We start from the raw sequence: 111609 nt of genomic DNA, 5'->3' as shown, positions 1-111609 counted from the left end.
CGGTGCCGATCGCGGATCCGAGTGCCATGAAGCGGATGTGGCGGACGTTGAGGCCTCGGCTGAGCGCCGTACCTGCGGCCTGGAGGACAGAGCTCTCCGCAGCCAGCTTGGTTTGTTGCATGGTAAAACCTTCTCGTCTTTGGGAGGGGATCGCTATCCAGCAGATCACTTTTGGCGGCCTTGTGATCGGACTCACGGAGCTTTGGTGTCTTTGATCGCAGACACTCCGGGTTGGGGCGATGGGAGGGTGGTAAAAGTCATAGTTCCCAGTCGGATATGATGACCGCGGACAGCTCTTCAACACGGTCAGGCATCCCTCGCATTCGCGTCGCCCCCCAATTGAACTCTGTGCTGACTCGCATCTGTTACCTGGGGGACTCATGATTTCCGTAATCCGCGCTACCCGACGCCGTTGGGCCGCTGCCGTTGTTGCCGTCGTGGCCGGGGCTTCCTTGCTCTTTGCCGCTCCGGCCGAAGCCTATGAAATTCCGAAGTTCGAGGTCCCGAACGCGTCGCAGGCCCCGGTGCCGTTTGTGGAGCGGGTGAGTGACGCCGCTGGCGTTGTTGAGCTCTGGAAGACCGGCGGTCCCGCCACTCGCGCCGCCGCCGCAGCAGCCCTGGTGGGCGGCCCTGAGGCGCTTCAGGCATTTCTCGACGGCGGCCAGGACGTCGCGCTCGCGGCGGACCGGAAGCAGTTGGTCACCGAGCTGACGACTCGGGGGAGCGCCCATGTGCGATCGTCGGCCGCCACGATCCTGGCATCGAACAACCCGGCGAAAATTGATGAATTCCTTGCCACAGGCTGGGGCGAGACGTGGCGCGGTGATCTCAGAGTTGCTGCGACTTACTTCACTGAATCGAAAAAAGTCCGCCTCAGTACTCAAGCGGCGAGGAGCCTCGACGCCGGCGACGATGCTATCGAGGCATTTGTTCTCGAGGGCTGGCGGGGTGCCGCTGCAGTAGATGACCGGCAGGCGACATTCCAATTGTTTGATTCTCCTTCAGCTGGCGTTCGTGCTGCGGCGAAGGCGGCCGTGATGACCGACGACAGGGAGGTGGTTTCTGACTTCCTCCGATACGGCCAGTTCGTTGCTGCCGACCGCGACGCAGAAGCAGCGGCGGTTTCGACATTGCTTCAGCAGGTCAAAACGGACATCGCAGCAAACCCCGTCGGCAGTGCAGCGGTGGCGGATCGAGCCAAGGTCGCCGTCGAGCAGGCCACAAACACGGCCGCCGCAGCAAGGACGGCCGACTCTTCGCGACTTGGGTCAGACAGGGACTTCCTCTCATCCCAAGCCACACCGCGGAAGGTGGTCGACGACGCTCAGTTGGCGTCGCAGCAGCCGGCGAAGGCTGCTTTTGCAAAGGCAGCCCTCGAGATCCCGGATTTGCTCAACAAGCTGGGTGCTCCGGGGGTTGACCTTGACGCGCTGATCAACGACGCCCGCCAAGCCACGCTGGACCTCGCGCTCACGGGTACGCCGGAAGTGCGGAAGGCGGCTTCTGCGGCTTTGGCGGGTGGCGACAACGCCGTGAAGTCCTTTATTTCGGATGGCTACCGCAAGGCCAGCGACAGTGACCCTGACACCTTCGAGAGCAGCCGACAGCAAACATATCGGGCCATGGCTTTGGGCGGTGAACATGTCGCCAAAGCGGCTGAGGCTGCGTTGAAGTCCGGTCACCACTCGTCGGTCGCGTACTTCCTTGAATACGGCTTTGACCAGGCCCAGGCTCTGGACAACCGTATCCAGACCTCCTTCGCTCTCGACTCCACGCCGGAGGTCCGCGCGGCCGCCAGTGTTGCCCTCGATGGCAGCCGCGGAGACGTGCAGGCATTCATGACCACAGGAAAGGCCGCCGCCGCGAGCCGGGATACGGCAACCGCCACCCACGTGGCATCCATCGACGCTATGATCACCGAACTCGCCGGGCTGGCGAATCAGGCGACGGTCGACGCCGGCAAGGCGGCTGACGCTGCGAAGGCGGCAGAAGCAGCTGCCGAAGCCGCCCGCCAAGCTGAAGCTGCCCGCCAAGCCGAAGCCGCCCGCCAGGCCGAAGCCGCCCGCCAAGCTGCCGCTGCGGGGAACTCCCCGTTTGCGGCTGGCGGTGTCGATTCATCGCAGGAATCCACAACCGGAGTAGCCCCGATCGTCATTCCGTGGCCGCGCGAGTCTTCTCCCGCCGTCGGACTGGCCGAAGCGGGAGCTGCGCCCGCAGCCGCAACACCGTCGGCGGCGCCGAGCATTTCGGTGCCTCCGGCGGCATCCGCAGCCAAGGGCTCCACGTCAGTGGACTCCCAATCACAGGAAGCGGCTGCTCCGTTGGCGGCATCGTCTACCGGCATCAACGGCTGGACCATCGGGCTCATCGTGGCGCTGGTCTTGGCGGCGGCCGGAGCCATCACGCTCCTGCTTCGCCGGAAGGGCGCACCAGCCAAGAGCTAGGGCCATGAGGGCGAGCGGCTCCAGACGTACGGGATCCCAGACACCTATCCGGTCTTGCCTGCTGGTCATTGCCTCGCTGAGGGTGCACGCTTGAGTACGGGATACCGGACAGCATGGTCCGGTGCGCCCTCAAGACCCCCAGCAGCGAGGAACCATGACCACCACGCCAACCGCGCCCGGCAAAGCCACGTCCAAAGTCCCCGCCGCCGAAAACACGCTGCGGATCCTGAAACTGTTGGCATCGCGCCGGGGTCCCATGGCGGCGTCGAACATCGCGACGGCGCTGGGCCTGCCGCGATCCAGCGTCTACCACCTGCTTGGCGTGATGGAAGCGAACGGCTTCGTCCTGCACCTGCACGAGGAACAGCGCTACGGGCTGGGCATCAGCGCCTTCGAGCTCAGCTCGGCGTATTCACGGCAGGAGCCGTTGTCCCGCCTGGGCCGGCCGATGCTGGCCTCGCTCGTTGACGTGATCGGCGAGAGCGCGCACCTGGCCGTGCTTCACGGCAGGGATGTCCTCTACATCGTGGAGGAGCGCGCCAAGAACCGCCCCAGCCTGGTGACCGACGTCGGGGTCCGCCTTCCCAGCCACCTCACGGCGTCCGGCCGGGCGATCCTTGCCGCCTTGCCAAAGTCGCAGGTCCGCGCCCTTTACCCGAACGCCGCCGCCTTCACTTCGCGGCACGATGTCGAGTTTCCCATCATGAAATACTCCGCGCTGTCGTCGCATTTGGACCAGGTGCGGCAGCGCGGCTACGCCACGGAAAACGGTGAAATTACGCCCGGATTCGGCTCCATCGCCGTCGCCGTAACGGACCACGTTGGATGGCCGACGGCGGCTGTTGCCGTCACGTTCCTGGAGGACAAAGTGCCGGCTGAGCAATGGCCGGTACTGGCGACGCGCATCCGGAAGGCGGCGGACGAACTGTCCGTCCGCATACACGGCCGTCCGACGGCGGGCTGACGCACCTTACGGGCGTCCGTTACCGCCGCCCGCTCCTGGGGAGTCGCGTTCGACCATGGCGCGGAAGGTTTCCAATTCGCCCCGGAAGCTGCCACGGTACGATCCCATGGCAAAGACCCGACCCACCACTGCAGCTACGAGCCCGCGGGTTTCGAACACTTGCTGGATTCGCGTGCCACTGCCTTCCGGAGTGAAGGTGACATCGGATTCCCCCTTGAGGATTGCGTTGCCAAACCGCGTGCGCAGGTGCTTGGGGCGTTCGGCTGAAATGACCTCGGTAGGGCTCGCCATCCGTCCGAACCAGACGGTGTAGCGGCCGCCGGTTTGGCCGGCCGAACCGGTACGGTCGGTCACTCGTGTGACTCCGCCGATCCATTCCGTAAAGCGGTCAGGGTCCGTCCAGGCGTCGAAAACACGTTCAGGCGGGGCCGCTACCAACGTGGACACTCGATACGTTGCCATGGGTCCAGCATCCTCGCATTGGGGCGTGAAAGCGAGAGGTTGGGGATGTCTGTAATCCCGGACAGGACCGATCAAAAAGGCGTTCCGGCCGCTTGATAAAGGGGCTTTAGTAGAAGCAGAAGATCTTTTCAGTACACACTTCACCAAGACGAAGGAGCCATCATGGCACCCGCCGATTTCACTACTGGAGCCCGTCCGGTCAAAGCTGCCCGTGGTACGGAGCTCACTGCCAAGTCGTGGCAGACCGAAGCGCCGTTGCGCATGTTGATGAACAATCTGGATCCTGAGGTTGCTGAGCGTCCTGATGACCTGGTGGTCTATGGGGGCACCGGCCGGGCCGTCCGTTCCTGGGACGCTTTCGACGCCATCACCCGGACGCTGGAAACGATGGAGAAGGACGAGACCCTCCTGGTCCAGTCGGGCAAGCCTGTTGGCGTGTTCCGCACCAATGAGTGGGCGCCGCGGGTGTTGTTGGCTAACTCGAACCTGGTGGGGGACTGGGCAACGTGGCCGGAGTTCCGCCGCCTCGAGGCCGAGGGCCTGACCATGTACGGGCAGATGACTGCGGGGTCGTGGATTTACATCGGCACCCAGGGCATCCTGCAGGGAACGTATGAGACGTTCGCTGCGGTGGGGCGGAAGCTCGCTGAAGAGGGCCGGGTGGCGGGCGGGACCGAGTCCGAGGGCCCGTTGGCGGGGACGCTGACCCTGACCGGTGGGTGCGGTGGCATGGGTGGTGCGCAGCCGTTGGCGGTGACGCTGAACGACGGCGCGTGCCTGATTGTTGATGTGGATGAGACCCGTCTGCGCCGCCGTGTGGGCAAGCGGTACCTGGACGAGGTGGAAACGGATTTGGATACGGCGATCGCGAAGGTCCAGGCCGCGAAGGCTGAGCGTCGTGGCTGGTCCGTGGGGTATGTGGGTAACGCCGCGGAGGTGTTCCCGGAGCTGCTGGCCCGTCACAAGGCCGGGGAGTTGACCATTGATGTGGTCACGGACCAGACCTCCGCGCATGATCCGTTGTCTTACCTGCCCGAGGGCATCACGGTGGAAGAGTGGCACACCGAGGCTGCGGCGGATCCGGAAGGGTTCACCAAGAAAGCGCAGGCGTCCATGGCCCGCCACGTCCAGGCGATGGTGGAGTTCCAGGACGCCGGGGCTGAGGTGTTCGATTACGGCAACTCCATCCGGGATGAGGCCCGCAAGGGCGGTTACGACCGGGCGTTTGAGTTCCCCGGGTTCGTCCCGGCGTATATTCGTCCGTTGTTCTGTGAGGGTCTTGGCCCGTTCCGGTGGGTGGCGCTCTCGGGTGATCCGGAAGACATCCGTGTGACGGATGAGGCGATCAAGGAGTTGTTCCCGGAGAACAAGCACCTGCACAAGTGGCTTGATGCTGCGGCTGAGCGGGTGGAGTTCGAGGGCCTGCCGGCCCGGATTTGCTGGCTTGGGTACGGCGAACGCCACAAGGCCGGGCTGCTGTTCAACAAGCTCGTGGCCGAGGGCAAGGTCAAGGCCCCGATCGTGATCGGCCGTGACCACCTGGATTCGGGTTCGGTGGCGTCGCCGTACCGGGAGACTGAGTCGATGAAGGACGGTTCGGACGCGATTGCTGACTGGCCGCTGCTGAACGCCCTCACCGCCGCGTCCTCCGGCGCCACCTGGGTTTCCATCCACCACGGTGGCGGTGTCGGGATTGGCCGGTCGATCCACACCGGCCAGGTCTCCGTGGCTGATGGCACGGAGCTGGCCGCGGCGAAGCTGACCGCGTTGCTGACCAACGACCCCGGCATGGGCGTCATCCGCCACGCCGACGCGGGCTACGAACGCGCCATCGAAGTAGCCAAAGAACGCGGCGTCCGCATCCCCATGAACGAAAGCAAGTAGGCAACAAAAGTGACTCTTACAACGAACGAACAACTCACCGTCACGCTCGGCTCCAGTGGCGTAACCCCGGAAGACGTCGTCGCCGTCGCACGCCATGACGCGAAGGTGACCATTTCCCAGGAAGCCTTGGACAACGTTGCCAAGGTCCGCGCCCACATCGACAGCCTGGCCACCAGCGACGTCCCTGCCTACGGCATTTCCACGGGCTTCGGCGCGCTGGCCAACCGCCACATCCCCAACGACCTCCGCACGCAGCTGCAGAAGTCGCTCATCCGCAGCCACGCTGCAGGCATGGGTCCGGCCGTCGAGCGCGAAGTCATCCGTGGAATCATGTTCCTCCGCGCCAAGACCCTCGCATCCGGCCGCACGGGTGTCCGTCCGGTGGTTCTGCAGACCATGGTGGACGTCCTCAACGCCGGCATCACCCCGTTGGTCCGCGAGTTCGGCTCCCTGGGCTGCTCGGGCGACCTCGCGCCCCTGTCACACTGCGCTTTGGTCCTGATGGGTGAAGGCGAAGCCACGGGACCCGACGGCGAGCTCTATGGCGTACCCGGTAAGCAGACGGTCGCTGAGCTGCTCGCGCAGCACGGCATCGAGCCCGTCACGCTGGCTGAAAAGGAGGGCCTGGCCCTCGTCAACGGCACCGAAGGCATGCTCGGGATGCTGCTGATGGCCATCGCCGACATCCGTCTGCTCCTTGCGACGGCGGACGTCACCGCGGCGCTCAGCGTGGAGGCCCTCCTCGGCACCGATCAGGTGTTCCTGCCGGAACTCCACGCCGCGTTGCGCCCGCACCCGGGTCAGGCCGCCAGCGCGGACAACATGCTGCGCGTGCTCTCCAACTCGCCGATCGTCGCTTCCCACCGGGTCAACGACACCAAGGTCCAGGACGCTTACTCGCTGCGTTGCGCCCCGCAGGTTGCCGGAGCCGTCCGCGACACCGTGGATCACGCCGCGCTGGTCGCCTCCCGTGAACTGGCCGCTGCGATCGACAACCCGGTGGTCCTGCCGGACGGCCGCGTCACGTCCAACGGCAACTTCCACGGCGCCCCCGTGGCCTATGTCCTGGACTTCCTGGCCATCGCCGTTGCGGACCTCAGCTCCATAGCCGAGCGCCGCACGGACCGCATGCTGGATCCGGCCCGTTCACACGGCCTCCCGGCGTTCCTGGCGGGGGATCCCGGCGTCGACTCCGGCCTCATGATCGCCCAGTACACGCAGGCCGGCCTGGTCTCGGACAACAAGCGACTGGCCGTTCCGGCATCCGTGGACTCCATCCCGAGCTCCGCCATGCAGGAAGACCACGTATCCATGGGCTGGCACGCTGCCCGGAAGCTGCGCAAGGCCGTGGAGAACCTGCGGCGCGTGCTCGCCGTCGAGCTTGTCACCAGCGCCCGCGCCATTGACATGCGTACGCAGATGTCCGACGGCGAACTCACCCCGGGACCTGCCGGCACGGCAGTTCTTGAGGTGCTTCGCGAAGTGGTCCAGGGGCCGGGTACCGACCGGTTCCTGTCGCCGGAACTCGAAGCGGCTGACCGCTTGGTTGGCTCCGGTGCTGTCCGTGCGGCCGCCGAATCCGCCGTCGGGATTTTGGCCTGACGTCGAATAAAACGCTCATTTGATGGGCAGATTTGTCACGCCCCGGTCTTTGTTCGCAACGCAGGCACCGGGGCGTGGCAAATGTAGTAGAACTTATGGTGTACGTCACGTCCACGCCAAAGATGTCGTGGGCTTGACGGTCAACCGTTCACACAACTCAATACACAACAGAGAACATCCACAAAGGGGTAGAAGTTCAATGAAGGCACGCGGAGCAGTCCTGTCCAGGCGAAACGCTCACTCGGCAACGGTTTCCGACTGGAGGTCGCTGAAGGCCGGCGACACGGTGGAAGTGGTCAAGTACGCCCACGTCATAGCGGCTGGCCGGATCGAGGAAGTTTCCAGCAGCGGCAACGTTGTGTGGCTTGAGCACTCGGGCACGGGCGTCACCGAAGAGGGCAAGGAATTGTTCATGAAGTCCGACGGCGTGACTCTTCGCCGGGCGTAGCTTAAACAAAAGCCGGGGCCCGTTCCCTTCCGCAGGTAGTAGTGGCGGAAGGGAACGGGCCCCGGTTTTTGTTTCGCTGCCGGTTATGCCGTCAGGGGCGGCAATCAGGCAGCGAGTACTTCGTGGGTCTGACCGAAGGGAACGGATTCGTCCAGCGCCACGGTGTAGGTGCCAGGCTCGTGCCGGGTCACCAGAATGCCGCAGTTGGCATCAGCCGCTGCGTTCTTGATCAATGCATCCACGGCTTGCTCGAGTCCGTCGTGGATCTCGTCGGCCCTGGAAAAGGACAGACGGATTTCGCGTTCTGCAGTCATTGCAGGGGTCATTTGGGGGCCTCCTATTACTTGCCGCATGCGAGGGCGACCCATCAATCATAGTCGGTGGCGCCCTTGGATTTGTAAGATGACTGGCAAGGGCGTGATCCAGGTCTCTCTGCGCCGAGATGGCATTTAACGCCAATGTTTGGACGAAATACCCGCATTATCTGTCATCTCGCGGAGGCATGGGGGTGGCGCCGGCGGTGCGAGGCGCGCTGGGCGCAATGGACGTGGTGGCGGGATTCGAACCCGCGTACGCTGCTTTGCAGGCAGCTCCCTGGCCTCTCGGGCACACCACGTGCAATCGACACTAGGTGCCCTCGCCGGCCAGGTTCAACGTTGGTGTCGCGAGCTTTCCCAGGACTACGCGGCCTTTCGCCGGGCTACGCGGTGTTGCTCCTGGTTGCCGCCAAAGACGCGCTCTTGCGCAGTTTTGTTACCCCGGCAGCAATCGCAAGGGTCAGGATGGCTGCCGCCATGTGCGTGTAAAGCATGATGTGCGGCGAACCCCCGCTGGACGCCGCTGCGGCCGGAACATCGATGATGCCCTGCCCAGCGCCATGGAGGTGGTCCACCAACCCGTTGCCCGGGAAGTAGCCACCGAAAGCGGCGAACCCAAAGTGCAACAGCTGCTGCGCCACACCGGACATGAGCAGCAGGATCAAGGGGCCGTGAACCCATCGGGCCAGGAGCTGGGCGGCCAGGCAGCCAAGGGCGCCGAAGCCGAAAAGGACAGGGAGGGCCGGAGCGCTGCCCCCAGCCACCATGTGGGCTGCCAGTCCCAGGCCGACAGCAAGCAGCCCGGAGGCCCAGGCCCACTTGTCCTGCACAGGAGCTGCGCGCATCGCTATCCTTCCCTCCACACAGGCTAAGCGTCGGAAGGCGGTCGGGAAAGGGGCGCCAGCCTACGCGAGGAGCGTGTTCACCAACCGTGCCGCAACCTTGGCGGTGCGGGCATCAATGTCGTACTCAGGGTTCAGCTCGGCGACGTCCACATGCGCCAGTTTCCCGCTGGCTGCAACCTGGCGGCACACGGCACTGATCACGGGCAGCGGCACGCCATAGGCCGCAGGTGCGCTCACTCCGGGCGCCACTGAAGCCGGCATCACGTCCAGGTCGATGGTCAGGTAGAGGACGTCTATGCCAACCAGGAAATCGGCCACAAACACTTCCACCCGTTCGGCGGAGCAGTCTTCATCGAGCAGGTACTTCACGCCCAGCCGCTGAGCCGTGTCAAAAAGTGTTTGCGTGTTGTTGGGTTCCGAAATTCCGACGACGGCGTACCGCAGTTCGCGTCCGGCGGCGGCTTCCGCATGGGCCATCTGCAGGAACGGCGTGCCCGAACTCGGCGTGGGCTCATCCCTCAGGTCGAAGTGGGCGTCAAGGTTCAGCACACCCAGCCGCTTGCCGCGGAGTGCATCGGAGCCGGCAACGCCCAAGTAGCTGGCAAACGCAGTCTCATGGCCGCCGCCGAGCACCACGGTGAGGTTGCCGGCGTCGAGCAGTTCCGAAATGGCGCGACCGGCACGCTCCTGGCCTGCCTCCAGTGAGTCGTCCTCCACAACTACGTCGCCGGCGTCGAACACGTCCCGGTCCAGGTGGTACGCCAGCGGACCGAGCGCGGCACGGATGGCGGCCGGCGCCGCGGCGGCGCCAACGCGGCCCTGGTTGCGGAGCACCCCGGCGTCGCTGCAGAAGCCAAGCACGACGGCGGGACGCGGACCGCCGTTGGACGGCGCGGGCACGTAGGGGGTGATTGCCTGCCACCAGCGGCGGTGTTCATCGCCGTCGCCATCGAAACGGCCGGTCCAAGGCATGGGGCTGACATCTACAGTGGTGGCGCTTGTTTCCATGCTTAAAGCACACCGGACCCGGACTGCCAATAACAGCAGTTCCGGGTCCGGAGTGTCTGAAATACCGGAATGAGCCTACTTGACCCCGAGGAGTTCCTCCACGGTTCCAATGCCGAAGAACAGCAGGAACGCTGCAGCCACAGCCCACATCAGCGGATGGACCTCGCGGGCACGGCCCTGGAACGTGCGGATCAGGACGAAGGAGATGAAGCCGGCGCCAAGGCCGTTGGCGATCGAGTACGTGAAGGGCATCAGGGCGATGGTCAGGAACGCGGGAATTCCCACGCCCCAGTCCTGCCAGTCGATCTTGCCCACCTGGGAGACCATCATGAAGCCCACGACCACCAAGGCGGGGGCCACGGCTTCGAACGGCACCAGGTTGATCAGCGGCGTGAAGAACATGGCGATGAGGAAGAGGACGCCGGTGACAATCGAGGCCAGGCCGGTGCGCGCACCTTCACCGATGCCCGCGCCGGATTCCACAAAGATCTGGTTGGACGAAACCGATGCTCCGCCACCCACGATCGCGCCCAGGGCGTCCACCTGGAGCACCCGGTCCACGTTGGGGATGTTGCCGTGCTTGTCCACGGTTCCGGCCTCGTTGGCCAGGCCCACCATGGTGCCCATGGCGTCGAAGAAGATGCTCAGGAGGATCACGAAAGCCAGCAGGGCGGCGGCAATGAAACCGAGGTGCTCGAACGCGCCGAACGGGTTGGCCTTGCCGATCAGGGACAGGTCAGGAGCGCCCCATTCGGACAGCTTGGGAGCCACCAGCGACCAGCCGCGGGGGTTGACGTTCTTTCCGTCGAAGCTCGGCCCGATGTGCAGTGTGAACTCGAGGATCGCAGCCAGAGCGGTGGAGACCACAATGCCGATCAGGATGGCACCGCGGACCTTGCGCACCACCAGCGCGATGGTGAGGATCAGGCCAACGGCGAAGACCAGCGTGGGCCAGCCCATGAGCTTGCCGTCGACGCCCAGGCCCAACGGAACGGTGGTGCCGGCGGCGTCCGGGATGCGGCGCACGAACCCGGCGTTGACCAGGCCGATCAGGGCGATGAACAAACCGATGCCCACCACGATCGCGGTCTTCAACGCTTCGGGGACGGCCTTGAACACCGCGGTGCGGAAGCCCGTCAGCACCAGGATGAGCATCGTGACGCCGGAGAGGACCACCAGGCCCATCATGTCCGGCCACGTCAACTGCGGGTGGGAAGCAACGGTGACTGCGACGAATGCATTGACGCCCAGGCCGGTGGCCACCGCGAAGGGGTGCTTGGCCCACGCGCCCATCAGGATGGTCAGGATGCCGGCAACGAAAGCGGTGGTTGCTGCCACGGCCGTGAAGCCCAGGGACGCTCCGCTGGAGTCGGGGCCCGAGAGGATCAGCGGGTTCAGCACAACGATGTAGCTCATGGCGAAGAATGTCGCGAAACCGCCACGGATTTCCCTTGAGTACGTGGAACCACGTTCGGAAATCTTGAAGTAGCGGTCCACTGCAGAACCTTGTTTAAGCATGAAGGTCTCCGGGTTTTGGGGGGAGTGTGCTCTCAAATCCTATGCCGTTGAATGTGGGGGCTTCGGACCATTCGCCTAGTCTGTAACTAAGCCAACACTAGGAGAAACCGCCCCATGCGCACCATCCGCCCGCTTCTGGCCGCCGTCGTCGCCGCCCTTGCCTTCGCCTCCGCCTTGCTGTTTTCCGCGGCTCCGGCGTCCGCGCACGACGTCGCCGAATCCACAGCGCCGGCAAACGGTGCCACCGTGGCTGAAGTGCCGGCGTCGGTCTCCATCACATTTAACAACCGGCCTCTGGCCATTGGATCGGGCGTCTCCGTAACGTCCGGCGGCGAAAACTGGGCAGACGGGCCGGTGGAAATCATCGACAGCCAGGCCGTCCAGAAGCTGCGACCCGGCGCACCGGCAGGGGAGTACACCGTTACTTGGCGGGTTGTCAGCTCCGATTCGCACCCCATCGAGGGCACCTTCAAGTTCACGGCCACCGCCGGAAGTACGACGGCGGGCAGCGGCTCCGCTGCAGCCTCACCATCAGCTTCGGCTTCTTCGGCTGCGGTGCCGTCCGTGGGGACCGCGCCTCCGGGAACGGGAAGCAGCGCGCCCGCCGCAGACGCTTCCCAGCCGTTCCCGTGGAGCATCGTGGTGATAGCAATCGTGGCCGTGGCCCTCGTGATCTTCCTCGCTGTTACAGCACGGAGGAAACTTGCCGCACCTGAAGATGAAAACGGCCCTGGTTCCGCGGAATAGAGCGCTTTTCTACGTAGCTGCGAATATCTCGGTTCGGTTACTGCGACACGCCAAAGCGGCCGTTCCCGTTACTTAAATGTGACTTCGGCGGGATCATCGCGTACGGTGGTACCTGTGCCTGTTCCACGTAGCGGGCACTTCCGGCCTGATTGCCTAGCTCTGCCGCAGTCCGGAATCCGTTCGCAGACAAACCTACGGCAGAGACGGGGAACCCATTTTGGGCCGCTTTCGAGCGTGCCTTGGGGTGAAGTCACGAAGCTTCCGCTGAACAGCGGGAGATAGTGGCCGGGTGACTCCCATCCGAATCCGACAGCTAACCTCGCAGGCATCGGGAGAGGCTCTTTCATGTCTTCACGCATTCTTCGCGGCCGTCGTAAGGCGGACAGCGTACGTCCTAATCCGTTCATCTCCATCTCCAAGGCAGTTGCCAGCAACGCTTCCGGCGCAGGCCGCCAGGCAGCCGTTATCGCAGCAGCTTCGGGCCTCGTCCTGACCGGCTCCGTAGCTGCCCACGCAGCTGAGGCTCCGGTACAGCGCGACTCCAGCCCCGCCACGGTCGCCGAGACCGCCGCCAGCGAGGCTCCCACCAAGGTTGTAACCGCCCTGGCCACGGCCACCGTCAACTTCGAGCGTCCTGCTGTTGCTTCGGTCGCAGCTCCGGTCATCGAAAAGCCGGCCCCCGTTGTTGAGGCCCCCGTGGCCAAGACTGCTACCGTCGCTGCTGCTGCGGCTCCTGTTGCCGCCCAGGCCGCAGTTGCTGCCCCGGCTGTTGCCCCGGCCGCTGCCGCTCCGGTAGCTGCAGCTCCTGCTGCCGGCGGCGTCAACGCTGCCATGGTTGCCTCGGCTTACGCCCAGATCGGCATCATGCAGGACTGCACCGCCATGGTTGAGCGGGCCCTCGGTTCCGCCGGCATCCCGGTGGGCGACCTCGCACCCATGCAGTTCCTGAACTACGGCAAGGTTGTCAGCGACCCCCAGCCCGGCGACATGATCGTCCAGTCCGGCCACGTTGCCATCTACATCGGCAACGGCCAGGCAATCAGCGGTGGCATCAACGGCAACCAGACGGGCATCCACCCGATCAGCTGGTTGACCGCAACGGGTCCCATCACCTACGTACGCGCTGGCGCATAAGCCTCACGCTTCAACGCAAAGGCCGGTGTCTCCGAAGACAGGATCTTCGAAGGCACCGGCCTTTGGGCTTTGAACGCGGTTTGGCAGGTTAGGCGATGGCGATGCCGGGGCCGCCGTGAACGGCCACCTTGGAGGAGATTGCCTGGCCCACTGCCTTGGCCTGCCGCAGGACTTCCTTGGGGCTGGGCGTGATGAGTTCGCCCACGCCCACGAGATGCATTCCCACCGCCCTCATCGCAGAAGCCAGGTTCTGTCCCACGGCGATTCCAAGTTCGGCCAGCATCCGGCGCAGTTGGCTTTGGGCGCAGCGCGTCACCACAATGTGGTCTGCCAGGAGGAGTCCGTTGGCAGTGTGGACAGCCCACTGGCGTGGAGTGGATTCAAGGGGACCGGAGGCGTGCGGCCCGTTACGGGTCATGCTCGCAGCGAGCCCGTAGCCCATGTGCTGGGAAGGGTCCGCGCCCAGGAAATCCAGGCGGACGGCCCTTGTGGTGTTGCGGACGTCGAGGTGGTGGCTGGCGGCGTAGTTGCGCAGGTGGCGGAGAATCTCGTTGCGTTCCTGGATGGACGCGGGATCGGTGACCTCGCAGCGTTGAAGCATCCCGGTATGGACGGCTGGGCCGGAGGCCGACAGGGCGCCGAAGCCATCGACCACTATGGAGCCCACGCCGTAGCGGCTGAGTTCACTGGCAACTGCCAAACCGGACAAACCGGCTCCTATGACCACGGTGGTAGTGCGTTCCGTGCCGGAATCAGGCGCGTGTGACACTGCTTGGTTCCTCCTTGACGTGTGTGCCTTGTGGCATCGCGTGGGATCGCGTCCGAGTTCCCCAAGCGGCCGCAAATAAATGGCCGGAGTGTGCTGTTGGACACGTTCACCGGCCATTCGGTGACTCGAACACTACCGAACTTTTTCACCCATGGATAGCCTCTCCCGGCAGCGTGTTTGGTGCGTTCATCAGGAGCGCAAGATACGCCGTCGGGAACCGAGCCCCGACTGTTATGCACATAGCGCCACCCCGCCTTGATTCGGTCCTGTCGACCGAGAATAGTGGGCATTGGACGGAGAAATTCCAGATTCCTCCGGCCCCGGCCATTGACAATGGAGCCACCAGGGAATCCGATGCGGAAAACCTCTGGCAGAATGGCCGGAACATCAAGCAGTAGGTGGAGAGGCGGGCCCCAAATGGACCAGCACGGCAGACACAGTGAAGAGCCACGGGATGACGAGGGCCTGACGGTAGAACCGGGCGGCATCGTCGTTGGAGTGGACGGTTCGGAACACGGGCAGTGCGCCTTGGTGTGGGCCGCGCGGGAGGCAGAACGCAGGCAGCTTCCGCTGCACATCGTCACGGCCTACTCGGTTCCCATTTTTGCCGCGTCCGGACTGGATGGCGGCTACGCAACCGTGGACGATTCGGTCATCCGCGAGGGCGCAGAAGCCATTGTCCAGCAGGCCATGGACAAGGTCTCCAAGTATTCCATCGACGTCGATGCTTCCGTCGAGAACGGTGACGCCGCGGGTGTACTGCTGGATCTTTCCGCGGAAGCCGCGCTCCTGGTGTTCGGCAGCCGTGGCCGTGGTGGATTTGTGGGCCGGTTGCTCGGATCAGTCAGCAGCGCCTTGCCCGCCCACGCCAAGTGCCCCACAGTTACGGTTCCGCTGTACTGTGCCGATCGCCTTGGCGAGAACACCGAGGACAGGCACATCAAGGCGGAGCACGCCAAATCCGGCCCCCGTGTCGTGGAAAACGTGGTCGCCGTGGGCGTCGACGGCTCAGAGCAGGCGCGTGTTGCCGTGCTCGAAGCAGCTGAGCAGGCCCAACGCATGGGTGCCAAGCTCCGCGTTATTTGTGCTGTGCCGCAGTACAGCGGTTCGCTTGCCTGGGTGCCTGCCCCCTTGGACCGGGACGCTCTGTTCGCCGACATCAAGGTTCAGCTCGAAGCTGGCGTTGCGTGGTTGAAGAGCCATTTCCCGCAGCTGGCCATCGAGACGGAACTCAGGGATGGTTCTCCTGTTGACGTTCTGGTGGAAACGAGCCGCAGCGTGGAATTGGTGGTCCTGGGCACGCGGGGCCGCGGTGGATTTGCGGGCATGCTGTTGGGCTCCACCTCGGACGGCGTCCTGCACCACGCCAAGGGGCCGGTGCTGGTTGTTCCCGACCGGGAGGACCCGCGGCTGGCCGATCGCGATAAGTTTGGGCCGATGCTCGGCGCGGCGTAGGAAACGGGCCACCGGTGTTCACGCTGGACCTCACGGACATCCGGGGGCACATGCTTCCCCAGGTTGGTGGCAAAGCTGCCAACCTGGGCGAGCTGGCCAGCGCCGGATTGCCTGTGCCCCCAGGCTTCTGCCTGACGACGGATGCCTACCGGCGTGCATTGTCCACCAGTGGCCTTGATGGGGTCTGCGAGGTCTTGGAGTCGACCGACACAGCTGACCTGGACGTGCTGAACCGGCTCGCCGCGCAGGCGCGTTCGCTGGTGCTCGACGCCGGCCTCCCACCCGACATCGCAGAAGCGGCACGGTCCGCCTATGAGGCGCTGGGGGACGACGTTCCGGTCGCGGTCAGGTCCTCGGCAACAGCCGAAGACCTGCCTTTCGCCAGCTTCGCCGGCCAGCAGGACACCTTCCTGAACGTGGTGGGCGCCGAACACGTCCTGGATGCCGTAGGCCGCTGCTGGGCTTCCCTTTGGACTGACCGTGCGGTGACGTACCGGGCAACCAACGGCATCGACCACGCGTCCGCGGCTTTGGCTGTCGTCATCCAGGTGATGGTGGATTCCGTAGCTGCAGGAGTCATGTTTACGGCCAATCCTGTGACGGGCACAAGGTCTGAAGCCGTGATCGATGCGAGCCCGGGTTTGGGGGAAGCCGTGGTGTCCGGCGCCGTGAATCCGGATCAGTACGTTGTGGACTTGGCCAGCGGCGCAATCGTCAAACGCACCTTGGGCGACCGGAAGGTGGAGATCCGGTCGCTGCCGGGTGGCGGCACGCAACGGATAGAACCTTCCCACCAGGACGAGCGCGGGGATACAGGGATCCAACCCTGCCTCAATGACCAGCAGATCAGGGAGCTGGCGGCACTGGGCCGTTTGGTGGAGAAGCACTATGGGGCTCCACAGGACACCGAGTGGGCACTGGACGCCGACGGAACACTGTGGCTGACCCAGGCCCGGCCCATCACCACCCTCTACCCGCAAACCACACGCATACCTCCGTCTCCGGGCGTCCATGCCTTCTTGAACTTCAGCCTCGCGCAGGGCCTCACGCGGCCGCTGACGCCCATGGGCCTGGCCGGAATCCGGCTCATAGCCTCGTGTGTTGCGCGAACCGCGGGTTTCGCCGTCCCGGATCCCCGGTCGGGGCCGCCGCCCTACTATGAGGCGGGCCAGCGCATCTTCTTCGATCTGACGTCGGTGCTGCGCAGCAGGGTCGGCCGGAAGATCGTGCCACGGGTCTTTGACATCATGGAAGCCCGGTCCGCAATGTTGATGCGGGGCTTGTTCGACGACCCCCGCTTCACGGTGACCAACAAGACGCCACTGAAACTCATCCGTCACGTGGCTCCCGTGGCCGCCAAGTACCGCGTTCCCGAGCAACTGTTCCGGGGCTTGTTCCGCCCGGATGCCGCCCTGCGGCGGGTAGAGCGGCTCAGCGCGGACCTCCGGAAAGCCATCACCGTCCCTGCGCAAGCCACCCCCCATCAGCAGATAGTCCACGTCCAGAGAATTCTTGGCGAGGAACTCTTTGCCGCGGTGCCGCAGGTGTTGCCGCTTCCGGTCCTCGGTTTTGCGCTGCTGGCACTCGTGGGCCGCATGCTTGGCGAGCAGGCATCGTACGACGAACTTCAGACCGTGATCCGCGGGCTGCCAAACAACGTCACCACGGAGATGGACCTCGCTCTGTGGCAGTTGGCCTCGCAGATCCGCGAAGTTCCCGACGCCGTTGCCTCCATGGAGGGCCAGACGGCGGAAACGCTCGCGGAACGGTATCGGGACGGCGAATTGCCTGCGGCCGCGCAGTCCGGGGTGGCCGCGTTCCTCGGCACGTTCGGGCACCGTGCCGTTGCTGAGATTGACCTTGGCATGCCGCGCTGGGCGGACGATCCCACCCACATCTTCGGAGTTCTCGCCAACTATCTGAGGCTGCAGCCCGGAGCCGGCGACCCCAACCAGCAGTTTCGCAAGGCGGCCGACGAAGCCGACGAACAGGTGGCAAGGTTCATCGCTCGCGCCCGGGCCATCAGCCCACTCCATGCGGTAGTAGTGCGCACGGCCTTGGACCGGACCCGGAGGTTCGCCGGCTTGCGCGAGCTGCCCAAGTACAACCTCGTGCTGGGACTGGCCGCGGCACGGGAGCAGTTGCTGCTGGTCGGGACAGAACTGGCAGCATCACAACGGATCGAGCAACCGGAGGACGTCTTCTTCCTGGACTTGGATGCGGTGGAAAATGGGTTGGCCGGCGCGGATCTGCGTGACGCCGTAGCCGGACACAGGGCCGCTTACGAACAGGAACTGCGGCGCAGGCACATTCCCCGGATGCTGTTGTCCGATGGCACGGAACCTGAGGCGACAGTCGCGGCCAACGCGGGACAACGCCCGGGCACCCTGTCCGGAAGCCCGGCGTCGACAGGTCTGGTGACCGCGGCTGCGCGGGTCATCATGGACCCTGTGGGAGCCCATTTGGAACCCGGCGAGATCCTCGTGGCCCCGTCCACGGACCCAGGGTGGACGCCTCTGTTCCTCACGGCCGGAGGCCTGGTCATGGAGATGGGCGGACCCAACTCGCATGGCGCCGTGGTGGCGCGTGAGTACGGGATCCCTGCCGTGGTCGGAGTCCCGGACGCCACCACCCGGCTAACTACCGGCCAGCTCATCACAGTGGATGGGGCGGCCGGGACGGTCAGCACTGAAAGCCGGGAAGGCGTGGCCCCTTAGGCATGCTGGTGTGACTCGTGCTCGGAGTGGCTGACGGGCTCCAACTGGAACGTGCAGTGCTCAGTGTCGAAATGCCGTCCAAGGCAGGAGCCCAACTGGTCCAGGATGCTGTCCGCCCCGCTGGCATTGAGGACCTCGTCTTCCACCACCACATGGGCCGAGAAAACAGGTACCCCTGAAGTGATGGTCCAGATGTGGATGTCATGGGCTTCCACCACCCCGTCAACAGCCATGATGTGCTCGCGGATCATGTTCACGTCCACGCCCTTGGGAGTGGCCTCAAGGAGCACGTCCACCACGTCGCGGAGCAGATGCCAAGCCCGCGGAATGATCATCAGGGCGATCAGGACGGAGGCAATGGGGTCGGCCGCTGAGAACCCGGTGGTCATGATGACGATCGCAGCCACAATGACGGCGATCGAGCCCAGAAGGTCGCCCAGGACCTCAAGATAGGCGCCCCGGACATTGAGGCTTTCCTTTTGGGCGCCCTGCAGGATCAGCAGCGAAACAAGGTTGGCCACGGCCCCCAGGATGGCTGCCCAGAGCATCACATCAGTGTGGATCTCGGTGGTTTCGCCGAAGCGCCGGATAGCTTCGATCATGATCACGACAGCGATCACGATGAGAATCAACGCATTGGCCAAGGCGGCCAGGACCTCTGCCCGCTGGTAGCCGTAGGTCCGCTGGTCACTGGCAGGACGGGTGGCGATCCATGCTGCCATGAGTGCAATGAAAACGCCTGCGGCGTCGGAGAGCATATGTCCGGCATCAGCCAACAGAGCCAGCGAACCCGAGACGACGGCGCCGATCACCTGGATGCCCACCACGGCCAAGGTGATGCCCAGGACGGCTATCAGGCGTTTCCGGTGCTTGCCGGTTGCAGTGACGCCGTGCGAGTGGTTGTGATCATGCCCCATGCATACAAGGCTAGCCCCAGCCGAGCTCATGCAGGCGGTCGTCGTCTATCCCGAAGTGGTGCGCGATCTCGTGGACCACCGTGATGGCTACCTCGTCAATGACTTCCTGCCGGCTGCCACAGATGTTCAAAATAGGTTGTCGAAAAATGGTGATCCGGTCCGGCAGGGAGCCGGCATCCCACCAGGAGTCGCGTTCGGTCAACGGGACGCCCTCGTACAATCCCAGCAGTACGGTGTCCGGATCTTCGCCGGGCTGCGGGGTGTAATCGTCCTCTATGAAAATCGCCACATTGTCCATGGCGCGGGCGGCCTTGGCCGGAATCAGCTGCAAAGCATCGCTGACTGCTTCCTCAAAATCCTCAGGGGACATCCGGAAGGAAGGGCGGTGCGCGGCGCCAGGCTCCGGCAACCGCGAAAAGGGGCGCTCGCCGTCGGGAACGATAGGAAGTCCGGGAGGAAGATTCGCGGGCATGACTCGACTTTAGTCTCCCGCGGCAGTATTGGCGCCCTGCGCGATAGGGGATACTGAACTCAGTCCCTTTCCGATAGACACAGGAACCGCATGACTTCCACCGCTTCCCCCTTGTCTGAACCCCTCGACGTCGTCGTTGTGGGTGAGGCGTTGATCGACATCGTGCAGTCGCCCGACGGGCAGGCCGAATACCCCGGCGGCTCGCCCACCAACGTTGCTTATGGGCTGGGCCGGTTGGATGTGAAGGCCGGCCTTTTGACGGCGATCGGCAGGGACCAGCGCGGTGACGCAATTGCCGCGCACCTCCAGAGCGCTGGCGTGGTGCTGTTGCCCGGCTCCCAATCGATGGGAAAGACCGCGACGGCGACGGCCCGGATAGCTGCCGACGGCTCGGCCGCGTACACCTTCGACATTGAGTGGGCCCTGGCGCCCCTTGCCCTCCCGTACGCGCCGCGGATCCTTCACACCGGTTCCATCGCCACGTTCCTTGAGCCCGGGGCCGGGGTGGTCCGGAGTCTGCTGGAGCAGGCGCAGGGTGGTCCCATGGTCACCTACGATCCCAACATCCGCACCGATCTCCTGGGCAGCCACCACGAGGCGCTCGGATTGTTTGAGGAGATAGTGCCGTTGACGGATGTCGTCAGGATGAGTGCCTCGGATGCCCACTGGCTTTATCCGGGCAAGGCCCTGGAGGATATCGCAAGCCATCTGCTGGCGCTCGGAACCACTTTGGCGGTCATGACGGAAGGCGCGAGGGGTTCACTTATGGCCACCCGCCATATACAGATCCGAGTCCGCGCCGTCCCGTCCACCGTGGCCGACACCATCGGCGCCGGTGATTCGTACATGTCCGCACTCATCATGGGCCTCTTGCTGCGCGGCAGCGACGGACTTGCGCCAACAGTGCTTGAACGGATCGGGAACATCGCATCGATGGCTGCGGCCATTACGGTGGGGCGTCCGGGCGCCAATCCGCCCACGCACCGCGAGCTCCTGGCGGAGATGGCCCGCTAGGGCCAGGGTCAGCGCGTCCGGCGACGCGTGAGTCCAACGCCCACCAGGCACACCACGCCACCGATCAGCCCCCAGATGGTGGGGACTTCCTGCAGGACCGCCCAGGAGATCAGAATTGTCGTGCCCGGGACCAAGTAGGTTGTGGCTGCCAGTTTTCCGGCCGAGATCAGTGAGAGCGCGTAAGCCCAGGTAGTGAAGGCGATGGCGGTGGGGAAGATGCCCAAGTACACCAGGCCGAGCGTTGCCGGAAGGGGTGCGGCTTGAACCTCTGCGACCAATTGACCCGTCCACGGCAGGCAGCAGACAGCACCAACCATGATGCCGAACCAGGTTGCCTGGCCTGCCGTGAACTTCCGGAGTACGGGCTTCTGCAGGATCGCGCTTACTGAGGCGAGCACAGCGGCAAGGAGGCACAACAGCACCCCGGCCACGTCCGCCGTCGAACGCTGCCCCGAACCCAAGGCGATCATCGCGACGCCGCAGAAAGCTACGCCGCTGCCGATCAGCAGCCACCTCGGGAAGCCCTCCTTCAGGAAGATTCCGGCCAGAATGGCGATGAGGATGGGTGAGACGTTGATCAGCATGGCGCTGGTGCCGGCGTCGAGCATGTGTTCTGCGGCGTTCAAGGCGACGTTGTAGCCGCCGAACCACATCACCCCGTAAGCCACGATCGGCAGCCATTCCCGGCCCTTTGGCCAGACTTTCAGCGTCGGCAGCACTACGATCCCAAGCACGACGGCGGCAACCGCCAACCGTCCCAGCGTCAGGGAGCCGGGGGAGAAGCTGGGGCCGACAGCCCGGATGCCCACGAAGGCCGAAGCCCAAAGGACCACGGTGATGATGACGGCCGCTATGCCGGTTTTGCTGATGGCAGCTCCGGGCGCGGGGGTGGTGCGCGGGGGCATGCCGGGGGTTGGCTGGCCGGGTTCGGCCGGGGAAGTGGTTGTCATGTGCCAAATCTATCCGGGCATCGGCCAGGAGGGCTGGCGGTTTTCGGACGCGTCAGGACAAGATCCTGCCAATGTTTGGGGGTGGCTTGCGATGGACGCCCGAGGGGTCTTCGAAGGCCCGCAGACCTCGATTTGGGAATATCGCTATCTATGCTCTAAAGTTTTAGAGTCCAGTTCGGACGAGCGAGACACGGAAAGAACGCGTAAAGCGTCCCTTTTCTTTGCAAAATCCGAATTGAGTTCAGGCCCCCATCGTCTAGCGGCCTAGGACACCGCCCTTTCACGGCGGCGGCACGGGTTCGAATCCCGTTGGGGGTACGCAAGGAAGTGGTAAATCGGATGAAAAAAGTCTGGTAAGCTAGAAGCCTTGAAAAAAACGCGGTAGAGATACTGCAAACGCAAGGCCCTGTAGCGCAGTTGGTTAGCGCGCCGCCCTGTCACGGCGGAGGTCGCGGGTTCAAGTCCCGTCAGGGTCGCTCTGAGCGCCGAAGAAATTCGGTTCTCAAGGTGACATGTCACCTAGGCTCTGTAGCTCAGTTGGTAGAGCGTTCGACTGAAAATCGAAAGGTCACCGGATCGACGCCGGTCGGAGCCACCACTGGGAAGCATCAGTTCTTCGGAACTGGTGCTTTTCTTCTTTAACACTGTTTAAAAGGCGACGTCGGTACCCAGCCGGGTGCCGACGTCGCCTGCTGTTTCCTAGGACTTGAGCTTCGGCTTCACGTCCTTTGTATAGATCGCTTCCAATGCGCTTTTTAGCCCGGTGAGGGTTTCCCTGACGTCAGCCTTCTCGTTCATGATCTTGGTGGCGGCCTTCGCAAGTTCCTGGTCGCCGCCGGGAAGGAACGTCCGCGCGTAATCCTGGGTCCTGGTCACCTTCAACTTGTGGCCACGGCCCACGCTGTCGGCTTGAAAGTGTTTCCGTGGACGCTGACCACTTCGGAGCAAATCACTGAAGCGGTCGGACTGGGAGTAGACGGAATATGCGTCAACGATGTCGCCTTGGCGAGGGACACATTGGAGCGCCTGGGGCAGGCGGTCCCTGAATCCCGCCCGATACGTTTTCCGATGCTGGAGAATCCGGCCTCTTGAATTGTTTCCCTTAGCCGGGTTCTGTTCCGGGGCAGCCCCAGGAGTTGGGGTTTTGGTCGCAGGTGTCGGCGACGAGGGCTCGTTGTGTTTTCCAGACCTGGATGGTGATCGCTGGTGTGGTCAGGGTGAGGGTTCCGTTGATGGGTAGGGGTGGGCCGTTGTTGACGGAGTAGGTGCCGGTGAAGGTGGTGGTGGCGGTGGCGGGGTAGTTGCCGGTGTCTGTGTAGGCGTGGCTGGTGCGGGTTTGGTTGGTGAGCCATTCGGTGTTGGGGATGGGGTATCCGGTGGCGGGTGTGGGTCCGAGGGTGGTGCCGTCGCCGAAGGTGTAGGTGTGGTTGGTGGGCGTGGCGGTGAGATGAACGGCCTGTCCGAGGATGGTGAGGTCGAAGGTTTGGGCGGTGGCGGTGGTGTAGAAGTTGGTGGGTCCTCCTTTGAGGGTGTGGGGGAAGGGTTGGGCTTGGAGGGTTCCTGGGTTGATGGGGAGTTGGCGGAAGTCGTTGAGGATGCGGGCGGCGATGTTGGCGAGGGTGTTGTCGGGTTGGGGGTCGTAGAGGCAGGTCGGGCCGGTGATGGGGATCCAGTCGGTCCAGCCGGGGTTGGTGATTGCTTTGGGGGCTTCTTTCCAGATGACGGGGGTGCCTTCTTGGCCGCCGGGTGTTTTCGGCGGGCAGGTCAAGACGTCGCAGCCTGGGTCTTTGGTGTCTGGCCCATCGGCACGGCAGTGGGTATCGGCCATGTACTGGTTCGGATCCTCCGTGGCGGGCGAGGTGCCGGCCCTCGGGGTGGATGTGCCGGTTTCGGGGTTAAAGATAAACGTGCCGCCGACTGTCAGCGCGGTTTCGCCGCGCCCGACACTGAGTTGGCCTCCGTCATCACTTGCAGAATATGCGGAAAGGGGACTCCCACAGATGGCGTGAATAAGAAGTGCCAGAAGCAGTCCAACACGTATGACCTTCATCGTCAGCCAACAATCAGTCCATTGTTTACGACCATCCACGAGCCGCCCGTGAATCTCACAAAGACCGCCTCAGCAATGTTCGAGGAGGGGGTAGTCTCCCTGCCTTGAGTGCCATCGGCGTTGAAGTACTGGATTCCGCTTTGAATGACCTGGACTTTGGCCTCCTGGGTAGTCGCATCCTCTGTCCAGTTGACTTCAATAACTGGCGTCGAGATCTGTCCCCCGACCATCCACCTCCCATCGGAGTAATTTCGTTCAAGGGCCTTCTTATAGGTGGCCGCAAGCGTGTTCGAAGTATCGGTGGTCTGTAGCCACGGTTCGAGATCACCCGTCTCAGTCGCGTAAGAGTAGGTCGCGTACCAGTACCCAATAAACGCCTCCAACCCCGCCTTTGAGTTCTCCCTCGCCAGCTCAGGCATCACGGGAACCGGCACATTCTGTGCCTTCCCCTTCGCATCAGCGGGTTTGTAAGCACCCGGGGTGCCCGAAGTAGCCGAAGTCGCCGGAGACGAGACGCTCAAGGTGGGCGACGCCGTCGTCGTGCTTGTCTCCGAGGGGCCCGCACCCGGTGACCCGCCTTGGCAACCACTAAGGAGCAAAGCGGCCAGAAGGGACGACAAAAAGGCAGACGAAAGGCGTGACATGGCTAGCTCCCCAACAGCTGTTTCAAGTGGTGTGTCGGCCAGTCTAGGCGTGGCATTCAGCCGTCTCCCAGCCTGGAATTGGCTCTTGTGGATAACTCGTCCTCTCTGGCCTCAAACCGGCGGTCGAAGTATTCTTGGCTCGCTAGCTTGTCTTCGCACGCATCCACTTGGGGGAAATCATGGTCACCTTGAAACGCTCACGCATGTCCATTTCCAGTCGTTTCGCAGCCGCTGCCGGTCTCGTCGCAATGTTGACGCTGAGCGCTTGCTCTTCACCGTCGCCTGCCGCACAGAACACGCCTGCGGCGTCGTCCGAGGCACCTGCTGCCGAGGTGGGTTCAAGCTCGGCCTCGGCAACTGCCCCCAGCGCGGACGCAACAACGGGAACCGGCGGTGTTTATGGCCAGTTCACGTCCATGTCGGAGGCCTGCCTGTCCGTAAGCGCCAGCATGCTCAGCGTCACCATCCTCCCCTTGGCTGCCATGACCGGCGGGAATCCCGAAGACATCCAGAAAGCCAAGGACGAGCTGTCCAAGATGCAGGGCAAGGTACCGGAAGAGCTGAAGCCGTCGTTCGAGAAGCTCAGGACCTTCACGGAGTCAGCGGGATCGGACTTCAGCAAGTATGGCGACGGCCAGTTCGAGGAACTGATGAAGCCCATCCAGGTGTGGACGGAGAAGAACTGCTCCTAGCCTCACAGCCGCACGCCCTCCCGGCGCGCTGCACCCCTTGTCTCCAAAGCGTCGTGGCTAGACGCTAGGGTGGTATTCAAGAGAAGGGGAGTGCTCCATGGAAGTCCAGAACGTGCAGCCGGATCCTGTACCCGGGGTTGAAATCCCCGGTACCGGACGCACCATCATCTCCGAGGCAGCAGTGGCGAAGGTGGCGGGCATCGCTGCCCGCACTGTGCCCGGCGTCTATTCCTTGGGGTCCGGCCCTTCCCGGGCGCTCGGCGCGATCCGTGACGCCGTCGGCAGTTCAGACCACGCCGCGGGTGTCCGCGCCGAGGTGGGCGAAACCCAGGTGGCCGTGGATATCACGCTGCTGGCGCTGTACGGCCATCCTTTGCATGGCGTCGCCAACCAGGTTCGGGCTGCCGTGTACCGGGCGGTCGAAGAACTCGTGGGCCTGCAGGTCATTGAAGTGAACATCGAGATCACCGACGTCTTCATTGCCCCGCCAGCCAAACAGCCCGGAGCCAAGACCGTCGTGGTTGAAAGGGAGGCACTCCAGTGAGCATGACCGTGGTGGGGATCGCGATCGGAGCCTTCGTGGCGTTCATGTCGTTCTCGTTCGGGCTGTGGGGCTTCGTGATCTCGCTGCTTTTCATGGGGATCGGAGCACTTTTGGGGCGGGCCGCTGACGGAAAACTGGATCTCCGAAGCGTCATTGACGCCATTACGGGCCGGCGCTCTTCGTCATGAGCGTGGCTGAGGCTGTGGACTACACCACCAGCCTGGCCGGCCACAACCGGATCAGTACCCAGGCTTTGACTTCCCTGGCCCGCGCCGCTGCCGCCGAGGCGCTCGGTGTTGAGGCCAGTGACATCCGCGCAGATTGGACGGACGACGACGGCCTGCTGGCTTTGTCGATCGTCGCACCCATCAGCGTGCCCGCTTTAACTGAAGTGCTGCGGGATCCCAGACGTGTCCAAGGTTTTGGGGGATCCATTTGGGACCGTGCGGTGGCGGCCAAGGCCAGCGTCCTGGAGTCGGTCACCCGGCTCAGCGGTTCCCGGCTCAGCAGGGTGGACATCAGGATCAGCGGGGCCCACGTCAGGGAGGGAGGCCGGGTTCGATGACACAGGATCAGGAAACAGAGAAGTTCTTGGCCGTCGGCCCGGACCACGGCGCCTCACCGGTGGCAGGTGAAGATCCGGAAATGAGCCGGATTCTCCGTCGCGAGACCCATTCATCGCGGGCCGCCGCCTCCGTCATCGCTGCGGTGCTGGTGATCGTCCTCTGCGTGTATGCGTTGCTGGAGGCAGGGGTCCGGGCTGTCGGCCAGCCGCCTTGGCTGGTTGATCCCACCACAGCTGCGGAACGGATCATCGCCCTTCCGGAGGGCATCTCGTCGCTCCTGCTCGGGGCCAGCGGTGCCGTGATCGCCATGGTGGGCCTTTTCTTCTTCCTTCAGGCTGTGTTGCCGGGAAGGCGCGCGCGCCATTTACTCCGGGACCCGCGTACCGCCGTCGTAGTTGATGACGAAGTGCTGGCCTCTGCGCTGGCCCGTCGTGCGCGGACGGCTGCCAATGTTACCCAGGAGCAGGTAATGGTGGTGGTCTCCCGTCAGATGGTGGCAGTCAACGTGCGGCCGACGTCGGGAAGCCGGGTGAGCCAGGAAGCAGTGCTTACAGCGGTGCAGGCTGAACTTGAGGAAATGTCGCCGGTCCCCATGCCCACTGTGCGGGTCAACCTGGCCTCGTCAGGGGTGATCGGGGCATGAACGGGACACCACGGGCCCTGAACCGGGTATTGCTGTTCATTATCGGGATAAAACTCCTGGCCGTAGGTCTTTTGCTTGTACTGCTGGCTACCGTCCCGGCGGTGGCTTCCTGGTGGCATGGGTGGTCTGCCGGGGTCTGGACCGGAGCGGAAAACGCCTTCAGGCAGACGCGTTTCCCCGGCCGGGAAGAGAGCTGGCTGTGGATCGTGGCAGGAGCGGTCCTGGTGGCCATCATCGTCGCCATGATTGCCTGGCTGTCACAGCAGGGCAAGGGACGGGCCAACCTCCTGGTATCCAGTGATGACGACAGCGACGTCGACGGCGAAGTCAGGATCGGAGGTGGCGTGGCTGAGCAAGCGCTGAGAGCCGCGTTGGCCGAGAGAACCGACCTTGCCGGGGCGTCGGTAGCGACGTACGAATTCAGGGGCCGGCCAGGTCTTCGCATTCGGATTCAACCTCGGCAAGGTGTTGCCCCGCACCTCCTTGCAGCTGAGGTCTCGCAACTGGTTGAAGCACTGGATCTGGTCATCGGCCAGAAGACGCCAGTGCTTGTCCACATGGTCTCCGGGGCGCGATCCCGGTTCACCAAGGCCGAACGGGTCCGGTGACGATGCTGGTCGCCGGGCTGCTCAAGGGCGGAAAATAGTCGCTGCCAACTGACAGGCAGGAGAAGGTAATGGCTGGATCAAATGTGCTGGACCCGTCCGTGGGCGGCCTCATGGCGGAGCTTGCTGCCCTGGAGGATCCCCGCGCCCGCGAGGTAAATGAGAAGCACGGCGATGATCACGGGGTGAACCTCGGCAAACTTCGGGCTATCGCCAAACGGCTCAAGGTGCAGCCGGATCTTGCCCGGGAACTGTGGGCCACTAGCGACACTGCTGCGCGCCTCCTGTCAGTCCTGATCTGCCGCCCCAAGGCGTTCGGGCACGACGAACTCGATGGCATGCTTCGGGAGGCCCGGACGCCCAAGGTGCACGACTGGCTGGTGAACTATGTGGTCAAGAAGAGTCCCCACGTCGAGGATCTGAGGGTGGCATGGTTTGCTGACCCTGATCCCGTGGTGGCGAGCGCCGGGTGGGCCCTGACCTCGGAACGTGTGGTCAAAAAGCCGGAAGGCCTGGACCTGGCGAAACTGCTGGACACTATTGAGGCGGAAATGAAGGGCGCTCCGGACCGCTTGCAGTGGGCGATGAATACCTGCCTCGCGCAAGTCGGTATTGAACACGCGGAGTTCCGGTCCCGGGCACTGAACATTGGGGAGCGTTTGGAAGTGCTGAAGGACTATCCGACGCCGCCAAACTGTACGTCCCCGTTTGCGCCCATCTGGATCAATGAAATGGTCAGGCGCCAAGCGGGCGCTTAGGCCATTCAGCCCCTGTTGCGGTGCATCATCCGGTAGGTGAGCTCTGCGAGGAGTTCCTCATCCGAGAGGTGCGAAGCACGGGCCACCGGGGCTGCCGGAACGGCAACGCGGGGTGGACCCTGCCGTGAGTCGTCGCTGGAGCGCATGTCGTCCGGCGTGATCATGTCCGGTGCGAAGTTCGATTTTCCTTTGAGGACCTCGGACACCGCTCCGGCCCGCCAGCCCAGGGCATGCTCGAGCTTGCGCTGGTTGATTTCCTGCGTGCGGCGCGTGCCTGACTCCAGCGTGCGCACTGTCTTGATGGCAGTTCCTGCCTGCTTGGCCAACTGCACTTGGCTGAGACCTTGGGCGAGGCGCTCCTCTTTGATGAGCCGTCCAATGGTCTGCAATGCTTCGAGTTCATCCACACTTCCCACTGTTCCATAGGTAATACTGGGCAAACAAATCGAGGTCACTGCAAGTCGGTCCGCAAGGGCCCCGCATCGCCCTTAAAAACAGCCCTCCCGCAGGCCTGAAAGCGGAAATTATCAGGCTACTTTGTATCGTTGTGGTTACGGCGCGTGTAAGCGCTTGCATTTTGCTTCATGTCGTGACTATTGTGAGCCTCACCACATCAACCGCACCGCGGAAAAACCTGGTCCACTCACCGAGGAGTTCCCAGCATGAAATCCAAAAAGTTCCTGCTTCCGGCAGCTGTCGCCGGAGTCCTGGCTCTGTCCCTGACCGCCTGTGGTGGCGGCGGGGGTGGCGGCGGCACCAGTTCCGGAGGTGCCAGCGGCGACGCAGCCAACAACCTTGACGGCCGCGGGCCGATCACCTACGTCCAAGGCAAGGACAACAGCAACGTTGTCCGGCCGCTCATCGAAAAGTGGAACGCGGCGCACCCGAACGAGAAGGTTACGTTCAAGGAGCAGTCCGACCAGGCCGACCAGCAGCACGATGACCTGGTCCAGAACTTCCAGGCCAAGAACGCCAACTACGACGTCATGAGCGTAGACCTGATCTGGGTTGCTGAGTTTGCAGCCAAGGGCTGGCTGCAGCCGCTCAAGGACAAGACCGCAATCTCCACGGACGGCATGCTCGAGTCCACGGTCAAGAGCGCCACGTACAACAACACCCTCTACGCAGCTCCGCAGAGCTCGGACGGTGGCATCCTCTACTACCGCGGCGACTTGGTGCCCAACCCGCCCAAGACGTGGGACGAGATGATGAAGATGTGCGACATCGCCAAGCAGAACAACATTGGCTGCTACGCCGGCCAGTTCCAGAAGTACGAAGGCCTCACCGTGAACGCGGCCGAAGCCATCAACTCTGCAGGCGGCAAGATCGTCGATGATTCCGGCAAGGCAGCCGTGAATTCAAGTGAAGCCAAAGCCGGCCTCACCAACCTGGTGAACGCATACAAGGATGGCAACATCCCCACGGAAGCAATCACCTTCCAGGAAGAGCAGGGACGCCAGGCGTTTGAGGCCGGCAAGCTCCTCTTCCACCGCAACTGGCCCTACGTGTACAACCTGGCAAAGACCGATGGTTCGTCCACTGTGAAGGACACGTTCAAGATGGCACCCCTCCCGGGCAAGGACGGCCCCGGTGCCTCCTCGCTGGGTGGCCACAACATCGCCATGAGCGTCTACTCCAAGAACAAGGCAACGGTTGCTGACTTCATCAAGTACATCACCAGCGAAGAAACCCAGCGCTTCTACGCCACGCAGGGCTCCTTGGCTCCTGTCCTGACCAAGCTGTACGACGATCAGGAACTCGTAACCAAGCTGCCGTACCTGCCGGTGCTGAAGACGTCCATCGAGAACGCGGTTCCGCGCCCCGTGACCCCGTTCTACCCCGCCGTCACCAAGGCTGTGCAGGACAACGCCTACGCCGCCCTCAAGGGAGAGAAGACCGTGGACGCGGCAATCTCCGACATGCAAGCGGCTATTGAGTCGGCCGGAGCTAAGTAACCACCCGGGCTTCAGTCCGGCTGCCTGTCCCTGAGGGGCGGGCAGCCGGACTGCCGGCCACGGCCTTCTCCCTGACAGGAGTCTTGACATGTCAACAGAACTACAAAAACCAGACGCGACGGCGGCTGCCGGACATACGATGCCGAGTCGCGAAAGCGCCGATCGGAAGCAACTCACGCAGGGACGCTGGGCGTACACACTCCTGGCGCCATCGCTCATTCTGCTGGCGGTTGTGATCATCTACCCGGTGCTCAACGCAATCATCATGTCCTTCCAGAAGGACTCCGGCCTCGACCCCGCAACAGGCTTCTTCTCTGAAGGTGGTCCGGCCGGATTTGAAAACTACACGCACTGGTTGCTGCAGCAATGCACGGCACCCGGTGGCGGCTCGGTTGCCTGCCCGCCGGGAACACTCGGAGCCCAGTTCTGGGACTCCATGGGCACTACGTTCTTCTTCACGGTTGTCACCGTGGCATTTGAAACAGTTCTTGGCTTCTGGATGGCAATCATCATGGCCCGCGCCTTCCGCGGCCGCAGCCTGATCCGTGCAGCTGTCCTGGTGCCGTGGGCCATCCCCACGGCCGTGACCGCCAAGCTCTGGTTCTTCATCTTCGCCTTCGAAGGCATCGCCAACAAGCTGTTCGGAACCCAGATCCTGTGGACTGGTTCGGAGTGGCCGGCCAAGTGGGCGATCATCATTGCCGACGTCTGGAAGACCACGCCCTTCATGGCGCTCCTGATCCTGGCAGGCCTGCAATTGATTCCCGACGAGGTCTACGAAGCCGCCAAGGTTGACGGTGCGTCAACGTGGCAGCGGTTCCGCTTGATCACGCTTCCGCTGGTGAAGCCGGCGCTGATGGTGGCCATCCTGTTCCGTGTGCTGGACGCCCTGCGCATGTACGACCTCCCGGCCATCATGACCCAGGGTGCGAACGGCACCACAACGCTGTCCATCCTGGTGGTCCAGCAAATCAGGCAAGGGTTCAATACGGCGGCGGCGCTATCGACCATCACATTCCTGGTGATCTTCCTTGTGGCCTTTATCTTCGTACGATTCCTCGGAGCCAATGCCGTGGACGCAGCCACATCTTCCGGAAAGGCGAAGTGAGATGAGCACAGCCACAGCTTCGAAGACTTCCACCACCCCGGCCGCACACGCGAAGCGCCCGTTCAACTGGGGATCACTGCGCACCTACATCAGCGCAGTCATCATCCTCATCTGGTGCATGGCACCCTTCTACTGGATGCTGGTCACGGCCTTCCGCGACGTCGGATACACGTTCGACACCACACCGTTCTTTACGCACATCACGTGGGACAACTTCGCCACGGTGTTCGACGAGAGCCTGGGCAACCACTTCGGCCGCAACCTGCTGAACAGCCTCATCGTTGGCGCTGTGACGACGGTGGTGGCCCTGCTGGTCGGCGTGTTCGCCGCATACGCACTGGCCCGGTTGAATTTCCGGTTCAAGTTCGTGGTCCTCGGCTTCATCCTGGGCGCTTCAATGTTCCCCGGCGTCGCCTTGGTCACCCCGCTGTTCCAGTTGTTCACCAACATCGGCTGGTTCGGCACCTACCAGGCGCTGATCATTCCGAACATCTCCTTCGTGCTTCCGCTGACGGTCTACACGCTGACATCGTTCTTCCGTGAAATGCCGTGGGAACTCGAAGAAGCCGCAAGGATCGATGGCTGCACGCAGGGACAGGCTTTCCGGAAAGTGATCCTTCCGCTGGCTGCCCCGGCAACGTTCACCACGGCAATCCTGGCCTTCATCGCCTCTTGGAATGAATTCCTCATCGCCAGCCAGCTGTCGAATGATTCAACCAAAACCGTCACGGTAGCAATCGCCTACTTTGCCGGCGCACAGCCGCACCAGGAACCGTACACGGCAGTCATGGCCGCCGGTACCGTGGTGACCATTCCATTGGTGGTCCTCGTGCTGATCTTCCAGCGCAAGATCGTGGCCGGCCTCACGGCAGGTGCAGTCAAGTGAGTGGTTCCGACAATCGACGGCGGGCCTCACCCGCAACAAAACCCGATTCGGGTAATAAACGGGTGAGGTCTGCGGAAGACTTCGACATCATCATCGGTTTCCTGGCTTTCTGGGGCCTGGTGCTCCTGGTAGCCACCGTCTCGATGGAGGTTACCGGCCAGCCTGCCCTGGGCTGGGCGCTGGGTCTCCTTGCAGTGGTTCTCGCTCTCTGGGGCATGCTTCGCTTGCGCAGCAAGCTGCCCCGCCGTACTACGCGCCGGGTTGGCTGAAAGGCCTAAGACAGACAAACCAGCTGACCGGCGTCGAAACAACCTGCGCTAAGTCGGCGAACGGTGGGCAGGCGGAATAGGCTGGAACGTGCCGTCCGGGAACGAGCCCTCGGCTTTCGGCATGCACCAAAAAGGGGGCTTGAGTGGCAAAGACGAACGAGCGGTCCCAACGTGGAGGCCATGCCGGCGTCAGCATCGAGGACGTTGCCGCAGCAGCGGGCGTCTCGACGGCGACCGTCTCGCGGGCGGTGCGGGGACTGCCGCGGGTCTCTCCTGCGACCCGCGAGAAGATTCTGGAAGTAGCAAGTTCGTTGGGGTATGTGGCGTCGTCGTCGGCTTCCGGGCTGGCGACGGGCCGCACCCGCACCATCGGCGTCCTCGCTCCTTTTGTCAGCAGGTGGTTTTTCTCCAAGGCCATCGAAGGCGCAGACCGCGAGTTGCATTCGCGGAAGTACAACCTTTCCCTCTTCAACCTTGGTGGCCACGGCAGCAACCGCGAGCGGCTGTTCAGCTCCACCATGGTGTACAAGCAGATCGATGCCTTGCTGGTGCTCTGCATGTCCCTGACCCCGGATGAGTTGGAGCACCTCCACAAGATCGACATTCCCCTGGTGGTGGTGGGTGGCCACGTGGAAGATTGCCCATACATCGGCATCAACGACTACGACGCCGCGTCCACCGCGGTGAAGCACCTGCTGGACCTGGGACATAAGGACATCGCCCTGCTGCACGGCGACGACGAAACGGACCTGAACTTCGACGTTCCCCGCGTGCGTATCCGCGCCTTCCAGGAAGTCATGTCCGACGCCGGCCTGGAAGTACGTCCCGAGTGGGACCAGTGGGGCGACTTCACCGTTGCCAGCGGACAGCAGGCCTTCAACCGCCTTTGGAGCCAGCCCGGCCGCAAGCCCACGGCGATTTTCTGTTCCTCGGACGAGATGGCCATGGGCGTGATTTTCGAGGCAGGCAGGCACGGTGTCCGGGTGCCGCAGGACCTCTCGGTGATCGGCATTGACGATCACGATTTTTCGTCCTCGCTGGGCCTGACCACCGTGGGCCAGCGGCCGGACAACCAGGCCGAGCTGGCTACCAAGATGCTGTTGGACGAACTCGACGGCACACCCGGCGCCGTGCGTTCGGAAGTGGCGCCGCACCAGCTGATCATCCGCGAGACCACAGCGCCCCCGAACGGAAAATTCACCACCAGCCCGAGCTAGCGACAAGCAAGCCGGGAGCTACGAAGCCCGCGCCAATTGCCGGATGGGAATCCACCGGGAGGCCAGGCGCCGGTAGGCAGCTGCCGCTCCCGTCATATCGCCCTCGGCCAGGCACTCAATGCCCAGGCGCACATCCATGGGGGAGTCGTCAGGGTAGACCTTGTCCGCCACGGCGCCGTAGTCCAACTCCACCATGGACTGCACATGGAACAGTTCGAGCCACTCAGTGAGCTGGGTCAGGTCATCAAGCATGTCCAGGTCCGGAGCGGCCAACGCCAGGTGGGCCACGGCGAAGCGGGCGCGTTCCAAGGCTTCAGTCAGCGGCGTCCATACCCGCACGGTGAGGATCCGTCCTTCGGACTCCACCACGTCCTTGCGGTCCGACTCGGCAAACAGCGAGAACCAACTGAACGGGATTCCCCAGGTGGAGGCCCGGGTGTGGACCCGTTTGGCGTCCTCTCCGGCATTGATCCGATCGATCCGCACCTGATGCTTGTCGCGCTGCGAGACAGGAATGAGCAGATCAGCCAGCGGGCTGTGCACGCCATCCATGAGCGCATTGGCCGCCAAACCCGCCCGAATCACCAGTTGGCTGGGGCAATAAAGCAAGCGACCGGCGTCGTCCTCATCATTTTCGGTGGCGGCGTGCCGCCCAACGGGGACGCGCGTCATGCGCACCAGGTCCGTCCGTCCGGTGGGGAACGGATCGCCGCCGGAGCGCGTGATGCGTCCCAGCGAGGCTTGGAGTTCCGCGTTCTCGACGGCGGCCCGGGAACTTATTCTGCTGCCTTCGGCCACGAGTTGGCGCTGCTGCTCGGGAGGAAAAGCCGCAAGTGGTTCGTAAATGCGCAGGGACGAGGAAAAGGGCAGGCCGGCCTGGCCCCGGTACAGGTTTCCACTCATGTCAGCCAGCCCCTTTCGTCCGAGTCAGTGGGTGCCTAGTCCGCAAGCTCCACGATCACGGGAGCGTGGTCAGAGGCGCCCTTGCCCTTGCGTTCCTCGCGGTCGATGGAAGCGCCCGTCACGCGGGAGGCGAGCGCCGGGGAGGCCAGGCAGAAGTCGATCCGCATGCCCTCCTTCTTGGGAAAGCGCAGCTGCGTGTAGTCCCAGTAGGTGTAGACGCCGGGACCGGGCGTATAAGGACGGACGACGTCGGTAAATCCGGCGGTTTCGAACGCGTGGAACGCTGCCCGCTCGGGTTCGCTGACGTGGGTGTAGTTGTTGTCGCGGAAGAGCTGGATGTCCCACACGTCGTCGTCGAAGGGTGCGATGTTCCAGTCGCCCATGAGGGCGATCTGGGCGTTGGGGTCGGCCTGGACCCATTCAGCAGCCTGGCCTCGGAGGACTTCAAGCCACTTGATCTTGTAAGGCATGTGTTCGTCGTCCAGGGAGCGTCCGTTGGGAACGTACAGGCTCCAGACCCGGACTCCGCCGCACGTGGCAGCAATGGCGCGGGCTTCCTGGGCAGGATCCTTGCCGGCCTTGCCAAAAGCGGGCTGGTCAACGAAGGTGCGCTCCACGTCTTCCAAGCCCACGCGGGAGGCGATTGCCACGCCATTCCACTGGTTCACGCCAAAGTGCGCAACCTCGTAGCCCATGCGCTCAAAGAGCTCCCAGGGGAAGTTCTCGTCCTTGCACTTGGTCTCCTGGATGGCCAGGACATCACAGTCGCTGCGCTCAAGCCAGGCTTCGACACGGTCGGCTCGGGCGCGGAGGGAGTTCACATTCCAGGTAGCTATCTTCACAGCCACTAACTTACCGAACTTGGCGCTGAGCGCATCCCCTGACGGCTTTTTACCGTCCGAAAGCTAGTGCCCGTACAGCGGCTGGGTGTGGGCCAGTTTGCGGAGGCCGATGCCCGAAGCGATGAGCAGCAGGCCCGTCAGGATGGCGAACGCGGACAACATGCCCATAAGGCCCAGGAGGCCAACACCGGGGTTCACCAAAACGACAATCCCGAACACGGTGGTCACCAGGCCAATGAGGAGCCACAGCCCCCAGCTGCGGATGAAGCTGCGGGCTGCCAGTGCAAGGATGATCTGCGAGATCCCCAACACGAGGGCCCACAATCCGATCAGCACGCCAATGGCCGCGGCTGTGATCCCGGGCCAGGCGATGGCCAGCACACCGGCGGCGATGGAGATGAAGCCACCCACCACGCTCCAACGGGACCGGCCCGCGGGATCGTAAAAGTAGTGGGCCACGCTGGTAATGCCGTCCACGATGGCGAAGAACCCGAACACCACCACCACCGCGAACACAGTGGCACTGGGCAGGACCAGGACCAGCAGGCCAAAAACGATGGCGAGGGCTCCCCGGACCAACAAAGCTGTCCCTGGAGTGGTGAACATTCTGCGACCCGATGTGTCCGACATATGGTCAGCGTAACGAACCGCGTGCCGTTACCGCATCCCCTCGCGCCGTATGGCTGTGGCGATGGCTGCAGCGCGGGTCTCGACGCCCAGCTTGGCGTAGATGTGCGCAAGGTGTGTTTTGACCGTTGCTTCGGAAATGAAAAGGCGTTTGCCCAGATCCCGGTTGCTGAGGCCCTCGGTGAGAAGGCTGAGGAGTTCCGCTTCCCGCGGGGTGAGGATGTCGTCCGGATTCCTCATTTGCTGGAACAAACGGGACGCCACAGGCGCGCTCATCACGCTCTTGCCCTGAACGGCGCCGCGCACGGCTGCGAAGATCTCCTCCGGCGCGGCATCCTTCAACAGGTACCCCATGGCCCCTGCGTCCACTGCGCGGACAATGTCGGCGTCGGAGTCGTACGTGGTGAACACGATCACCGCCTGCTTCGGGTTGCGATGGCGCAGTTGCTTGATGGCCTCGATGCCGTCCATCCCCGCGCCCATGGCCAGGTCCATCAGCACAACATCGGGCGTAAGCTCCTGGGCGGCTTCCAGCGCGTCCTCACCCGAGGAGGCTTCGCCGACGACGGCGATATCGCCCTGGGTGCCCAGCAGCGCCTTGAGTCCGCTCCGGACCACGGTGTGATCGTCCACGAGCAGCACGGAAATGACGGTCACAGGCCCTCCTTTGACCAATGGGCAGGCTGGCTGAGCGGGAGCTGCGCCGCAATAATGGTTCCTTCGCCCGGTGAGCTCTCCACGGACAATTCTCCGCCCAACTGTTCCACCCGCTGCCGCATGGCGCGCAGGCCGTACCCTCCGGTTTCCGACGGCGAAGGCACCGCTCCGGGATCAAAGCCGCGTCCGTCGTCGTACACGTCCAGGGTGACTGCCTCCGGAAGGTACCCCAGGGTCACGCTGGCGTGGTCCGCGTGGGCGTGGAGTTTGATGTTGGCGGCAGCGCTCTGGGTGACGCGGAGCAGGGTATGGCGGACCTCGGACGGGAGGGGGCGCGGGTGCCCGATGACCTGGACCTCGATGGTGTCCACATACTGGCGCGCAGCGTGCTCCAGGGCTTCAAGGAGGGGCCCGGATTCCAGGCCCGGCGCGGAAAGTTCGTGCACCAGGCTGCGGGTATCGGCGAGGTTCCGCCGCAGGAGACCGGATGCCTTAGCGACGTCCTGGTACGCCGAATCCTCCGGCCAGGATCGTTGCGCGGCCTCAAGGAGAAGCAGGCTGCTGGCAAGTCCCTGGGTCACGGTGTCGTGGATTTCCCGGGAGACGCGCTCGCGTTCGGCGGCGATTCCGGCTTCCCGTTCCGTGGCGGCCAACTGCTCCTGGTCGCGTTCGATCTTGTCGTAGATCAGGGTGAGCAGCGCGCCGGCGGCGAGGGGACCGAGCAGCATGGCGACGTCCGTCCATCCGCTCATACGGAAGAGCCCGACGGCGGTGGCCGCTGCGGTTACGCCGCTGGCAGCGTAGCCGGCCCAGCCACGGAACGCCCGTCGCGCCAGGAAGAAGATGGCGAAGGAACACCACGCAAAGCTCGGAGCTATGATCACCAGCGCACCCCACGCTGCCACGAGGGCCACCATCCACGGGATCCACGGATTGCCGCGGGGTGTCCGGGGCCGGGCCAGCCCGGCGGTGACTGCATACAGCGCACAGACCGCAACGGCCAAGGCAACCGTCCACAGGTTGTCGGCGGGGGAGTGCCGCATGACGTACCGGACCCCGGAAGCCACCATGAGGACGGCGAAGCCGGCGTGGACCACGGCGTCGATGCGGCCATCGAAGCGGCTGCCTGAAGCGGGCCGTGGAGGGGCACTTGGCATGGATGGTTCCCGGTTCCGTTTCGCTTGTGGTGTTCTTTGGCGCTGGTGGGCGATCTTTCCATGCTAGATCCACGGCGGATATTGGTCTCTCCACCTTTTGGCTGATACGGCGTGCGGAAAGTATGAGGCGTTGGGCTGCTTCGGGCCGATGTGGCTGCTGATGTGCCGCGGAAGCATGGAATCGTACCCACGAACCTGCCGAGGAGAACCCATGAAGAAGTCCAACAAGACCATTGCCGCCGCCGCTGCCGGAGCACTGCTGCTCACCGGTGGAATCACCGCCGTGGCCAATGCCGTGGCGCCGGCCGCTGCACCTGAAGCCGCCACCGCGAAGGTAGCCGCCGACGTCCAGCCCGCCCCGGAGAACGTTGTGGCACAGAACCGGATCACCGTGGGAGCCTCCAGCAAAGCGGTGAACGCAGCCCTGGCCAAATGCCAGGCAGACAAGCTGCCGTTCGTAACCGTCGCCCTCGTGGACCGCTTCGGCACAGTCCAGGCCATCCTCCGCGGTGACAACGCTGCCGAGCACACCATCGAGGCCGCAAAGCAGAAGGCATACACTGCGGCCGCCTTCGGTGCCCCTACCAGCGAGCTCGCCAAGCGCATCAACGGCAACGGCCCGTCCATCGCGGACCTCCCCGGAACGCTGTTCCTTGCAGGCGGCGTACCGCTGAAGGTCAACGGCGTCTCGGTGGCGGGTATCGGCGTCGGCGGCGCCCCTGACGGCGCCCTCGACGAGGCCTGCGCAACCGCCGGTGCCGACGCCCTGGCTGCAGCGGCGAAGTAGCCGTGCCCCCTCGTGGAGTTTTTGTACAGGTAATGCCCTTTAGAGAGCGTTTTAAGCGCATTAGCTGTACAAAAACTCTCGGGTTGCTGGTGGTGGTCGGGTTGCTGACGGGATGTTCGACGACGGCGCCGTCGCCTGCCAGCCCGGCCCCCGCTTCCGTAGCCCCCGCCCCGGCCGCGGCGTCGAGCGCGAACCCAGGGCCGGCGTCGTCGTCCCCTGCTGCGGTGACCCCAACCCCACTATCAGCGGAGGCCCAACTGGAAACCGACCGACTCCTGATCCTGGCTGCCAAAGCCAACGATCCCGCCCGCGTACGTGAGCTGATTGCGGCTGGCGGCAACGTCAATGCGAAGGACGACATCCAGGACTCCGCATTCCTCTATGCCGGGGCGGAGGGGTTCAACGAAGTCCTGCAACTGACCCTGGCTGCCGGTGCCGACGTCCGCAGCATCAACCGGTACGGCGGCACCGCCTTGATCCCGGCCAGCGAGCATGGCCATACGGAAACCGTGCGCATCCTCATCGCCGCCGGCGTGCCCGTGGACCATGTCAACAACCTTGGTTGGACCGCCATGCAGGAAGCCATCCTGCTTAACAACGGCGGCCCCAACCAGCAGGACGTGGTCCGGCAGCTCCTCGCGGCAGGGGCCAGCCCGGATGTCCGCGATCCCGAAGGCCGAACCGCCCTGCAGAATGCAGAGCGGCTCGGCTTTAAGGAGATCGCAGCGCTGATCCGGAACCGCTGAGCGCCTGGTTTGGGTAGCTACAGGGCTTCGAGGACGCTCACGTAGTTCGCGATGCCCACCCCGCCCATGTTCTGCACAGCACCACGCCGGGCATGGGGGAGCTGCATATCGCCCGCGGTGCCACTGAGTTGCATGGCAGCGATAACGTGCTGCGAGACACCCGTGGCGCCGACAGGGTGTCCCTTGGCCTTCAACCCGCCGGACACGTTGACCGGCAGCTTGCCGTCCTTGTACACCCAGCCTTCCTTGATGGCCCGGGAGCCCTCCCCGCGCGGGGCCAGGCCCATGGCTTCGTACATGATGAGCTCGGCGATGGTGAAGCAGTCGTGAACCTCGGCGAAGTCCAGGTCGTCCACGCCGACGCCCGCCATGGTGAACGCACGCTCCCACGAGGCGCGGGTAGCGGCGAATTCGGTGGGGTCGCGCTTCTCGGCCGGGAAGAAATCGTTCGCGTGTCCGAACCCCGCAAGGCGAACGGCTTCCGTTGCGCCGTTGGTAGCCGATGTTGAAAGTACGACGGCGGCCGCACCGTCGGAGACCGGCGAACAGTCGGTGCGTCGCAAGGGCTCGGCGACCATGGGGTTCTTCTCGGAGATGGTCCGGCAGAAGTCCTCGCCGAAGTCCCGGTGCATCTGGGCGTAGGGGTTGTCCATGCCGTTGTGGTGGTTCTTGGCGGCAATGGAACCGAGGACGTCACCCAGTCCGCCCTCAAAGCCCGGTCCGCTGATGGAGGAGCCATAGCGCTTGCCGTAGTGCATGGCCACTTCAGCGAACAACCCCGTGAAACCCGTTGACGATGCCTTGCCTGCCATTTCGTAGGACGCACCCAGCAGGGCAGCCCCCACAACGTCAGCACCGGCGCCCGTCATCTTTTCCGCGCCGATCACCAGCACGTTCCGGGCGGTTCCGGCGAGTACGGCCTTGACGCCCTGCTGGAAGGCAGCGGAGCCGGAGGCGCAGGCGTTCTCCGTGCGGGTCGCCGGTATGTTGGCGAGGTCCTCGGAGAGCTGCAACGCCAGGGATGAGGTAAACCCCAGTGGCTGCATGCCCGAGTTGAACTGGCCCAGGTAGATCTCGTCGATGTCCTTGGGTTCCAGGCCTGAGTTCCGGATGGCGTCCCCGGCAACCTGGACGATCAGGGATTCCAGGGTCTCATCCGTGAGTTTGCCGAACTTGCTGTGGCCCCAACCGGTAAGCAGGATGTCTTTGCCGAACTGTTCCTTGAGGCTCATGCGTTGGCTCCTTCGAGTGCCTGTTCTTCCGGGTTGGGGGAGGTGGCTTCGAGCGCCACATCGAATCGTGCTTCGGTCTTTTCGCGGATCTCTTCCACGGTCAGGCCTGGAGCCAGGCGCGTTAGCAGCAGGCGCGTTCCGCCGTCGTCCGTCTGCACGATGTCAAAAACGGCGAGGTCCGTGATGATCCGGTCCACGCACTTAAGCCCCGTGAGCGGCAAGGTGCACTCGCTGACAATCTTGGCCGTGCCGTCCTTGGCGTTGTGCTCGGTCAGGACCACCACGCGGGGCGTGCCCGCAACAAGGTCCATGGCGCCGCCCATGCCCTTGACCATCTTGCCGGGGATGGTCCAGTTGGCGAGGTCGCCGCCGCCGGATACCTGCATGGCGCCCAGGATGGCCACCTTCACGTGCCCGCCACGGATCATGCCGAACGAGGTGGCGGAGTCGAAAATGCTGCCCCCGGGCGTGATGGTCACTGTTTGCTTGCCGGCGTTGATGAGGTCGGCGTCCTCGTCGCCCTCATACGGGAACGGGCCCATGCCGAGCAGGCCATTCTCGCTCTGCAGCACCACCCGCACGCCGTCGGGCAGGTTGTTGGCTACCAGTGTTGGGATGCCGATGCCGAGGTTGACGTAATCGCCGTCGTTGAGTTCTTCGGCCGCGATGGCCGCCATCTGGTCTCGTGACCATGCCATGGTGTGTGCTCCTTTGCTTAAGCCGGGACGGGTTCGGGGCGGGGACGGACCGTGCGCTGCTCGATGTCCTTCACGCGGCCAGTGGCCTGGACCAAGCGCTGCACGTAGACGCCCGGGGTGACGACGTGGTTCGGGTCCAGCTCGCCGGCCTGGACGATGACCTCAGCCTCGGCAACGGTGACCGCGCCTGCGGTGGCCACCACGGGGTTGAAGTTCCGCGCGGTGTAGCGGTAGATCAGGTTGCCGTCCGTATCCGCGGTGTGGGCGTGGACCAGTGCGACGTCGGCGGTGATGGCGCGCTCGCGGACGTACGTCACGCCGTCGAACTCTTCCAGGGGCTTGCCTTCGGCTACCAAGGTGCCCACGCCCGTCCGGGTGTAGAAGGCGGGAATGCCGGCACCGCCGGCGCGGAGGCGTTCCGCGAGGGTGCCCTGCGGCGTGAACTCAACTTCGAGCTTGCCGGCCAGATATTGCTCCGCGAACAGCTTGTTCTCGCCCACGTAAGAGGCAATGACTTTCCGGACCTGGCCGGATTCAATCAGCACCCCAAGGCCCTTGCCGTCCACGCCCATGTTGTTCGAAACGATGGTGAGGTCCTTGGCGCCCGACTCCCGGACGGCGTCGATGAGGTCCGCGGGGACACCGCTGAGGCCAAAGCCCCCGACGGCGATGGTCAGGCCGTCTGCCATCAGGTCACCCAGCGCTTGGGCTGCGCCCGCCTGCAGTTTGGACATTGCTGACTCCTCTTTGAGTACGGTATATCCACTTTGTGGACTCATTGCGTCTTGCTTTGAAGCCTAGGTTTCTGCTGGGTAGGGGTCAATGCTTGGAGGGCTGGGCTACTCACGCTGTGGACGCTAGAGTGGAAGGTGTCCATATTGTGGATGAAATCTATGCGAGGAAGTCACATGACAGTGCAGGGCGCGCAAGTAGTGGGCAGGGTGGCGCTGTTGCTGCGCTTGGTGGGCCGGAGACCTGGAGGAACGTCCTTGGCGGGACTGGTGCGGGAATCGGGACTGACCCGTCCCACCGTGCACCGGCTGCTGACCTCACTGGCGGTGGAAGGACTCCTTGAGCACGATCCGGCCTCCGGAAAGTGGGTTCTGGGCCCGGAAATCTTCCTGCTGGGGTCCGTGGCGGCGGCACGCTTTCCCATGGAAGACCTTGCCCGGCCTTCGCTGCGCAGGCTGGCCGCGGAGACCGGGGAGAGCGCGTTCTTCTCCATCCGCCGCGGCAACGAAACCGTCTGCGTGCTGAGGGAAGAGGGCTCGTTCCCGGTACGGTCCTTCGTGCTCCACGAGGGGGTACGGTTCCCGCTGGGCATAGCTTCCGCAGGGACGGCGATCATGGCATTCCTGCCTCAGGCCGAACAGGAAGCACTGCTGGCGGACTGGCCGGCGCATGCGGGTGAGTTCGCCGCGGGGCACCCGGAAGACGTGGTGCGGGAAAACCTGGAACGGACGCGGCTGGCTGGGTACTCAGTGAATCCCGGGCTCATCCTGGAGGGCAGCTGGGGCATGGGCGCGGCAGTGTTCGACACGCACGGGCGCCCGGCCTGGGCGCTGTCTTTGACCGGGATCGAGCCCCGCTTCCGCCCGGACCGCCAGGAGTTCCTGGGGAAGTTGGTGCTGGAGGAAGCCCACAGGATGACGGCGCTCTTGGGTTAGCCCAGTTCCAGCCGCATCAGCACCCGAGGGAAGCCATTGAGGACGGACGTGGTTTCAGCGACCTTCTTGAAGCCGGCCTTCTCAAAGAGCCTTCGAGTGCCCACGTACGCCATGGTCAGATCCACCTTGCCGCCCTTGTTATCCACGGGATAGCCCTCAATGACGGGTGCGCCATGGCTTTTGGCAAACTCGATGGCGCCTTGCAGAAGCTCGTGGGAGATGCCCCTTCCCCGATGCCCGGGCCGCACGCGGATGCACCACACGGACCACACGTTCGTTTCATCCACCTGCGGGATCTTGCGGTTCTTCGCGAAAGTGGTGTCCGCCCGGGGGTGGACCGCTGCCCACCCGACTACCTCGTCGCCGTCGTACGCCAAAACGCCGGGAGGCGGGTCTTCCGCAACCAGCTTCTCGACGTACCGGCCGCGCTCCTGTTTTTGGAGGCTCTGGTTCAGCTTGGACGGGATCCTGTAACTCAGGCACCAGCACACGTTGGAATCGGGGCTCTTGGGCCCCACCATGGTCTTCACGTCATCGAACACCGTTGCCGGGCGGACCTCGATAGCCATCCGCCCATCCTGCCACCGGTGCGGGGGTTCGGCTAGACTTTCCACCGTGATGACCGGATCGGGCTTCTGCCCTGCACGGATCGGCTACCCGGCCGGCCCCTGACGCGCTCCTGTAGCCAGCGCGCTCCTCCTTCCGGATCGATGAACCTCATTCCCATCGATCCACATAAAGGAGTAAATGCATGCCCGCACTTTTTAACCACACCATCATCGCTTCCCTCGACCGCAACGCCTCGGCCGGGTTCTACCGTTCCATCCTTGAAGCCGACCAGGCCCCGAGCTGGGGTCCGTTCACCAACCTCTCGTTGGCTGGAGGGGTAATGCTCCAATTCGCGGAGCCGCCGGTGGAGATCCAGATGCAGCACTACGCCTTCCTGGTTGACGACCAACACTTTGACCGCGCCTACGAGCGTTTGGTGAGCGCCGGCGTCGAGCATTGGGCAGATCCGCAGATGACGCGTCCTGGCGAGACAAACACTGAGCACGGCGGCCGCGGGGTCTACTTCAAGGACCCCTCAGGCCACGCGCTGGAGCTGATCACGCGGCCGTACTTCTAGAACAACGCGGGGTCACTTATGGCCCATTAAGGGCCTCAACATGGGCCATAAGTGACCCCGCGTTGCGTGGCTTTGAAAAAGTTTTTCAATCCGCACCCATCCACCCCGCCCCATCCTCCGAATAGCTGGTGAGACACAAACCGGCAGGTGTGAAAAAGCAGCACCTGCAGTCCGTGTCCCACCACCGAATGGATCCAACGCCCTGGTTCCAAAAACAAGGAGAATGACATGTTGTCCACAAAGCGCCCCGCCCTCGCCTTCGTTGGCCTCACTGCAGCCACCCTCCTCGGGCTCACTGCCTGTGGTGGATCCAGCACCTCAAGCACCCCTTCTTCCTCATCGCCGGCTCCGATGAGTTCCTCCGCGGCTCCGTCGTCGATGGCACCGTCGCCGTCGTCGTCGGCCATGGCAAGCACCGCCATGGACCCGGCCCGTGACCTCGTCGGTCCCGGCTGCGCCGGCTACGCCGCCCAGGTTCCCAACGGCGCAGGTTCCGTTGTGGGCATGGCCCAGGACCCCGTAGCCGTAGCGGCGTCCAACAACCCGCTCCTCAAGACCCTGACGGCCGCTGTTTCGGGAAAGCTCAACCCCAAGGTGGACCTGGTTTCCACCCTGAACGGCAGCGAGTTCACCGTTTTCGCACCGGTCGATGACGCTTTCGCCAAGATCGACCCCGCCACCATTGAGACGCTCAAGACGGACGATGCCCTGCTGAGCAAGATCCTCACCTACCACGTGGTTCCCGGCCAGCTGACCCCGGACAAGATCGTCGGAACGCACAAGACGGTACAGGGTGGCGAAGTAACTGTTGCCGGCACCAAGGACGCCCTCACGGTTGACGGCGCCAACGTGATCTGCGGCGGCGTCCACACCGCCAACGCCACCGTTTACCTGGTGGACTCGGTGCTGATGCCCAAGTAGGCCTTGGCCCACGACAGTACAAACAGCAAAGCAGGCGCCGGAAATCCGGCGCCTGCTTTGCTGTCAGTTTCGGCTAGCTGTTCAAATCGCTATCGACGTAGGAGCCCGGCCGGTTACGTGCCGAGCCGCACGGGCAATGGTCAACCTCGATCCGGACCGTCATGGGTTTGGATGCGTCCACGGTGAGGATCACGTCGTTGGACTGGCTGCTGAGCCGGAGGGTTCCTTCTGTGGTGGATACGTAGGACATGGGGGACCTAACTGTGTTGGGGGCAGCTATGGATTACTTGTCGTTGGAGCTCAGTGGAGGCTTGCCAACCAGCGGGATGGTGCCGGTAGCTGTTCCTCCGGAGCAATCGGACTCGGTGCATTTTTCGCCGCACTCGTGCTTGGTGACCAGATCGAACTGGACGCCGCCATGTTGCTCCACACCCGTACGGATGGCTCGCTCCACCACTGAGGTGGCCAGGCGCTTGTGCAGCGACAGGGGATCGCGCCTGAGGTCCTTGGTCAGGGCGAAACAGAGCAGCAGCATGACGATCACGAACGGCAGCGCCGCCACGATGGTGACTCTTTGCAACCCGGCCAAGGCCTCTGATGGTTCGTCACCACCTGCCAAAAGCATGACGGCGGCGACAGCACCGGTGAGGCTTCCCCAGAAGATGACGACGGCGCGCCGCGGGTGCTCTGCCCCGTTGGAGCTGAGCGAGCCCATGACGATGGAAGCCGCATCGGCACCGGTGATGAAGAAGATTGCCACGAGGACCATGGCGAGGACGATGACGGCTGCAGTGATCCAGCCGGGCATACCCAGGTTCTTGACCAGGTCGAAGAGTGCGCCGTCGAAGTTGACTGACGGTACGCCGTTGGTGGTGGTCACGAGGCCGGGGGTGCCGGCCTTGTCCGCGTCCTGCTGGACCTGGAAGGCGGCTCCACCGAAGATGCCGAACCAGATCACGCTGACAACGCTGGGCACCAGCAGTACGCCGGTGACGAACTGGCGGATGGTGCGGCCCCGGCTGATACGGGCAATGAACAGGCCGACGAAGGGCGTCCAGGAGATCCACCAGGCCCAGTAGAAGATGGTCCAGCTGGTCATCCAGCTACGCAACGCCTCGTCGCCCACGGCTTCAGTCCGGGACGACATTTCGGCGAGGTCGCGGGCGTAGTCGCCGATCGCCGAGGGGATCAGGTTGAGGATGAACAACGTGGGGCCGGCAACAAAGACGATGAGGGCAAGCACCACGGCCAGGACCATGTTGATGTTGGACAGCCACTGGATTCCGCGGCTGATGCCGGAAACGGCTGAGGCCACGAAGCAGAAGGTCAGGATGGCCACGATGACCACCAGCACAGGAGTGCCGACCTCACCCATCCAGCCGTTGGACGTCATGCCGCTGCCGATTTGCAGGGCACCGAGGCCCAGGGAAGCAGCGGTTCCGAACAGTGTGGCAAAGATGGCCAGGATGTTGATGAACTTTCCGACGGGCCCTTCGACCATCCTGATTCCGAACAGCGAAGTGAATGCCGCAGAGACCAGCTGCTTGCGACCCAGGCGGTAGGTGCCGTAGGCCATGGCGATACCCACCACTGCATACATAGCCCACGGGTGGAGCGTCCAGTGGAAGATCGAGGTGGCCATTGCAGTTTGGATGGCAGCCGGCGTGCGGCCGTCCACGGTGCCCGGCGGCGGCGAGATGTAGTGGTACAGCGGCTCTGCGACACCGTAGAACATGAGGCCGATGCCCATGCCCGCGGCGAACATCATTGCCACCCAGGAAACAGTACGGAATTCAGGCTTTTCGCCGTCCTTGCCCAGGGGGATGTTGCCGAATTTGCCCAAGGCGAGCCAAAGGACAAAAACCACGAACAACGAGGCGAGGACCATGAACAACCAACCGGTGTATTCCATGACCCAGTTCAGGGCGCCTTTGGACGTTTCCGAAAGGCTGTCGCGTCCGACAAAGCCCCAGACCACGAAGGCGACGGCGATGGCGCCCGTGATCCCGAAGGTAACTTTGTCGAGGGTAAGCTTCTGGTTCCGGCGGGCCGATACGGCCTGCTCGGTCCTGGCGTTGCGGAGTTCCACCAGGATCTGTTCGTATTCCTCAGAACCGGGGAGGGTCTCCGCACCTCCGTCCTCGTCGTTGAGGGCTGCGGGGTTCGTTGCATCGGGGGAGACGCTGATGACTTCTTCAGGAATCTCCACGTGGACGGGTGCTGTACTGCCTGCCGGACGTTCGTCGGCGGGTAAGTCCTCCGGTGTTAGAGGTTTTGTGTCACTATTTGTAGCCATGAGCGGGTCCTTTGCTCGGCGAGTCATGGTTTTTCGTTGATGCACGGCCTTGCGTGCGTTTTGGGGAAGGTAGGGAACGTTCCGCATGAATCAACAACATTCGCGCTAAGCAACAGAGTGCGCCCCGTCACACATCAAAGTCAAGGGTTTTTCCGTCTTTGACGGCATCTTGATATATCAATTGGCCTTGACGTAAGCCGTTGCCTATCATGAGGTCTGTTGCGCAGAGCGGTTCCCTGACTGCGCCGGAGAGGTGCTTGGAGACGCTTGGCAGGGCCTAGCGGTGCCTGTACCCCATCCGGGCGCTGATGGTCAGGCCAGCCTCACGCAGGCCATCGATGAGCCCCGGCTGGTCCTCGGGCGAGAAGCGGAAAGCCGGGCCGGAGATACTCACGGCGGCGATGACGTTCCCTGCATGGTTGTAGATGGGCACTGCGACCGCAGTCAGGCCGATTTCGAATTCTTCATGGACAGTGGCGTATCCGTTGCGGGCCACGTCCAGCAACTGCTTCTCCAACTCCCCGCGGTTGGTCACGGTCCGCGGAGTACGCGCCGGCAGGCCGACAGCCTTAAAGACCGAGGTTCGTTCGTCCGCGGTCAGGGCAGCGAGAAGCACCTTGCCGCTGGAGGTGGCGTGCAAGGGTGTCAGGCTGCCCACCCAGTCGTAGGTGGCCAGCGTTGAGGGCCCCATGGCCTGGTCCACGTTCACGGCATAGTTGGACCTCAGGACCGCAAGGTTAACCGTTTCCTTGTACTCATGCGCAAGAGCTTCCAGGACTTCCCGGGCCTCATGGACCACACTGAGCCGGCCCGGTATGGACGAAGCCAGGCGGAGGATGCCAAACCCCAACTGGTACTTGCCGCGTTCGCTGTTCTGCCGGACCAGGTCACGGCCAACCAGGGAGCCCACCAAACGGGACACGGTGGATTTGTGGACACCCATTTCCTCAGCGATCTCGCTCACCCCGGCATCGCCTTCCCGGGCGAGGATCTCCAGGATCTGGAGGGCGCGGTCCACCGACTGGACGCCTCCGCCCTGCGCGTCCGCGTCCTTGTCGAAGTCCTGGTTGTTGCGTGCGGCCATGCTGCCTCGTGTCGTTGTCCAGGCAGGCGGCCCGGGGCTTTCGTAGCCCGGAACGGCCTGCACCCTCGTCTTTCCTCATCCTAGACGGAGTTTTCCACGGACCCTTTCACATCACGGGGCTCACGACACTTATGCGCTGGCGGCCACCTCCTCAAGAGCGGCCCGTGAAGCGACCAGCCGTTCCCGTCCCGCGTAGACGTTCAAGCTGTGTCCCCGGCTGAAGCCCACCAACGTCAGGCCGGTCCCGGCAGCGAGATCCGCGGCCAGGCTGGAGGGCGCGCTGACCGCTGACAATATGGGGATCCCGGCCAGTGCCGCTTTCTGGACGAGTTCGAACGATGCCCTGCCGGAAACCTGCAGGACCAGGCCACTGAGGGGCAGCATGTCCTGCCGCAGTGCCCACCCCACCACCTTGTCCACGGCGTTGTGGCGGCCGACGTCCTCGCGCAGGCACAGGAGTTCCGGCTCGGAGCCATCTACCTTGAAGAGTCCGGCAGCATGGACCCCGCCGGTCCTGTCGAAGACGGCCTGGGCTTCGCGCAGGCGGTCGGGCAGTTCGGCCAGGAGATCGACGGGAACACGCAACCCGTCCAGGGACGTGTCGTAGTGGATGGTCTTGCGCACGGCGTCGATGGAGTCCGTGCCGCAGATGCCGCAGGAGCTGGATGTGTAGACGTGCCGCTTGGTGTCGGGCAAGGGAACGTCCGGGCGCAGCTGGGCGTCCACGACGTTGAAGGTCTGTACCCCGTCCTTCTCGCCGGAACAGAACCGCAGGGAGACCAGCTCCGATTGACTGCGGATGATGCCTTCGGACACCAGGAAGCCGGCCACGAGGTCAAAGTCATCCCCGGGAGTCCGCATGGTCACGGCAAAGGACGTACCGGCGATCCTGATTTCCAGGGGCTCCTCGGCAGCCAGGAGGTCCTCCTTGAAGCGCACGGGATGTTCAGCGTTTGCGTCCAGGTGGAAGCGGTGGATCTTCCGGCGCTGGGTCATCCGTGCCATGGGGTCTGCCTTCCTGGCGGGTTGGTGGAGTGGCTCGCGGAACCAGACGGTGTTGTCCACGGCAAGGGCAGCACCGGAACAGGCTCGCCCGCCGCCGCACCTTCGGGAGGGATGGCCATGTAGCCATCGGCCCAGGCAAGCCCGCGCATCATCCCGGGACCCGTGTGCGCGGCAGGAAACACCAGCCCGTGGACGATGCTGCAGGGTATGAGGCGTGTTTTTCCGGCGGCAGGCTCCAGGTCTGCGCCGGAGAGCATGGGCGTAGGCTCTTGGAGGGGCCGGTTGCCCAGCGCGGCAAGCAGCGGTTCGCCCAGCGTCATGAGGGCCAGCATGGCGGCCAGGGGATTACCCGGCAGCCCAACGATGAAGTGGCCGTCCGGGAGGATGGCCAACACGGCAGGATGGCCTGGACGCATGGCAACCCCGTCCAGCAGGAGCCGTCCACCGAGCGCGGCAACGGCGGCACGGAAGTGGTCTGTTCCCGACTTGCCGGTTCCGCCGGTGGTTATCGTCACCTCGGGCCGTTGACCGCCGTCGAAACCTGCCCCACCGCCGTCGAAACCTACCCCACCCAGCGCCGCCAGCCACTCTTCATCCGAGTCGCCGATCCGCAATTGCCCAACGGGCACCCCACCCAGTTGCGGGATGACTGCAGCAAGCTGCGGCCCGAAAGCGTCACGTACCTGTCCGGGTGCCGGCTCGCCTGAGGTGACAACTTCGGAGCCTGTCATCACCACGGCGACCCTCGGCTTGCGCTGCACCAGCAGCTGATCGTGTCCGGCCACAGCGGCGAGGGCAAGGTGGGCGGGATTGAGCAGTGTCCCGGCGGGGATGAGGATGTCGCCGGCGGTGGCTTCTTCACCGGCCGGGCGGATGTGCCGGCCAGGGAGTGCCTCGTTCGCTTTCGCGCCACGGCCGAGTGAGAGAATGCCGTCTCCGGATACGTCGCCACTTTCCTTGCGGAGCACGCCCGTGGCGCCCGTGGGAACCAGGCCCCCGGTGGCGATGACGCTGGCTTCACCGGACAAAAGGCAGCGACCGGACGCAACGATGGTACCGGACGCAACTATGGTCCATGGGCCCTCGCCGTTGATGGCCCAGCCATCCATGGCTGAGGACGCATAGTGGGGAAGGTCCTGGCGGGCGACGACATCGTGGGCCAGGGTGAAGCCGACTGCTGTCCCCAGGCTGGCGTGCGACGACGGCAGCGGGGCGGCACAGCCGTAGGCCAGCTGCCGTGCTTCTGCCCACGTGGTGGCATGATGCCGCTGGAGGCTGGCTGGTGACTCCTCTTGAGCAAGCATGGTCTTCCGTTTCCCGGGGTGGTGCCCGTGGTGTGGCACAGGCACCGGGGCTGCACGGCCTTCCCGTAATTGCTGCCGCGCAGCCCCGGTAACTGTTGGGTGCGTACTTGCGCCCGGCGTACTAGTTTTTCACGTAGCCGTTGGGGTTCAGTACGAACTTCGTGGCCGCTCCGGCGTCGAATTCGGCGTAGCCGCGTGGTGCGTCTTCGAGCGGGATGGCCGTGGCGTTGACTGCCTTGGCGATCTGGACCTTGTCGTGGAGGATGGCCATCATCAGCTGGCGGTTGTACTTCATCACGGGGCACTGGCCGGTGGTGAAGGACAGGGACTTGGCCCAACCGGTGCCCAGGGAGAGCGAGAGCGAACCGTGCTTGGCGGCCTCGTCGATTCCGCCCGGATCACCGGTGACGTACAGCCCCGGGATGCCCAGGGCGCCGCCGGCGGCGGTGATGTCCATCAGTGAATTCAGGACTGTGGCCGGTGCCTCGTGGGAGGCATCCTTGCCGTGTCCGCGGGCTTCGAAGCCCACGGCGTCAACGCCGCAGTCCACTTCGGGAACGCCCAGGATCTGCTCTATCTGGTCCTTGGGGTCGCCCTGCGAGACGTTCACGGTTTCGCAGCCGAAGGAGCGCGCCTGGGCCAGGCGGTCTTCGTTCATGTCGCCCACAATTACGACGGCGGCCCCCAGTAGTTGGGCGCCGACGGCGGCAGCGATACCCACGGGTCCGGCTCCGGCAACGTACACCGTGGAGCCGACGCCTACGCCTGCCGTAACGGCGCCGTGGAAGCCGGTGGGGAAAATATCCGAGAGCATGGTCAGGTCCATGATCTTCTCCAGGGCCTGGTCGCGGTCCGGGAAGCGCAGCAGGTTCCAGTCCGCATACGGGACCAGGACGTACTCGGCCTGTCCGCCGACCCAGCCTCCCATGTCCACGTAGCCGTAGGCGCTGCCGGGGCGGTCGGGGTTGACGTTGAGGCAGATGCCGGTCTTCTGTTCCTTGCAGTTCCGGCAGCGGCCACAGGAGATGTTGAACGGAACGGAGACGATGTCGCCTACCTTGATGAATTCGACGTCGGGCCCCACCTCCACCACTTCGCCGGTGATTTCGTGGCCGAGGACCAGGTTCTGCGGTGCTGTGGTGCGGCCACGGACCATGTGCTGGTCCGAACCGCAGATATTGGTGGTCACTGTCCGCAGGATGGCACCATGCGGGACCTTCCTGCCGACGTTGGCCGGGTTGACGCCCGGTCCGTCCTTGAGCTCAAACGTTGGGTAGTCGGTGTCGATGATTTCGACGACACCGGGTTCCTTGTAGGCGACTGCTCTGTTTCCTGACATGGTTACTCCCTGTTCCTTGCTGTTGCTGAAAATGCTGCCCAATGATCCGAAAGCGGTGCTTCGATGAGGAAATACCTCCCCAGGTTTCAGGCACCGAAGCACCAATTACGGACCACCGGACGGGTGGAAATCTGTTGTGTGTCTAGGCCCTTTCCAGCCGGATGATCACGGATTTTGATGTTGGTGTTCCGCTGGTGTCTGCCACCGAATCCAGCGGCACCAGGACGTTGGTCTCGGGGTAGTACGCGGCTGCGCAACCCTTCGGCGTCGAATACGACACGATGCGGAAGTTCTCGGCCCGGCGGTCGATCCCCTGGAACTCGGAGATGAGGTGGACCATGTCGCCGTCGGCAAAACCTAGTTCGGTGATATCCCGGGCGTTGATGAGAACCACGCGCCGGCCACCGTGGATGCCGCGGTACCGGTCGTCCTTGCCGTAAATGGTGGTGTTGTACTGGTCGTGGGAGCGCAGGGTCTGCAGGACCAGCTTGCCCGGTGGGACCTTGATGAACTCCAGTTCATTGCCCGTGAAGTGCGCCTTCCCGGAAGCGGTGTCGAACTTCCTGGCGTCGCGGGGCGGATGCGGCAGCACGAAGCCGCCGGGGTGCTGGATCCGGGCTTCGAAGTCTTCGAAACCGTCAAAGACCGCCTCAATGTGCTTCCTGATGAGGGTGTAGTCGTCCCGCATTTCCAGCCAGGAGGCCTTGGGCGTGTTCGGCAGGCGGTGGTGGCCGTCGGTGAAAAGCCTGTCGGCGAGGTTGCAGACAATCGCTACCTCGGAGTGCAGGTGATCGCTGGCAGGTTTGAGCCGGCCCCGTGAGGCGTGGACGGCGCTCATGGAATCTTCCACCGTGACGCGTTGGTCACCTGTGCGCTGGGTGTCCTTCTCGGTCCGGCCCAAGGTGGGCAGAATCAAGGCCCGCTTGCCTGTGGACAGGTGGGAGTGGTTCAGCTTGGTGGAGATCTGCACGGTCAACCGGGTATTGGCCAGGGCTTGCTCAGTGACCTCCGAGTCGGGGGCCGCCCGGACGAAGTTACCGCCCATCCCCATGAAGAACCGGACCTTCCCGTCCCGCATGGCACGGATGGCTGCCACGGTGTCAAAGCCGTGGTCCCTGGGCGAGCGGAACTCGAATTCCTGGTCCAGACGGTCATGGAATGTCTCCGGCATCTTTTCAAAAATGCCCATGGTGCGGTCGCCCTGGACGTTCGAGTGGCCGCGGACAGGGCACACCCCGGCGCCGGGCTTGCCAATATTTCCTTGAAGCAGCAGCACGTTCACCACGTCCCGCAGGGTGGGCACCGAGTGCTTGTGCTGCGTGAGGCCCATGGCCCAGCACACAATCGTGGCGTTGGAGGCGAGCAGCCGTTCGCCTGTGGCGTGGAGCTGCTCCAGGGTCAGGCCCGTGGCTTCAACGATGTCGGCCCACTCCACCTTTTCCAGGAACCGGAGATAGTCGTCGATGCCCACGGTGTGGTCGTTGATGAACGCGTGGTCCAGGACGGTGTCCAGGCCCGGCGTGGACCGTCCGGCAGCTTCGGCTTCCAGGAGGTACTTGCCCAGGCCTTGGAAGAGGGCTTGGTCGCCACCGGCCCGGATCTGCAGGAAGTCGTCGGTCAGCTGGGTGCCCACCACCATTCCGGCCACGTGCTGGGGGTTTTCGAAGTGCAGGAGGCCGGCCTCGGGCAGGGGATTCACGGACACAATGACGGCGCCGTTCTTCTTTGCCTTCTCCAAAGCGCTGAGCATGCGGGGGTGGTTGGTTCCCGGGTTCTGCCCTGCGACGAAGATCAACGACGCCGTTTCCAGGTCGGTCAGGCTGACGGAGCCTTTGCCGATGCCGATGGTTTCCACCAGGGCAGAGCCGGAGGACTCGTGGCACATGTTGGAACAGTCGGGCAGGTTGTTCGTCCCGAGGCCGCGGACCAGGAGCTGGTACACGAATGCGGCCTCGTTGGACGTCCGTCCCGAGGTGTAGAACACTGCCTGGTCCGGGTGCTCCAGCTCCCTCAGTTCCTGGGCCATGAGCTCGTAGGCGTCATCCCATTCGATCGGTGTGTAGTGGGTGGCGCCCTCCTCCAACACCATGGGATGGGTCAAGCGGCCCTGCTGGCCCAGCCAGTAGTCGTCGCGGGTCTTCAGTTCCTCCACGGAGTACTTGGCGAAGAATTCCGGCGTGACACGGCGCCGGGTGGCTTCCTCGGCCACGGCCTTGGCGCCGTTCTCGCAGAACTCCGCTGCATTGCGCTTTTCATGCTCGGGCCAGGCGCAGCCCATGCAGTCGAACCCGTCCAACTGGTTCACAGCCAGCAGGGTCTGGACGCTGCGCACCGGACCCATTTGTTCCAAGGAGATCTTCAGCGCGTTGGCAACGGCAGGGATGCCGACGGCTTTGGTCTTGGGTTTGGTGACGGTCAGCTTCGACTCATCGATGTTCCCGTCGGGGGCTTTCGTAGCCATGCGGTTCCCTTCAGATCCGGGCAGCGGACGTGGCGGCGGCCAGCTGGACAGGTTCCTGCTGCCTCGCGGCCTGAACTGTGTGGAGGAGCAACAGCGCCGTGGTGACAGAACCAACGCCACCGGGCACCGGCGTCAACCCCGCGGCAACACCGGTGACACTGGCTTCGTCAACGTCCCCTACCAGCGAGCCATCGGGCAGGACGTTGGTTCCGACGTCGACCACTACCGTCTCCGGCGAGATGTGGCTGCCCTTCAGCAGGCCGGTCCGGCCGGCGGCAACAACCACGACGTCGGCCGGCTGGGTATAGCGCTCCAGCGGCCCTGACTTGGAATGGCAGATGGTAACGGTCGCGTCCCGCTCCAGGAGCAGCAGCGCCAGCGGCTTGCCCACCACCGCAGAACGCCCGACGACGGCCACGTTCCGTCCCGCGACCGGCACCTGGAAATGGTCCAGGAGTTCCACCACAGCCTGCGCGGTGGCAGGGGCGAAGGCCGGCTGGCCGACAGCCAAGCGGCCCAGACTGAGGGGATTGGCGCCGTCGATGTCCTTTTCCGGGGCGATGAGGCTGACCAGGGAATCGGCCTTCACGCCCACAGGCAGCGGCGTTTGCAGGATGATTCCGTTGACCGACGGTTCGGCGCTGAGGTCGCGCAGGACGCTGGCCAGGACCTGTTCGGTGGCCTCCGGCCCCAGATCGATGATCCGGCATCCGATGCCCAGGCGTTCAGCCGCGCGTTCGATGGACCTGACGTACCAGAGCGTCGACTCGTCGTCCGTGGCGACAACCACGGCCAGCACGGGATGACGCCCGCTGTTTTCCAGGAGGCGGCTTTGTTCCCGGGCCTGTTGCTGGATGTGTGCCGCCAGTTGCTTGCCTGAAAGCACTTGGGTGTTCACGAGAGGATCCTTTCGCGGACGCGCTTGACCAGGGCATCGGCTGCGAGGACCACCTTGTCTTCAAGTCCGTCCGTCTGCCCGGCCAGTTCGGCGCGGGCGGCGGGGTCCTTGATGGCCACCACGTTGATGTCGATGTTGACGCGGGCTGTTGTGGCAGCAGCGCGGGCCGCATCTGCTGCTGCGGCCACATCGCTGATGACGTTGGGGTTTGCCGCTTCCAGTAGGTCCGTGGCGAGGCCAACCACCTCACCGGCAACCCTGATGAGCTGCGCGGGGGTGTTGGCGGCCTGGACCAGTGCGTCCTGGATGGCTGCTGCTCGGGCCCTTTTGAGTTCGTCCGTGTCGGTGGGGAGCTTGTAGGAGTCGATGACGGCCTGGAAGGCATGCTCATCGGCATCTGCAAGGCGCAGCGCCTCCGCGATCAGGTGGTCGGCCGCGCTGGTGACCCGGGCAACGAGCGCAGCATGCTGCTCGAACTTGGCGCCGGTGGTGTACCTGGCCACCATGGCAACCAACGCTGCCCCTTGTGCAGCATGCAGCGCCGCCGCCGCCCCGCCGCCCGGTGTGGGCTGGCGGGAGGCAAGCCTGGCGAGGTAGTCATTGATGGTTTCTGAGCTGATCATGGTTCGGGTACTAGCCGCGGAGCCGGCTCATGGTGGGGTCGTACAGCGGATCCTCGGTGACGGTCGCCTGGATGCGGCGGCCGAAGTACTCGATTTCCACGGAGTCACCCAGTGAGACAGCCGCCGGCAGGTAGGCGTAGGCGATCGGCTTGCGGACCGTGTAGCCGTACGCGGCGCTCGTGACGTAACCCACCGCCTGGTCCTTGTAGAACACCGGTTCCTTGCCCAGCACGAGGCTCCTGCCGTCGTCGACCGTCAAGCAGCGCAAGCGGCGTGCGGAGCTTTCCTCGCCGCGTCCTTCAAGGGCTGCCTTGCCAACGAAGTTTTCCTTGGTCATCTTGACGGCGAAAGCGAGGCCGGCTTCGTAGGGATCGTGCTCGGTGGTCATGTCGGTGCCCCAGGAGCGGTAGCCCTTCTCCAGGCGCAGCGAGCTGAAGGCGGCACGGCCTGCGGCGATGACACCGAACGGCTGGCCGGCCTTCCACAGTGCATCCCAGAGGCGCTGGCCGTTGTCTGCACTGGTGTACAGCTCCCAGCCGAGTTCACCCACGTAAGACAGGCGCATTGCGGTGACGGTGACGCCGCCGATGGTGACCTTCTTGGACCGGAAGTACTTCAGGCCGTCGTTGGAGAAGTCATCGCTGCTGACGGTGCTGATGAGGTCGCGGGCAAGGGGACCCCAGAGACCGATGCAGCACGTGCCGCCGGTGGTATCGCGGACCTGGACCCAGTCGCTGGCGCTTCCGTTCGCCGTCTGGTGGCGGGCTGCGCGCTCGAAGTAGGCGGTATCGATGTTGCCGTTGGCGCCCAGCTGGAAAGTCTCCTCATCCAGGCGGGCAACCGTGATGTCGCTTCGGATCCCACCGGCTTCGTCCAGGAGCAGGGTGTAGGTGACGGCGCCGGGCTTCTTGGCGAGGTCGCCAGTGGTGAGTTCCTGCAGGAGCTTCAGTGCGCCGGGACCGGACACTTCCAGGCGCTTGAGCGGCGTCATGTCGTACATGGCAACCGCGGTGCGGGTCTTCCACGCCTCGGCTGCGGCAATGGGGGAGCTGAACATCCCGGACCAGGCATCGCGTGCCGGCGGCTGCCATTCGTCCGGCATTTCCTTGAGGAGTTCGGCGTTGGCCTCGAACCAGTAGGGGCGTTCCCAGCCGGCACCTTCCAGGAAGTAGCCGCCCAGCTGCTTGTGGCGGGCGTGGAAGGGGCTGACGCGCAGGTTGCGCGGCGAGAGCTTGGGCTGGAGCGGGTGCAGGACGTCGTAGATTTCCACGAAGTTCTGCTGGGAGGTCTCACTGACGTATTCGGGGGTCAGCTGGACCTCTTCGAAACGGTGGATATCGCAGTCACCCAGGTCGATTTTCGACTTGCCGTCCACCAGGAGCTCCGCCACGGCACGGGCAATGCCGGCGGAGTGGGTGACCCACACGGCCTCGGCAACGAAGAAGCCGTCCACTTCCTTGGACTCGCCCACCAGGGAGCCGCCGTCGGGAGTGAAGGAGAAGATGCCGTTGAAGCCATCCTCGATTTCGCTTTCGCGCAGGGCCGGCAGGATCTGCTTGGTTGCTTCCCAGGCAGGAAGGAAGTCTTCCAGGGTGAAGTCCAGGCGGGAGGGCATGTTGTGTTCGCTGATGCTGCTGGGCTCGTAGCTGCCCAGTTCGTCCAGGTCCACGGGCATGGGGCGGTGCGCGTAGGAGCCGATGCCGTAGCGCTCGCCGTGCTCGCGGTAGTAAAGGTCCTGGTCCTGGTGGCGCAGGATGGGAAGCTGGGCACCGTTGGGGAGCTCGTTCTTGCCCTTTTGCGCGGGGACCGGCGTGGTCTTGACGTACTGGTGGGCCAGGGGGAGGAGCGGCACGGACATTCCGATGAGCTCGCCCACCTTGGCGCCCCAGAAGCCGGCGCAGGAAACCACAATGTCCGCGGGGATTACGCCGTCGGCGGTCTCGACGCCGGTCACGCGGCGGTTTGATTGTTCGATCCCGGTCACCTCGGTGTTGCCGATGTACTTTACGCCGGCGGCTTCAGTGCGCTTGATGAGCAACTGGACTGCGCGGGCAGCCAGGGCCAGGCCGTCGGTAGGTACGTGGAGGCCGCCGAGGATGTCTTCTTCGTTGATGAGCGGGTACAGCGCCTTGCACTCTTCGCGGGAGAGGATCTTGCCGTCGATGCCCCACGCCTGCGCATAACCGAGCTTGCGCTTGAGGTCCGCCAGGCGGGTTTCCGTGGTGGCAACTTCAAGGCCGCCAACCTGGTTGAAGCAGCTCTGGCCGTCCTCTTCCAGGGACAGCAGCTTCTCCACCGTGTACTTGGCGAAAAGGGCCATGGACTTGGAGGGGTTGGTCTGGAACACCAGTCCCGGTGCGTGCGAGGTGGAACCACCAGGCATGTTCAGGGGTCCCTGGTCCAGGACCGTGATGTTGTTCCAACCACGGGTGACGAGTTCGTCGGCGAGGTTGGTGCCGACGATCCCGGCTCCGATGATGACAATGCGAGGCGTGGTTGCCATGAAAGATTCTCCTGCAGAAATTCGTGTGGGGGCGGGCTGGGGCTGGCTGGTCAGCGGAAGACGACCGTGCTGGTCTGGTCCAGAAGGACGCGGTGTTCGCAGTGCCAGCGGACGGCGCGGGAAAGCGCCAGGGCTTCGGCATCCTGGCCCACGGTGGACAGCGCATTGGGGCCGTAGCTGTGGTCCACGCGGATGACCTCCTGCTCGATGATCGGTCCCTCGTCCAGGTCCGCGGTGACGTAGTGGGCTGTTGCGCCTACCTGCTTCACGCCGCGGTCATAGGCCTGGTGGTAGGGGCGTGCGCCCTTGAAGCCGGGAAGGAAGGAATGGTGGATGTTGATCGCACGTCCTTCCAGCTTGCGGCAAAGATCGTTGGAAAGCACCTGCATGTAGCGGGCCAGGACCACCAGGTCTGCCTGGTATTCGTCCACAATGTCCAGGAGCTTCTGCTCCGCCTCGGCCTTGGTGTCGGGGGTCACCGGGATGTGGATGAAGGGCAGGCCCGCTGCCTCGGCCATGGCGCGGTGGGTCTCGTGGTTGGAGACAACTGCCACGAGCTCGCCGCCCAGGCTGCCTCCGCGCCAGCGGAAGATGAGGTCGTTGAGGCAGTGGCCAAACTTGGAGACCATTACCAGTACTCGTTGCTTGGTTTCGTCATGGAAGCTGAACTTCATGTCGAAGCGGTCCGCGATGGAGCGGAACTCGTCCTCAAGCTGCTGCGGCGTGTAGCTCCGGGCGCCGGAGAACGCTGTGCGCAGGTGAAGCGTCTGGCGCAGGCTGTCGTCAAACTGCTGGTGTTCTTCGATGTTGAAGCCGCGCTCGAAGAGGAAAGTGGTGACGGCGTGCACGATGCCCGGCTGTTCGACGCACGACAGTGTGAGTACGAACTTCTGCGTCTGCTCGTCCTTGAGCTGGCCGCGTTCTGCCGGAAGGGTGCTGAGGTGTGAGTCTGAAGCCACGAGGGTCATGGGTCCTCCTTGGGGGTTTGCCTAGATATATTCCTGAAATACGAACTGATATATTAGGATTGGAAATCAGCGTATACTGGTGTCCGGAACAGGTCAATAGTTTTCCCGGTTTTGAAGAAGGAGTTGGCGCAGTGGCCACTGGAACTCTCGCAAGCATCGGCGATGCCACCAGGAAATCTCTAGCTGACGTGGCCTATGAACGGCTGCGCGACCGGCTGCTGATGCTTGACATCAAGCCGGGGGACATCCTTAACGACGAACAGCTCGCCAAAGAACTGGAAGTCGGACGGACTCCTGTCAGGGAAGCTTTGAAGCGGCTGGAACTGGACCGCTTGGTGATTACCTACCCGCGGCGCGGAACGTTCGCCACCCGCGTGGAAGTGACCGACCTCGCCTTCATCTCCGAAATCCGGGCGCAACTCGAACCCCTTGCGGCGGCTCGTGCGGCACGGGTTGCCTCCGAGGCGACCAAAGCGCACCTGCGGGACGTGATGCAGGCGGTCGAGAATTTTGACGTCAAGGCGGCATCGGTGGTTGAGACGCTGCGCCTCGACGCCAGCGTTCACCAGGGCATCTATGCAGCGGCCGCGAATCCCCACCTGGAAGACGTGCTGATCCGCTACGACAACCTGGCCACGCGCATCTGGTGCATGGTCCTTGACCGCTTGCCGGATCTCGAGCATCACGTCCGCGAACACCTGGATCTCCTGCGGGCAGTCATCGATGGCAAGGAAGAAGAGGCCGCCGAGCTCGCCCGTGTCCATGTCAATGGGTTCGAGCGTGCCGTGCGGCAGGCCCTGTTCGCGGCCTGAGCCCACGGCGCCCCGGCTGAGTGGTTGACTCGGTGGCGGGTCGGTTGCATACTGGTCTTCTCACTAATATATCACCCGGATATCAGACGGTCCTGGCCCTTGCCGGCGTCGTGTCCGGGCTCGTGTGACGCCATCACAGCCCAGCCTCCCGGAGTATCACGTGACTACACGACACCCTCTTTTCGAACACATCCCGCTCACGGGCAGCAGCCGCGTTAAGCGGGGCATGGCGGAGATGCTCAAGGGCGGCGTCATCATGGACGTCGTTAACGTCGAGCAGGCCCGCATCGCCGAGGACGCCGGTGCTGTCGCCGTCATGGCGCTTGAGCGCGTACCGGCTGATATCCGCGCCCAGGGTGGCGTGTCCCGGATGTCCGATCCCGACATGATCGATCAGATCATTGCGGCGGTGTCGATCCCGGTGATGGCCAAGGCCCGTATCGGCCACTTCGTCGAAGCCCAGGTCCTGCAGTCCCTTGGTGTTGACTACATCGACGAGTCCGAGGTCCTGACCCCGGCCGACTACGTCAACCACATCGACAAGTGGAACTTCACCGTTCCCTTCGTCTGTGGTGCCACCAACCTGGGTGAGGCTCTTCGCCGCATCAACGAGGGCGCGGCGATGATCCGGTCCAAGGGCGAAGCCGGTACCGGTGATGTGTCGAATGCGACCGGGCACATGCGCAAGATCCGCGCCGAGATCGCCAAGCTGTCAGCTCTTCCGGAGGATGAGTTGTATGTTGCGGCCAAGGAGCTCCAGGCCCCGTACGAGCTGGTCAAGGAAGTCGCTGCCATGGGCAAGCTTCCGGTGGTGCTGTTCACCGCCGGCGGTATCGCGACCCCGGCTGATGCTGCGATGATGATGCAGCTCGGCGCTGATGGCGTGTTCGTTGGTTCGGGTATCTTCAAGTCCGGCAACCCCGCAGAGCGCGCTGCCGCCGTCGTCAAGGCCACTGCCTACTATGACGATCCTGATGTAATCGCGAAAGTCTCCCGCGGCCTGGGCGAGGCCATGGTCGGGATCAACGTCGACGACGTCCCCCAGCCCCACCGCCTCGCGGAACGCGGCTGGTGATGGTGATGGCACAGACGAAGCCGGCCAGGACGGTCGAAGGGCGCGCCTTGCGCAAGGACTGGGCCCAACTGCCAGGCCACATGGTGGAAGTGTGGCTGAAGGGCGACCGCATAATGACCGGGGTTGTGGAACAGGCGGCCGCCGATGACTCCGTCCTCTGGATCGCAGCGAATGGAGCGGACCGGCGGAAGCTTTTCGATCAGTCCACCGGCTATGAGGTGTGGGCGTAACGGGCCCACGAAACTGACCGGTTCACGCCTCGTCCTCGGGCCTGGTGGTGAGGATCCGCTGGGCCCTCTTCTGCAGGATCTCCAGCGACTCCTTGATCAGGGGCGAAGAAATACTGCCCCTGCGAACGGCTGCCACGATGCGCCGTGCCGGTTTTCCCTTGCCGGTGATACGTAGCCGCACCACGTTTTCGGCACTGTGCAGCGGTGCCAGCCGGGGCAGCAAGCCCACGCCCAGCCCCGCGCCCACGAACGCGATCTGCGTTTCCCATTCAACCGCCTCATGCGCGATGCGTGGTGTTACCCCGACCGCGGTGAACGCCGCCGTGAACAGTGAATGGTAGGTGGACCCGGCGGCCTCCGTGATCCAGGGTTCGGACGCAAGCTCCTCCAACGTCACCGTTTCCCGTGCAGCAAGGGGATGGTCTGCGGGGATGATCACGTCCAGCGGGTCGTCGAGCAGGACGGTCTGCTCGAAGCGGGGATCATCCTCGCCATAGGTGTCGGACTGCATGGCGACGATGACGGCAAGGTCGATGCGCTCTGCAACCAGCAGGTCGAAGCAGCGTGAAGGGTTGGCCTCGAGTACCTGCACCTCCAGAAGAGGGCGTGTTGAGCGCAGCGTGGCGGCCAGCGGCGCAAGCAACTGGGCCGCCGCCGTCGAGAATCCGCCAAGGCCAAAGTGCGACTGCACCTGGTCGCCGGCCTCCATGGCCGCCGCGCGAAGGCTTTCCCATTCGGCGATGAGCTTGTCCGAACCCGCCACCAGGAAGCGCCCCGTGGCAGTCAGCCGCACGCCCCGACCGTCTTTTGTCAGCAGCTGCATTCCCAGTACGCGCTGGAGTTCGCGCAGCTGCGCAGAGACGGCGGAGGGGGAGTATCCCGTGAGTTCGGCAGTTGCCCCCACGGTGCCGCATCGGGCGAAAACGCGAAGGGTTACCAGCCTCTGATCGATCATGCAACCATCATGCACCTATTGCGCAGGGTTATCTCCTAAATATTGCGCTTTTGTTGCAGTTCAATCGTCCCTAATCTCTTACTACGAAGACTTCGCCAACGCCGCCTGCGACGATGCAAAAGCGGACCCCCCATGAATCGCATACTTACCCAGCCTCCCGGGAGGAAACCCATGACTGCTCAAGTGAACGCGCCCCTCAATTCACGCGGAAAACTCGCCGCAACACTGCCTGCAGAGCAGCTGGCCGAGATCAGCGCGCTGTTCGAGTTCCGGCGCACCGGATACTCCCTCGATGCCCCGTTCTACACCGACCCGACGATCTTCAAGATCGACATGGAAGCCATCTTCGGCCAGCACTGGATTTTTGCCGGAAGCGTCGCCGAACTGCCCGAGCCGGGCGACTACATCACGGTGGACTACGGCCCGTACTCGCTGATCGTCCTGCGTAACGACGACGGCGGCGTCAACGTCCTGCACAACGTGTGCCGCCACCGCGGTGCCCGGGTCCTCACAGAGTCCGCCGGTTCCACTGGCAACCTCGTGTGCGGCTACCACTCCTGGACCTACTCGCCCGAAGGCAACCTGATCCACGCCTCGGCACCGGGTGAGGCCAAGTTCGACAAGAACTGCTTCGCCCTCAAGCGTGCCCACAGCCGCGAGGTTGCCGGGCTCATCTTTGTCTGCATCGCCGACGAGCCGCCCACCGACTTCGACGAGACCTCCAAGATCTTCGAGCCCTACCTGGCGCCCCACGATCTGTCCAAGACGAAGATTGCCTACCAGCAGAACATCATCGAAGAGGGCAACTGGAAGCTCGTCATGGAGAACAACCGTGAGTGCTACCACTGCGACGGCCACCCGGAATTGGCATGCTCCCTGTTCCCCACCTGGGGCCTGACCGAGGGCCTGATTCCGGCCCACCTTGAAGAGGTATGGGACCGTAACAAGGAAGCACAGTCCTCCCTCGAGGAGCGTTGCCGCCGCTACGGGCTGCCCTACGAGGTAGTCGAGGAACTCGATACCCGTATCGCCGGTATCCGCATCTCGCGCGAATCCCTGGACGGTGAGGGCGAATCCTTCTCGGCCGACGGGCGCAGGCTTTCCAAGAAGCTGCTTGGCGATCTGCCGGACTTCCGCCTCGGACGCTGTTCGATGCACCTGCAGCCCAACAGCTGGTTCCACTTCCTGGGCGACCACGTGATCACTTTCGGTGTCTTCCCGATCAATGAGCACCAGTCCCTGGTCCGCACCACCTGGCTGGTAGCCGACGACGCCGTGGAAGGTGTCGACTACGACCTCGAGAAGCTCACCTACACCTGGAAGCAGACGAACCTGCAGGACAAGGCGTTTGTGGAGCTGTGCCAGACGGGTGCAGGCAGCCCCGCCTACGAACCCGGCCCGTACATGAAGAGCGAGTACCAGGTGGAGGCCTTCATCAACTGGTACGTCCAGCGCGTGCAGGAGCACTTGGCATGATTGAACTCCTCACCGAAACGGCCATCCAGGAGCCACAGCGCATCCGGGGTCTTGAGATGCCGTGGAACCGGGTGATGGGCAGCACCGAGGCACCCGCCCGCGCTGCCCGCGCCCTGGGTCCCTGGCATCCGCAGGAGTTCATGGCCGAATGCGTGGAGACCGTTCCGGAAGCCGGCGGCCTCATGACGTTCGTCTTCCGGAGGTGCGACGGCGCCCCCCTCGCCTTCCGTGCCGGGCAGTACGTCAACGTCGCCTTCCCGGTGAACGGCGAGGACCAGGAACCGGTGGACCGCAGCTACTCACTGTCCAGCTCACCCACCGAGCCATGGACTTTCAGCATCAGCGTCAAGCGCGATGCCGGCGGCTTCGTCTCGCCCTGGGTCCACGAGAACGTCAAGCCCGGGACCGTCCTGGAAATGCTCGGACCAGTGGGTGCCTTCCACCTGCCTGATGCGGACCGGCGTGCACGGTACCTGTTGCTTGCCGCCGGGGCAGGCATCACACCGATCATGTCGATGGTGCGCACCATCCATTCACTGCCCGGACACGCCGACGTCGTGGTGCTGTACCACGGGGCCGAAGCTGGCGGTTTTGCGTTCCACCGCGAGCTTGCCTACATCGCCTCCGTGGATTCGCGGATCCGGGTCTTCTACTCCCTCGGCGACCGCAGCAAGCCCGAGGGCTGGGAAGGCCTCAGCGGAAGGTTGACGACGGCCATGCTTGAAGAAGTGGCCCCCGACGCCAACGGCAGGCAGGTCTATGCCTGTGGCCCCGAGGGTTACCTGAACACGGCCACCGAGCTCCTGAAGAAGGTGGGCGTCGACGATACCTCCATTTACATGGAGTTCTTCTCCGGAGACCGCCAGACGCTCCTCGAATACCAGGCGGAAGTGGCGCTCGCGGCAGATATTGCCGAGGAAATCGCGGAAGAAATCGCCGATTCCGCCGAGGACTACTACGAAAGCCAGCCCGCTGCGTTCGGGCTCTACGAGCCAGGCTATGACGCCGACGGAACGTTGGAAGCCACGGGACTGCCGCTGGAAGCCTCCGAACCGGACGCGTCAGGTTCCCAAGCGTCCGACGGCACCAGCCCGGCGCCCGAGGCCGCCACTCCGGATGCCTCCAGCTTCGTCACCGTTGGAACAGGAAGCCTCACTTTGTCCTTCCTGCGCACCGGCGTCAACGTTCGCATCGACCCTGAGGAGCACATCCTCGAGGTGGCGCAGCGTGCCGGCGTCAGGATTGGCGCCAACTGCAAAGAGGGCATGTGTGGCTCCTGCAAGGTGGTCAAGCTGTCCGGCGAGGTTGACATGAACCACCAAGGCGGAATCCGGGCGCGTGAAATCGACGCCGGAAAGTTCCTGCCCTGCTGCTCCACGGCGCGCACCGATATGGTGATCGACGCCTAGCTGCTACCGGAGTCCCGCACTGTGGGCCAGCGCAATGGCCTCAGTGCGGGACCGGACATCCAGCTTCCGGAACAGGTTCCGGAGATGGAATTTCACCGTGTTTTCACTGATGTTCAACTCTGCGGCGATGGCGCGGTTTCGTTGCCCGGCGGCCAGGAACTGAAGAACTTCCAGCTCCCTTGCGGCCAGGCCCCACGCCGCAACGTCCCCCGCAGGCGCCGATGGCGGATCCAGTGGCAGCGACACCGAGATGTCTGCGCCCCATCCGTGCATCACGTCAACACTCATCTTGCCGTTCAGGGCCTGCACCCTCTGGCGGAGCCGTTCCACATTGGAGCCATCGGCTGACAGTTCGCCGCGTCCATCATCCCGGACGTTGATCAGCAGGTTCTCCCCGTCGCAGTCCCATTGGGCCCGGACGCGGTGGACGTCCGGCTGCTCAGCGATGGCCAGGACCAGGCCGCGGACTACGGCCCGGGCGGCATGGGCCACTTCTCCAGGCAGTGCACGTCCGTTTGCGGGTGGTTCGATGAACTGGATGTCGATATTGCTGAAGTGCATCAGGGGCCGCAGGTCTTCACGAAGCCTTTCGAAGGCCGTGCTGACGGGTTCCTCCACAAGATCGCTGGTGCGGTCATTCAAGGTCCTAAGGCCGATCAAGGCCTTGACGGTCAGGTCCGTGACGAATGTCCGGGCCGCGTGGTCGTCCATGGTGGTGGACCGCAGGGCGGCCAGTACCGTTTCGAGCGTGGTGGAGTGCTGGTCCACCAGCTCTGCCGTGACGCGGATTCGTTCCGCTGACGCGGCCCGGGATTCCAAAAGATACGACGGCGGCGCGTCGCTGACCTTCTCTTGGATACGAGCAGCTGTGAGTTCCCAAAGGTAAGAGGCGACGCGCAGCGCTTCGTTGTCCTCGGGTAGCAGTGGGTCAGGGAGTACCGGGTCCGTGAGGACCAGCAGGGCGTTGCTGGCCGGGTATGAGAAAGCCAGGATATCCCGCTCCTGGCCGGCGATCACTGCACTGGACCGCCAGGGACCTTTCCCCTCCATTGCCGCCCGGACCCCGTCCAGCTCCGGGATGGAGACGCGGCTGACAATGCCCTCGTCGCCGGCTTTCTTTTGGGGTCGGCCGGTGCAGTCTTCCGTAAAGATCACCAACGCACTGGACGTGACGAACGGCGAAAGGGCTGTCCTGAGGCCGTCGGCTATGCGCGCCAAGGGTGCCTGGGTGATGTCTGCGATAGCAGCCAGAAGCTGCCAGGGGATGTCGGAGTGCTGGGACATGCTCCAAGCCTAAAGCAGGGGTACGAGCCCTGCCTACCCGAAAGGGTGGCGAAGACTGTTCTTTATTGGCGTTCTTCCCACCTGAACCAGTCGGAAGAATTGTTGTATCGCCCAAACGGCTCCGCCGACTACCCATGAAGGAGTGGAATGTGAATATCATCGCGGAATCAGCGACGACCACCAGTGACGGCGTCGCCGCCAACGCCTCTTTGATCCTCGGCGAGCTCGCCGGCGTCGCCTCCGGCATGGATTACGGACAAGTTGCGGGCCTCGCAGAAAGGATTGGCGCGGCCCACCGCGTCTTCCTGGCCGGGGCCGGCCGGAGCGGCCTGGTGCTCCGCATGGCGGCGATGCGCCTGATGCATCTGGGCCTGACGGTCCACGTGGCCGGCGACACCACCACCCCGGCCATCACTGCCGGGGACCTGCTGGTGGTGGCATCCGGTTCGGGCACGACGTCAGGGGTGGTCAAAGCAGCTCAGACAGCGCTCGCAGCCGGAGCCCAGGTTGCCGCGATCACCACCAACCCTTCCTCCGCTGTGGCCGGTTTCGCCGACACCCTGGTGGTCATTCCGGCCGCGCAAAAGACAGATCACGGTTCCACTGTTTCGAAGCAATACTCCGGCAGCCTCTTTGAACAATCCCTGTTCCTGGTGACCGAGTCGGTCTTCCAGGCCCTCTGGGAAGCCACGGACGAACCCGCCGAAAAGCTCTGGTTGCGTCACGCGAACCTCGAATAAAAGCCCTTTCCTTCCAAGCCCAAAGCTATCCACAACAAGAAAGAAGAACACCATGAAACTGCAGGTTGCACTTGATCTCCTCACCATCGAAGACGCCCTGGAACTTGCCGGCAAGGTAGCCGAGCACGTGGACATCATCGAGCTGGGTACGCCGTTGATCAAGGCTGAGGGCCTCTCCGCCGTTACGGCCATCAAGGAGGCCCACCCCACCAAGATTGTGTTCGCCGACATGAAGACCATGGATGCCGGGGAACTCGAAGCTGACATTGCCTTCAAGGCAGGCGCAGATTTGGTATCAGTCCTCGGAACCGCGGATGACTCCACCATTGCCGGTGCCGTCAAGGCTGCGCAGTCCCACAACAAGGGCATCGTGGTGGACCTGATCGGAGTGGCAGACAAGGTCTCCCGCGCCAAGGAAGCCAGGTCCCTGGGGGCAAAGTTCATCGAGTTCCACGCCGGCCTGGACGAGCAAGCCCAGCCGGGCTACGACCTGCGTGGACTCCTCAACGCCGGCGAAGAAGCCCGCGTGCCGTTCTCCGTGGCCGGCGGCGTCAACGCCTCCACCATTTCTGCGGTACAGCTGGCCGGCGCCGATGTAGCTGTGGCCGGCAGCGCCATCTACAGCGCCGCGGATCCGGAACTGGCCGCAAAGGAACTCAAAGCCGCTATCCAGTAAGTAGCCGCCATCCACTCACCTGGTCAGGTGCTTTCCGGCGTACGGTGATGGGCCTGCTCAACAAGCTCGGACAGCCAGGGCCGTTGTCCGTGATGGACCGTCAGTCCTTCGGGTATGCCCTGGACCGTCGCTTCATTGCCGGAGGCGTCAATCGTGATCCGGGCACTCCCCATGGGGGCGTTGCGGATGTGCAGGTCCCCAAACGACGTCGGCAGCACGGGGTCCAGCCAGATGCCGCCCAAGGAGATATGGGTGTCGTAGCGCATGAGGCTCATGACCAGGTGGATCGGGGTGGTGGCGGCCCACGCCTGCGGGGAGCAGGCAGTGGGGTAGGGGACCGGTTCCCGGAACTGTGCTCGGTCAAATCCGCAGAATAGCTCCGGGAGCCGGTAGCCGGAAATCTCCGCCGCTTCGAGCATCGCCGTGGCAATCCGTTGGGCTTCCTCCACGAAGCCGTACCGCAGCAGCCCCGAAACAATCAGGGCATTGTCGTGCGGCCACACCGAGCCGTTGTGGTAGCTGGCAGGGTTGTAGGCGCCCATGTCTTTGGCAAGTGTCCTGACGCCCCACCCGCTGAACATTTCAGGGGACATCAGCCGCTCCACCACCGCAGGGGCTTTGTCCTCGTCAATCAAGCCAAACCACAGGCAGTGGCCCATGTTGGAAGCGCACGCGTCCACAGGCCGTTTGTGGCGGTCCAGCGCCACAGCGTAGTAGCCCTTGTCCGGCATCCAGAACTGCTCGTTGAACCGCCGCTTCAGGTTCTCCGCGCGTTCCCGCAGGCTTTCAGCCAAGGCGAGGTCGCCGTCGTCGTATGCCATCCAGGCGCGCGCCACATAGGCGCCGTGCACGTAGGCCTGGACCTCGCAAAGAGCCAGAGGTGGCTCGGCGAGGGTGCCGTCCGCGAAATTGATGCCGTCCCAGGAGTCTTTCCAGCCTTGGTTGATGAGCCCGTGTTCGTTGGGACGCCCGTATTCAACGAAGCCGTCGCCGTCACGGTCACCGTAGTTTTGAATCCATTCCAGGGCGCGGTCTGCGTGGGGGAGGAGCCCCGAGATGGCGTCCTTGGCGAAGCCCCAGCGGCTGACGGAACCCAGGACCACCACAAACAGGGGAGTGGCATCCACGCTGCCGTAGTAGGCGGATTTTCCGCCCAAAGCCAGACCTCCCGAGACTCCCAGCCGGACTTCGTGGAGGATCTTGCCGGGCTCCTCCTCGGTGGCCGGGTCCACCACCGTGCCCTGCCGGTCGGCCAGCGTGCGCAAGGTACCCAGCGCCAGGGAGGGGTCCACGGGCAGGGCCATTTCGGATGCCCAAAGGGAATCCCTGCCGAACAAGGTCATGAACCACGGGGCGCCGGCGGCCACAACTACCCTCTCCGGATGGTCCGGGTCCTGGATCCGGAGTGCGCCGAGGTCCTCGTAACTGCGGCGGAGGGTGTTCTCGATCGACCGGTCGCCCAGCTGCACGACGGGGATCCGGGAAACCCAGTCCTGCCGGCGTTGATCGCTGGGCGAGAGCCCGCCCTGGTCCTGGTGGGTGAAGGCAGCCCCGGCGCCGGTGCTCGGCTGCTTCGGAACCACGCTGGCCCTGGTACTCCAGCTCCCGTAGGCGGGAATTTTCGCCGTGAAACCCAATGCTTTGGCGCCCGCCCCGGCACCATCGGCCCGGATCACCACGCTTTTGCGGATGTCCTCCCATTTTCCCCGGATTTCCAGGGAATCGCCGTCAGGCAGGTGGGTTTCAATCCATTGGCGCGTGATCCGTGCTTCCTTGACTTCGAACAGGTCCGCGAAATCCGATGCCGCGGAGAGCTGGATCCGGCATTGCGTCGCTTGGTTGGAGTAATTCCGCACGGTGATTTCTTCGCGGATTCCGTTTCCTACTTCCCGCAGCCTCTCGACCAGCAGGGGGCTGTCCGCGTGCCCATCCGGGCGCGGTACCCGTCCCACGAACAAGGCGCGGTAGGGTTCCCTGGTTTCTGCTGCCAACGGCTCGATGACTTGTCCGTTAACAGTCAGCTCCCATGTGGAGAGGATCCGGGTGTCCAGATGGAAGACGCCGTGGGGCAACTCGGGATGGATGTCCCCGTTGGCGGATGAGATGCAAAAAGACGAACCTTCCACCAGGGTCACGGTTCCCGCGCCAAGGGGTCCGGCTGCCGTGTCAGCGTTCCATCCAGCCACGTGAGGCTCCTTTTTGGGTCCGTTTGAGCTGCAACGGCCGCCGCCTGTCCGGCCGCTGGTGGGATGTAGTCGACGCTACGCCGCTGCCCACGCGGGCGCCAGAGTCCGGCCCCTGTTGGAAGCGGGCTTTATTTGTTCTTTCCATGGCGGAATTGCGGGCCTGTCATCGAGAGTTAACCTCAATTCCAGGTACGGAAACCCGGAAGGGGGCTATAGTGAGGGAACAGGACATTCGCTGATGCAGCCCGGCGGCCCGTATTTCTTCCGACGCCGGAGGCCCCGTAATGACCGACACCCAGATAGGCAGCTTTATTCGCGATTGTGTGGTGTTTGAGGACGACACTGAGAACGGCTTGGATTCTGACACTTTCTATGGCCTGTACATCAGCTGGTGCGTACTCGGACGCAAGATCCCCATCCCCGACTCTGCCTTCAAAACCGCCCTTGAGCGTGAGGGCTTGAAAACCGCCAAGGTCAATGGACAGCGAATCTACGCTGGCTTGAGCATGGTGGGACCGGCCGCGAGGGACTACGTGGTCAACAGCGTTCCGCTCTGGAACGATTCCCCGGCCAGCGCCACCACATTGGCTGAAACCGTTGAGGAAGCCGTTCCGTCCATCGCATAACGGCGCAGCTTGAGACAGCCCATGCCCCTAGGATTCATTAGGGGGCATGGGCTGTTCCCATTTCCCGGGTGTCGTCTGGAAGGAAATACGTGAAGCCGTCCATTGTGTGGTTCCGGGACGACCTGAGGGTTGCCGACAACCCGGCCTTGCGGGCCGCCGTCGATGATGGCGCCGTGGTGGCCCTGTACGTCCTGGACGAAGAGTCCGAGGGCATCCGCCCCCATGGCGGCGCCTCGCGCTGGTGGCTGCACCACTCCCTGGCCGCACTCCGCGAAGACCTCGATGCCCTGGGCATCCCCCTGCTTTTGCGGCGCGGTGACGCGGCGTCTGTCGTCGCGAAAACCACGACGACGCTCGGTGCGGGCGCGCTGTATTGGAACCGGCGGTACGGGACGGCAGAGCGGACGGTCGACGCCGGCATCAAGGCCTGGGCGGGCGAAGCCGGCTTGCACGTTGCAAGTTTCCAGGCTTCATTGCTGCACGAGCCGTGGGAAGTCACCACCAAGACCGGCGGGCAGTACAAGGTGTTCACGCCGTTCTGGCGTATGGTGTCCGCGCAGGATTTCCGTGAGCCGCTGGCCGTTCCGGAGGAAGGCCACGGGTTCACTGGCAAGCTTCCGGCCTATGACAGCCTGGACTCCTGGAACCTGCTGCCCAGCAAGCCGGACTGGTCCGGCGGGCTGGCGGAGAGCTGGACGCCGGGATCAGCCGCGGGCCACAAAGCGCTCTCCACCTTTGTAGCGGGTGGTCTTTCCCATTACAGCGAGGGCAGGAACCGGCCCGACACAGAGGGCAGCAGCCGGCTCTCCCCGTATCTGCGGTGGGGAGAGTTGAGCCCGTTCGAGGTGTGGCATGCCTTGGGTTCCAAGCGGTCCGAGAGTTCCAGCATTTTTGCCTCGGAACTGGGATGGCGGGAGTTTTGCTGGCACCAGTATTTCCACAATCCGCACCTGGCCACCGCGAATCTTCGCCCGGAATTCGACCGATTTCCGTGGGCATGGCCCGGCAGTAACGGCGACAATGGCCAGCACCCGGGCCATGAGTCCGCGCCCGAAGAACTGCGGGCCTGGCAGATGGGCCGCACGGGTTTCCCCATGGTGGACGCCGGGCAGCGCCAACTGTGGCACTCGGGCTGGATGCACAACCGTGTTCGCATGGTTGCGGCCAGTTTCCTGGTGAAGAACCTTGGCATTCATTGGCAACTCGGTGAGCAGTGGTTCTGGGACACCCTGGTGGACGCGGATCCGGCGTCGAACCCTGCGAACTGGCAGTGGGTTGCCGGGTCGGGAGCCGATGCTTCGCCGTTCTTCAGGATCTTCAACCCGGAGGCACAGCGGGTGAAGTTTGATCCCCAAGGGAAGTACATCGCGCATTGGATTCCCGAGTTCGGAACACCGGAGTACCCGGAGGAGATCGTGGATCTCAAGACCACCCGGGCAGAGGCTTTGGAGGCCTATAAAGGGATGAAAGAGGTTCACTGAGTAGGCTGGCCGGATGTCGACTGAGCTTGTTCTGAAGATCATCATCATGGCCGCAGTTGCCGTGCTCATCGCAGCGGTTACGTGGTGGGCCCGCAGGCACCCCAACAGGTCCAAGGAATACCCGGAGCAGGTTCGCATGCCCAGGATTGTGGCGTTTCTCGGCTGGCTCCTGCTGGTTTTTGGGCTCCTCATGAGCCTGGTCTCGTTCGGCTATGACCGTTCCCCCTTGGGTGCCCGGATTACCGCCGTCGCCGTTTTCCTGGGCGGAGTGGCTTTCGTCCTCATGTACCGCAACTGGTACGTCGCTGCCCGCCAACATGAGGTGGCTTTTCGTACAGTGTTCGGCAAGGAACACATAGTTCCATACAGCGACATCGCGGAGTACGCCGTGCGGGTTCTGAAGGGGCAGCCAATCCTGACTGTCAAGTCCGTCGACGGCGCGAAACTGAGCCTGAACATCCGCACCTACGACGTCTCCCCGCTGCTGGTGGCCATCGATTTCCACAAGGTGACCGGTCAGTGGCCCGCCCGCACTGATGCGTCAGGCGGGGGCGCCGGGTTGGAAAAACACCCCTCTGGAAATTAGTAGGAAGTCCGAGTATATTCGGTTCTGAGATGACCTGGATCACAGTTGGTCACGTGTTCCGCGCCGGTCCCAGCAGCCGGCGGCACGCCAGTCATTCACGATGCAAAGGAGCATTCCACCATGGTGCGCGAGCTTTCCCACTACATTGACGGCCAGAGGGTCGATGGCACATCCGGCCGCTTCAGCGATGTCTTCGATCCCTGCACTGGCGAAGTCCAGGCCCGGCTCCCGCTGGCCAGCGCAGACGAGGTACGCAACGCCGTCGCAAATGCCGAGAAGGGGCAGCTCGAATGGGCGGCCATGAACCCGCAGCGTCGGGGACGGATCCTGCTCAAGTTCGTGGACCTGGTAAACGAGAACATGGACGAGCTCGCCAAGCTTCTGTCCTCGGAGCACGGCAAGACGTTCGCGGACGCCAAGGGCGACATCCAACGCGGCATCGAGGTAGTCGAATTTTCCGCAGGGGCGCCGCACCTGCTCAAGGGTGAATTCTCTGACAACGCGGGGCAAGGGATCGACGTCCACTCGCTCCGCCAGCCCCTGGGCGTGGTGGCAGGCATTACGCCTTTCAACTTCCCGGCCATGATCCCGCTGTGGAAGTCCGGGCCCGCGCTCGCAGCCGGAAACGCCTTTATCCTCAAGCCCTCCGAACGTGACCCCTCCGTACCGCTGCGCCTTGCCGAGCTTTACAGCGAAGCGGGGGTGCCCAACGGCGTCTTCAACGTCATCAACGGTGACAAGGAAGCCGTGGACGCGCTGCTGGAGGATCCCCGGGTGAAGGCCATCGGCTTCGTTGGTTCCACGCCGATTGCGCAGTACATCTATGCCACCGCAGCAGCGCACGGCAAGCGCGCACAGTGCTTCGGCGGTGCGAAGAACCACATGGTGATCATGCCCGACGCCGACCTCGACATGGCTGCCGACGCCCTGATTGGTGCCGGGTACGGTTCGGCCGGCGAACGCTGCATGGCCATCTCGGTGGCCGTACCCGTTGGCCAGGAGACCGCCGACGCGCTGGTGGCCAAGCTGACTGAGCGGGTCAAGGATCTGAAGGTGGGCCACAGCCTGGACAAGGATTCGGATTTCGGACCCGTGGTGGCAGCCTCCGCCAAGGAACGGATCGAAGGCTACATCCAGTCCGGCGTGGATGAGGGCGCAACCCTGGTCACCGACGGCCGCGGCCTCACTGTAGACGGCTACGATGGCGGCTTCTGGGTAGGCCCGACGCTCTTCGACAACGTCACCAAGGACATGAAGATCTACAAGGAAGAGATCTTCGGTCCTGTCCTCAGCGTGCTGCGCGCCGCTGACTATGACGAAGCGCTCAGGCTCTGCAGCGAGCACGAGTTCGGCAACGGCGTCGCGATTTTCACCCGCGACGGCGACTCCGCCCGCGACTTCGCCAGCCGCGTTGAGGTGGGCATGGTGGGGATCAACGTTCCGATTCCCGTCCCGATCGCGTATTACACCTTCGGTGGTTGGAAGGCATCGGGCTTCGGCGACCTGAACCAGCACGGCGCCGACGCCTTCCGCTTCTACACCAAGACCAAGACCGTCACCTCAAGGTGGCCCTCCGGCATCCGCCAGGGCGCCAGCTTCGTGATGCCGGCAGGCAGCTGATGGGAGCCGTCGACAAGGAAGACCAGCAAGCAGAAGAAGTCCTTTTCGAACGGCGCGGGCACCTCGGCATCGTGACGCTCAACCGGCCCAAGGCCGTCAACGCGTTGAACCACGGAATGGTCCAAGCCATGCTGGAACAACTGCTCGCCTGGGCCGATGACGATTCCGTCGCCACGGTGTTGGTGCGCGGTGCAGGGGAACGGGGACTCTGCGCCGGCGGGGACATTGTGGCCATTTACAAGGACATGCTGCACGGTGGAACCGAAACGGCCGAGTTCTGGGCCGATGAGTACCGGCTGAACGCCTTGATCTCGCGCTACCCCAAGCCCTACGTCGCGTTCATGGATGGGCTCGTTTTGGGTGGCGGCGTGGGCGTCTCGGCGCACGGATCCGTTCGCGTGGTCACCGAACGGACGCGCACCGGGATGCCGGAAACCACTATCGGATTCGTGCCCGACGTCGGCGGCACCCTGTTGCTGTCCCGCTCGCCGGGGGAGACGGGAACGCACGCGGCGCTGACCGGCGCGCACCTAAGCGGTGCAGATGCCTTGTTCCTGGGGCTCGCGGACCACTTCGTGCCGTCCGAAAGCCTCCCCGCGCTGGCGGAAGCGCTGGAAAACTCGACGGCGGAAGACGCCGTCGTGCGCTTTGCCCAAGTCGCGCCTGACTCGGCGCTGGCGGCTCAGCGTGAGTGGATCGACGAAGCCTATGGGCACGACGATGCTGAGGAGATCGTGCGGAGCCTGCGGTCTTTGGGCGGCGAGGCCACAGGCGCAGCGGACACCATCGAGGCGAAATCGCCCACCTCCGTCAAAGTGGCCTTGGAGTCCCTGCGGCGCGTACGGGGCCTGTCCCTCGAGGAAGCGCTCGACCAGGAATACCGTGTGGGGCTGCGGTGCCTGTCCGGGCCTGATTTCCGTGAAGGCATCCGTGCGCAGGTGGTGGACAAGGACCGCAACCCGCAATGGAAGCCAGCAACGCTCGCCGAAGTCCACGAGTCCGACGTCGAGGGCTACTTTGCGCCGCTCGGGGAACGGGAGCTGGGCCTCGCCGCCAGTTCAGTCGAATCAAGCCCAGTCCAGTCGAGTTGAAGGAGACGGAAATGACAGAGAACGCAGCCACGTCGGATGTCCAAGCCCAGGCAACGGGGCTCATCGCTTTCCTCGGCCTGGGCCACATGGGTGGGCCGATGGCGGCCAACCTCATCAAGGCGGGCCACCAGGTGATTGGCTACGACCCCGTCCCCGCAGCGGTTGAGGCCGCAAAGGCGCACGGGATTCCCATGGCATCCTCGGCCCACGAAGCTGCTGCCGAGGCCGCCGTGGTGTTGACCATGCTGCCCAGCGGCAAGCACGTATTGGACGCCTACCAGGGTGTGGATGGTCCGGGGCTGCTGTCGGTTGCCAAGCCGGACACCTTGTTCCTGGACTGTTCCACCATCAACGTTGACGAGGCCCGCCAAGCAGCCGTGATTGCCCTGGAAGCCGGCCACCGCTCCGTGGACGCACCGGTTTCCGGTGGCGTGGTGGGGGCCGAGGCCGGCACCCTGACCTTCATGGTGGGTGCCTTGCCGGAGGATTTCGATACCGTGAAGCCGATTTTGGAGCTGATGGGAAAGAGGATTGTCCACTGCGGTGACCACGGTGCGGGGCAGGCCGCCAAGGTGTGCAACAACATGATCCTGGGCGTGTCCATGATTGCTGTCGCCGAAGCTTTTGTGCTCGGAGAGAAGCTGGGCCTCACGCATCAGGCGCTGTTCGACGTCGCATCCAACGCCTCAGGCCAGTGCTGGGCGCTCACCACCAACTGTCCCGTTCCCGGACCGGTTCCCACCAGCCCCGCCAACCGTGACTACCAGCCCGGTTTCGCCGGCGCGTTGATGGCCAAGGACCTGCGGCTGGCTGTGAATGCGTTGGAGAGCACGGGTGTTGCTGCGGAAATGGGTCCTTTGGCTTCGCGGATCTACGACGCATTCGCTGCCGGCGAGGGTGCGGGCAGGGACTTCTCCGGCATCATCACCGAGATCCGGGATAAATCCGTGTGAGAGTTTGAGCTGTGTCCATGAGGGTTTTTGACGAGAGGGAGAGCATGACGGAGCAGTACCAGAACATTGTGGTGGAACGGCGGGGCAGGGTTGGCTTGGTGACCCTGGACCGGCCGTCGGCGCTGAACGCGCTGAACACCGCCCTCATGAACGAACTCGTTTCCGCCGTGCAGGACATGGATACCGATCCTGGCATCGGCGCCGTGGTGATCACTGGCTCAGCCAAGGCCTTCGCCGCCGGTGCCGACATCAAGGAGATGTCCTCCAAGAGCTACATGGAGATGTATGCCGCGGACTGGTTCAGGCACTGGGAAGACCTCACCCGGCTGCGGATCCCGGTGATCGCTGCGGTGTCAGGGTTTGCCCTGGGCGGTGGCTGCGAGCTTGCCATGATGGCAGACTTCATCATCGCCGGGGACAACGCAAAGTTCGGTCAGCCTGAAATTAACCTCGGCGTTATCCCTGGCATGGGTGGTTCCCAGCGGCTGACGCGTGCCGTGGGCAAGGCCAAAGCCATGGACATGGTGTTGACCGGGCGCTACATGGATGCTGAAGAGGCTGAGCGTTCCGGCCTGGTCTCCCGGGTAGTGCCCGCTGCAGAGGTCATTGAGGAGGCCGTCAAAGCCGCCGAAGTCATTGCCTCCAAGTCCAAGCCCGTTGCGATGGTCGCCAAGGAAGCCGTCAACGCCGCCTTTGAAACGGGCCTGGCGCAGGGCGTTCTGTTTGAGCGCAGGGTGTTTCACTCGCTCTTCGCCACTGAGGACCAGAAGGAGGGCATGGCCGCGTTCACGGAGAAGCGGCAGCCGGAGTTCAAGCACCGGTAGCGGAGGACACCAGCGCGGCGTCGAAGAAGGCACGCTCCAGCCGAACTGCCTCCCCGAAGGTTGCGGCAACGCGATCACGTTCCGCGCCGTCTGCAGGCTCGACGGCGTCAAACTCGTCACGTAGCCACGTCACCCAGGCGTTGTACCCGGGGTTGTTGTGGAGGCGGATCCACTCGGCATGCTTGGCGTGTGCTGGCCATGCACTTGGTTCGCCGGCGCGGGCGGCCCAGTCCCCGTAGAGCCACTCGGCAACGAGCAGTACCGCCAGGACTTCCGGGTAGCTACGGCTGGCGAGGGCTCCGCGCATCAGGTTGTCGAAATCCCGGGTTGCGGGCGCAAGCTCCGGTGATGTCCGGTCTGCTTCGGGAACATCGAGTTCGTTGAAGCAATCCTGGAAGTACGTATTCTCATCCGAAGCGAAAGCCCCGAGAACGCCGGCAAACACCAACCGCGAGGACAGCGAAGGCGCTGATGCCACCGCCTGCCCCAAAAGGGCTGTGAACGCATCGCAGAACTGGTAATCCTGCACGAGGTAGTGGCGCAGGTGGTCGTCGGACAGAGACCCGTCCAAGAGTTGCCCTACAAAGGGATGATTGACGGCGGCGTCCCAATCCCCGGTGTATTGGTTCCTGAGTTCATCGGCAAAGCCCACTGTGATTCCTCCTGAGGTGTCAGCTTCGGAGCCTAGCAGCGTACCCGGCCATGACGAACGCGGCAGCCTTTGGACCGCCGACGTTATATTGTCGGTGCCTCCTGCCAGAGTTAGGTCATGGAGCGAATCGCGGAAAGGCCAACAGGCGCAGCTGTGGGGATTGGCGCAGTTGTGGCGCTTGGCTGCGCTCCCGCTGCCATGGATTCCGTTCACTCCGTCGGCGGTTCAGCCAGCACTGTCAGTGGTGACCTGATCGAACAGTTGCGGGTCCTGGAGGAGATGAAGTCGGCGATTTCCGCTTTGCAGGCCCGCGTTGCTGTGGCTTTTGATCTTGCGCAGCGGGCCGAGCAAGCCGACGCCGGCATCCCTGCCGCGGAGCGTGGCAAGGGCGTCGGCGCCCAGGTTGCCTTGGCGCGGCGTGAATCGCCCAACCGTGGATCGCGTCTGCTTGGTTTGGCGAAGGCACTGGTAACGGAGATGCCGCGCACTTTGGCCGCGTTGAAGTCGGGGCAGCTGAACGAATGGCGTGCCACGCTGCTCGTAAAGGAAACAGCCTGCCTCAGCGTGGAGGACCGGGCCGCGGTGGATGAGGAACTCGCACCCGATACCGGAACCTTCGAAGGTAAAGGGGACAAAGCCGTCATCGCTGCGGCCAAGGCCGCCGCGTACCGTCGTGATCCGCGGTCGGTCGTGGGGCGGGCCAGTCGTGCTGCCTCTGAGCGGACCGTGAGCCTGCGTCCGGCGCCGGACACCATGACCTACCTGACCGCCCTGCTGCCGGTTGCCCAAGGAGTGGCTGTCTACGCTGCACTGAGCCGGGCGGCTGATTCCGCACGTTCCACCGGGGCAGCAGAGCCTGGTGGAGTTGTCCCAACCCGCGGGCAGCTCCTGGCCGACACGCTCGTTGAACGCGTCACCGGAACCCCGGGCGGGTTCACGGGGATCAACCTGGACCTCGTCATGACGGACCGTTCCCTCTTCCAGGGCGACAGCGAACCAGCACGGCTTCAGGGTTACGGAATCGTCCCTGCAGAATGGGCAAGGACGGTTGTTAGTAGGGAGCAAGCTCGTGGTGGGGAGCAAGCTCCTGGTGGGGAGCACGCAGAGCTGCGGGTATGGCTTCGACGCCTATACACGGCGCCGGACACGGGAGAACTCCTTGCCACCGATTCAAAGGCGAGGCTCTTTTCGGGGCGGCTTCGGCGTTTTATCGAAACGCGGGACGACACCTGCCGGACCCCGTATTGCGATGCGCCCATCCGGCATATCGACCACGTGGTCCCTTGGCGTTCCGGAGGGCAAACGAACCTCGCAAACGGTGCCGGCCTGTGCGAAGCCTGCAACCACACCAAAGAAAACCCCGGCTGGACCAGCAAAACTGTGCCCGGTGACGTTCACACCCTGGAAATCAGCACGCCCGCCGGGCATACATACCGATCAAAAGCCCCGCCACTGCCCGGACAGGCTACTCCTCCGTGAAATCCCCGGCATCCCTGCGGAAGGTGCCCAGCACGCGGATGAGGTGATCGACGTCGTCGTCCCCGAAGCCCGACTTGCCGAAAACCTCGGCGTTGAGCGCCGCCGTCGCCTTTTTGGCCAGGGTGCGGCCCTCTGGCGTGAGTTCAATCAACGTGGTGCGGCCGTCGGTGGGGTGCGGTGAACGGGCCACCAGTGCGGCCTTTTCCAAGCGGTCGACGGCGTTGGTCACCGAGGTGGGATGCACCTGCAGGAGCGCGCTGGCTTTGTTCATGGGCAGCGCGCCGCTGCGGGCGAAACTCAGCAGCGCCAGGAGTTCGTAGCGCGCGAAGGTCAGCCCGAACGGTTTGAGGACCGTTTCGATCCGCGCAAGCAGGATCTGTTGCGTGCGCATGATCGCGGTGATGGCGGCCATGGGCGCCGCAACATCGCCCCAACCATGCCGTTCCCAGTTGCGCTGGGCGTCGGCGATGGGATCGCGGGGGAGTGGGGTGCCCATGGGCCTCCTTCGTTGCTCGGGTGGCTAGTCTTTCAGATTCGGGAACTCTTCTTCGGTGTATTCCACACCCAAACCTGAAGGCAGCGGACCGTCCCCGTGCCGGGCGACCTCCGTCCCGCGCAGTTCAACCCGCCTGATCTTGCCCGAAATCGTTTTAGGCAGCTCGCCGAATTCAAGTCTCCGGATCCGCTTGAAGGGCGCAAGATGCTCGCGGCAGTACCGGAGGATGTCCTCGGCAACCGCAGGGCCGGCCTCGTAACCGGCTGCCAGCACCACGAACGCTTTGGGAACCGACAGCTTCAGCGCATCCGGCGAAGGCACGACGGCGGCCTCCGCCACCGCAGGATGCTCGATCAGGACGCTTTCGAGCTCGAAAGGCGAGAGTCGGTAATCGGAGGATTTGAAGACGTCATCATCCCGGCCCACATAGGTGATCACGCCGTCGGAATCCCTGCTGGCCATGTCGCCCGTGTGATAGTAGCCACCGCGGAAGGCATCGGCAGTCTTCGCTTCGTCGCCGAAGTAGCCCTTCATGAGGCCAACAGGGCGGGGGTCCAAGCGCAGGCAGAGTTCGCCGTCGTCGGCTTCCTGACCGGTGACGGGGTCCACCAGGACGACGTCGTACCCCGGCAACGGCCGGCCCATGGAACCAATCTTCACGGGCTGGGCGGGCGTGTTGGCGATCTGGACCGTGGACTCAGTCTGCCCGAAGCCGTCGCGGATGGTGACTCCCCACGCATGCTCCACTTGGCCGATGACCTCAGCGTTGAGTGGCTCGCCTGCCGAGACCACTTTCTGTGGAGGGTTCTTCAGTTGCGTCAGGTCGGCCTGGATCAGCATCCGCCACACGGTTGGTGGCGCGCAGAAGCTGGTGACGCCTTCCCGGCCCATCTGGTTCATAAGGGCTGATGCATCAAAGCGCTCGTAGTTGTAGATGAAGACCGTGGCCTCCGCGATCCAGGGCGTGAAGACGTTGGACCACGCATGCTTGGCCCAGCCCGGGGAAGCCACGTTCAGGTGCACGTCGCCCGGTTCCAGGCCGATCCAGTACATGGTGGAGAGGTGCCCAACGGGGTAGGACGTGTGGGTGTGCTCCACGAGTTTCGCCCGCGATGTGGTGCCGGACGTGAAGTAGAGCAGGAGTGTCTCGTCCGCTTTGGTGGCGGCGTCGGGCGTAAAGTCCGTGCCGGCGTCGTAAGAATCCGCGTACTGTTTAGCGTCTGCGTTGGTGCGTTCCGCACCCACCTCAATGAGCTGGTAATTGCCCTCGACGGCGGCAAACTTGCCGATGTTGGCGCTCCCGACCGCCACCCAGGACGCGCCGCCACGCTCAACGCGGTCCTGGAGGTCCCGGGCTCCCATGAGGGTGGTGGTGGGTATCATGACGATGCCCAGCTTGATGCCGGCCAGCATGAGTTCCCACAGCTCCACCTGGTTTCCGAGCATGATGATCATGTGGTCGCCGCGTCGGACGCCCTCGCTGCGAAGCCAATTGGCAAGTTGGGCCGACCTGTCCGATAGCTCCTTGAACGTGCGCCGCGTGGAGCTGCCGTCCTGCTCCACGATGATGAGCGCGGGCTTGTTGCCGCGGTCCTCGTCGACCGCGATTTTGTCGAACCAGTCGAGGGCGAAGTTGAACTCCTCGAAACGGGGCCATTGGAACCCGGCATGTGCCTTTGCGTAGTCCTCGCGCAGTTCCAGCAGCCGATCGCGGGCCGCACGGAAGTCCTCTGTGACTGTCATAGTCCGCCTTTCGCCTTAGCTTTGCCCAGGGGCTGGTGTCCAGGCATCGTCGCCTGCCCTGCCGCCTAGTGATCCACATCACCTTGCAATATACTAGGACATCCAAGGGTTTGGAAGAGCCTCCCGGGACATGACGAAGGGGTCTAATGCTCGAGCAAAAAACTGCCGGTACCGTTACCAGCGGTCCAGCGTCGGAACGCGTCCTCCCTCCTTACCCGGAGGCGGACCTTATGCACGTGGTGGACCTGCTGCCAGACAGGGAACGCGAGCGGTATTTCCAGGTCAGGGAATTCCTGCAATCACGCATCCGGGCAGCCAGCATTGACTACTGGAACAGGGAGGAATTTCCTTTCGAACTGCTCGCGGAGATGTCAAAGTTGGGACTCGGTGGCCTGCAGGCAGACGGCTCGTCCCAGTTGTTCAAGGGACTGATGTACACCGAAGTGGCACGCGCCGACGTGTCCCTTTCAGCCTTGGTGGGCATCCACAACGAGCTCATCGTCGGCATGATCCACGAACTCGGCTCTCCGGAGCAGAAGCGAACGTGGCTGCCCGGGCTTGAGGCCTTCACCCAGCTTGGCGCGTTTGCCTTGACGGAGCCGGAGCATGGTTCGGATATCGCCGGAGGACTCTCGACGACGGCGCGGCGCGACGGCGGCGAATGGGTCATCAGCGGTGCCAAGCGCTGGATCGGCGCGGGTACGATTGCCGACTTTGCCTTGGTGTGGGCGCGCGATCTTTCCGACGGCCACATCAAGGGCTTCATCGTGGAGACCGATCGGCCCGGTTATTCCGCAACCAAGATCTCGAACAAGATCGGTTTGCGCATCATGCAGAATGCCGACATCGTGCTGGACGAGGTCCGGATCCCTGTGGAGAATCTGCTGCCGGGTGCCACGGAGTTTTCACGGGCGAATGACCTCTTGCGGGACTCGCGGGCCTGGGTTGGCTGGCAGGCGGCGGGCATCCAACTGGCTGCTTTCGACATTGCCAGGGCCTATGCGTTGGAGCGCCGGCAGTTCGGCAAGGAGCTTGCCCGGTTCCAGTTGGTGCAGCAGCAGTTGGCCGACATCCTGGGCAACGCCAATGCTTCCCTCTCAATGATGGTCGAACTCGCCCGGATCCAGCAGGCGGGAAAACTTGAGATGGTGCAGGCGGCCATGTGTAAAGCCACAACTACCCGCTTGGCTCGCTCATCCGTGGCCATGGGCCGGTCGCTCCTGGGCGGGAACGGAATCACCACGGATTATGAAATGGGCAAGCTGTTCGGTGACGCCGAGATTCTATACACGTATGAGGGCAGCTACGAGATCAACTCGATGATCGTGGCCCGTGCGGTGACGGGGAAGTCCGCGTTCGTTTAAGGACCAAAAGGCACCCCCTCGCCGGTGGAGTATTGGCGGAGGGGGTGCCTTTTGGTGTCGGTATCGGTCTCCGAGCCCTAAGAGTTGCCGGCCACTGCCATGGTGGTGTCTGAGGATGCCGGGTTTGCCGGCGCGGAGTCGGCCGGTGCCGCTGCCGGTGCAGCGTGTTCGGCAAGGACTCCTGTCCTGTGCCTGATGCGGAGGCGGTAGAGAAGGGCTCCGCCTATCACCACCGCAGCAACAAACATCACGCCGCCCCATTGCAGGTACCACTCGAACGGCGGCACAGAGTTGTAGATTTCCGGCCGCGGCCACACCAGGTTCAGCGTCATGGCGCCACCCCAGAGGACCGCCAGGATGTTCACGGGCAGTCCCCACTTGCCGAGGCTGAATCCGGGCTCTGATCCGTCATCCTTCAGGGGCCACTTCTTGAGGAACCGGCGCCGCAGCATCGGTACGGTGACCAGCAGGTAGGAGAGGTAGATCAGTACGATGCTGATGCTGGACAGGATGGTGAAGATGGCCGGTTGTGAGATGTTGACGATCAGTGGAATGACGGCCACTACACCGATCACGATTGCAGCCATGGTGGGAGTTTTGCGCGTCGGGTGGACTTTGCTGAGCTGGCGGCTGAAGGGAAGGTTGTTGTCCCGCGCCATGGCAAACATCATCCGGATGGCAGCTGCGTGGACGGCCAGCGTGCAGACCACCACGGCCACCACGATGCAGACCAGGAAGGCCTTGCCGAAGGGGCCGCCGAGCACCGAGAGCACGATGTACTGCAGCCCGCCGTCGGCCGCTCCGATCTTGGGATCGGACAGATCCGGGGCAGCCAGGATTCCGCCCAGGAGGAGGAGCCCACCCAGCAGGAAGGATGCCGTGACGGCGCGGAGGATCGCCTTGGGGGCGGTGCGCTTGGGGTCCTTGGTTTCCTCGCCGAGGGAACTGGCTGTGTCGAAGCCATACATGACGTAGCCGGACGCCATGGCGGCGATGAGGAACACTCCGAAGAATCCCAGGGGATGCCCTTCGCCGAAGCCGGCGGTATCCAGGAGCACTTCCGGCCCGCGCACTGCGTGCCAGATGAGGGCGACGATCAGCAGGACAGCCGCAACCAGTTCCACGAACACGCCCACGCTGTTGATCATGGTCATGAGTTTCACGCCGAACGCATTGATGAGGGTGGAGATGCCGATCATGATGCTTGCAAGGATGACGCCGTTGACCGCGAAGTCGTAAGGTCCTGTTCCGTCGCCTACCATCTGGAAGCCGCTCCAGATCTGCGGCAGGGTGATTTGAAGGGCCAGGGCAACGGAGCCCAGGGCCATGATGGAGGAGAGCAGCAGCAGCCACCCGGCCAGCCACGCCCACGTTCCGGTGGAGAGCCTCTTGGCCCAGTTGTAGACCGAACCGGCTACCGGGTAGCGTCCGGCCAATTCAGCGAAGCACAAGGCGACCATCAACTGGCCGACGAAGACAATGGGCCAGGACCAGGCGTACGCGGGTCCCGCCGTAGAGAAGCCGAAGTAAAACAGTTGAAAAACTCCGGTGAGGATGGAGATGTAACTGACGCCAGCGGCGAAGCTGGCAAACTTACCGATGCTGCGGTCAAGGGTTTGGGCGTAGCCAAACTCGCCCATGCCGCTTGCATCGTCCTTGCAGGGTCCTAATTTGCTGGGTTCTGACATTCGAACTCCCTAACTCAGACATGCATGAATGGTGATGACCTGCGGCCGCCATTGGACGCAGTCGAAATCAAAAAGGCCTGGCACTACTATGTGCCTTCGGTTCGTTCCCCCGTTGGTGTTGCGTGGCTGGCAAGGTGGTCGAGGTAGTCGCCGCCCGGGCCAGGTCCGCCAAGCCAAACCGCGTAGGTGTGGCGTAGGTCATAGAAGCAGGTTAGTTCAGTTTGAACAGGCGTTCAAGACTTGTAAATGAACAAATGTTCAAGAATAATGCGCGCATCTTTTCCGTCCGTGCATCTTCGAGACGGACCCTTGAGACGCTCCCTGGGGCGCGCGGGTGCGCGCGGGTGCGCGAAAGCGCCGGTGAGGGCGCGCCCGCCCTCACCGTTGTTTCCGGTCAAAGTCCCATGCCTGCTCAGGCGAGGGACAAGCTGAAGTCCTCCTCCGTCGTCGTGGTTTCATCCAGGCGGCTGGCCCGGATGAGGTCCGCGCAGCGCTCGCCGATCATCATTACGGTGATGTTCGGGTTCACGGTGACGTGCTCGGGCATGACGGAGGCGTCGGCCACCCGGAGCCCGGTGACGCCCTTGACCCGCAGTTCGGGATCGAGGGGTGACATGTCATCGGCAACCGGTCCCATGCGTACCGTGCCCACAGGGTGGTAAACCGTGTTGTGCGTCTTGCGGATGTAATCCTGCAGTTCTTCATCGGTCTGCGCTTCGACGCCCGGGGAGAGTTCGCGGCCGGTCCACTCAGCCATAGCCGGCTGGGCGGCGATTTCGCGGGCCTTGCGGATACCGGCAACCATGACGCGCATGTCATGGCCCTCCGGATCGGTGAAGTACCGAGGGTCAACCATTGGCTTGTCGCGGAAGTCCCGGCTCCGCAACCTGACGGTGCCCCGGGAGCGTGCGTGGGTGACGTTCGGGGTGAGGGAAAAGCCGTTTTCCGTGGTGGGGTAGCCGTGGCGCAGGGTGTGCATGTCGAACGGCACGGAGCCGTAGTGCATCATCAGGTCCGGACGGTCCAAGCCCTCCTCGGTGGGGGTGAAGATGCCGATCTCCCACCACTGGGTGGACGTTTGCACCATCGGCTGCTTGGCTTCGAACTGCACGACGCCCTCCGGATGGTCCTGAAGATGCTCGCCCACACCCGGGGAGTCGACCAGGACCTCGATGCCGTGCTCCCTGAGGTGTGCTGCCGGACCGATGCCGGACAGCATGAGGAGTTTCGGGGAATCGATGGCGCCGGTGGAGAGCACTACCTCTTGCCGGACAGACAGGCGGTGCGTGCGGCCAAAGGCCGAATCAACGACATCGACGCCGGTGCAGCGCTTGTCCGCGTCGAACACCAGCTGGCGGGCCCTGAGGCCGGTCAGCAGGGTGAAGTTGGGCCGGTCCATGATGGGGTGGATGTAGGAAACAGAGCTGGAGGAGCGGGTGCCGTCTCCGCGACGGTTGATCTGGAAGAAGTTTGCTCCGTTGATAACGGTGGTGCCGTTGTTGAACTTTGCGCGGGGAATCCCGGTCTGCTCACAGGCATCCAGCAACGCCACACCGGCCGGATCCACCGGGGGCACGTTCATCAGGTGAACAGGGCCGGAATCGCCATGGTGGGGAGCGTCAGGGCCTGCGTCCTCGTTGGTTTCCAGCCTCTTGTACAGTGGCCAGGCGTTGGCGGCGTTCCATCCCGTGGCGCCGTATTTCGATTCCCACTCGTCCAGGTCCTCCCTGGGAGCCCAGAAAGCGATGCACGAATTGTGGCTGGAGCACCCACCCATGACTTTGGCGCGGGCATGGCGCATGAACGAGTTGCCGTTCTCCTGGGGTTCGATCGGGTAGTCCCAGTCGTAGCCCGACTCCAACAGCTCCATCCAGCGGTCCAGCTGCAGGATTTCGGGCAGGTTGCGGTCGTCCGGGCCCGCTTCAACGAGGGCCACAGTCACGTCCGGGTCTTCGCTCAGCCGTGCGGCTACTGCGGCGCCGGCGGAACCGCCGCCTATCACGACGTAGTCGAACGTGCGCTCGCTGAGGTTGTCGATGGTGTCGCTGTGCATCTAATTCTCCTTGCCGTGGTCTGCGAACCAGCCCGTCACCTGGGGATTGGTGTTCTGGTAGATGTGCTTGGCTTCCTGGTACTCGGCCAGCCCGGTGGGCCCGAGCTCGCGGCCTACGCCGGATTGGCCGAAGCCGCCCCACTCGGCCTGGGGAAGGTAGGGGTGGTAGTCGTTGATCCAGATCGTGCCGTGCCGCAGGCGGCCCGCTACCCGCTGCGCCTTGCCGGCGTCCTGGGTCCAGACGGCACCGGCCAGGCCGTAGATCGTGTCGTTGGCGATCGCAACGGCCTCGTCTTCGGTCCGGAAGGTTTCCACTGTTACTACCGGGCCAAAAGCTTCGTCCACGACTACTGACATTCCCCGCGTGACGCGGTCCAGAATGGTCGGCTGGTAGTAGAAACCGGCGTCGTACTTCGCTCCTTCAGGCGCCGCGCCGCCGGTCCGCAGCCGGGCACCCTCCTCGATGCCGCTCTGGACGTACTCGTGGACTTTGTCGCGGTGCTCTGCGGAGATCAGCGGACCGGTTTCGGCGTCCTCGTCGAACGGGCCGCCAATACGGATGGCTTCGGCGCGGCGGACCAGCTCGTCGACGAAGCGCTCGGCGATGGATTCCTCCACCACCAGGCGGGCGCCTGCGGAGCAGACCTGCCCGGAGTGGACGAAGGCGCCGTTGAGGGCGTTGTCGACGGCGGCCTCGAAGTCGGCGTCAGCGAAGATGACGTTGGGGTTCTTGCCGCCGAGTTCAAGCGCCACCTTCTTGACGGTGGCGGCAGCGGCCGCGGCGATGCTCTTGCCGGTTTCCAGGCCGCCGGTGAAGGAGACGAGGTCGACGTCGGGATGTTCGGTCAGCGGTGCGCCCACCTTGCGGCCGGGTCCGGTGAGAAGGTTCGCGACGCCGTCGGGCAGGCCAAGATCCTTTAGCAGCTGCATGGTGAGGATGGCTGTTGAGGGCGTCAGTTCGGCAGGCTTGAGGACGAAGGAGCAGCCAGCGGCCAACGCGGGGGCGATCTTCCAGGCTGCCTGCAGCAGCGGGTAGTTCCACGGCGTGATGAGGCCGCAGACGCCTACGGGTTCATACACAATCCGGCTGACGACGTCGGGATTTCCGGCGTCCACGACACGGCCGGGCTGCTGGCCTGCGAGCCTTCCGAAGTACTCGAAGCAGGCGGCGATGTCGTCCATGTCTATCCGGCTTTCGATAATGCGCTTGCCGGTGTCCAGGGATTCTGCGCGGGCGAACTTTTCCCGGCGTTCGCGCAGCTCGGCGGCGACCTTCAGCAGGAACGCCCCCCGCTCGGGTGCGGGCACGGAGGACCAGACTCCGGAGTCGAAGGCCGCGCGGGCCGCGGCAATTGCGCGCTCGGCGTCTTCGCGGCCGCCCTCCGATACCGTGGCGACGGGCTCGCCGTCGGCCGGGTTGTGGATCTGGCGGACCGCACCGGACGCAGCCGGCTCCCACGATCCGTTGATGAAAAGGGTGGATGCGGAATCAGAAAATGTGGCTTGGGTCATACGAAGCAGATTAGTTCATCTTGAACATCTGTTCAAGGAAAATTATGAACAGATGTTCAAAGTGACGCACCCATCCCCGCTTCCGGCTGCTACGAATCACTGACATGAAAAAGCTCGGACTCCGGACCAAAGGCCCCGAAACCATGGCAGCGCTGGCAGGGATAGTCTCTGCCGCCGTCGTGCTTGCAGTTGCCGAGCTGACCGGCGCATTCTTCACTGCCAGGGCAACCCCGGTGTTTGCGCTGGGATCCACGTTCATCGACTTCACTCCACCGTGGATGAAGGACTTTGCCATTGCCACCTTCGGCACCAACGACAAAGCAGCCTTGTTTGTGGGCATGGGCCTGACGATCGCAGTGCTGGCCTGCGTCCTGGGCATCGTGGCCTACCGCAAGTGGGCCCTCGGCGTCCTGGGAGTGCTGTTCATGGGCGCAGTGATTGTTGCCTGCGTCCTGACCCGCGCCGGTGTGGGCCTGGCAGATGCCATTCCCTCCGTGGTTGGCACCATCGCCGGTCTCCTGGTCCTGCGGCGCCTCATCGTGCCACTGTGGGGGCTGAAGGCGTGGCCTGAGGCTCCCGCTGATACAGCAGCCGACGCCGGTGACCGGCTGGGGAGCGCCAGTGCCGGCAGCGTCGGCACCAGCCGCCGTCGTTTCTTCGCCGCTGCCGGAATCACCGCGGTGGCCGCCGGAATCGCGGCTACCGGAGGGCGATTGCTGGGTGCCGCGCGCAACAACGTGGCGCAGGCCCGTGATGCGCTCCGGCTGCCCACACCGTTCAGGGCCGCGCCTCCCGTGCCGGCAGGCGTTCAGTCCCCGGTTCAGGGTGTCTTTCCGTGGCTGACCCCCAACAGTGAGTTCTACCGCATTGATACGGCCCTGAGCGTCCCCGAAATCAACGTCAATGACTGGGAACTGCGGGTCCACGGAATGGTTGAGGAGGAGGTCACCCTCACCTTCCAGGACCTGCTCGACGCCGATCTCATCGAATCGCACGTCACGCTCACCTGCGTATCCAACCCGGTGGGCGGAAAGCTGGCGGGGAACGCCAAGTGGCTGGGCCTGCCTATCCGCGAAGTCCTGGCCAAGGCCAAACCGAAGGACGGCGCGGACATGGTGCTCTCCAAATCCATTGACGGCTTCAGCGCCTCCACGCCGCTGGAGGTCCTGCATGACGACCGCGATGCCATGCTGGCCATCGGCATGAACGGAGAGCCGCTCCCGGTGGAGCACGGATACCCCGTGCGGATGGTTGTTCCCGGGCTCTACGGGTTTGTCTCCGCCACCAAATGGGTGGTTGAGCTGGAGGTCACCCGCTTCGCAGATGCCAAGGCTTACTGGACTGAGCGCGGCTGGTCAGAGCGCGGCCCCATCAAGACCATGGCACGGGTGGATGTACCCAAGTCCTTCGCGAAGTTCCCGCCAGGAAAGGTCGCCGTGGGCGGTACCGCCTGGGCCCAGACCCGCGGAATCACCAAGGTGGAAGTGCAGATCGACGACGGCGAATGGGTGGAAGCGACGCTTTCCGACGAAGCCTCAACCATTACCTGGCGCCAGTGGTCCTATGAATGGGATGCCACGCCCGGCATCCACTACGTCAAGGCCAGGGCCACCGACGGCACCGGTGAAGTCCAGACGGAAAAGCGCGCCGACCCGGTACCTGATGGAGCGTCGGGCTGGCCGTCGGTGATGGTGACTGTGGAGTAGCGGTTCGGTAGGTGCTACGTGCTGGCAGCACTAGGATCGCCTATATGCAGCAGCACGCGACCCGTCTGTTCATTGGCGTTCCATTCCGGGCACGCAGTTGATCCGCCATTCTGCGCCAAAGTTCCTGGTGCTGGCCTCATGCGCTCTCCTCCTCTCCTCCTGCGGAGGCGCGCCCATCGAAGACACTGCCCGGAGCAACATCCGGGCAAAGGCCGACGACGCGCTGAAGCGGTATGGCCACATCATGGAAAACGCCGAACCCGGTTCCCCCGATGTCACAAGGCAACGGCTTGAGGAAACGATGCCAGGGCTTTACTCAGTGACATCGGCGTCCGACAACTACCCCACGGCCGAGATCTACCTGCGCGATCACGTGACGACAAGCGGAGGCTTCTGGGGAGAGCAACGGACGGTCAGTTCGTGCGTCCGGTACAGCTACGACGGAAAGGCCGCGTCCATGCGTTCTGTCGAATGCCCGTCGTCCGGGCCTCCGGCGGAATTTACGGACGAGCGGGTGACTGTTCCCTGATCAATCTCTTGGGACCAGCTCCGGAACCATCCAGGGAGCATGGGAGGTCCTGGGATCGGTCACCGCGCAAATGCGATCTGCTCCGTACGCGCGATTCCCCGCTCAATGGCCGCTTTGTCGATGCCCAGCAGGGTGGTCAGCCACATGCCGTTTTGCACCACCACAACATCGGCTGCCCGGTCCTTGCATTCGTCGGGGGAGAGGCCGGGAACGGCACTTCCGATCAGCGCCGCGAGCCCTTGCAGATACCTGTCAAAGGCTGCGGCGTTGATCTGTGCAAATTCTTCATCTGCCTGCGCGAGGGCCCACAGGTGAAGGCGGAGGGAGAGGTACCTGGTGGTCAGGAGGTCGGGGTCGGCAACGCGCCGGAGGGCCTCCCGGAGCTGCTCCTCGGGGCCCGCGGTGGGCGACGGTTCCACCAGGAGGAGGTCGTGCTCTTCGATTTGGTGCAGCACTGCGCGGATGAGGCTCGACTTGTCTTCGTAGTAGTAATTCACCAGCCCCAACGCCACTCCGGCTTCGCGGGCCACGGCGCGCATATTGATACCCGAAATGCCGTGTCGGGACAACAGTTCCAGGGCCGCTTCGAGGATGCGTGTTTGCCTGTCAGCCTTTTCGCCGGTTTTAACGGTGCTTGTACCCATTCGGCCAGACTATTGCCAAACCAGGATCAGCGCATCCCGGCCGCCTACAGGTTTCCTTCTGCGTAGATCCGCAGCGCATCGCGGACAAATGTCGCTCCGGATTCCCCGCCGTAATTGGCAGCGAAGCGGGGATCGGCCACGTACATCTCTCCGAGGCCGGTGACGTAACCTTTGACGTCTCCGCCAGGTGCCGCCGTCGGGGTTCCCGGAATGCCGCGCAGCCATTCGACGTGGCGTTTCGCGAGGTCCTGCGCCTCGGGGCTGTCCGGCGTGGCGCCGGATTCGGCGGCCGCGATCCAGTCCGCACCCAGCTTGCTGACGCGTTCCTTCCACTGCTGCTTTTCCTCGGCGCTCATTCCCCGCCACCAGGAATCACCGGCGGCGTAGGCGTCCTTGCCCCAGCGTTGCTCGACTTCGTCCTTGTACTGCGTGTGGTCGAAGCCATCGAACATGTTCTGTGCCATGTACTTTCCATCCCCTTGCATAGTGTCGATTGTGTGCCGAACGGAGGCGATTTGCCGGGCGAGCCGATCCTGCTCCTGCGAAAGCCATTGCAGATGGTTGCTCAATGCTTTGACGGTGTCTGTCTCGCGATCGAGCACCTCGGCAATGGCCGGCAGGCCGAGCCCCAGTTCCCGGAGCAGGAGGATCCGCTGGAGCTGAACCAGGGCCGGACCGTCATAGTAGCGGTAGCCGTTATGGCCGGTCCGGCTTGGTTTGAGCAACCCAATGTCGTCGTAATGACGCAGTGTGCGGCTGGTTGTTCCCGCGATCTTGGCGATTTCCTGGATTGACCAGTCCATCTATCCTCCGTCCTGTGCATGTTCTTCGACAGTAGAGGTTGACGTTACGTCAAGGTCAAGGGCTTTTTTTCCAGCCACTAGTCGGCCAGGATCAAGTACAGCGCGCGACGGGTCTCGTCGAGCTTCTCGATTGCCGCCCGGCGTTGTTCGTCGGTTGCCGCGCCGCGGAACTGGTGCACCACGCCCATGAGCTTGCCGATGCTTTGGTGGAATTCCTGCATGTTTCCATCGGCTTCAGTGTTCCAGGCGTTGGCCAGTTCTTCCTCGTGCTCGGCTACATAGGCGCGGCCATCGTCTGTCAGGGTGAATTCGGTCCTCCGGCCCTCGCCAACGGCCGTGATGAGTTCTTCATCAACCAACTGCTGGAGGGTGGGGTAGACCGATCCCGGGCTCGGCCGCCATGCCCCCGAGGTCTTTTCGGCGATGGTCTTGATCAGTCCGTAGCCGTTGGACGGAGCCTCTGCGAGCAGGGAGAGGATGGCCGCGCGGACATCGCCGCGGTTGCGGCGTGGACCGCCCGGGCCAAAGCCGCGGGGGCCGAATCCGCCAGGCCCAAACCCGCCGGGACCGAACCCGGGACCAAAGCCTGGACCGCGACCGGGTCCAAAGCCACCGCCGCCGTGTCCGCCCGGTCCGCGCCGGCCCTTGCCGCGGTTGAAACGACCGCGTCCGTGGGGGCCTTCGCCATGTTCGGGGAAGGTGTTTTCTTCGTGATTGTGAATGCCTTTCATAACAGCATCGTCCTTTCGTTGATTATCACCGAAGGAGTATCGGCGATACTTAACGATATATCGGTATCTATCGACGTGTCAATGGATGTGCTGGAGGGTTCGGCAGGAAGGGATGGGATCTGATGGAGGGTTAAAGAACGACGGCGGGTGCGGACTTATCGCTAAGTCCGCACCCGCCGTCGAGGGTTTCTTAAGAGGCTACGAAAGGGGAGTGACGTATGCGCCCGAAATGCCGCCGTCGACGAGGAACGTGGAGGCCGTAATAAAGGAAGCGTCGTCACTTGCGAGGAAGGCGACCGCTGCTGCCAGTTCTTCCGGTTCGGCAAAGCGACCCAGGGGAACGTGGACCAGTCGGCGGGCTGCCTTTTCAGGATCCTTGGCGAAGAGTTCCTTCAACAGGGGTGTGTTCACCGGACCGGGGCAGAGGGCGTTGATACGGATGCCCTGCCGGGCAAACTCGACGCCGAGTTCCCGGCTCATGGACAGCACGCCGCCCTTGGAGGCGCTGTACGAAATCTGGGATGTTGCCGCTCCCATGACAGCCACGAACGACGCCGTGTTGATGATGGAGCCCTTGCCCTGCTCCTGCATGTACGGGATGGCATACTTGCAGCAGTAGTAGACGGAGGTCAGGTTCACTTCCTGGACCCTGCGCCAGGCGTCGATCCCGGTATCCAGGATTGACGCATCGTCCGCCGGGGAGATACCGGCGTTGTTGAAGGCGATGTCCACGCTGCCGTACGTCTCTTTTGTCTGGGCGTACAGGTTGCGGACCTCTTCTTCGCTGGTGACATCGACCTTGACGAACAATCCGCCCACTTCATTGGCCGCGGCGATTCCGGACGTTGGCTCGATGTCCGCGATGACCACGTTGGCGCCTTCTGCTGCCATCCGGCGGGCTGTGGCCAGGCCGATGCCGCTGGCACCCCCGGTGATGACTGCACTGCGGCCGGCGAGACGGTTGGAAACTACTGCTTGCATGATTGCTCCTTAGGTAAGTGGGGGAAAGACTAAGCGGACTGGGTGGAGATAAAGACGTTCTTCACTTCGGTGAAAGCATCCAAAGCGTCAGGACCGAGTTCGCGGCCAAGACCGGACTGTTTGAAGCCTCCGAAGGGCGTGGAGTAGCGGACAGACGAGTGTGAATTGACGGACAGGTTGCCGGACTCGACGCCGCGCGCCACGCGAAGGGCGCGATCCACCTTGGAAGTCCAAATCGATCCGGACAATCCGTACTCGGTGTTGTTGGCGATCCGGATGGCGTCAGCTTCGTCGTCGAACGGCACGACGGCGACAACCGGACCAAAGATTTCGTCCGTGAAAGAGGGTGCGTCCAGTTCCGGAGTCAGCACGGTGGGCGGGAACCAGAAGCCCGGTCCTTCCGGCGCCTTCCCCTGGAAGGCGACCGGGGCGCCGTCGGGCACGAAGCCGGAAACCGTACCCAACTGCTGTGCCGAGATGAGCGGCCCCATGGAGGTTGCCGGATCAGCCGGATCGCCCACGCGCATTCCCAATACTTCCGGTTCCAGAAGCTCCAGGAAGCGCTCGTACACGGTGCGCTGAACCAGGATCCGCGAGCGGGCACAGCAGTCCTGCCCGGCGTTGTCGAAAGCCCCACCCGGGGCAGCGGCCGCAGCCATCTCAAGATCGGCGTCGTCGAAAACGATATTGGCACTCTTGCCGCCAAGCTCCAGAGTCACGCGCTTCACCTGCTCAGCGCAGCCTGCCATGATCTGCTTGCCTACTCCGGTGGACCCGGTGAAAACCACCTTCCTGACCGCCGGATGCGTGACGAACCGCTGGCCCACCACGGAACCCTTTCCGGGAATCACTTGGAAAACGCCCTCAGGAAGGCCGGCTTCAAGAGCCAGTTCACCAAGGCGGATGGCGGTCAGCGGTGTCACCTCCGCCGGTTTGAGCACCACGGTATTGCCTGCCGCAAGTGCGGGAGCAAAACCCCATCCGGCAATCGGCATCGGGAAGTTCCATGGAACGATGACGCCCACCACGCCCAACGGCTCATGGAGCGTAATGTTGACCCCGCCTGCCACGGGAATCTGCCGGCCGAAATGGCGTTCGGGAGCGGCCGAGTAGTAATTGAGGACGTCACGGACGTTGCCCGCTTCCCATCTCGCGTTGCCAATAGTGTGCCCTGCGTTGCGCACCTCCAGTTGCGCGAGGTTCTCCAGGTCATTGTCGACGGCGGCGGCGAACCTGCGCAGCAGCAGCGCGCGGTCGGCGGGGGCAACAGCCCGCCAGGATTCGTAGGCGGCGGCAGCCTTGGCAATGGCAGCGTCCGTTTCGGCCAATCCAGCCAGGGGCACGGTCTGGATGACTTCTTCGGTGGCCGGATTGATCACATCAAAGACTGTTGAGGTCATGCTGGAGACATCGCTTTCATGGTTGCGGTGTGGGTTGCGCGGTAGTGGGCGGCAGCGTCCACGAAGCCGCGGAAGAGCCGGAGGTCGTCCGGGTTCTGTTCAGGGTGGAACTGGACCCCCAGTGCCCATCCGCCGTCCGTGGTTTCGACGGCTTGGACCAAGCCATCGGCGGACCGCGCCGTCACGCGCAATGACTTGGGAATGGAGTCCATGGCCTGGTGGTGGTAGCAGGGCGACGTTGCCGAGGGCCCCAGGAGATCGCTGATCAGGCTGCCCTGCTCCGTTGTGAAGCTGGCTTCCCCGAAAACGCCGGGGGCCGGTTGGCAGTTGGCTTCCGGAATGATGTCCGGAATGTGCTGGACCAGCGTGCCGCCCAACACGACGTTCAGGAGCTGGGCGCCCCGGCAGATCGCGAAGAGCGGAAGCCCGCGATCCAGCGCCGTCTGAAGGAGTTGTGAATCATGGTGGTCCCGCAGCGGCTGTGGCCGGGTTGTGGGATGCGGCTCCTGACCGTAGAGGGAAGGATCGACGTCGGGTCCTCCCACCACGATCAGCCCGTCCACGAGGTCCAACACCGAGGGGTCGGTTCCCACAGGCGGGAGCAGGAGCGGCGTAGCCCCGGCGGCGGCTACTGCCTCCACATACGTGCCCGGGAGGATGGCCGCCGTCGTATTCCACACGCCCCAAGAGGCTTCCTGAAGGTAGCTGGTCAGTGCGATCCTGGGCCGGTACGTGCCTTTAGAGTCGTTCGAAGCCACGGGTCCGCTCCCAGTCTGTGATGGCGCTGTCATAGGCGTTGAGTTCCACGGTGGCGGCATGGACGTAATGATCCACGACGTCGTCGCCGAATGCCTTCCGCGCGATGCTGCTTTCGGCGAGGAGGTCGCGGGCGTCCCGGAGCGTTGTGGGCAGGCGCTCGGAGTCGGATTCGTAGGCGTTGCCCTTGGTGATGGGCTGGAGTGGAACGTCGTTTTCGATGCCGTGGATGACTGCCGCAATCATCGCGGCGACGGCGAGGTAGGGGTTCACGTCCCCTCCGCCGATCCTGTTCTCGGTGCGGAGCCCCTTGCCGTGTCCCACCACGCGCAGGGCGCAACTGCGGTTATCAAGTCCCCATGCAACAGCCGTCGGCGCGAAGCTGCCTTCCACGTACCTCTTGTAGGAGTTGATGTTCGGGGCGAGGAAGTACGTCAGCTCCCGGAGCGCCGTCAGCTGTCCCGCCACAAAACGTTCCATGACGGGGCTGAACCCGTGTTCGCCGTCGCCCGCCAGGACCGGGTTCCCGTCCAGATCGGTGAGGCTGAAGTGGATATGGCAGGAGTTGCCTTCGCGTTCGTTGAACTTGGACATGAACGTGATGCTCTTGCCGTGCTGGTCCGCGATTTCCTTGGCGCCGTTCTTGTAGAACGTGTGCTTGTCGCAGGCAGCCAAGGCCTGGTCGAAGCGGAAGGTGATCTCCTGCTGCCCGAGATTGCACTCGCCCTTGGACGATTCAACAACCAGGCCCGCGGCTTCCATGTTGTTGCGGATGGACCGGATCACAGGTTCCAGACGCGCGGTGGCCAGCAGGGAGTAATCCACGTTGTACTGGGTGGCCGGCGTGAGACCGCTGTAGTTCTTCTCCCAGGCCTGGGCGTAGGAGTCATCGAACATGATGAACTCCAGTTCGGTGCCGGCCCAGGCCCGGTAACCGAGTTTTTCCAGGCGCTCGATCTGAGCCTTAAGGATCTGTCGCGGCGAAGCAACAACGGGTGCGCCGTCCGTCCACAGCACATCGCACTGCACCATCGCAGTACCTTCCAGCCAGGGGACGCGACGCAGCGTGGAAACGTCCGGCATCATCACCATGTCTCCGTAGCCGGTCTCCCAAGAGGACATGGCGTAGCCGTCAACAGTCTTCATATCGACGTCGACTGCCAGGAGGTAGTTGCAGCCCTCCGCTCCGTGGCCCAGGACATCTTCCAGGAAGGAGCGCGCTCCGCAGCGCTTGCCCTGAAGCCGGCCGAGGGCATCGGTGATGGCGACGATTACCGTATCTATCTCGCCACGGCCCACGAGTTCCCGCAACTGCTCAACGGTGAGCTGCTGGTCCGGGAATTGTTCTTTACTTTGGTCGTTCATGGTGTCTCCGCAGTTCTTGGGGTTGGACATTGTTGTTGCTTCAGCTGGGGTTGTTACTTCAGCTCGGCTTCGGCCATGGCAAGTTGGGCGAACTCTTCTTCGGGCGCGCCCGCCACGATCCGGTGCCGGCTGTAGAGCCAGAAGTAGAGGAGGGCGGCGGCGAAGATGGCCGCAGTGATGGATGCTGCAAAAACGTCGACGACGAACGTCGCCACGACTGCCACGGCGGAAAGAACCAGGGCGATCGACGTTGTGACGATGCCGCCCGGAGTCCGGTAGCCGCGTTCGAGGTTGGGTTCCTTCTTTCGCAAAACGATGTGCGAAAGGTTGAGAAGAACGTAGGAAACCGTTGCTCCGAACACCGCGATGTTGATCAGGAGGGCGCCGTCCTGGGTGATTGCGGCGAGCAGGAATCCAATGGTGCCGGGAACAATCAGGGCCCAGTAGGGAGTCCGGCGTGCGCCTGTGAGGGAGAGCCACCGGGGGAGGTAGCCGGCACGGGAGAGGGCGAACAACTGCCGGGAGTAGGCATAGATGATGGAGAAGAAACTGGCCACCAAACCGGCCAACCCGGCGTAGTTGATGAAGTCGGCCAGGAAGGTGTTTCCTCCATAGGCGATCCGGAGGGCTTCGGGTAGCGGGTTGTCGGAACCGCTCATTGCCTGGGAACCTGCAGCTCCGGGGACCAGAACAAGCATTAGCGCTCCAAAGACCACCAGGATGATGACTGCCACGATGATGCCGCGCGGCATGTCCCGCTTTGGATTGGACGTTTCCTCTGCCGCAAGTGGGACCCCTTCGACCGCAAGGAAGAACCAGATGCCGTACACCAATGCCGCCAGGATCCCGCCGATCCCCATGGGGAGGAAAGCGCTGGATCCGGCCGAACCATCGGGAACGATGTCGAAGAGCTTTGCTGCGTCGAACTTGGGGAGAAGGCCAATCACGGCCGCGACAAGGGCGACTGCGGCCACGGCTGTGATGGCGAACATGATCTTCAAGGCCTCACCGACGCCACGAAGGTGGATGCCGATGAAGATGACGTAGGTGACCAGGTAGACGGGCCAGGAGTTGGTCAGGCCGAACAGGCCCAACGCTTCTACGTAGCCTCCGATGAACGTGGCGATCGCTGCCGGAGCCACCGCGTACTCAATGAGCACGGCCATCCCGGTGGCAAAGCCGCCAAGGGGGCCAAGGGCGCGGCGGGCGAACGCGTAGCCAGCGCCCGCGGTGGGGAGCGTTGAAGAGAGTTCGGCAAGTCCGAAGACCATGCAGGTGTACATGACCGCCATGAGGGCGAAAGCGATCAGGAGGCCGCCCCACCCTCCTTGGGCCAGCCCCAGGTTCCAACCGGCGAAGTCACCGGAGATTACGTAGGCCACACCCAGGCCGGCGAGCAGGACCCAGCCCGCTGCCCCTCGTTTGAGGCGTCGGTGTTGCAAATACTCGTCCTCGCCACCGGACGTCCGTTCCACTGTTTCCATGCGTGTTCCTTACGTTTGAGGAATGCTTGTGGGAAAGTAATTGGGAGGATCCTCGGATCCTAAAGGACTGTTTTTAGTCCATTGCGTGCTTCACAGTTTGGACTGTGACATGGCGCACGTCAAGACTTCCCTGGAAATAGTGCTGCTTAAGTCTGCGCGAGTCGCGCTAAAGGTTTCTTTCACAACCTTTGCCTGGAGGCATGGGTAGCATGAAGGCAGCAGCGTCTCCTTGGGGTGATGCGCTTCCTGTGAAAGGAGCTGCCGTGCCGGACCCAGCCTTTGGCCCGTCCTTCTCTATGCTGCGCCCTGTCAGGGGCGGCAACGCGTTCGAAGAGACCATCGAACACATCCTGCAAACCATCAAGCTGGGCATCTTTGCCCCGGCCGAAAAACTTCCGCCGGAGCGTGAACTGGCCGAGCAACTTGGGGTCTCCCGGGCTACGCTGCGTGACGCCTTGGGTGAATTGCAGAGCGCCGGCTATCTGGAAGTACAGCGGGGCAGGTACGGCGGTACGTACGTCTCTACTGAAACGGTGCAGCGGAAACCGGACCACGGGCCGCTGGACCCGGCCGAAGTTGAAGACGTCCTGCTTTTCCGCTCAATCATTGAACCGGCCGCGGCGGGGTTGGCGGCCAAAGCTGATCTGTCTGCCGCAGCACGGCGGCACTTGCAGCTTTGCTTATCCGAAGTCTGTGCGTCACCGGCAGCCAGCTATCGTCCCCGCGACTCGCGATTCCACATTGCCATCGCCGAGATGTGCGGTTCGGCGAGCCTTGTGTCGGCCGTGGCGGAAACCCGGGCCAGGCTTAATGACTTGCTGGACCGGATTCCGTTGTTGGGGACCAACCTCGAGCACGCGAATGAGCAGCACACGGAGATCGCCGACGCTATTCTTCGAGGCGACGCGCCTGCTGCCGAAAGGGCCACGGTGCAACACCTGGAAGGCACGGCTTCACTGCTTCGCGGATTCCTCGCCTAGCCGTTAAAAGCAACGCGGGGTCACTTATGGCCCATGTTTCACCTGAATATGGGCCATAAGTGACCCCGCGTTGGTTTGAGGAGGGGGTGCTACTTCCACCAGGTATCAAAGATCGTGACCGGGACCGTGCGCTTGTGGCGTGTGCGCAGGAACTTCTGTTCGATGGACTCTGCCACGGACTCGGGGACTTCGCGGCCCTCAAGGTAGTCGTCGATCTGGTCGTAGGTGATGCCGAGTTCGTCTTCGTCGGTACGGCCGGGCTTGTCGTCCAGGAGGTCGGCCGTGGGAACCTTCTTCCACAGGCGCTCGGGGGCGCCCAGCTCTGCCAGGACTTGCCGGTTTTGGCGCTTGTCCAAGCCGAACAGCGGCAGGATGTCCGCACCGCCGTCGCCGTATTTCGTGAAGAAGCCGGTGACGGACTCGGCGCCGTGGTCCGTGCCGATGACCAGGTAGTTGTGTTCGCCGGCCAGGGCGTACTGCGCGATCATGCGGGCGCGAGCCTTGGTGTTGCCCTTGTGGAAGTCTGAAATTTCTGCGCCCGTGGTCTTGAGGAACTCGTCCTCGAAGCCGTCAACGGCGCGGGAGATGTTGAAGGTCCACTCGGTCTTGGCGCGGATGAAGTCCAAGGCCGCCTGGGCGTCCTCTTCATCGTGCTGGACGCCGTAGGGGAGGCGGACCGCCACGAAGTTCGCTTCCACGCCGTCGGCTTCCAGTTCCTCAACCGCCAACTGGGCCAAGCGGCCCGCGAGAGTGGAGTCGAGGCCGCCGGAAATGCCCAGCACGAAGCCTTTGGTCCCTGTCGCTTTCAAGTAATCCTTCAGGAAGGCAACCCGCTTGCGGATCTCCTCCGCAGGATCGATCCGGGGCTGGACGCCCATTTCGTCAATGATCTTGGCTTGGAGTTCGCGCATGTGTTCCACAGTAGTCAGCCGCGTCACGAACGCTCAACCATATTGCGCGGCGGAGTCCCAACTGAGTCGCACTTCGCGTCGTTCTGAGCGCTGGGAGCGGCCTGATCTGCGACCTAGTTGGGTGCCGGGCCGGTTGAGCCGCGTACGGTGAGGTGCGTTGGCATGACGGCGAGGCGCCGGCTGGAACCTGCGTGCAGGGGATCGAGTTGTGCCAGGAGCATGGAAACCGCCACACGCCCGGCCTGTTCAATCGGGGAAGCCATGGTGGTCAGGGGCGGGTTGCAGAAGTCGGCGCCGAAAATGTCGTCGCAGCCCACAATGCTCATGTCATCGGGGACGCGGATGCCACGTTCCCTGAGGCGCTGCAACATGCCGATCGCCAGGAGGTCGTTGAAGACGATGCAGGCCGTTGCTCCGGTGCGGGCCGCTGCGTCGGCGGCCGCGGCGCCGGAGGTTGTTTTGGGGGTGAAGGGGCCTACCCGGGAGGTGGTGAGTCCACGGTCCCGGCTTTCTTCCTCGAAGGTCTTCCAGCGTTTGGCGTTCGACCACGAAGACGCCGGCCCGCCCACGTAACAGATTTTGGAGTGGCCCAGCGAGGTCAGATGTTCCAGTGCCTGGACAACCGCGCCTGGGGTGTCGATGACTACCGTGGGTGCGTTGGCAGAGGAGCGGTTGATGGTGACGATCGCCTGCGAGCTTGCTGCTTCAAGAATCTGGGCGTCAGTGAGGCGGGACGCGGCAAGGATGAACCCGTCGGCGGTCCGCTGCATCTTCTGCAGGGCATCGGCTTCCATCTCGGCTGACTCTTCGGTGTCCACCAGCAGCTGGGTGTATCCGGCCGCCTTCAGTTGGTTCTGGGTGCCCCGGATGATGTCGAAGTAGAACGGGTTGGTGACGTCGGGGACCAGGAGTGCGATGGCATTGGTCCGGCCGGAGCTAAGGCTGCGGGCCTGCGAACTCGGGACGTAATTGAGCTCGGCGGCCACTTTCTCGATGCGTTCACGGGTTGCCCTGTTCACGCGGTCCGGGTTGGAAAGAGCCCTGGAGACAGTGGACGTGGCCACTCCCGCCAACGCGGCAACATCCCGGATTGTTGGTGCGGATCCCCGCCCGTTTGTCTCAGCCATAAAAAGATTGGACCATCTCATGGCAACTTTTGGCAACCGCTTGCCGCACAATTGCCGGACTCGTAGACTCGTTGCCGAAAGCCCCTGTGACGTAGACCACTACCGGGCTGTGTAACCAAGGAGGAAACAATGAGGTTTGCACCATCTGCCAAACTTGCCGCCGTCGCTTTGACTGCAGCACTGGCTCTGACAGCATGCGGGGGGAGCGGCAACAGCGGCACATCGGGCAGCAGCTCCGGGGGCGCCGTCGACGGGGCGGGCAAGACACTGAATGTTCTGACCGGCGTCAACAACCAGTACCCGGAAGAGCAGAAGAAGTGGCAGAGCGACATCGCCGCCAAGTTCAAGGCAAAGACCGGCGCGGACGTGAAGTTCGAGACCTTCGCATCAGCCAACGATGAACTGACCCGTATCCAAACCTCCGTTGTTTCCGGCCAGGGCCCGGACGTATATACCCTTGGCACCACCTTCACGCCCACCGCCTACGCCACCAAAGCCTTCGTGACACTTTCGGATGACGACTGGAAGAAGGTAGGCGGGAAGGACCGCTTCAACCCGGCCGCGCTGGGCATCTCCGGCCCCGACGCCGAGCACCAGGCGGGCATCCCGTTTGTCAGCCGCCCGTTCGTCATGGCCTACAACAAGGACATCCTGGCAGCCGCGGGCATCGATAAGCCCGCCACCACCTGGGATGAGCTCGCCGAACAAGCCAAGAAGATGACCAACGCCGGCACCGGAACCTACGGCCTCGCCACTGGCTACAAGGACAACTTCGATCCCTGGAAGTTCATCTGGGCCATGTCCGTGCAGGCAGGCAACCCGCTGGTTGACGGCGACAAGCTGAAGATGGACGACCCCACGGTCCAGAAGGCCTACGAAACCTACTTCGGCTGGCTCACCAAGGACAAGGTAGTGGACCCGGCAGCGATCGGCTGGAGCAACAGCAACGCGGTAGCGGCCTTCGCGTCCGGCAAGGCCGGATACCTGATGATGACCACGTCCAGCTCCATCCCGACCCTGGACAAGTCGGCCATCGCGGGCAAGTACGAATACGCCCTGATGCCCACCACTGCTCCGGGCGAATCTTCCCCCAAGGGCGACGGCGACAAGGCCGCCAGCATCCTCTCCGGCGACAACGTAGTGGTCGCGGACTACTCCCAGCAGAAGGACCTGGCGTTCGCCTACGTCGAGCTGATCACTTCCAAGGATGAGCAACTGAACTACCAGAAGATCTTCGGTGAGCTCCCTGCAAACGCCGAGGCGCTCGCCTCCCTGACCGATCCGAAGCTGAAGCCGATCGCCGATGCTGCCGGCAAGTCGAAGGCAACTCCCTTCACCGGCGCCTGGGGCGATATCCAGTTGGGCCTGCTGAACGTGACCGTCCAGTCCATCCCGGACCTGGCCAAGGGAACCGTTGACGAGAACGCCTTGGAATCGCGGCTGAAGGACGCACAGTCCAAGGGCCAGGCTTCCCTCGACCGGGCTGCGAAGTCCTAGGCAGGGTCTCCCATGTCCACTGATTCCTTCAGGGAAAAACCCCTCCGCCGCAAGGGCCTGAGCGAGCGGAACCGTCCACTGTGGATGTTGATCCCCGGCGGCGTCCTGATGTTCATCATCATTGTGGTCCCGCTGTTCCTGGGCATCTACATGTCGACGCTCAATCTCGACCAGTACTCGCTGCGCAAGTGGGTCAGTGCACCGTTCATCGGTGTCGAGAACTTTGTGGAGGCCTTGACCGATTCGCCACTGCTCCATTCGGTGTGGCTGAGCGTCAGTTATTCGCTTATTGCCATGCTGGTCACTTTGCCCTTGGGCATTGCCGCTGCGGTTGCCACGCAGAACGCTTTCAAGGGCCGCGCACTCATCCGCTCGGTCTTCCTGATCCCGTACGTGCTGCCGTCCTTTGTGGTGGCCACTGTGTGGCGGACCATGTTCCAGCCGGACGGGGTGGTCGACTCGGCCCTGGGTGTGTTCGGCGTCGATGGCGGTTTGTGGTTGAACGGACCCCAAACGTATTGGACGCTGATCCTGGTCCAGATCTGGGCTTCCTGGCCGTTCATCTACCTGCTGGCCCTTTCCGGCCTGCAGTCCGTGGACCACGAAGTCCACGAGGCCTCGGCCCTGGACGGCGCGTTGTGGTGGAACAAGCTGCGGTATGTCATCTTCCCGTACCTCAAGGGTCCGCTGGCCCTGGCTTTCCTGATCGGCATGCTGCACCACATCAACAACTTCACCCTCCCGTTCGTGCTGTTCGGCGTGCCGGCACCGTCCGACGTCGAAGTTCTTCCGATCCTGACCTACGTCACCAGCTTCCAGAGCTTCCGGTTCGGCCTCAGTGCGGCCATGGCGTTTGTTTCCTTGGTGTTGATCGCCATTCCGCTGTTCATTTACCTGCGCGCCGTCAAGTTGGACGACGCTGAAACTCCGGGAGGCAAGAAGTGAGTGCGCCAACCACCTCTGTCCGCGGCACGGCCCGCGGGGGTTCGGCAGGAACGACCTTCAGGCCAGGTTCGAAGAGGCAGCACGAAGTAACCCGCCTGTTGCCTGGCCCGATGCTGGCGATCATCCTCACGGTGCTCAGTGCAATCGTGCTGATACCCGTTGCGTACATCTTCATGGCCTCGGTGAACTCCGACATTGGGGTGGCCAACGGAGAATTCTGGCCATCCACATTCTCGCTGGAGAACTACACCAAGATCTGGTCAAGCGTTGGCCTGGCGAAGGGCCTCGGCAACAGTGTCCTGGTGGCAGGCGCAACAGCGGTGGTTTCCGCCGCGATGTCCGTATCCATCGCCTACGTCCTGGTCCGCTACCAGTTCCGCGGCCGGCTCACTATTCTCCGGGGCCTGTTGGCGTTGCAGTCCGTGCCGGGAACACTGATGGTCCTTCCGGTTTTTGTGCTCTTCTCCTCGGCCGCCAGCTACCTGGGCGTGCAGGTGATCGGCACGCAGTGGGGACTCTTCGTCACGTACCTGACGTTCGCGATGCCCTTCTCCACCTGGGTGATGGTCACCTATCTGCGTGGCCTTCCCCGCGAACTGGAAGAGGCTGCAAGGATCGACGGCGCCAGCAACCTGGGCGTCCTGGTCCGGATCATCCTCCCGCTCAGCTGGCCCGGAATTGTGGTCTCTGGAATCTTCGCTTTCCTGCTGGGCTGGAACGATGTCCTCTTTGCCTCGGTGATGACCCGGCCTGAAAGCCAGACGGCTGCCGTAGCCCTTCAGATCTTCGGAGCTTCGCAGGAGGGTGGAGCCATTCCCCTGTACGGCCAAATGATGGCGGCGTCTCTGGTTTGTGCGGCACCCGTCGTGATTCTCTACCTGATTTTCCAACGTTACCTAGTGGGCGGACTCACCGCCGGAGGAGTTAAGTAGCAATGACCGGTCCAGAAACAGTGCAGTGGACGCTTTCGGGCTTCGGCGACGAGATCGACGACGACCCGGTCCTGCAGATCGCGGTGCTCCAGGCCCTGGGTGCGAACCACATCGAGGTCCGCAGCGCCTGGGGAACCAACATCGTGGACCTCACCCCTGAGCAGTTGGCAGAGCTCAAGAAGCTCCTGGACGGCGCAGGCACGGGTGTTTCCGCCATCGCTTCGCCCATCGGCAAAGTGGACGTCACGCTGCCGGTGGAACACGAGGTTGAGCGCCTCCGCCGGGCCGCCAACGCAGCCCAGGTCCTGGGATCGCGCTACATTCGGATTTTCTCCTTCTACTATGGCGATGATGTGGCCGTGGAGAGCATCCGGGACGACGTCATCGAGCGGATGCGGGCTCTGGCCGACGTCGCTGAACAGTCCGGCGTGGTGCTCCTGCACGAGAACGAGAAGGACATTTTCGGGGACACTCCCGATCGCGTGCTCGACATCATCGAGTCGGTGGATTCGCCGGCTTTGAAAGTCGCCTGGGACCCGGCCAACTTCGTCCAGGTGGGCGTCAAGCCCTTCGACGAGGGGTACGCCAAACTCCGTCCCCACCTCGAATACCTGCAGGTCAAGGACGCGCGGTTCGCCGACGGTGTCGTGGTTCCTGCCGGCGAGGGCGACGGCGACCTCCTCCGCACGGTAGAGGCGCTGAAAGCCGACGGGTTCGAAGGATTCGCAAGCCTTGAACCGCATCTGGCAGGAGCCCACGGCCTGGGTGGCTTCTCGGGGCCGACCGCTTTCGGGATGGCAGCCCGTGCTTTTGCCAAAGTCGTCAACGAAGCAGGAGTGGAAACCAAGTGAGCACCGAAACATCCCGTCCCATCATCAACGTCGCCATTGCCGGTTGCGGCACTATTGGGCGCACCCACGCGGCATCAGTTGCCGAAATCGCTGACCTGCAGGTCACTGCCTTGGTGGACGAAATCGCGGAGGCCGCGGACGCCCTGGCCCAGCACATCGAAGACCAGGGTGCTGCGCGGCCGGCCACCTTCAAGAGCCTGGGCGAAGCGTTCGCAGGTGCCGACGTCGACCTCGTCATCATCGCCACCCCCAGCGGACTGCACATCGAGCAGGCGTTGGAGGTGCTCGACGCCGGCAAGCACGTGGTGATCGAAAAGCCGCTGGACGTGAACCTCAACCGCGCGGACGACATCCTCGCCGCCGCGAAAGCAGCTGAAGAGAAGGGGCTGGTGGCCAGCGTCATCAGCCAGCACCGCTTCGATCCTGCGAGCATCGTGGTGGACCAGGCCCGCCGGGCCGGGCGCTTCGGCAAGCTGACGTCGGCCATCGCCTCCGTGAGCTGGTACCGCAGCCAGGGCTATTACGACTCCGGCGCCTGGCGGGGCACCTGGGCCATGGACGGCGGCGGGGCGGTGATGAACCAAGGCGTCCACACCGTGGATCTGCTCCTATGGTTCCTGGGCACCCCGGTGGAAATCAGCGCCAAGACGGCCCTTCTGGCACACACCGGCGTTGAAGTGGAGGACACCGCAGTGGCCACCGTGACGTTCGAATCCGGCGCCCTCGCAGTACTCCACGCCACCACGGCCGCCTATCCCGGACTCAGTGTCAGGCTTCAAGTCATGGGCAGCATGGGATCAGCCGTCATCGATAGTGACAACCTCCAGTTTTTCCACGCCGCAGCCTCTGAAGAAGAGACGCAGAGCGGGCCCATGGGGATGCCAGGCGCCAGCAACCAAGCCGAGGCGGAGCTGGCCAGGTTCGCTGAACCTGCCCCGCAATCCAACCTTGATCCCACCCTGTATCCCGCCGGCCACATCCGCCAATACCGGGACGTCGTGGAGGCCATCCGGAACGGCAGGCCTGCAGGCGTCACCATCGAGGACGCCGTCAAGGCACTGGCCACGGTGCGGGCACTCTACGTTTCGGCAACATTGGGCCGCCCTGTGCTCATAGCCGATGTGGTTGCAGGGAAGTACAACGACGTTGAAGTGCGCACCGGCAACGGCCACTTCGAGGAGGTCACCGCATGAAATTCTCGGTTTTCACGGCCTCGGCGCCGGAATGGACTCCGCAGGAAGCCGCCACTGAACTGGCGGCACAAGGTTGGCACGGCATCGAATGGCGCGTCACGGACCAGGCCGATTCGCCCGAACCCGGGTTCTGGGCAGGGAACAAAGCCACCTGGCCCATGACCGGTCTGGAGGACTCACTGCCGGAGATCGCCAGAGTCACCTCCGAAGCGGGACTGGAGTACTCCGGCCTCGGCGGTTACGCCCGCTGCGACAACCACGACGACGTCGAGCGCGTTCTCGCCGCCACGGCTGCTTTGGGCGCACGGCAGGTCAGGGTCAACGTCCTGCCGCTGGGCAACTCCAGCATGGGAGGTGGCGAGCCGAGCGGCCTGCCCTATCCTGAGCTGTTTGCCGCTACCCGTGAACACTACGAGTGGGTTGCCGGCCGCGCCGCCCACCACGGAGTGAAGGCTCTGGTGGAATTGCACCATGGGACGGTGACGGCGTCCGCCTCGTCCGCCCGCCGCCTCCTGGAGGGCCTGGATCCCCGGCATGTCGGGGTCATCCACGACCTCGGCAACCTGCTGATCGAGGGCTGGGAATCGCCGCTTCCGGCCCTTGAACTGCTGGGGCCGTACCTGGCCCACGTCCACGTGAAGAACGCCCGCTGGGTCCGTACCGATGAGAGGGACGAATCCGGGGCCGCGGTGTGGGTGAACGAGTGGGCCCCGCTCGCGGAAGGGCAGGGGAGCGTCCTGGCGTACTTCAAAGCCCTGGCCGCCGTGGGCTACGACGATTGGGTGACGGTGGAGGACTTCTCCACAGACGTTCCACTTGCCCAGCGCACCGCAGGAAACCTCCAGTACTTGCGCCGGGCGGCAGAGCTGGCCGGGCTGTCAGTTCCCGCCGGTGCCGATCTCTCCGCCGGTTCCGTCCCGAAAGGCTGACTCATGTCCCAGTCCCTCGCCACCCATCCCGACCGCCTGCTCCCAGCGGATCCGGGGACGCGCAGCATCGCACGCTCCTTGTTGGAGCGGGTCCAGGACCTGCCCATCATCTCCCCGCACGGCCATGTGGATGCCGCTGTGATCGAGCAGAACACGCCCTTCCCGGATCCTGCGGCGTTGCTGGTCACTCCCGACCACTACGTCACCCGGCTGATCCACGCCTCGGGTGTTCCGCTCGACCAGCTCCAGCCCCAGGCGGGGGCACGGAGTATCTGGCAGTCCTTCTGCGAGGCCTGGCCCCTCTTTGACGGCACCGCTTCGGGCTACTGGCTGCGGACGCAGTTCGAGTCGGTGTTCGGGTGGCAGGGTGAACTGTCCGCAGAAACGGCGGACGCAAGCTTCGATGCCATTTCAGCCAAGCTCGCGGAGCCGGGATTCCGCCCCCGTGAGCTCTTCAAGGACTTCAACATAGAGGTCCTTGCCACTACGGACGATCCCTTGGACAGCCTGGACAGCCACCGTGCGCTCGCCGCTGACCCGTCGTTCCACGGCCGCGTCCTGCCAACGTTCCGCCCGGATGCTTACATCAACATCGCAAACCCGGCGTGGCCGGCAAACGTGGAACGGCTCATCGCAGAAGCGTCCGACGGCGGCACGGGCTACCGCGGGTACCTCACCGCCCTGGAGAATCGCCGCCGGTACTTCGTGGACCACGGTGCAGTATCGGCAGACCACGGTGTCCGCACTCCGGCCACGCTCAAACTGGATGCTGCCGAAGCCGAGGCCCTGTTCAACAAGGCCCGCTCCGGAGAAGCCAACGCCCAGGACCGTGACATCTTCGAAGCCCACATGATGTACCAGATGGCCAGGATGTCCGTGGAAGACGGCCTGGTGATGACCATCCACCCGGGCTCCTTCCGGAACCACCACCAGCCCACCTTCGAAGCCTTCGGGGCGGACACCGGCCATGACATTCCCGTGGCCACCAACTACACCGAGGCCGTCCGGCCGTTGTTGCAGGACTTCGGTACCGCCAAGGACTTCCACCTGGTGCTCTTCACCCTGGATGAGACCGTCTTCTCCCGCGAACTCGCTCCACTGGCCGGTTTCTACCCCTCGGTCTATATCGGCGCCCCGTGGTGGTTCCTTGATGCCCCGGACGCCATGCTCCGGTTCCGTTCGGCCGTTACGGAAACAGCCGGTTTCTCCCGTTCTTCCGGGTTCATCGATGACACGCGGGCCTTCTGCTCCATTCCGGCACGGCACGATGCCTCCCGCAGGATTGAAGCTTCGTTCCTCGCCAGGCTTGTTGCCGAGCACCGCATCAGCGAGGACCGCGCGCACGAGCTGATTGTCGACGTCGTCGATTCTTCCCCCCGAAGGGTCTTCAAACTGTGAGTGGCGACCAGACGCTCCCGCGGTTGCGCCGCGATGAATCCCGGCCCACGCCGCCCATCCGCATCGTGCACCTTGGCTTGGGGGCATTCCACCGCTCGCACCAGGCCTGGTACACCCACCATGCCGGTGACGCGGCCGAGTGGGGCATTGCCGCATTCACCGGGCGCCGGCCACGGGCGGCGGACATCCTGGCGGAGCAGGACGGCGTGTTCACGCTGGTGGAGCGATCCGGTGCGGGCGACACTTTCGAGGTCATCGGCAGCATTGCCGAAGCCGTGGACGGCGCCGACGTCCAGCGCTTGGCGGAACTCGTGGCCGCCCCCACCACTGCGGTGGTCACGCTGACCATCACCGAAGCTGCCTACGCGGCCGACGGCGACGAAACGCCCCTGGCACGCCTGGCCACGGCGCTCGCAGCCCGCAAGGATGCAGACGCCGGGCCGATCGCCGTCGTCAGTTGTGACAACCTTGCGGAGAATGGCACGGTTGCCCGGAAGGCGCTGGAGGCCCGGGCGGATGCCGTGGACCCCGAACTGGCTCGATGGATCCGCGAGAACGTGAGTTTCGTGGGTACCTCCGTGGACCGGATCACGCCACGGACCACCCCGGAGGATCTCGTGGAAGTGGCCGAACAGTGCGGCTACCGGGACGAAGCCGTCGTAGTAGCCGAACCCTTCCACAACTGGATCCTGAGCGGCGACTTTCCTGCCGGGCGTCCCCGTTGGGAGGATGCCGGAGCCGTTTTCGTGGACGACATCGAGCCCTACGAGAACCGCAAGCTGTGGCTTCTCAACGGAGCGCACTCCATCCTTGCCTACGCCGGCTTGGTCCGAGGACACGCGACCGTGGCCGAAGCGCTGTCCGACGACGTCTGCAGGGCTGCCGTAGAGGATTTTTGGGACGAGGCCTCCCGCCACCTGCCCGGCGAAGGACTCGATGTTCCGGGATACCGGCAGGCCTTGCTGGAACGGTTCGGCAATTCGCGGATAGCGCACCACTTGACCCAGATCGCCATGGACGGGACCACCAAATTGCGCATGCGCGCCTTGCCTGTGCTTGCCGCCGAGCACGCCCAGGGCCGCTCCGGAGCCGGCGCTGCCCGCATGATCGCCGCCTGGATCGCCTACGTTTCCGCGACGGAGGACTACCAGGACCCCCTGGCCGGGGACATCGGAACCGCAAGAACGCTCGACGGCGAACACCGCACCGCTGCGCTGTTGGCCCTCCTCAGCCCCGGGCTGGCCGAGGACAGTGCCGTGGTTTCCCTTGTTCACCAGCAGCAGGACGCCATCGCCACCCCCCGCACCCATGCATAGACCCTTGGAAGGAAAAGCCACACCATGAAAATCATTGCCGCTGATGTCTTTGTGACCAGCCCGTCCCGCAACTTCGTTACCCTGCGCATCACCACCGAGGATGGTGTGACGGGTATCGGTGACGCGACGCTCAACGGCCGGGAACTCGCCGTCGCCGCCTACCTCAAGGAGCATGTGGCGCAGCTGCTGATCGGCAAGGACCCGCACAGGATCGAGGACACCTGGCAGTTCCTTTACCGCAGCTCGTACTGGCGCCGTGGGCCGGTGACCATGGCGGCGATTGCCGCCGTCGACATGGCGTTGTGGGACATCAAGGGCAAGGTGGCGGGGCTGCCCGTCTACCAGTTGCTGGGTGGCGCTTCCCGGAACGGGTTGCGCGCCTACGGCCACGCTTCGGGTTCGGACATTCCGTCCCTGTTTGACTCTGTCCGTGAGCACCTGGAGCTGGGCTACAAGTCCATCCGGATCCAGACCGCCATCCCGGGCATCAAGGCTGTTTACGGTGTGGCCGCGCAGGCGCAGGCCTCGGGGGAGCGGTACGACTACGAGCCCGCGGGCCGCGGCACTTTCCCGCTCGAGGAGGACTGGGATACCCGGGCGTACCTTCGCCACCTGCCCACCGTGTTCGAAGCCGTGCGCAACGAATTCGGCCCCGAAATCCCGTTGCTGCAC

109 protein-coding genes, 4 tRNA genes and 1 riboswitch (2 of these 114 running past the window's edge) are annotated in these 111609 nt (G+C 63.7%); of the genes, 59 read left to right on the top strand and 54 right to left on the bottom strand.

The genetic code is table 11. The annotated features are described in order from the left end of the window. Nucleotides 1-121, bottom strand: partial view of an amino acid permease gene (locus AB0N72_RS14990; protein WP_363931158.1) — the beginning only. Its footprint begins 1316 nt before the window's first position; the window shows 121 of its 1437 coding nt (coding positions 1-121); its start codon is at nt 119-121; the stop codon falls past the left edge of the window. A gap of 259 nt (nt 122-380) precedes the next feature. On the opposite strand from AB0N72_RS14990, the gene AB0N72_RS14985 reads away from it, so the two are divergent. Together AB0N72_RS14985 and AB0N72_RS14980 are read left to right on the top strand one after the other, a co-directional pair. Then, nucleotides 381-2444: an ALF repeat-containing protein gene (locus AB0N72_RS14985; RefSeq protein WP_363931157.1), complete on the top strand. Its 2064-nt coding sequence runs from the start codon at nt 381-383 to the stop codon at nt 2442-2444. Between the two features lie 154 nt (nt 2445-2598). Then, nucleotides 2599-3408, top strand: a complete 810-nt coding sequence (locus tag AB0N72_RS14980) for an IclR family transcriptional regulator (RefSeq protein WP_363931156.1) — start codon at nt 2599-2601, stop codon at nt 3406-3408. A gap of 6 nt (nt 3409-3414) precedes the next feature. Here AB0N72_RS14980 and AB0N72_RS14975 read toward each other — a convergent pair whose 3' ends face one another. Then, the gene (locus AB0N72_RS14975; protein ID WP_363931155.1) at nt 3415-3870 is read right to left on the bottom strand and encodes an SRPBCC domain-containing protein; all 456 of its coding nucleotides are present in this window, start codon (nt 3868-3870) and stop codon (nt 3415-3417) included. A gap of 162 nt (nt 3871-4032) precedes the next feature. Here AB0N72_RS14975 and AB0N72_RS14970 point away from each other — a divergent pair, with 162 nt between their 5' ends. The 3 genes from AB0N72_RS14970 to AB0N72_RS14960 all read left to right on the top strand — a co-directional run bounded on the left by AB0N72_RS14970 (nt 4033) and on the right by AB0N72_RS14960 (nt 7804). Further along, nucleotides 4033-5754 (top strand): urocanate hydratase, encoded by a 1722-nt coding sequence (locus tag AB0N72_RS14970; protein WP_363931154.1) that lies wholly within the window; start codon nt 4033-4035, stop codon nt 5752-5754. Between the two features lie 9 nt (nt 5755-5763). After that, entirely contained in the window at nt 5764-7356 is a 1593-nt protein-coding gene (hutH, locus tag AB0N72_RS14965; RefSeq protein ID WP_363931153.1) for a histidine ammonia-lyase, read from the top strand. A gap of 199 nt (nt 7357-7555) precedes the next feature. After that, nucleotides 7556-7804 (top strand): hypothetical protein, encoded by a 249-nt coding sequence (locus tag AB0N72_RS14960; RefSeq protein ID WP_363931152.1) that lies wholly within the window; start codon nt 7556-7558, stop codon nt 7802-7804. Between the two features lie 104 nt (nt 7805-7908). On the opposite strand, the gene AB0N72_RS14955 is transcribed toward AB0N72_RS14960, so the two are convergent. The 5 genes from AB0N72_RS14955 to AB0N72_RS14935 form a co-directional block, all read right to left on the bottom strand. Beyond that, the gene (locus tag AB0N72_RS14955) at nt 7909-8130 is read right to left on the bottom strand and encodes a hypothetical protein (RefSeq protein ID WP_018780282.1); all 222 of its coding nucleotides are present in this window, start codon (nt 8128-8130) and stop codon (nt 7909-7911) included. Between the two features lie 216 nt (nt 8131-8346). Further along, nucleotides 8347-8420 (bottom strand) — tRNA-Cys (locus AB0N72_RS14950). 84 nt (nt 8421-8504) lie between these two features. Then, complete coding sequence (locus AB0N72_RS14945) at nt 8505-8966, bottom strand: hypothetical protein (protein ID WP_363931151.1); 462 nt, start codon at nt 8964-8966, stop codon at nt 8505-8507. Nucleotides 8967-9026: 60 nt separating this feature from the next. After that, complete coding sequence (gene hutG, locus AB0N72_RS14940) at nt 9027-9974, bottom strand: formimidoylglutamase (protein WP_363931150.1); 948 nt, start codon at nt 9972-9974, stop codon at nt 9027-9029. A 75-nt stretch (nt 9975-10049) separates the two neighbouring features. Next, a complete protein-coding gene (locus AB0N72_RS14935) occupies nt 10050-11492 on the bottom strand; it encodes an NCS2 family permease (protein ID WP_363931149.1) in 1443 nt (480 codons plus the stop codon). 114 nt (nt 11493-11606) lie between these two features. Between AB0N72_RS14935 and AB0N72_RS14930 the strand changes: the two genes are divergently transcribed. Beyond that, nucleotides 11607-12239 carry a copper resistance CopC family protein gene (locus AB0N72_RS14930; RefSeq protein WP_363931148.1) on the top strand — a complete coding sequence of 211 codons (633 nt, stop codon included), beginning with the start codon at nt 11607-11609 and terminating at the stop codon, nt 12237-12239. 150 nt (nt 12240-12389) lie between these two features. Continuing rightward, a riboswitch (cyclic di-AMP (ydaO/yuaA leader) is annotated at nt 12390-12581 on the top strand. Between the two features lie 3 nt (nt 12582-12584). Next, nucleotides 12585-13373: an NlpC/P60 family protein gene (locus AB0N72_RS14925; protein WP_363931147.1), complete on the top strand. Its 789-nt coding sequence runs from the start codon at nt 12585-12587 to the stop codon at nt 13371-13373. Between the two features lie 88 nt (nt 13374-13461). On the opposite strand, the gene AB0N72_RS14920 is transcribed toward AB0N72_RS14925, so the two are convergent. After that, nucleotides 13462-14142: an FAD-binding protein gene (locus AB0N72_RS14920; protein WP_363931146.1), complete on the bottom strand. Its 681-nt coding sequence runs from the start codon at nt 14140-14142 to the stop codon at nt 13462-13464. A 417-nt stretch (nt 14143-14559) separates the two neighbouring features. On the opposite strand from AB0N72_RS14920, the gene AB0N72_RS14915 reads away from it, so the two are divergent. Together AB0N72_RS14915 and AB0N72_RS14910 are read left to right on the top strand one after the other, a co-directional pair. Next, the gene (locus AB0N72_RS14915; protein WP_363931145.1) at nt 14560-15597 is read left to right on the top strand and encodes a universal stress protein; all 1038 of its coding nucleotides are present in this window, start codon (nt 14560-14562) and stop codon (nt 15595-15597) included. A 14-nt stretch (nt 15598-15611) separates the two neighbouring features. Next, the gene (locus tag AB0N72_RS14910) at nt 15612-18314 is read left to right on the top strand and encodes a PEP/pyruvate-binding domain-containing protein (protein ID WP_363931144.1); all 2703 of its coding nucleotides are present in this window, start codon (nt 15612-15614) and stop codon (nt 18312-18314) included. On the opposite strand, the gene AB0N72_RS14905 is transcribed toward AB0N72_RS14910, so the two are convergent. Beyond that, nucleotides 18311-19231, bottom strand: a complete 921-nt coding sequence (locus tag AB0N72_RS14905) for a cation diffusion facilitator family transporter (RefSeq protein ID WP_363931143.1) — start codon at nt 19229-19231, stop codon at nt 18311-18313. The genes AB0N72_RS14910 and AB0N72_RS14905 overlap by 4 nt on opposite strands. A gap of 10 nt (nt 19232-19241) precedes the next feature. Beyond that, complete coding sequence (locus AB0N72_RS14900) at nt 19242-19703, bottom strand: metallopeptidase family protein (RefSeq protein ID WP_363931142.1); 462 nt, start codon at nt 19701-19703, stop codon at nt 19242-19244. A 90-nt stretch (nt 19704-19793) separates the two neighbouring features. Between AB0N72_RS14900 and AB0N72_RS14895 the strand changes: the two genes are divergently transcribed. After that, entirely contained in the window at nt 19794-20717 is a 924-nt protein-coding gene (locus tag AB0N72_RS14895; RefSeq protein ID WP_363931141.1) for a PfkB family carbohydrate kinase, read from the top strand. An 8-nt stretch (nt 20718-20725) separates the two neighbouring features. Here AB0N72_RS14895 and AB0N72_RS14890 read toward each other — a convergent pair whose 3' ends face one another. Beyond that, nucleotides 20726-21667 (bottom strand): DMT family transporter, encoded by a 942-nt coding sequence (locus AB0N72_RS14890; RefSeq protein ID WP_363931140.1) that lies wholly within the window; start codon nt 21665-21667, stop codon nt 20726-20728. Nucleotides 21668-21912: 245 nt separating this feature from the next. Here AB0N72_RS14890 and AB0N72_RS14885 point away from each other — a divergent pair. The 3 genes from AB0N72_RS14885 (at nt 21913) to AB0N72_RS14875 (ending at nt 22265) form a co-directional block, all read left to right on the top strand. Continuing rightward, nucleotides 21913-21985: transfer RNA gene (locus tag AB0N72_RS14885), tRNA-Glu, on the top strand. A gap of 84 nt (nt 21986-22069) precedes the next feature. Then, a tRNA-Asp gene (locus AB0N72_RS14880) sits at nt 22070-22143 on the top strand. Between the two features lie 46 nt (nt 22144-22189). Beyond that, nucleotides 22190-22265: transfer RNA gene (locus tag AB0N72_RS14875), tRNA-Phe, on the top strand. Between the two features lie 101 nt (nt 22266-22366). Here AB0N72_RS14875 and AB0N72_RS14870 read toward each other — a convergent pair. After that, nucleotides 22367-22543, bottom strand: coding sequence for a hypothetical protein (locus AB0N72_RS14870; protein WP_363931139.1), 177 nt, complete (start codon nt 22541-22543; stop codon nt 22367-22369). 9 nt (nt 22544-22552) lie between these two features. Here AB0N72_RS14870 and AB0N72_RS14865 point away from each other — a divergent pair, with 9 nt between their 5' ends. Next, nucleotides 22553-22759: a glycerophosphodiester phosphodiesterase family protein gene (locus AB0N72_RS14865; protein ID WP_363931138.1), complete on the top strand. Its 207-nt coding sequence runs from the start codon at nt 22553-22555 to the stop codon at nt 22757-22759. A 10-nt stretch (nt 22760-22769) separates the two neighbouring features. Here the strand turns inward: AB0N72_RS14865 and AB0N72_RS14860 are convergent, their stop codons facing one another. Together AB0N72_RS14860 and AB0N72_RS14855 are read right to left on the bottom strand one after the other, a co-directional pair. Next, on the bottom strand, nt 22770-23495 hold the full coding sequence (locus tag AB0N72_RS14860) for a hypothetical protein (RefSeq protein ID WP_363931137.1): 726 nt from the start codon (nt 23493-23495) through the stop codon (nt 22770-22772). A gap of 224 nt (nt 23496-23719) precedes the next feature. After that, nucleotides 23720-24361: a DUF6318 family protein gene (locus AB0N72_RS14855; protein WP_363931136.1), complete on the bottom strand. Its 642-nt coding sequence runs from the start codon at nt 24359-24361 to the stop codon at nt 23720-23722. Nucleotides 24362-24564: 203 nt separating this feature from the next. On the opposite strand from AB0N72_RS14855, the gene AB0N72_RS14850 reads away from it, so the two are divergent. From AB0N72_RS14850 to AB0N72_RS14820, 7 genes are all read left to right on the top strand, one after another. Continuing rightward, nucleotides 24565-25053, top strand: coding sequence for a hypothetical protein (locus AB0N72_RS14850; RefSeq protein ID WP_363931135.1), 489 nt, complete (start codon nt 24565-24567; stop codon nt 25051-25053). A gap of 97 nt (nt 25054-25150) precedes the next feature. Further along, on the top strand, nt 25151-25597 hold the full coding sequence (locus AB0N72_RS14845) for an Asp23/Gls24 family envelope stress response protein (protein ID WP_363931134.1): 447 nt from the start codon (nt 25151-25153) through the stop codon (nt 25595-25597). Beyond that, nucleotides 25594-25785 (top strand): hypothetical protein, encoded by a 192-nt coding sequence (locus AB0N72_RS14840; protein ID WP_363931132.1) that lies wholly within the window; start codon nt 25594-25596, stop codon nt 25783-25785. Before AB0N72_RS14845 ends, AB0N72_RS14840 begins: the two co-directional genes overlap by 4 nt. Beyond that, a complete protein-coding gene (locus AB0N72_RS14835; RefSeq protein ID WP_363931130.1) occupies nt 25782-26162 on the top strand; it encodes a hypothetical protein in 381 nt (126 codons plus the stop codon). Before AB0N72_RS14840 ends, AB0N72_RS14835 begins: the two co-directional genes overlap by 4 nt. Continuing rightward, nucleotides 26159-26806, top strand: a complete 648-nt coding sequence (locus AB0N72_RS14830) for a DUF6286 domain-containing protein (protein ID WP_363931129.1) — start codon at nt 26159-26161, stop codon at nt 26804-26806. Before AB0N72_RS14835 ends, AB0N72_RS14830 begins: the two co-directional genes overlap by 4 nt. Continuing rightward, nucleotides 26803-27414: a hypothetical protein gene (locus tag AB0N72_RS14825; RefSeq protein WP_363931128.1), complete on the top strand. Its 612-nt coding sequence runs from the start codon at nt 26803-26805 to the stop codon at nt 27412-27414. Before AB0N72_RS14830 ends, AB0N72_RS14825 begins: the two co-directional genes overlap by 4 nt. Before the next feature lie 68 nt (nt 27415-27482). Then, nucleotides 27483-28169, top strand: coding sequence for a DNA alkylation repair protein (locus tag AB0N72_RS14820; RefSeq protein ID WP_363931127.1), 687 nt, complete (start codon nt 27483-27485; stop codon nt 28167-28169). Nucleotides 28170-28174: 5 nt separating this feature from the next. On the opposite strand, the gene AB0N72_RS14815 is transcribed toward AB0N72_RS14820, so the two are convergent. Next, nucleotides 28175-28576: a helix-turn-helix transcriptional regulator gene (locus AB0N72_RS14815; protein WP_363931126.1), complete on the bottom strand. Its 402-nt coding sequence runs from the start codon at nt 28574-28576 to the stop codon at nt 28175-28177. Nucleotides 28577-28831: 255 nt separating this feature from the next. On the opposite strand from AB0N72_RS14815, the gene AB0N72_RS14810 reads away from it, so the two are divergent. From AB0N72_RS14810 to AB0N72_RS14790, 5 genes are all read left to right on the top strand, one after another. Next, nucleotides 28832-30124 (top strand): ABC transporter substrate-binding protein, encoded by a 1293-nt coding sequence (locus AB0N72_RS14810; RefSeq protein WP_363931125.1) that lies wholly within the window; start codon nt 28832-28834, stop codon nt 30122-30124. A 139-nt stretch (nt 30125-30263) separates the two neighbouring features. After that, nucleotides 30264-31232 (top strand): sugar ABC transporter permease, encoded by a 969-nt coding sequence (locus tag AB0N72_RS14805; protein ID WP_281450644.1) that lies wholly within the window; start codon nt 30264-30266, stop codon nt 31230-31232. Between the two features lies 1 nt (nt 31233). Continuing rightward, nucleotides 31234-32118 carry a carbohydrate ABC transporter permease gene (locus tag AB0N72_RS14800; RefSeq protein WP_363931124.1) on the top strand — a complete coding sequence of 295 codons (885 nt, stop codon included), beginning with the start codon at nt 31234-31236 and terminating at the stop codon, nt 32116-32118. Continuing rightward, entirely contained in the window at nt 32115-32387 is a 273-nt protein-coding gene (locus AB0N72_RS14795; protein WP_363931123.1) for a hypothetical protein, read from the top strand. Before AB0N72_RS14800 ends, AB0N72_RS14795 begins: the two co-directional genes overlap by 4 nt. A 143-nt stretch (nt 32388-32530) precedes the next feature. Continuing rightward, nucleotides 32531-33604 carry a LacI family DNA-binding transcriptional regulator gene (locus tag AB0N72_RS14790; protein ID WP_363931122.1) on the top strand — a complete coding sequence of 358 codons (1074 nt, stop codon included), beginning with the start codon at nt 32531-32533 and terminating at the stop codon, nt 33602-33604. 18 nt (nt 33605-33622) lie between these two features. Here AB0N72_RS14790 and AB0N72_RS14785 read toward each other — a convergent pair whose 3' ends face one another. From AB0N72_RS14785 to AB0N72_RS14765, 5 genes are all read right to left on the bottom strand, one after another. Further along, nucleotides 33623-34507, bottom strand: a complete 885-nt coding sequence (locus AB0N72_RS14785; RefSeq protein WP_363931121.1) for a hypothetical protein — start codon at nt 34505-34507, stop codon at nt 33623-33625. Nucleotides 34508-34542: 35 nt separating this feature from the next. After that, nucleotides 34543-35349, bottom strand: a complete 807-nt coding sequence (locus tag AB0N72_RS14780) for an exodeoxyribonuclease III (protein ID WP_363931120.1) — start codon at nt 35347-35349, stop codon at nt 34543-34545. Between the two features lie 63 nt (nt 35350-35412). Continuing rightward, on the bottom strand, nt 35413-35955 hold the full coding sequence (locus tag AB0N72_RS14775) for a DUF308 domain-containing protein (RefSeq protein ID WP_363931119.1): 543 nt from the start codon (nt 35953-35955) through the stop codon (nt 35413-35415). Between the two features lie 51 nt (nt 35956-36006). Further along, nucleotides 36007-36633 carry a response regulator transcription factor gene (locus tag AB0N72_RS14770; RefSeq protein ID WP_363931118.1) on the bottom strand — a complete coding sequence of 209 codons (627 nt, stop codon included), beginning with the start codon at nt 36631-36633 and terminating at the stop codon, nt 36007-36009. Continuing rightward, complete coding sequence (locus AB0N72_RS14765; protein WP_363931117.1) at nt 36630-37790, bottom strand: sensor histidine kinase; 1161 nt, start codon at nt 37788-37790, stop codon at nt 36630-36632. Before AB0N72_RS14765 ends, AB0N72_RS14770 begins: the two co-directional genes overlap by 4 nt. A 211-nt stretch (nt 37791-38001) precedes the next feature. On the opposite strand from AB0N72_RS14765, the gene AB0N72_RS14760 reads away from it, so the two are divergent. Beyond that, the gene (locus AB0N72_RS14760) at nt 38002-38577 is read left to right on the top strand and encodes a heme-binding protein (RefSeq protein ID WP_363931116.1); all 576 of its coding nucleotides are present in this window, start codon (nt 38002-38004) and stop codon (nt 38575-38577) included. A gap of 32 nt (nt 38578-38609) precedes the next feature. Beyond that, a complete protein-coding gene (locus AB0N72_RS14755; protein ID WP_363931115.1) occupies nt 38610-39323 on the top strand; it encodes an ankyrin repeat domain-containing protein in 714 nt (237 codons plus the stop codon). Nucleotides 39324-39340: 17 nt separating this feature from the next. On the opposite strand, the gene AB0N72_RS14750 is transcribed toward AB0N72_RS14755, so the two are convergent. Genes AB0N72_RS14750 through AB0N72_RS14740 form a run of 3 tightly spaced genes read right to left on the bottom strand, consistent with a single transcriptional unit; the run spans nt 39341 to nt 41987 of the window. Continuing rightward, entirely contained in the window at nt 39341-40555 is a 1215-nt protein-coding gene (locus AB0N72_RS14750; protein WP_363931114.1) for an acetyl-CoA acetyltransferase, read from the bottom strand. Next, nucleotides 40552-41253 (bottom strand): CoA transferase subunit B, encoded by a 702-nt coding sequence (locus AB0N72_RS14745; protein WP_363931113.1) that lies wholly within the window; start codon nt 41251-41253, stop codon nt 40552-40554. Before AB0N72_RS14745 ends, AB0N72_RS14750 begins: the two co-directional genes overlap by 4 nt. A 17-nt stretch (nt 41254-41270) precedes the next feature. Beyond that, the gene (locus AB0N72_RS14740; protein ID WP_363931112.1) at nt 41271-41987 is read right to left on the bottom strand and encodes a CoA transferase subunit A; all 717 of its coding nucleotides are present in this window, start codon (nt 41985-41987) and stop codon (nt 41271-41273) included. Between the two features lie 174 nt (nt 41988-42161). Between AB0N72_RS14740 and AB0N72_RS14735 the strand changes: the two genes are divergently transcribed. Next, the gene (locus AB0N72_RS14735; RefSeq protein WP_363931111.1) at nt 42162-42920 is read left to right on the top strand and encodes an IclR family transcriptional regulator; all 759 of its coding nucleotides are present in this window, start codon (nt 42162-42164) and stop codon (nt 42918-42920) included. On the opposite strand, the gene AB0N72_RS14730 is transcribed toward AB0N72_RS14735, so the two are convergent. Then, nucleotides 42917-43489 carry a GNAT family N-acetyltransferase gene (locus AB0N72_RS14730; protein ID WP_363931110.1) on the bottom strand — a complete coding sequence of 191 codons (573 nt, stop codon included), beginning with the start codon at nt 43487-43489 and terminating at the stop codon, nt 42917-42919. The two genes, AB0N72_RS14735 and AB0N72_RS14730, sit on opposite strands and share 4 nt — an antisense overlap. 182 nt (nt 43490-43671) lie before the next feature. On the opposite strand from AB0N72_RS14730, the gene AB0N72_RS14725 reads away from it, so the two are divergent. Both AB0N72_RS14725 and AB0N72_RS14720 read left to right on the top strand, forming a co-directional pair. Further along, a complete protein-coding gene (locus AB0N72_RS14725; protein WP_363931109.1) occupies nt 43672-44046 on the top strand; it encodes a VOC family protein in 375 nt (124 codons plus the stop codon). Between the two features lie 228 nt (nt 44047-44274). Then, nucleotides 44275-44967, top strand: a complete 693-nt coding sequence (locus tag AB0N72_RS14720) for a fasciclin domain-containing protein (protein ID WP_363931108.1) — start codon at nt 44275-44277, stop codon at nt 44965-44967. A gap of 73 nt (nt 44968-45040) precedes the next feature. Here AB0N72_RS14720 and AB0N72_RS14715 read toward each other — a convergent pair whose 3' ends face one another. The 11 genes from AB0N72_RS14715 to purU all read right to left on the bottom strand — a co-directional run bounded on the left by AB0N72_RS14715 (nt 45041) and on the right by purU (nt 59448). Further along, entirely contained in the window at nt 45041-45217 is a 177-nt protein-coding gene (locus AB0N72_RS14715; RefSeq protein ID WP_363931107.1) for a hypothetical protein, read from the bottom strand. Nucleotides 45218-45250: 33 nt separating this feature from the next. Beyond that, nucleotides 45251-47263: a BCCT family transporter gene (locus AB0N72_RS14710; RefSeq protein ID WP_363931106.1), complete on the bottom strand. Its 2013-nt coding sequence runs from the start codon at nt 47261-47263 to the stop codon at nt 45251-45253. 277 nt (nt 47264-47540) lie between these two features. Then, nucleotides 47541-48347, bottom strand: coding sequence for an IclR family transcriptional regulator (locus AB0N72_RS14705; RefSeq protein ID WP_363931105.1), 807 nt, complete (start codon nt 48345-48347; stop codon nt 47541-47543). A gap of 129 nt (nt 48348-48476) precedes the next feature. Beyond that, nucleotides 48477-49352: a formate dehydrogenase accessory sulfurtransferase FdhD gene (gene fdhD, locus AB0N72_RS14700; protein WP_363931104.1), complete on the bottom strand. Its 876-nt coding sequence runs from the start codon at nt 49350-49352 to the stop codon at nt 48477-48479. Next, nucleotides 49340-50656, bottom strand: coding sequence for a molybdopterin molybdotransferase MoeA (locus AB0N72_RS14695; RefSeq protein ID WP_363931103.1), 1317 nt, complete (start codon nt 50654-50656; stop codon nt 49340-49342). Before AB0N72_RS14695 ends, fdhD begins: the two co-directional genes overlap by 13 nt. Before the next feature lie 121 nt (nt 50657-50777). Then, complete coding sequence (gene fdhA, locus AB0N72_RS14690) at nt 50778-51995, bottom strand: formaldehyde dehydrogenase, glutathione-independent (protein ID WP_363931102.1); 1218 nt, start codon at nt 51993-51995, stop codon at nt 50778-50780. A 142-nt stretch (nt 51996-52137) separates the two neighbouring features. Next, on the bottom strand, nt 52138-54456 hold the full coding sequence (locus AB0N72_RS14685) for an FdhF/YdeP family oxidoreductase (RefSeq protein WP_363931101.1): 2319 nt from the start codon (nt 54454-54456) through the stop codon (nt 52138-52140). Between the two features lie 10 nt (nt 54457-54466). Further along, complete coding sequence (locus AB0N72_RS14680; RefSeq protein ID WP_363931100.1) at nt 54467-55354, bottom strand: bifunctional 5,10-methylenetetrahydrofolate dehydrogenase/5,10-methenyltetrahydrofolate cyclohydrolase; 888 nt, start codon at nt 55352-55354, stop codon at nt 54467-54469. Further along, nucleotides 55351-55977, bottom strand: coding sequence for a cyclodeaminase/cyclohydrolase family protein (locus tag AB0N72_RS14675; RefSeq protein ID WP_363931099.1), 627 nt, complete (start codon nt 55975-55977; stop codon nt 55351-55353). The genes AB0N72_RS14680 and AB0N72_RS14675 overlap by 4 nt, the downstream gene beginning before the upstream one ends. Nucleotides 55978-55987: 10 nt before the next feature. Next, nucleotides 55988-58480 carry an FAD-dependent oxidoreductase gene (locus tag AB0N72_RS14670; protein ID WP_363931098.1) on the bottom strand — a complete coding sequence of 831 codons (2493 nt, stop codon included), beginning with the start codon at nt 58478-58480 and terminating at the stop codon, nt 55988-55990. 50 nt (nt 58481-58530) lie between these two features. Further along, the gene (gene purU / locus AB0N72_RS14665) at nt 58531-59448 is read right to left on the bottom strand and encodes a formyltetrahydrofolate deformylase (protein ID WP_363931097.1); all 918 of its coding nucleotides are present in this window, start codon (nt 59446-59448) and stop codon (nt 58531-58533) included. A 131-nt stretch (nt 59449-59579) separates the two neighbouring features. Between purU and AB0N72_RS14660 the strand changes: the two genes are divergently transcribed. The 3 genes from AB0N72_RS14660 to AB0N72_RS14650 all read left to right on the top strand — a co-directional run bounded on the left by AB0N72_RS14660 (nt 59580) and on the right by AB0N72_RS14650 (nt 61565). After that, complete coding sequence (locus tag AB0N72_RS14660) at nt 59580-60260, top strand: GntR family transcriptional regulator (protein ID WP_363931096.1); 681 nt, start codon at nt 59580-59582, stop codon at nt 60258-60260. Between the two features lie 160 nt (nt 60261-60420). Continuing rightward, nucleotides 60421-61335: a pyridoxal 5'-phosphate synthase lyase subunit PdxS gene (pdxS, locus tag AB0N72_RS14655; protein ID WP_363931095.1), complete on the top strand. Its 915-nt coding sequence runs from the start codon at nt 60421-60423 to the stop codon at nt 61333-61335. 5 nt (nt 61336-61340) lie between these two features. Next, complete coding sequence (locus tag AB0N72_RS14650) at nt 61341-61565, top strand: hypothetical protein (RefSeq protein WP_363931094.1); 225 nt, start codon at nt 61341-61343, stop codon at nt 61563-61565. 22 nt (nt 61566-61587) lie between these two features. Here AB0N72_RS14650 and AB0N72_RS14645 read toward each other — a convergent pair whose 3' ends face one another. Then, nucleotides 61588-62520 (bottom strand): LysR family transcriptional regulator, encoded by a 933-nt coding sequence (locus AB0N72_RS14645; protein ID WP_363931093.1) that lies wholly within the window; start codon nt 62518-62520, stop codon nt 61588-61590. 171 nt (nt 62521-62691) lie between these two features. Here AB0N72_RS14645 and AB0N72_RS14640 point away from each other — a divergent pair, with 171 nt between their 5' ends. Then, nucleotides 62692-63996: an aromatic ring-hydroxylating dioxygenase subunit alpha gene (locus AB0N72_RS14640; protein ID WP_363931092.1), complete on the top strand. Its 1305-nt coding sequence runs from the start codon at nt 62692-62694 to the stop codon at nt 63994-63996. Beyond that, nucleotides 63993-65405 (top strand): ferredoxin reductase, encoded by a 1413-nt coding sequence (locus tag AB0N72_RS14635; protein ID WP_363931091.1) that lies wholly within the window; start codon nt 63993-63995, stop codon nt 65403-65405. The genes AB0N72_RS14640 and AB0N72_RS14635 overlap by 4 nt, the downstream gene beginning before the upstream one ends. A 3-nt stretch (nt 65406-65408) precedes the next feature. Here the strand turns inward: AB0N72_RS14635 and AB0N72_RS14630 are convergent, their stop codons facing one another. Further along, nucleotides 65409-66689 carry a LuxR C-terminal-related transcriptional regulator gene (locus AB0N72_RS14630; RefSeq protein WP_363931090.1) on the bottom strand — a complete coding sequence of 427 codons (1281 nt, stop codon included), beginning with the start codon at nt 66687-66689 and terminating at the stop codon, nt 65409-65411. Between the two features lie 149 nt (nt 66690-66838). Between AB0N72_RS14630 and hxlB the strand changes: the two genes are divergently transcribed. Together hxlB and hxlA are read left to right on the top strand one after the other, a co-directional pair. Next, complete coding sequence (gene hxlB / locus AB0N72_RS14625; protein WP_363931089.1) at nt 66839-67429, top strand: 6-phospho-3-hexuloisomerase; 591 nt, start codon at nt 66839-66841, stop codon at nt 67427-67429. 52 nt (nt 67430-67481) lie between these two features. After that, nucleotides 67482-68105 (top strand): 3-hexulose-6-phosphate synthase, encoded by a 624-nt coding sequence (hxlA, locus tag AB0N72_RS14620; protein ID WP_363931088.1) that lies wholly within the window; start codon nt 67482-67484, stop codon nt 68103-68105. Nucleotides 68106-68128: 23 nt separating this feature from the next. Here the strand turns inward: hxlA and AB0N72_RS14615 are convergent, their stop codons facing one another. Next, nucleotides 68129-70291 carry a glycogen debranching N-terminal domain-containing protein gene (locus tag AB0N72_RS14615; RefSeq protein WP_363931087.1) on the bottom strand — a complete coding sequence of 721 codons (2163 nt, stop codon included), beginning with the start codon at nt 70289-70291 and terminating at the stop codon, nt 68129-68131. A gap of 284 nt (nt 70292-70575) precedes the next feature. On the opposite strand from AB0N72_RS14615, the gene AB0N72_RS14610 reads away from it, so the two are divergent. The 7 genes from AB0N72_RS14610 to AB0N72_RS14580 all read left to right on the top strand — a co-directional run bounded on the left by AB0N72_RS14610 (nt 70576) and on the right by AB0N72_RS14580 (nt 77472). Further along, a complete protein-coding gene (locus tag AB0N72_RS14610; protein WP_363931086.1) occupies nt 70576-70917 on the top strand; it encodes a hypothetical protein in 342 nt (113 codons plus the stop codon). An 89-nt stretch (nt 70918-71006) separates the two neighbouring features. Further along, nucleotides 71007-72398 (top strand): deoxyribodipyrimidine photo-lyase, encoded by a 1392-nt coding sequence (locus AB0N72_RS14605; RefSeq protein ID WP_363931085.1) that lies wholly within the window; start codon nt 71007-71009, stop codon nt 72396-72398. Nucleotides 72399-72411: 13 nt separating this feature from the next. Next, nucleotides 72412-72984, top strand: a complete 573-nt coding sequence (locus AB0N72_RS14600; protein WP_363931084.1) for a hypothetical protein — start codon at nt 72412-72414, stop codon at nt 72982-72984. A gap of 120 nt (nt 72985-73104) precedes the next feature. After that, nucleotides 73105-74604: a CoA-acylating methylmalonate-semialdehyde dehydrogenase gene (locus AB0N72_RS14595; RefSeq protein WP_363931082.1), complete on the top strand. Its 1500-nt coding sequence runs from the start codon at nt 73105-73107 to the stop codon at nt 74602-74604. After that, entirely contained in the window at nt 74604-75695 is a 1092-nt protein-coding gene (locus AB0N72_RS14590) for an enoyl-CoA hydratase/isomerase family protein (protein WP_363931081.1), read from the top strand. Before AB0N72_RS14595 ends, AB0N72_RS14590 begins: the two co-directional genes overlap by 1 nt. Before the next feature lie 11 nt (nt 75696-75706). Continuing rightward, the gene (gene mmsB / locus AB0N72_RS14585; RefSeq protein ID WP_363931080.1) at nt 75707-76648 is read left to right on the top strand and encodes a 3-hydroxyisobutyrate dehydrogenase; all 942 of its coding nucleotides are present in this window, start codon (nt 75707-75709) and stop codon (nt 76646-76648) included. Between the two features lie 44 nt (nt 76649-76692). Further along, nucleotides 76693-77472 (top strand): enoyl-CoA hydratase, encoded by a 780-nt coding sequence (locus AB0N72_RS14580; RefSeq protein WP_363931078.1) that lies wholly within the window; start codon nt 76693-76695, stop codon nt 77470-77472. Here the strand turns inward: AB0N72_RS14580 and AB0N72_RS14575 are convergent. Then, nucleotides 77459-78124, bottom strand: coding sequence for a TenA family protein (locus AB0N72_RS14575; RefSeq protein WP_363931077.1), 666 nt, complete (start codon nt 78122-78124; stop codon nt 77459-77461). The two genes, AB0N72_RS14580 and AB0N72_RS14575, sit on opposite strands and share 14 nt — an antisense overlap. 198 nt (nt 78125-78322) lie before the next feature. Here AB0N72_RS14575 and AB0N72_RS14570 point away from each other — a divergent pair, with 198 nt between their 5' ends. Beyond that, a complete protein-coding gene (locus AB0N72_RS14570) occupies nt 78323-79603 on the top strand; it encodes a DUF222 domain-containing protein (protein ID WP_363931249.1) in 1281 nt (426 codons plus the stop codon). Here the strand turns inward: AB0N72_RS14570 and AB0N72_RS14565 are convergent. After that, nucleotides 79590-80099 carry a MarR family transcriptional regulator gene (locus AB0N72_RS14565; protein WP_363931076.1) on the bottom strand — a complete coding sequence of 170 codons (510 nt, stop codon included), beginning with the start codon at nt 80097-80099 and terminating at the stop codon, nt 79590-79592. The genes AB0N72_RS14570 and AB0N72_RS14565 overlap by 14 nt on opposite strands. Before the next feature lie 24 nt (nt 80100-80123). Next, entirely contained in the window at nt 80124-81842 is a 1719-nt protein-coding gene (locus AB0N72_RS14560; protein ID WP_363931075.1) for an AMP-binding protein, read from the bottom strand. Between the two features lie 146 nt (nt 81843-81988). Here AB0N72_RS14560 and AB0N72_RS14555 point away from each other — a divergent pair, with 146 nt between their 5' ends. After that, a complete protein-coding gene (locus AB0N72_RS14555; protein WP_363931074.1) occupies nt 81989-83206 on the top strand; it encodes an acyl-CoA dehydrogenase family protein in 1218 nt (405 codons plus the stop codon). 77 nt (nt 83207-83283) lie between these two features. On the opposite strand, the gene AB0N72_RS14550 is transcribed toward AB0N72_RS14555, so the two are convergent. The 3 genes from AB0N72_RS14550 to AB0N72_RS14540 all read right to left on the bottom strand — a co-directional run bounded on the left by AB0N72_RS14550 (nt 83284) and on the right by AB0N72_RS14540 (nt 88459). Continuing rightward, on the bottom strand, nt 83284-84894 hold the full coding sequence (locus AB0N72_RS14550) for an APC family permease (RefSeq protein ID WP_363931073.1): 1611 nt from the start codon (nt 84892-84894) through the stop codon (nt 83284-83286). A gap of 412 nt (nt 84895-85306) precedes the next feature. After that, nucleotides 85307-86947, bottom strand: a complete 1641-nt coding sequence (locus tag AB0N72_RS14545) for a GMC oxidoreductase (RefSeq protein WP_363931072.1) — start codon at nt 86945-86947, stop codon at nt 85307-85309. After that, on the bottom strand, nt 86948-88459 hold the full coding sequence (locus AB0N72_RS14540) for an aldehyde dehydrogenase family protein (RefSeq protein ID WP_363931071.1): 1512 nt from the start codon (nt 88457-88459) through the stop codon (nt 86948-86950). A 104-nt stretch (nt 88460-88563) separates the two neighbouring features. On the opposite strand from AB0N72_RS14540, the gene AB0N72_RS14535 reads away from it, so the two are divergent. Then, nucleotides 88564-90165, top strand: a complete 1602-nt coding sequence (locus AB0N72_RS14535; protein WP_363931070.1) for a molybdopterin-dependent oxidoreductase — start codon at nt 88564-88566, stop codon at nt 90163-90165. A gap of 97 nt (nt 90166-90262) precedes the next feature. After that, nucleotides 90263-90694, top strand: coding sequence for a hypothetical protein (locus tag AB0N72_RS14530; protein WP_363931069.1), 432 nt, complete (start codon nt 90263-90265; stop codon nt 90692-90694). 59 nt (nt 90695-90753) lie between these two features. On the opposite strand, the gene AB0N72_RS14525 is transcribed toward AB0N72_RS14530, so the two are convergent. The 8 genes from AB0N72_RS14525 to eat form a co-directional block, all read right to left on the bottom strand. Beyond that, on the bottom strand, nt 90754-91338 hold the full coding sequence (locus AB0N72_RS14525; protein WP_363931068.1) for a TetR/AcrR family transcriptional regulator: 585 nt from the start codon (nt 91336-91338) through the stop codon (nt 90754-90756). Between the two features lie 44 nt (nt 91339-91382). Continuing rightward, the gene (locus AB0N72_RS14520) at nt 91383-92141 is read right to left on the bottom strand and encodes a MerR family transcriptional regulator (protein ID WP_363931067.1); all 759 of its coding nucleotides are present in this window, start codon (nt 92139-92141) and stop codon (nt 91383-91385) included. 77 nt (nt 92142-92218) lie between these two features. Beyond that, complete coding sequence (locus AB0N72_RS14515) at nt 92219-92872, bottom strand: PadR family transcriptional regulator (protein WP_363931066.1); 654 nt, start codon at nt 92870-92872, stop codon at nt 92219-92221. Nucleotides 92873-93070: 198 nt separating this feature from the next. Further along, nucleotides 93071-93853, bottom strand: a complete 783-nt coding sequence (locus tag AB0N72_RS14510; RefSeq protein ID WP_223935616.1) for a 3-oxoacyl-ACP reductase — start codon at nt 93851-93853, stop codon at nt 93071-93073. A gap of 29 nt (nt 93854-93882) precedes the next feature. Next, nucleotides 93883-95253, bottom strand: a complete 1371-nt coding sequence (locus tag AB0N72_RS14505; protein WP_363931065.1) for an aldehyde dehydrogenase family protein — start codon at nt 95251-95253, stop codon at nt 93883-93885. Continuing rightward, the gene (locus AB0N72_RS14500; RefSeq protein ID WP_363931064.1) at nt 95250-96011 is read right to left on the bottom strand and encodes a gamma-glutamyl-gamma-aminobutyrate hydrolase family protein; all 762 of its coding nucleotides are present in this window, start codon (nt 96009-96011) and stop codon (nt 95250-95252) included. The genes AB0N72_RS14505 and AB0N72_RS14500 overlap by 4 nt, the downstream gene beginning before the upstream one ends. Further along, complete coding sequence (locus tag AB0N72_RS14495; RefSeq protein ID WP_363931063.1) at nt 95992-97374, bottom strand: glutamine synthetase family protein; 1383 nt, start codon at nt 97372-97374, stop codon at nt 95992-95994. Before AB0N72_RS14495 ends, AB0N72_RS14500 begins: the two co-directional genes overlap by 20 nt. Nucleotides 97375-97427: 53 nt before the next feature. After that, on the bottom strand, nt 97428-98858 hold the full coding sequence (gene eat / locus AB0N72_RS14490; protein WP_363931061.1) for an ethanolamine permease: 1431 nt from the start codon (nt 98856-98858) through the stop codon (nt 97428-97430). A gap of 263 nt (nt 98859-99121) precedes the next feature. Here eat and AB0N72_RS14485 point away from each other — a divergent pair, with 263 nt between their 5' ends. Further along, nucleotides 99122-99838: a GntR family transcriptional regulator gene (locus tag AB0N72_RS14485; RefSeq protein WP_363931059.1), complete on the top strand. Its 717-nt coding sequence runs from the start codon at nt 99122-99124 to the stop codon at nt 99836-99838. 89 nt (nt 99839-99927) lie between these two features. On the opposite strand, the gene nadE is transcribed toward AB0N72_RS14485, so the two are convergent. After that, nucleotides 99928-100749 carry an ammonia-dependent NAD(+) synthetase gene (nadE, locus tag AB0N72_RS14480; protein WP_363931058.1) on the bottom strand — a complete coding sequence of 274 codons (822 nt, stop codon included), beginning with the start codon at nt 100747-100749 and terminating at the stop codon, nt 99928-99930. Nucleotides 100750-100862: 113 nt separating this feature from the next. After that, nucleotides 100863-101876, bottom strand: coding sequence for a LacI family DNA-binding transcriptional regulator (locus AB0N72_RS14475; RefSeq protein WP_363931057.1), 1014 nt, complete (start codon nt 101874-101876; stop codon nt 100863-100865). A 129-nt stretch (nt 101877-102005) separates the two neighbouring features. Here AB0N72_RS14475 and AB0N72_RS14470 point away from each other — a divergent pair, with 129 nt between their 5' ends. The 9 genes in view from AB0N72_RS14470 to manD are tightly spaced (at most 24 nt apart) and all read left to right on the top strand, a layout consistent with a single transcriptional unit that may run on beyond the window. Next, entirely contained in the window at nt 102006-103373 is a 1368-nt protein-coding gene (locus AB0N72_RS14470) for an extracellular solute-binding protein (RefSeq protein WP_363931056.1), read from the top strand. Between the two features lie 12 nt (nt 103374-103385). After that, nucleotides 103386-104318: a sugar ABC transporter permease gene (locus tag AB0N72_RS14465; RefSeq protein WP_363931055.1), complete on the top strand. Its 933-nt coding sequence runs from the start codon at nt 103386-103388 to the stop codon at nt 104316-104318. Further along, a complete protein-coding gene (locus tag AB0N72_RS14460) occupies nt 104315-105250 on the top strand; it encodes a carbohydrate ABC transporter permease (protein ID WP_363931054.1) in 936 nt (311 codons plus the stop codon). Before AB0N72_RS14465 ends, AB0N72_RS14460 begins: the two co-directional genes overlap by 4 nt. A gap of 2 nt (nt 105251-105252) precedes the next feature. After that, the gene (locus tag AB0N72_RS14455; protein WP_363931053.1) at nt 105253-106101 is read left to right on the top strand and encodes a sugar phosphate isomerase/epimerase family protein; all 849 of its coding nucleotides are present in this window, start codon (nt 105253-105255) and stop codon (nt 106099-106101) included. Continuing rightward, entirely contained in the window at nt 106098-107294 is a 1197-nt protein-coding gene (locus tag AB0N72_RS14450) for a Gfo/Idh/MocA family oxidoreductase (RefSeq protein ID WP_363931052.1), read from the top strand. The genes AB0N72_RS14455 and AB0N72_RS14450 overlap by 4 nt, the downstream gene beginning before the upstream one ends. Continuing rightward, nucleotides 107291-108223 carry a sugar phosphate isomerase/epimerase family protein gene (locus AB0N72_RS14445; RefSeq protein ID WP_363931051.1) on the top strand — a complete coding sequence of 311 codons (933 nt, stop codon included), beginning with the start codon at nt 107291-107293 and terminating at the stop codon, nt 108221-108223. Before AB0N72_RS14450 ends, AB0N72_RS14445 begins: the two co-directional genes overlap by 4 nt. A 3-nt stretch (nt 108224-108226) precedes the next feature. After that, the gene (gene uxaC / locus AB0N72_RS14440) at nt 108227-109621 is read left to right on the top strand and encodes a glucuronate isomerase (protein ID WP_363931050.1); all 1395 of its coding nucleotides are present in this window, start codon (nt 108227-108229) and stop codon (nt 109619-109621) included. Beyond that, on the top strand, nt 109618-110937 hold the full coding sequence (locus tag AB0N72_RS14435) for a mannitol dehydrogenase family protein (RefSeq protein ID WP_363931049.1): 1320 nt from the start codon (nt 109618-109620) through the stop codon (nt 110935-110937). The genes uxaC and AB0N72_RS14435 overlap by 4 nt, the downstream gene beginning before the upstream one ends. Nucleotides 110938-110961: 24 nt before the next feature. Further along, nucleotides 110962-111609: the 5' portion of a D-mannonate dehydratase ManD gene (gene manD, locus AB0N72_RS14430; protein WP_363931048.1), read on the top strand. The gene runs 582 nt beyond the window's last position; 648 of the gene's 1230 nt are visible here — the first part of the coding sequence; it begins with the start codon at nt 110962-110964; its stop codon lies off the right edge, out of view.

The organism is Paenarthrobacter sp. NPDC089307, from assembly GCF_040685055.1.
In the GTDB taxonomy this organism is placed as follows: Bacteria; Actinomycetota; Actinomycetes; order Actinomycetales; family Micrococcaceae; genus Arthrobacter.
This window is presented reverse-complemented; position numbering and strand designations above follow the sequence as displayed.

Bases quoted from the DNA above. Each gene is read 5' to 3' on its own strand.
- fdhD (WP_363931104.1), bottom strand. From the start codon at position 49,352: ATGGCACGGATGACCCAGCGCCGGAAGATCCACCGCTTCCACCTGGAC.
- AB0N72_RS14775 (WP_363931119.1), bottom strand. From the start codon at position 35,955: ATGTTCACCACTCCAGGGACAGCTTTGTTGGTCCGGGGAGCCCTCGCC.
- AB0N72_RS14935 (WP_363931149.1), bottom strand. From the start codon at position 11,492: ATGCTTAAACAAGGTTCTGCAGTGGACCGCTACTTCAAGATTTCCGAA.
- AB0N72_RS14900 (WP_363931142.1), bottom strand. From the start codon at position 19,703: ATGCCCGCGAATCTTCCTCCCGGACTTCCTATCGTTCCCGACGGCGAG.
- AB0N72_RS14825 (WP_363931128.1), top strand. From the start codon at position 26,803: ATGAACGGGACACCACGGGCCCTGAACCGGGTATTGCTGTTCATTATC.
- AB0N72_RS14820 (WP_363931127.1), top strand. From the start codon at position 27,483: ATGGCTGGATCAAATGTGCTGGACCCGTCCGTGGGCGGCCTCATGGCG.
- AB0N72_RS14515 (WP_363931066.1), bottom strand. From the start codon at position 92,872: ATGAAAGGCATTCACAATCACGAAGAAAACACCTTCCCCGAACATGGC.
- AB0N72_RS14835 (WP_363931130.1), top strand. From the start codon at position 25,782: ATGAGCGTGGCTGAGGCTGTGGACTACACCACCAGCCTGGCCGGCCAC.
- AB0N72_RS14685 (WP_363931101.1), bottom strand. From the start codon at position 54,456: ATGGCTACGAAAGCCCCCGACGGGAACATCGATGAGTCGAAGCTGACC.
- AB0N72_RS14595 (WP_363931082.1), top strand. From the start codon at position 73,105: ATGGTGCGCGAGCTTTCCCACTACATTGACGGCCAGAGGGTCGATGGC.
- AB0N72_RS14630 (WP_363931090.1), bottom strand. From the start codon at position 66,689: ATGTCCCAGCACTCCGACATCCCCTGGCAGCTTCTGGCTGCTATCGCA.
- hutG (WP_363931150.1), bottom strand. From the start codon at position 9,974: ATGGAAACAAGCGCCACCACTGTAGATGTCAGCCCCATGCCTTGGACC.
- AB0N72_RS14730 (WP_363931110.1), bottom strand. From the start codon at position 43,489: ATGGCTATCGAGGTCCGCCCGGCAACGGTGTTCGATGACGTGAAGACC.
- AB0N72_RS14695 (WP_363931103.1), bottom strand. From the start codon at position 50,656: ATGCTTGCTCAAGAGGAGTCACCAGCCAGCCTCCAGCGGCATCATGCC.
- AB0N72_RS14545 (WP_363931072.1), bottom strand. From the start codon at position 86,947: ATGCACAGCGACACCATCGACAACCTCAGCGAGCGCACGTTCGACTAC.
- AB0N72_RS14895 (WP_363931141.1), top strand. From the start codon at position 19,794: ATGACTTCCACCGCTTCCCCCTTGTCTGAACCCCTCGACGTCGTCGTT.
- AB0N72_RS14755 (WP_363931115.1), top strand. From the start codon at position 38,610: ATGCCCTTTAGAGAGCGTTTTAAGCGCATTAGCTGTACAAAAACTCTC.
- AB0N72_RS14735 (WP_363931111.1), top strand. From the start codon at position 42,162: ATGACAGTGCAGGGCGCGCAAGTAGTGGGCAGGGTGGCGCTGTTGCTG.
- AB0N72_RS14980 (WP_363931156.1), top strand. From the start codon at position 2,599: ATGACCACCACGCCAACCGCGCCCGGCAAAGCCACGTCCAAAGTCCCC.
- AB0N72_RS14470 (WP_363931056.1), top strand. From the start codon at position 102,006: ATGAGGTTTGCACCATCTGCCAAACTTGCCGCCGTCGCTTTGACTGCA.
- AB0N72_RS14745 (WP_363931113.1), bottom strand. From the start codon at position 41,253: ATGGCATGGTCACGAGACCAGATGGCGGCCATCGCGGCCGAAGAACTC.
- purU (WP_363931097.1), bottom strand. From the start codon at position 59,448: ATGACCCTCGTGGCTTCAGACTCACACCTCAGCACCCTTCCGGCAGAA.
- AB0N72_RS14550 (WP_363931073.1), bottom strand. From the start codon at position 84,894: ATGTCAGAACCCAGCAAATTAGGACCCTGCAAGGACGATGCAAGCGGC.
- AB0N72_RS14750 (WP_363931114.1), bottom strand. From the start codon at position 40,555: ATGAGCCTCAAGGAACAGTTCGGCAAAGACATCCTGCTTACCGGTTGG.
- AB0N72_RS14510 (WP_223935616.1), bottom strand. From the start codon at position 93,853: ATGCAAGCAGTAGTTTCCAACCGTCTCGCCGGCCGCAGTGCAGTCATC.
- AB0N72_RS14570 (WP_363931249.1), top strand. From the start codon at position 78,323: ATGGATTCCGTTCACTCCGTCGGCGGTTCAGCCAGCACTGTCAGTGGT.
- AB0N72_RS14760 (WP_363931116.1), top strand. From the start codon at position 38,002: ATGAAGAAGTCCAACAAGACCATTGCCGCCGCCGCTGCCGGAGCACTG.
- AB0N72_RS14565 (WP_363931076.1), bottom strand. From the start codon at position 80,099: ATGGGCACCCCACTCCCCCGCGATCCCATCGCCGACGCCCAGCGCAAC.
- AB0N72_RS14925 (WP_363931147.1), top strand. From the start codon at position 12,585: ATGTCTTCACGCATTCTTCGCGGCCGTCGTAAGGCGGACAGCGTACGT.
- AB0N72_RS14675 (WP_363931099.1), bottom strand. From the start codon at position 55,977: ATGATCAGCTCAGAAACCATCAATGACTACCTCGCCAGGCTTGCCTCC.
- AB0N72_RS14645 (WP_363931093.1), bottom strand. From the start codon at position 62,520: ATGATCGATCAGAGGCTGGTAACCCTTCGCGTTTTCGCCCGATGCGGC.
- AB0N72_RS14830 (WP_363931129.1), top strand. From the start codon at position 26,159: ATGACACAGGATCAGGAAACAGAGAAGTTCTTGGCCGTCGGCCCGGAC.
- AB0N72_RS14915 (WP_363931145.1), top strand. From the start codon at position 14,560: ATGGACCAGCACGGCAGACACAGTGAAGAGCCACGGGATGACGAGGGC.
- AB0N72_RS14765 (WP_363931117.1), bottom strand. From the start codon at position 37,790: ATGCCAAGTGCCCCTCCACGGCCCGCTTCAGGCAGCCGCTTCGATGGC.
- AB0N72_RS14785 (WP_363931121.1), bottom strand. From the start codon at position 34,507: ATGAGTGGAAACCTGTACCGGGGCCAGGCCGGCCTGCCCTTTTCCTCG.
- AB0N72_RS14970 (WP_363931154.1), top strand. From the start codon at position 4,033: ATGGCACCCGCCGATTTCACTACTGGAGCCCGTCCGGTCAAAGCTGCC.
- AB0N72_RS14505 (WP_363931065.1), bottom strand. From the start codon at position 95,253: ATGACCTCAACAGTCTTTGATGTGATCAATCCGGCCACCGAAGAAGTC.
- AB0N72_RS14715 (WP_363931107.1), bottom strand. From the start codon at position 45,217: ATGTCCTACGTATCCACCACAGAAGGAACCCTCCGGCTCAGCAGCCAG.
- AB0N72_RS14520 (WP_363931067.1), bottom strand. From the start codon at position 92,141: ATGGACTGGTCAATCCAGGAAATCGCCAAGATCGCGGGAACAACCAGC.
- AB0N72_RS14610 (WP_363931086.1), top strand. From the start codon at position 70,576: ATGACCGACACCCAGATAGGCAGCTTTATTCGCGATTGTGTGGTGTTT.
- AB0N72_RS14495 (WP_363931063.1), bottom strand. From the start codon at position 97,374: ATGAACGACCAAAGTAAAGAACAATTCCCGGACCAGCAGCTCACCGTT.
- AB0N72_RS14445 (WP_363931051.1), top strand. From the start codon at position 107,291: ATGAAATTCTCGGTTTTCACGGCCTCGGCGCCGGAATGGACTCCGCAG.
- AB0N72_RS14975 (WP_363931155.1), bottom strand. From the start codon at position 3,870: ATGGCAACGTATCGAGTGTCCACGTTGGTAGCGGCCCCGCCTGAACGT.
- AB0N72_RS14670 (WP_363931098.1), bottom strand. From the start codon at position 58,480: ATGGCAACCACGCCTCGCATTGTCATCATCGGAGCCGGGATCGTCGGC.
- AB0N72_RS14945 (WP_363931151.1), bottom strand. From the start codon at position 8,966: ATGCGCGCAGCTCCTGTGCAGGACAAGTGGGCCTGGGCCTCCGGGCTG.
- AB0N72_RS14525 (WP_363931068.1), bottom strand. From the start codon at position 91,338: ATGGGTACAAGCACCGTTAAAACCGGCGAAAAGGCTGACAGGCAAACA.
- AB0N72_RS14810 (WP_363931125.1), top strand. From the start codon at position 28,832: ATGAAATCCAAAAAGTTCCTGCTTCCGGCAGCTGTCGCCGGAGTCCTG.
- AB0N72_RS14955 (WP_018780282.1), bottom strand. From the start codon at position 8,130: ATGACCCCTGCAATGACTGCAGAACGCGAAATCCGTCTGTCCTTTTCC.
- mmsB (WP_363931080.1), top strand. From the start codon at position 75,707: ATGACAGAGAACGCAGCCACGTCGGATGTCCAAGCCCAGGCAACGGGG.
- AB0N72_RS14800 (WP_363931124.1), top strand. From the start codon at position 31,234: ATGAGCACAGCCACAGCTTCGAAGACTTCCACCACCCCGGCCGCACAC.
- hxlA (WP_363931088.1), top strand. From the start codon at position 67,482: ATGAAACTGCAGGTTGCACTTGATCTCCTCACCATCGAAGACGCCCTG.
- AB0N72_RS14635 (WP_363931091.1), top strand. From the start codon at position 63,993: ATGATTGAACTCCTCACCGAAACGGCCATCCAGGAGCCACAGCGCATC.
- AB0N72_RS14705 (WP_363931105.1), bottom strand. From the start codon at position 48,347: ATGGCCGCACGCAACAACCAGGACTTCGACAAGGACGCGGACGCGCAG.
- AB0N72_RS14845 (WP_363931134.1), top strand. From the start codon at position 25,151: ATGGAAGTCCAGAACGTGCAGCCGGATCCTGTACCCGGGGTTGAAATC.
- AB0N72_RS14535 (WP_363931070.1), top strand. From the start codon at position 88,564: ATGAAAAAGCTCGGACTCCGGACCAAAGGCCCCGAAACCATGGCAGCG.
- AB0N72_RS14455 (WP_363931053.1), top strand. From the start codon at position 105,253: ATGACCGGTCCAGAAACAGTGCAGTGGACGCTTTCGGGCTTCGGCGAC.
- AB0N72_RS14650 (WP_363931094.1), top strand. From the start codon at position 61,341: ATGGCACAGACGAAGCCGGCCAGGACGGTCGAAGGGCGCGCCTTGCGC.
- AB0N72_RS14850 (WP_363931135.1), top strand. From the start codon at position 24,565: ATGTCCATTTCCAGTCGTTTCGCAGCCGCTGCCGGTCTCGTCGCAATG.
- AB0N72_RS14465 (WP_363931055.1), top strand. From the start codon at position 103,386: ATGTCCACTGATTCCTTCAGGGAAAAACCCCTCCGCCGCAAGGGCCTG.
- AB0N72_RS14555 (WP_363931074.1), top strand. From the start codon at position 81,989: ATGCTCGAGCAAAAAACTGCCGGTACCGTTACCAGCGGTCCAGCGTCG.
- AB0N72_RS14860 (WP_363931137.1), bottom strand. From the start codon at position 23,495: ATGGCCGATACCCACTGCCGTGCCGATGGGCCAGACACCAAAGACCCA.
- uxaC (WP_363931050.1), top strand. From the start codon at position 108,227: ATGTCCCAGTCCCTCGCCACCCATCCCGACCGCCTGCTCCCAGCGGAT.
- AB0N72_RS14985 (WP_363931157.1), top strand. From the start codon at position 381: ATGATTTCCGTAATCCGCGCTACCCGACGCCGTTGGGCCGCTGCCGTT.
- AB0N72_RS14600 (WP_363931084.1), top strand. From the start codon at position 72,412: ATGTCGACTGAGCTTGTTCTGAAGATCATCATCATGGCCGCAGTTGCC.
- AB0N72_RS14855 (WP_363931136.1), bottom strand. From the start codon at position 24,361: ATGTCACGCCTTTCGTCTGCCTTTTTGTCGTCCCTTCTGGCCGCTTTG.
- AB0N72_RS14960 (WP_363931152.1), top strand. From the start codon at position 7,556: ATGAAGGCACGCGGAGCAGTCCTGTCCAGGCGAAACGCTCACTCGGCA.
- AB0N72_RS14590 (WP_363931081.1), top strand. From the start codon at position 74,604: ATGGGAGCCGTCGACAAGGAAGACCAGCAAGCAGAAGAAGTCCTTTTC.
- AB0N72_RS14930 (WP_363931148.1), top strand. From the start codon at position 11,607: ATGCGCACCATCCGCCCGCTTCTGGCCGCCGTCGTCGCCGCCCTTGCC.
- AB0N72_RS14640 (WP_363931092.1), top strand. From the start codon at position 62,692: ATGACTGCTCAAGTGAACGCGCCCCTCAATTCACGCGGAAAACTCGCC.
- AB0N72_RS14540 (WP_363931071.1), bottom strand. From the start codon at position 88,459: ATGACCCAAGCCACATTTTCTGATTCCGCATCCACCCTTTTCATCAAC.
- AB0N72_RS14710 (WP_363931106.1), bottom strand. From the start codon at position 47,263: ATGGCTACAAATAGTGACACAAAACCTCTAACACCGGAGGACTTACCC.
- AB0N72_RS14720 (WP_363931108.1), top strand. From the start codon at position 44,275: ATGTTGTCCACAAAGCGCCCCGCCCTCGCCTTCGTTGGCCTCACTGCA.
- AB0N72_RS14905 (WP_363931143.1), bottom strand. From the start codon at position 19,231: ATGGGGCATGATCACAACCACTCGCACGGCGTCACTGCAACCGGCAAG.
- AB0N72_RS14580 (WP_363931078.1), top strand. From the start codon at position 76,693: ATGACGGAGCAGTACCAGAACATTGTGGTGGAACGGCGGGGCAGGGTT.
- AB0N72_RS14725 (WP_363931109.1), top strand. From the start codon at position 43,672: ATGCCCGCACTTTTTAACCACACCATCATCGCTTCCCTCGACCGCAAC.
- nadE (WP_363931058.1), bottom strand. From the start codon at position 100,749: ATGCGCGAACTCCAAGCCAAGATCATTGACGAAATGGGCGTCCAGCCC.
- AB0N72_RS14890 (WP_363931140.1), bottom strand. From the start codon at position 21,667: ATGACAACCACTTCCCCGGCCGAACCCGGCCAGCCAACCCCCGGCATG.
- fdhA (WP_363931102.1), bottom strand. From the start codon at position 51,995: ATGTCAGGAAACAGAGCAGTCGCCTACAAGGAACCCGGTGTCGTCGAA.
- AB0N72_RS14475 (WP_363931057.1), bottom strand. From the start codon at position 101,876: ATGGCTGAGACAAACGGGCGGGGATCCGCACCAACAATCCGGGATGTT.
- AB0N72_RS14560 (WP_363931075.1), bottom strand. From the start codon at position 81,842: ATGACAGTCACAGAGGACTTCCGTGCGGCCCGCGATCGGCTGCTGGAA.
- AB0N72_RS14740 (WP_363931112.1), bottom strand. From the start codon at position 41,987: ATGTCCAAACTGCAGGCGGGCGCAGCCCAAGCGCTGGGTGACCTGATG.
- eat (WP_363931061.1), bottom strand. From the start codon at position 98,858: ATGGAAACAGTGGAACGGACGTCCGGTGGCGAGGACGAGTATTTGCAA.
- AB0N72_RS14805 (WP_281450644.1), top strand. From the start codon at position 30,264: ATGCCGAGTCGCGAAAGCGCCGATCGGAAGCAACTCACGCAGGGACGC.